The organism is Aeromonas sp. SE22 (genome assembly GCF_038739755.1).
Lineage (GTDB): Bacteria > Pseudomonadota > Gammaproteobacteria > Enterobacterales > Aeromonadaceae > Aeromonas > Aeromonas jandaei.
Map to the genome: position 1 here is coordinate 56,992 of NZ_JBCGFD010000008.1, position 104,326 is coordinate 161,317.

At 60.0% G+C, this 104,326-nt stretch carries 110 protein-coding genes, 1 tRNA gene and 1 pseudogene (1 of these 112 cut by a window edge); 75 read left to right on the forward strand and 37 right to left on the reverse strand.

Annotated elements, in window-relative coordinates; all coding sequences use genetic code 11:
* Window positions 1–576 carry the start of an arginine--tRNA ligase gene (gene argS, locus AAHA39_RS13565; RefSeq protein ID WP_042029550.1) on the reverse strand. Its footprint begins 1,170 nt before the window's first position, so 576 of the gene's 1,746 nt are visible here — the first part of the coding sequence; it begins with the start codon at window positions 574–576; its stop codon lies beyond the left edge, outside the window.
* A 299-nt stretch (window positions 577–875) separates the two neighbouring features.
* On the opposite strand from argS, the gene AAHA39_RS13570 reads away from it, so the two are divergent.
* From AAHA39_RS13570 to AAHA39_RS13580, 3 genes are all read left to right on the forward strand, one after another.
* On the forward strand, window positions 876–1,442 hold the full coding sequence (locus AAHA39_RS13570) for an LON peptidase substrate-binding domain-containing protein (RefSeq protein ID WP_320656267.1): 567 nt from the start codon (window positions 876–878) through the stop codon (window positions 1,440–1,442).
* Window positions 1,443–1,583: 141 nt separating this feature from the next.
* Window positions 1,584–2,153, forward strand: a complete 570-nt coding sequence (locus AAHA39_RS13575; RefSeq protein WP_041209767.1) for a sigma-70 family RNA polymerase sigma factor — start codon at window positions 1,584–1,586, stop codon at window positions 2,151–2,153.
* Window positions 2,146–2,835 carry a ChrR family anti-sigma-E factor gene (locus AAHA39_RS13580; protein ID WP_320656268.1) on the forward strand — a complete coding sequence of 230 codons (690 nt, stop codon included), beginning with the start codon at window positions 2,146–2,148 and terminating at the stop codon, window positions 2,833–2,835. Before AAHA39_RS13575 ends, AAHA39_RS13580 begins: the two co-directional genes overlap by 8 nt.
* Before the next feature lie 62 nt (window positions 2,836–2,897).
* Here AAHA39_RS13580 and bacA read toward each other — a convergent pair whose 3' ends face one another.
* The 5 genes from bacA to galE form a co-directional block, all read right to left on the reverse strand.
* Entirely contained in the window at window positions 2,898–3,713 is an 816-nt protein-coding gene (bacA, locus tag AAHA39_RS13585) for an undecaprenyl-diphosphate phosphatase (RefSeq protein WP_071913937.1), read from the reverse strand.
* A 112-nt stretch (window positions 3,714–3,825) separates the two neighbouring features.
* Window positions 3,826–4,815 (reverse strand): galactose-1-epimerase, encoded by a 990-nt coding sequence (galM, locus tag AAHA39_RS13590; protein WP_320656269.1) that lies wholly within the window; start codon window positions 4,813–4,815, stop codon window positions 3,826–3,828.
* Entirely contained in the window at window positions 4,812–5,960 is a 1,149-nt protein-coding gene (gene galK, locus AAHA39_RS13595) for a galactokinase (RefSeq protein WP_209297730.1), read from the reverse strand. The genes galM and galK overlap by 4 nt, the downstream gene beginning before the upstream one ends.
* A complete protein-coding gene (locus AAHA39_RS13600) occupies window positions 5,957–7,015 on the reverse strand; it encodes a UDP-glucose--hexose-1-phosphate uridylyltransferase (protein ID WP_320656299.1) in 1,059 nt (352 codons plus the stop codon). The genes galK and AAHA39_RS13600 overlap by 4 nt, the downstream gene beginning before the upstream one ends.
* A 60-nt stretch (window positions 7,016–7,075) precedes the next feature.
* Entirely contained in the window at window positions 7,076–8,089 is a 1,014-nt protein-coding gene (gene galE, locus AAHA39_RS13605) for a UDP-glucose 4-epimerase GalE (protein WP_320656270.1), read from the reverse strand.
* A gap of 203 nt (window positions 8,090–8,292) precedes the next feature.
* Between galE and AAHA39_RS13610 the strand changes: the two genes are divergently transcribed.
* From AAHA39_RS13610 to AAHA39_RS13635, 6 genes are all read left to right on the forward strand, one after another.
* On the forward strand, window positions 8,293–9,300 hold the full coding sequence (locus AAHA39_RS13610; RefSeq protein ID WP_320656271.1) for a substrate-binding domain-containing protein: 1,008 nt from the start codon (window positions 8,293–8,295) through the stop codon (window positions 9,298–9,300).
* A gap of 179 nt (window positions 9,301–9,479) precedes the next feature.
* Window positions 9,480–12,539 (forward strand): beta-galactosidase, encoded by a 3,060-nt coding sequence (locus AAHA39_RS13615; protein ID WP_320656272.1) that lies wholly within the window; start codon window positions 9,480–9,482, stop codon window positions 12,537–12,539.
* Window positions 12,540–12,783: 244 nt separating this feature from the next.
* Entirely contained in the window at window positions 12,784–13,773 is a 990-nt protein-coding gene (mglB, locus tag AAHA39_RS13620; RefSeq protein WP_041209758.1) for a galactose/glucose ABC transporter substrate-binding protein MglB, read from the forward strand.
* 53 nt (window positions 13,774–13,826) lie between these two features.
* Window positions 13,827–15,347 carry a galactose/methyl galactoside ABC transporter ATP-binding protein MglA gene (mglA, locus tag AAHA39_RS13625; protein WP_042029537.1) on the forward strand — a complete coding sequence of 507 codons (1,521 nt, stop codon included), beginning with the start codon at window positions 13,827–13,829 and terminating at the stop codon, window positions 15,345–15,347.
* A gap of 16 nt (window positions 15,348–15,363) precedes the next feature.
* A complete protein-coding gene (gene mglC, locus AAHA39_RS13630; protein WP_040069707.1) occupies window positions 15,364–16,374 on the forward strand; it encodes a galactose/methyl galactoside ABC transporter permease MglC in 1,011 nt (336 codons plus the stop codon).
* Between the two features lie 51 nt (window positions 16,375–16,425).
* The gene (locus AAHA39_RS13635; protein ID WP_320656273.1) at window positions 16,426–18,159 is read left to right on the forward strand and encodes a methyl-accepting chemotaxis protein; all 1,734 of its coding nucleotides are present in this window, start codon (window positions 16,426–16,428) and stop codon (window positions 18,157–18,159) included.
* Window positions 18,160–18,218: 59 nt separating this feature from the next.
* Here AAHA39_RS13635 and trmA read toward each other — a convergent pair whose 3' ends face one another.
* Window positions 18,219–19,352, reverse strand: coding sequence for a tRNA (uridine(54)-C5)-methyltransferase TrmA (gene trmA / locus AAHA39_RS13640; RefSeq protein WP_185227949.1), 1,134 nt, complete (start codon window positions 19,350–19,352; stop codon window positions 18,219–18,221).
* A 170-nt stretch (window positions 19,353–19,522) separates the two neighbouring features.
* On the opposite strand from trmA, the gene AAHA39_RS13645 reads away from it, so the two are divergent.
* Entirely contained in the window at window positions 19,523–20,671 is a 1,149-nt protein-coding gene (locus AAHA39_RS13645; protein ID WP_043850621.1) for a DUF5610 domain-containing protein, read from the forward strand.
* A gap of 94 nt (window positions 20,672–20,765) precedes the next feature.
* Window positions 20,766–21,299: an ATP--cob(I)alamin adenosyltransferase gene (locus tag AAHA39_RS13650; protein WP_182926798.1), complete on the forward strand. Its 534-nt coding sequence runs from the start codon at window positions 20,766–20,768 to the stop codon at window positions 21,297–21,299.
* A gap of 110 nt (window positions 21,300–21,409) precedes the next feature.
* Here the strand turns inward: AAHA39_RS13650 and malZ are convergent, their stop codons facing one another.
* From malZ to AAHA39_RS13695, 9 genes are all read right to left on the reverse strand, one after another.
* The gene (gene malZ / locus AAHA39_RS13655) at window positions 21,410–23,239 is read right to left on the reverse strand and encodes a maltodextrin glucosidase (RefSeq protein WP_320656274.1); all 1,830 of its coding nucleotides are present in this window, start codon (window positions 23,237–23,239) and stop codon (window positions 21,410–21,412) included.
* Between the two features lie 5 nt (window positions 23,240–23,244).
* On the reverse strand, window positions 23,245–24,093 hold the full coding sequence (locus AAHA39_RS13660; protein ID WP_033115641.1) for an HDOD domain-containing protein: 849 nt from the start codon (window positions 24,091–24,093) through the stop codon (window positions 23,245–23,247).
* 70 nt (window positions 24,094–24,163) lie between these two features.
* Complete coding sequence (locus tag AAHA39_RS13665; protein WP_201962845.1) at window positions 24,164–24,580, reverse strand: META domain-containing protein; 417 nt, start codon at window positions 24,578–24,580, stop codon at window positions 24,164–24,166.
* A 146-nt stretch (window positions 24,581–24,726) separates the two neighbouring features.
* The gene (gene yegD / locus AAHA39_RS13670) at window positions 24,727–26,094 is read right to left on the reverse strand and encodes a molecular chaperone (protein ID WP_320656275.1); all 1,368 of its coding nucleotides are present in this window, start codon (window positions 26,092–26,094) and stop codon (window positions 24,727–24,729) included.
* Window positions 26,095–26,197: 103 nt separating this feature from the next.
* Window positions 26,198–27,187: a 2-hydroxyacid dehydrogenase gene (locus AAHA39_RS13675; protein WP_320656276.1), complete on the reverse strand. Its 990-nt coding sequence runs from the start codon at window positions 27,185–27,187 to the stop codon at window positions 26,198–26,200.
* Window positions 27,188–27,261: 74 nt separating this feature from the next.
* Window positions 27,262–27,756, reverse strand: a complete 495-nt coding sequence (locus tag AAHA39_RS13680) for a CreA family protein (RefSeq protein WP_041209750.1) — start codon at window positions 27,754–27,756, stop codon at window positions 27,262–27,264.
* 26 nt (window positions 27,757–27,782) lie between these two features.
* Window positions 27,783–28,229, reverse strand: a complete 447-nt coding sequence (locus AAHA39_RS13685) for an Mpo1 family 2-hydroxy fatty acid dioxygenase (protein ID WP_320656277.1) — start codon at window positions 28,227–28,229, stop codon at window positions 27,783–27,785.
* 434 nt (window positions 28,230–28,663) lie between these two features.
* Window positions 28,664–29,518, reverse strand: coding sequence for a hypothetical protein (locus tag AAHA39_RS13690; protein ID WP_320656278.1), 855 nt, complete (start codon window positions 29,516–29,518; stop codon window positions 28,664–28,666).
* Window positions 29,519–29,668: 150 nt separating this feature from the next.
* Window positions 29,669–30,055: a TraR/DksA family transcriptional regulator gene (locus AAHA39_RS13695; protein WP_033115635.1), complete on the reverse strand. Its 387-nt coding sequence runs from the start codon at window positions 30,053–30,055 to the stop codon at window positions 29,669–29,671.
* Window positions 30,056–30,522: 467 nt separating this feature from the next.
* Between AAHA39_RS13695 and AAHA39_RS13700 the strand changes: the two genes are divergently transcribed.
* The 9 genes from AAHA39_RS13700 (at window position 30,523) to AAHA39_RS13740 (ending at window position 39,833) form a co-directional block, all read left to right on the forward strand.
* Complete coding sequence (locus AAHA39_RS13700; RefSeq protein WP_041209747.1) at window positions 30,523–31,854, forward strand: glutamine synthetase family protein; 1,332 nt, start codon at window positions 30,523–30,525, stop codon at window positions 31,852–31,854.
* A gap of 300 nt (window positions 31,855–32,154) precedes the next feature.
* Window positions 32,155–33,516, forward strand: coding sequence for an aspartate aminotransferase family protein (locus AAHA39_RS13705; protein ID WP_139394623.1), 1,362 nt, complete (start codon window positions 32,155–32,157; stop codon window positions 33,514–33,516).
* A 54-nt stretch (window positions 33,517–33,570) separates the two neighbouring features.
* Window positions 33,571–34,668, forward strand: a complete 1,098-nt coding sequence (locus AAHA39_RS13710; RefSeq protein WP_082044092.1) for a polyamine ABC transporter substrate-binding protein — start codon at window positions 33,571–33,573, stop codon at window positions 34,666–34,668.
* A gap of 120 nt (window positions 34,669–34,788) precedes the next feature.
* Window positions 34,789–35,874 (forward strand): polyamine ABC transporter substrate-binding protein, encoded by a 1,086-nt coding sequence (locus AAHA39_RS13715; RefSeq protein ID WP_043850630.1) that lies wholly within the window; start codon window positions 34,789–34,791, stop codon window positions 35,872–35,874.
* 78 nt (window positions 35,875–35,952) lie between these two features.
* Window positions 35,953–37,107 carry a polyamine ABC transporter ATP-binding protein gene (gene potA, locus AAHA39_RS13720; RefSeq protein WP_156854326.1) on the forward strand — a complete coding sequence of 385 codons (1,155 nt, stop codon included), beginning with the start codon at window positions 35,953–35,955 and terminating at the stop codon, window positions 37,105–37,107.
* Window positions 37,104–38,009, forward strand: a complete 906-nt coding sequence (locus tag AAHA39_RS13725) for an ABC transporter permease subunit (protein ID WP_042029512.1) — start codon at window positions 37,104–37,106, stop codon at window positions 38,007–38,009. The genes potA and AAHA39_RS13725 overlap by 4 nt, the downstream gene beginning before the upstream one ends.
* Window positions 38,006–38,851, forward strand: coding sequence for an ABC transporter permease subunit (locus AAHA39_RS13730; protein ID WP_370689175.1), 846 nt, complete (start codon window positions 38,006–38,008; stop codon window positions 38,849–38,851). The genes AAHA39_RS13725 and AAHA39_RS13730 overlap by 4 nt, the downstream gene beginning before the upstream one ends.
* A 45-nt stretch (window positions 38,852–38,896) precedes the next feature.
* The gene (locus tag AAHA39_RS13735) at window positions 38,897–39,601 is read left to right on the forward strand and encodes an MOSC domain-containing protein (RefSeq protein WP_320656279.1); all 705 of its coding nucleotides are present in this window, start codon (window positions 38,897–38,899) and stop codon (window positions 39,599–39,601) included.
* Between the two features lie 155 nt (window positions 39,602–39,756).
* Window positions 39,757–39,833 (forward strand) — tRNA-Pro (locus AAHA39_RS13740).
* A gap of 291 nt (window positions 39,834–40,124) precedes the next feature.
* Here AAHA39_RS13740 and AAHA39_RS13745 read toward each other — a convergent pair.
* Together AAHA39_RS13745 and AAHA39_RS13750 are read right to left on the reverse strand one after the other, a co-directional pair.
* The gene (locus AAHA39_RS13745) at window positions 40,125–40,652 is read right to left on the reverse strand and encodes an AbiTii domain-containing protein (RefSeq protein WP_033115627.1); all 528 of its coding nucleotides are present in this window, start codon (window positions 40,650–40,652) and stop codon (window positions 40,125–40,127) included.
* 124 nt (window positions 40,653–40,776) lie between these two features.
* Window positions 40,777–41,241 (reverse strand): thioesterase family protein, encoded by a 465-nt coding sequence (locus AAHA39_RS13750; RefSeq protein WP_182926811.1) that lies wholly within the window; start codon window positions 41,239–41,241, stop codon window positions 40,777–40,779.
* Window positions 41,242–41,374: 133 nt separating this feature from the next.
* Here AAHA39_RS13750 and recQ point away from each other — a divergent pair, with 133 nt between their 5' ends.
* Window positions 41,375–43,210, forward strand: coding sequence for an ATP-dependent DNA helicase RecQ (gene recQ / locus AAHA39_RS13755; RefSeq protein ID WP_071913983.1), 1,836 nt, complete (start codon window positions 41,375–41,377; stop codon window positions 43,208–43,210).
* 72 nt (window positions 43,211–43,282) lie between these two features.
* Here recQ and AAHA39_RS13760 read toward each other — a convergent pair whose 3' ends face one another.
* The gene (locus AAHA39_RS13760) at window positions 43,283–43,585 is read right to left on the reverse strand and encodes a c-type cytochrome (protein WP_071913985.1); all 303 of its coding nucleotides are present in this window, start codon (window positions 43,583–43,585) and stop codon (window positions 43,283–43,285) included.
* Window positions 43,586–43,691: 106 nt separating this feature from the next.
* Between AAHA39_RS13760 and AAHA39_RS13765 the strand changes: the two genes are divergently transcribed.
* The 3 genes from AAHA39_RS13765 to AAHA39_RS13775 all read left to right on the forward strand — a co-directional run bounded on the left by AAHA39_RS13765 (window position 43,692) and on the right by AAHA39_RS13775 (window position 46,186).
* Window positions 43,692–45,119 (forward strand): protein adenylyltransferase SelO, encoded by a 1,428-nt coding sequence (locus tag AAHA39_RS13765; protein WP_320656280.1) that lies wholly within the window; start codon window positions 43,692–43,694, stop codon window positions 45,117–45,119.
* A 10-nt stretch (window positions 45,120–45,129) separates the two neighbouring features.
* The gene (locus AAHA39_RS13770; protein ID WP_042029509.1) at window positions 45,130–45,417 is read left to right on the forward strand and encodes a DUF3630 family protein; all 288 of its coding nucleotides are present in this window, start codon (window positions 45,130–45,132) and stop codon (window positions 45,415–45,417) included.
* A gap of 94 nt (window positions 45,418–45,511) precedes the next feature.
* On the forward strand, window positions 45,512–46,186 hold the full coding sequence (locus AAHA39_RS13775) for a 7-cyano-7-deazaguanine/7-aminomethyl-7-deazaguanine transporter (protein WP_043850636.1): 675 nt from the start codon (window positions 45,512–45,514) through the stop codon (window positions 46,184–46,186).
* A 267-nt stretch (window positions 46,187–46,453) separates the two neighbouring features.
* Here AAHA39_RS13775 and rraA read toward each other — a convergent pair whose 3' ends face one another.
* Window positions 46,454–46,939, reverse strand: a complete 486-nt coding sequence (rraA, locus tag AAHA39_RS13780; protein WP_021138460.1) for a ribonuclease E activity regulator RraA — start codon at window positions 46,937–46,939, stop codon at window positions 46,454–46,456.
* 144 nt (window positions 46,940–47,083) lie between these two features.
* Between rraA and AAHA39_RS13785 the strand changes: the two genes are divergently transcribed.
* Window positions 47,084–48,937 carry a methyl-accepting chemotaxis protein gene (locus AAHA39_RS13785; protein ID WP_320656281.1) on the forward strand — a complete coding sequence of 618 codons (1,854 nt, stop codon included), beginning with the start codon at window positions 47,084–47,086 and terminating at the stop codon, window positions 48,935–48,937.
* A gap of 122 nt (window positions 48,938–49,059) precedes the next feature.
* On the forward strand, window positions 49,060–49,704 hold the full coding sequence (locus AAHA39_RS13790; RefSeq protein ID WP_320656282.1) for a chromophore lyase CpcT/CpeT: 645 nt from the start codon (window positions 49,060–49,062) through the stop codon (window positions 49,702–49,704).
* A gap of 93 nt (window positions 49,705–49,797) precedes the next feature.
* Here AAHA39_RS13790 and rpmE read toward each other — a convergent pair whose 3' ends face one another.
* Window positions 49,798–50,013: a 50S ribosomal protein L31 gene (gene rpmE, locus AAHA39_RS13795; RefSeq protein WP_033115620.1), complete on the reverse strand. Its 216-nt coding sequence runs from the start codon at window positions 50,011–50,013 to the stop codon at window positions 49,798–49,800.
* Window positions 50,014–50,161: 148 nt separating this feature from the next.
* On the opposite strand from rpmE, the gene priA reads away from it, so the two are divergent.
* Window positions 50,162–52,369: a primosomal protein N' gene (priA, locus tag AAHA39_RS13800; protein ID WP_320656283.1), complete on the forward strand. Its 2,208-nt coding sequence runs from the start codon at window positions 50,162–50,164 to the stop codon at window positions 52,367–52,369.
* 80 nt (window positions 52,370–52,449) lie between these two features.
* Here the strand turns inward: priA and AAHA39_RS13805 are convergent, their stop codons facing one another.
* Complete coding sequence (locus tag AAHA39_RS13805) at window positions 52,450–53,556, reverse strand: hypothetical protein (protein WP_320656284.1); 1,107 nt, start codon at window positions 53,554–53,556, stop codon at window positions 52,450–52,452.
* 158 nt (window positions 53,557–53,714) lie between these two features.
* Here AAHA39_RS13805 and AAHA39_RS13810 point away from each other — a divergent pair, with 158 nt between their 5' ends.
* The 5 genes from AAHA39_RS13810 (at window position 53,715) to dtd (ending at window position 59,584) form a co-directional block, all read left to right on the forward strand.
* Entirely contained in the window at window positions 53,715–55,148 is a 1,434-nt protein-coding gene (locus tag AAHA39_RS13810) for a DUF2867 domain-containing protein (protein WP_320656285.1), read from the forward strand.
* A gap of 148 nt (window positions 55,149–55,296) precedes the next feature.
* Window positions 55,297–56,523, forward strand: coding sequence for an aromatic amino acid transporter (locus AAHA39_RS13815; RefSeq protein ID WP_216994992.1), 1,227 nt, complete (start codon window positions 55,297–55,299; stop codon window positions 56,521–56,523).
* A 240-nt stretch (window positions 56,524–56,763) separates the two neighbouring features.
* On the forward strand, window positions 56,764–58,005 hold the full coding sequence (locus AAHA39_RS13820; protein ID WP_071913998.1) for a malic enzyme-like NAD(P)-binding protein: 1,242 nt from the start codon (window positions 56,764–56,766) through the stop codon (window positions 58,003–58,005).
* 176 nt (window positions 58,006–58,181) lie between these two features.
* Window positions 58,182–59,054: a virulence factor BrkB family protein gene (locus tag AAHA39_RS13825; RefSeq protein WP_041209731.1), complete on the forward strand. Its 873-nt coding sequence runs from the start codon at window positions 58,182–58,184 to the stop codon at window positions 59,052–59,054.
* A gap of 92 nt (window positions 59,055–59,146) precedes the next feature.
* Window positions 59,147–59,584 (forward strand): D-aminoacyl-tRNA deacylase, encoded by a 438-nt coding sequence (gene dtd / locus AAHA39_RS13830; RefSeq protein ID WP_033138812.1) that lies wholly within the window; start codon window positions 59,147–59,149, stop codon window positions 59,582–59,584.
* Here dtd and AAHA39_RS13835 read toward each other — a convergent pair.
* Complete coding sequence (locus AAHA39_RS13835) at window positions 59,573–60,253, reverse strand: spermidine synthase (RefSeq protein WP_320656300.1); 681 nt, start codon at window positions 60,251–60,253, stop codon at window positions 59,573–59,575. The genes dtd and AAHA39_RS13835 overlap by 12 nt on opposite strands.
* A gap of 51 nt (window positions 60,254–60,304) precedes the next feature.
* On the opposite strand from AAHA39_RS13835, the gene AAHA39_RS13840 reads away from it, so the two are divergent.
* Window positions 60,305–61,213 (forward strand): bifunctional GNAT family N-acetyltransferase/hotdog fold thioesterase, encoded by a 909-nt coding sequence (locus AAHA39_RS13840; protein ID WP_320656286.1) that lies wholly within the window; start codon window positions 60,305–60,307, stop codon window positions 61,211–61,213.
* Between the two features lie 56 nt (window positions 61,214–61,269).
* Here AAHA39_RS13840 and AAHA39_RS13845 read toward each other — a convergent pair whose 3' ends face one another.
* The 4 genes from AAHA39_RS13845 to gntU form a co-directional block, all read right to left on the reverse strand.
* Window positions 61,270–63,351 carry an AsmA family protein gene (locus AAHA39_RS13845; protein WP_320656287.1) on the reverse strand — a complete coding sequence of 694 codons (2,082 nt, stop codon included), beginning with the start codon at window positions 63,349–63,351 and terminating at the stop codon, window positions 61,270–61,272.
* Window positions 63,352–63,409: 58 nt separating this feature from the next.
* The gene (recG, locus tag AAHA39_RS13850) at window positions 63,410–65,479 is read right to left on the reverse strand and encodes an ATP-dependent DNA helicase RecG (protein WP_320656288.1); all 2,070 of its coding nucleotides are present in this window, start codon (window positions 65,477–65,479) and stop codon (window positions 63,410–63,412) included.
* 189 nt (window positions 65,480–65,668) lie between these two features.
* On the reverse strand, window positions 65,669–67,018 hold the full coding sequence (pssA, locus tag AAHA39_RS13855) for a CDP-diacylglycerol--serine O-phosphatidyltransferase (RefSeq protein ID WP_320656289.1): 1,350 nt from the start codon (window positions 67,016–67,018) through the stop codon (window positions 65,669–65,671).
* 150 nt (window positions 67,019–67,168) lie between these two features.
* Complete coding sequence (gntU, locus tag AAHA39_RS13860; protein ID WP_320656290.1) at window positions 67,169–68,509, reverse strand: gluconate transporter; 1,341 nt, start codon at window positions 68,507–68,509, stop codon at window positions 67,169–67,171.
* Between the two features lie 245 nt (window positions 68,510–68,754).
* Here gntU and AAHA39_RS13865 point away from each other — a divergent pair, with 245 nt between their 5' ends.
* The 4 genes from AAHA39_RS13865 to AAHA39_RS13880 all read left to right on the forward strand — a co-directional run bounded on the left by AAHA39_RS13865 (window position 68,755) and on the right by AAHA39_RS13880 (window position 72,541).
* Window positions 68,755–69,264, forward strand: a complete 510-nt coding sequence (locus tag AAHA39_RS13865; RefSeq protein WP_033115607.1) for a gluconokinase — start codon at window positions 68,755–68,757, stop codon at window positions 69,262–69,264.
* Complete coding sequence (gene edd, locus AAHA39_RS13870; protein WP_320656291.1) at window positions 69,261–71,057, forward strand: phosphogluconate dehydratase; 1,797 nt, start codon at window positions 69,261–69,263, stop codon at window positions 71,055–71,057. The genes AAHA39_RS13865 and edd overlap by 4 nt, the downstream gene beginning before the upstream one ends.
* A gap of 9 nt (window positions 71,058–71,066) precedes the next feature.
* Complete coding sequence (locus tag AAHA39_RS13875; protein ID WP_215806220.1) at window positions 71,067–71,708, forward strand: bifunctional 4-hydroxy-2-oxoglutarate aldolase/2-dehydro-3-deoxy-phosphogluconate aldolase; 642 nt, start codon at window positions 71,067–71,069, stop codon at window positions 71,706–71,708.
* A gap of 140 nt (window positions 71,709–71,848) precedes the next feature.
* The gene (locus tag AAHA39_RS13880; RefSeq protein ID WP_320656292.1) at window positions 71,849–72,541 is read left to right on the forward strand and encodes a helix-turn-helix domain-containing protein; all 693 of its coding nucleotides are present in this window, start codon (window positions 71,849–71,851) and stop codon (window positions 72,539–72,541) included.
* Here the strand turns inward: AAHA39_RS13880 and AAHA39_RS13885 are convergent.
* A complete protein-coding gene (locus tag AAHA39_RS13885) occupies window positions 72,530–72,919 on the reverse strand; it encodes a nuclear transport factor 2 family protein (RefSeq protein ID WP_209297708.1) in 390 nt (129 codons plus the stop codon). The two genes, AAHA39_RS13880 and AAHA39_RS13885, sit on opposite strands and share 12 nt — an antisense overlap.
* Window positions 72,920–73,032: 113 nt before the next feature.
* Window positions 73,033–74,040 carry a substrate-binding domain-containing protein gene (locus AAHA39_RS13890; RefSeq protein WP_182926841.1) on the reverse strand — a complete coding sequence of 336 codons (1,008 nt, stop codon included), beginning with the start codon at window positions 74,038–74,040 and terminating at the stop codon, window positions 73,033–73,035.
* Between the two features lie 88 nt (window positions 74,041–74,128).
* On the opposite strand from AAHA39_RS13890, the gene AAHA39_RS13895 reads away from it, so the two are divergent.
* Window positions 74,129–74,779: a Qnr family pentapeptide repeat protein gene (locus AAHA39_RS13895; protein ID WP_156854296.1), complete on the forward strand. Its 651-nt coding sequence runs from the start codon at window positions 74,129–74,131 to the stop codon at window positions 74,777–74,779.
* A 112-nt stretch (window positions 74,780–74,891) separates the two neighbouring features.
* Here the strand turns inward: AAHA39_RS13895 and envC are convergent, their stop codons facing one another.
* A complete protein-coding gene (gene envC / locus AAHA39_RS13900; protein WP_320656293.1) occupies window positions 74,892–76,220 on the reverse strand; it encodes a murein hydrolase activator EnvC in 1,329 nt (442 codons plus the stop codon).
* Between the two features lie 9 nt (window positions 76,221–76,229).
* Window positions 76,230–77,759: a 2,3-bisphosphoglycerate-independent phosphoglycerate mutase gene (gene gpmM, locus AAHA39_RS13905; RefSeq protein ID WP_043850650.1), complete on the reverse strand. Its 1,530-nt coding sequence runs from the start codon at window positions 77,757–77,759 to the stop codon at window positions 76,230–76,232.
* Window positions 77,760–78,003: 244 nt separating this feature from the next.
* Here gpmM and AAHA39_RS13910 point away from each other — a divergent pair, with 244 nt between their 5' ends.
* From AAHA39_RS13910 to gpsA, 3 genes are read left to right on the forward strand one after another with little or no spacing between them, the layout of a single operon-like run.
* The gene (locus AAHA39_RS13910) at window positions 78,004–78,435 is read left to right on the forward strand and encodes a rhodanese-like domain-containing protein (protein WP_033115600.1); all 432 of its coding nucleotides are present in this window, start codon (window positions 78,004–78,006) and stop codon (window positions 78,433–78,435) included.
* Window positions 78,436–78,494: 59 nt separating this feature from the next.
* The gene (gene secB, locus AAHA39_RS13915; RefSeq protein WP_033115599.1) at window positions 78,495–78,965 is read left to right on the forward strand and encodes a protein-export chaperone SecB; all 471 of its coding nucleotides are present in this window, start codon (window positions 78,495–78,497) and stop codon (window positions 78,963–78,965) included.
* A 2-nt stretch (window positions 78,966–78,967) separates the two neighbouring features.
* Window positions 78,968–79,972 carry an NAD(P)H-dependent glycerol-3-phosphate dehydrogenase gene (gene gpsA, locus AAHA39_RS13920; protein ID WP_041209718.1) on the forward strand — a complete coding sequence of 335 codons (1,005 nt, stop codon included), beginning with the start codon at window positions 78,968–78,970 and terminating at the stop codon, window positions 79,970–79,972.
* Window positions 79,973–80,043: 71 nt separating this feature from the next.
* On the opposite strand, the gene nfuA is transcribed toward gpsA, so the two are convergent.
* Window positions 80,044–80,622: a Fe-S biogenesis protein NfuA gene (gene nfuA / locus AAHA39_RS13925; RefSeq protein ID WP_033115597.1), complete on the reverse strand. Its 579-nt coding sequence runs from the start codon at window positions 80,620–80,622 to the stop codon at window positions 80,044–80,046.
* 80 nt (window positions 80,623–80,702) lie between these two features.
* On the reverse strand, window positions 80,703–81,428 hold the full coding sequence (locus tag AAHA39_RS13930; RefSeq protein WP_320656294.1) for a ComF family protein: 726 nt from the start codon (window positions 81,426–81,428) through the stop codon (window positions 80,703–80,705).
* Between the two features lie 38 nt (window positions 81,429–81,466).
* Between AAHA39_RS13930 and bioH the strand changes: the two genes are divergently transcribed.
* From bioH to AAHA39_RS13950, 4 genes are all read left to right on the forward strand, one after another.
* Complete coding sequence (bioH, locus tag AAHA39_RS13935) at window positions 81,467–82,231, forward strand: pimeloyl-ACP methyl ester esterase BioH (RefSeq protein ID WP_320656295.1); 765 nt, start codon at window positions 81,467–81,469, stop codon at window positions 82,229–82,231.
* Between the two features lie 71 nt (window positions 82,232–82,302).
* A complete protein-coding gene (locus tag AAHA39_RS13940) occupies window positions 82,303–82,536 on the forward strand; it encodes a flagellar hook protein FlgE (RefSeq protein ID WP_043850655.1) in 234 nt (77 codons plus the stop codon).
* Between the two features lies 1 nt (window position 82,537).
* On the forward strand, window positions 82,538–83,314 hold the full coding sequence (locus AAHA39_RS13945; protein ID WP_320656296.1) for a putative metalloprotease CJM1_0395 family protein: 777 nt from the start codon (window positions 82,538–82,540) through the stop codon (window positions 83,312–83,314).
* Between the two features lie 85 nt (window positions 83,315–83,399).
* Window positions 83,400–83,678, forward strand: a complete 279-nt coding sequence (locus tag AAHA39_RS13950) for a hypothetical protein (protein WP_033115592.1) — start codon at window positions 83,400–83,402, stop codon at window positions 83,676–83,678.
* Window positions 83,679–83,735: 57 nt separating this feature from the next.
* Here AAHA39_RS13950 and AAHA39_RS13955 read toward each other — a convergent pair whose 3' ends face one another.
* Both AAHA39_RS13955 and greB read right to left on the reverse strand, forming a co-directional pair.
* Window positions 83,736–86,039 carry a Tex family protein gene (locus tag AAHA39_RS13955; RefSeq protein ID WP_320656297.1) on the reverse strand — a complete coding sequence of 768 codons (2,304 nt, stop codon included), beginning with the start codon at window positions 86,037–86,039 and terminating at the stop codon, window positions 83,736–83,738.
* A 109-nt stretch (window positions 86,040–86,148) separates the two neighbouring features.
* Entirely contained in the window at window positions 86,149–86,622 is a 474-nt protein-coding gene (gene greB / locus AAHA39_RS13960) for a transcription elongation factor GreB (RefSeq protein ID WP_033115590.1), read from the reverse strand.
* 247 nt (window positions 86,623–86,869) lie between these two features.
* Here greB and ompR point away from each other — a divergent pair, with 247 nt between their 5' ends.
* Together ompR and envZ are read left to right on the forward strand one after the other, a co-directional pair.
* Window positions 86,870–87,592, forward strand: coding sequence for an osmolarity response regulator transcription factor OmpR (ompR, locus tag AAHA39_RS13965; RefSeq protein WP_033115589.1), 723 nt, complete (start codon window positions 86,870–86,872; stop codon window positions 87,590–87,592).
* Window positions 87,589–88,899, forward strand: coding sequence for a two-component system sensor histidine kinase EnvZ (envZ, locus tag AAHA39_RS13970; protein ID WP_342690020.1), 1,311 nt, complete (start codon window positions 87,589–87,591; stop codon window positions 88,897–88,899). The genes ompR and envZ overlap by 4 nt, the downstream gene beginning before the upstream one ends.
* Window positions 88,900–88,938: 39 nt before the next feature.
* Here the strand turns inward: envZ and AAHA39_RS13975 are convergent, their stop codons facing one another.
* A complete protein-coding gene (locus tag AAHA39_RS13975) occupies window positions 88,939–89,853 on the reverse strand; it encodes a DMT family transporter (RefSeq protein WP_320656298.1) in 915 nt (304 codons plus the stop codon).
* A gap of 356 nt (window positions 89,854–90,209) precedes the next feature.
* On the opposite strand from AAHA39_RS13975, the gene rpsJ reads away from it, so the two are divergent.
* The 28 genes from rpsJ (at window position 90,210) to rplQ (ending at window position 103,833) form a co-directional block, all read left to right on the forward strand.
* Window positions 90,210–90,521, forward strand: coding sequence for a 30S ribosomal protein S10 (rpsJ, locus tag AAHA39_RS13980; RefSeq protein ID WP_005307944.1), 312 nt, complete (start codon window positions 90,210–90,212; stop codon window positions 90,519–90,521).
* Between the two features lie 22 nt (window positions 90,522–90,543).
* A complete protein-coding gene (rplC, locus tag AAHA39_RS13985; RefSeq protein WP_005307947.1) occupies window positions 90,544–91,176 on the forward strand; it encodes a 50S ribosomal protein L3 in 633 nt (210 codons plus the stop codon).
* Between the two features lie 17 nt (window positions 91,177–91,193).
* A complete protein-coding gene (gene rplD / locus AAHA39_RS13990) occupies window positions 91,194–91,799 on the forward strand; it encodes a 50S ribosomal protein L4 (RefSeq protein WP_005340616.1) in 606 nt (201 codons plus the stop codon).
* Window positions 91,796–92,098, forward strand: coding sequence for a 50S ribosomal protein L23 (gene rplW, locus AAHA39_RS13995; RefSeq protein ID WP_005307955.1), 303 nt, complete (start codon window positions 91,796–91,798; stop codon window positions 92,096–92,098). The genes rplD and rplW overlap by 4 nt, the downstream gene beginning before the upstream one ends.
* A 15-nt stretch (window positions 92,099–92,113) precedes the next feature.
* Window positions 92,114–92,935 (forward strand): 50S ribosomal protein L2, encoded by an 822-nt coding sequence (gene rplB / locus AAHA39_RS14000; protein ID WP_041209710.1) that lies wholly within the window; start codon window positions 92,114–92,116, stop codon window positions 92,933–92,935.
* Window positions 92,936–92,957: 22 nt separating this feature from the next.
* Window positions 92,958–93,236: a 30S ribosomal protein S19 gene (rpsS, locus tag AAHA39_RS14005; protein WP_005307960.1), complete on the forward strand. Its 279-nt coding sequence runs from the start codon at window positions 92,958–92,960 to the stop codon at window positions 93,234–93,236.
* 10 nt (window positions 93,237–93,246) lie between these two features.
* Complete coding sequence (gene rplV, locus AAHA39_RS14010) at window positions 93,247–93,591, forward strand: 50S ribosomal protein L22 (protein ID WP_005319741.1); 345 nt, start codon at window positions 93,247–93,249, stop codon at window positions 93,589–93,591.
* Window positions 93,592–93,594: 3 nt separating this feature from the next.
* Entirely contained in the window at window positions 93,595–94,308 is a 714-nt protein-coding gene (gene rpsC, locus AAHA39_RS14015; RefSeq protein WP_005307962.1) for a 30S ribosomal protein S3, read from the forward strand.
* Window positions 94,309–94,321: 13 nt separating this feature from the next.
* A complete protein-coding gene (rplP, locus tag AAHA39_RS14020; RefSeq protein WP_005340612.1) occupies window positions 94,322–94,735 on the forward strand; it encodes a 50S ribosomal protein L16 in 414 nt (137 codons plus the stop codon).
* Window positions 94,735–94,926 carry a 50S ribosomal protein L29 gene (rpmC, locus tag AAHA39_RS14025; protein ID WP_005307965.1) on the forward strand — a complete coding sequence of 64 codons (192 nt, stop codon included), beginning with the start codon at window positions 94,735–94,737 and terminating at the stop codon, window positions 94,924–94,926. Before rplP ends, rpmC begins: the two co-directional genes overlap by 1 nt.
* Window positions 94,926–95,174, forward strand: a complete 249-nt coding sequence (gene rpsQ / locus AAHA39_RS14030; protein ID WP_005307966.1) for a 30S ribosomal protein S17 — start codon at window positions 94,926–94,928, stop codon at window positions 95,172–95,174. Before rpmC ends, rpsQ begins: the two co-directional genes overlap by 1 nt.
* A gap of 147 nt (window positions 95,175–95,321) precedes the next feature.
* Window positions 95,322–95,690 (forward strand): 50S ribosomal protein L14, encoded by a 369-nt coding sequence (gene rplN / locus AAHA39_RS14035; protein WP_005307975.1) that lies wholly within the window; start codon window positions 95,322–95,324, stop codon window positions 95,688–95,690.
* Between the two features lie 11 nt (window positions 95,691–95,701).
* Entirely contained in the window at window positions 95,702–96,019 is a 318-nt protein-coding gene (gene rplX, locus AAHA39_RS14040) for a 50S ribosomal protein L24 (RefSeq protein WP_005307977.1), read from the forward strand.
* A 13-nt stretch (window positions 96,020–96,032) separates the two neighbouring features.
* Window positions 96,033–96,572, forward strand: a complete 540-nt coding sequence (gene rplE, locus AAHA39_RS14045; protein ID WP_033115585.1) for a 50S ribosomal protein L5 — start codon at window positions 96,033–96,035, stop codon at window positions 96,570–96,572.
* Window positions 96,573–96,582: 10 nt separating this feature from the next.
* The gene (gene rpsN, locus AAHA39_RS14050) at window positions 96,583–96,888 is read left to right on the forward strand and encodes a 30S ribosomal protein S14 (protein ID WP_005340609.1); all 306 of its coding nucleotides are present in this window, start codon (window positions 96,583–96,585) and stop codon (window positions 96,886–96,888) included.
* Window positions 96,889–96,908: 20 nt separating this feature from the next.
* Window positions 96,909–97,301 carry a 30S ribosomal protein S8 gene (gene rpsH / locus AAHA39_RS14055; RefSeq protein WP_033115584.1) on the forward strand — a complete coding sequence of 131 codons (393 nt, stop codon included), beginning with the start codon at window positions 96,909–96,911 and terminating at the stop codon, window positions 97,299–97,301.
* A 13-nt stretch (window positions 97,302–97,314) separates the two neighbouring features.
* On the forward strand, window positions 97,315–97,848 hold the full coding sequence (gene rplF / locus AAHA39_RS14060) for a 50S ribosomal protein L6 (protein WP_033115583.1): 534 nt from the start codon (window positions 97,315–97,317) through the stop codon (window positions 97,846–97,848).
* Between the two features lie 9 nt (window positions 97,849–97,857).
* Window positions 97,858–98,211, forward strand: coding sequence for a 50S ribosomal protein L18 (gene rplR / locus AAHA39_RS14065; RefSeq protein ID WP_005340606.1), 354 nt, complete (start codon window positions 97,858–97,860; stop codon window positions 98,209–98,211).
* A 14-nt stretch (window positions 98,212–98,225) separates the two neighbouring features.
* Window positions 98,226–98,726, forward strand: coding sequence for a 30S ribosomal protein S5 (rpsE, locus tag AAHA39_RS14070; RefSeq protein ID WP_005342686.1), 501 nt, complete (start codon window positions 98,226–98,228; stop codon window positions 98,724–98,726).
* A 6-nt stretch (window positions 98,727–98,732) separates the two neighbouring features.
* Complete coding sequence (gene rpmD / locus AAHA39_RS14075; protein WP_005307985.1) at window positions 98,733–98,912, forward strand: 50S ribosomal protein L30; 180 nt, start codon at window positions 98,733–98,735, stop codon at window positions 98,910–98,912.
* Window positions 98,913–98,914: 2 nt separating this feature from the next.
* A complete protein-coding gene (rplO, locus tag AAHA39_RS14080; protein ID WP_033115582.1) occupies window positions 98,915–99,352 on the forward strand; it encodes a 50S ribosomal protein L15 in 438 nt (145 codons plus the stop codon).
* Window positions 99,353–99,360: 8 nt separating this feature from the next.
* Window positions 99,361–100,689, forward strand: a complete 1,329-nt coding sequence (gene secY / locus AAHA39_RS14085) for a preprotein translocase subunit SecY (RefSeq protein WP_005340602.1) — start codon at window positions 99,361–99,363, stop codon at window positions 100,687–100,689.
* A gap of 27 nt (window positions 100,690–100,716) precedes the next feature.
* Window positions 100,717–100,830 carry a 50S ribosomal protein L36 gene (rpmJ, locus tag AAHA39_RS14090; protein WP_005319705.1) on the forward strand — a complete coding sequence of 38 codons (114 nt, stop codon included), beginning with the start codon at window positions 100,717–100,719 and terminating at the stop codon, window positions 100,828–100,830.
* A gap of 139 nt (window positions 100,831–100,969) precedes the next feature.
* Window positions 100,970–101,326: a 30S ribosomal protein S13 gene (gene rpsM / locus AAHA39_RS14095; RefSeq protein ID WP_005307991.1), complete on the forward strand. Its 357-nt coding sequence runs from the start codon at window positions 100,970–100,972 to the stop codon at window positions 101,324–101,326.
* A gap of 14 nt (window positions 101,327–101,340) precedes the next feature.
* Window positions 101,341–101,730, forward strand: coding sequence for a 30S ribosomal protein S11 (gene rpsK, locus AAHA39_RS14100; RefSeq protein WP_005307993.1), 390 nt, complete (start codon window positions 101,341–101,343; stop codon window positions 101,728–101,730).
* A gap of 40 nt (window positions 101,731–101,770) precedes the next feature.
* On the forward strand, window positions 101,771–102,391 hold the full coding sequence (rpsD, locus tag AAHA39_RS14105) for a 30S ribosomal protein S4 (protein WP_005342696.1): 621 nt from the start codon (window positions 101,771–101,773) through the stop codon (window positions 102,389–102,391).
* A 25-nt stretch (window positions 102,392–102,416) separates the two neighbouring features.
* Window positions 102,417–103,406: a DNA-directed RNA polymerase subunit alpha gene (locus AAHA39_RS14110; protein WP_042877958.1), complete on the forward strand. Its 990-nt coding sequence runs from the start codon at window positions 102,417–102,419 to the stop codon at window positions 103,404–103,406.
* 43 nt (window positions 103,407–103,449) lie between these two features.
* Window positions 103,450–103,833, forward strand: a complete 384-nt coding sequence (gene rplQ, locus AAHA39_RS14115; RefSeq protein ID WP_005307999.1) for a 50S ribosomal protein L17 — start codon at window positions 103,450–103,452, stop codon at window positions 103,831–103,833.
* A gap of 213 nt (window positions 103,834–104,046) precedes the next feature.
* Here rplQ and AAHA39_RS14120 read toward each other — a convergent pair.
* Window positions 104,047–104,139, reverse strand: a pseudogene (locus tag AAHA39_RS14120) (gamma carbonic anhydrase family protein); the annotation flags it as partial.
* Window positions 104,140–104,326: the final 187 nt, after the last annotated feature.

The following is a 104,326-nucleotide window of genomic DNA, read 5'->3' on the forward strand; positions in this document are numbered from 1 at the left end:
ATCGCGCAGCTCCATGTCGGAGGCGTTCTCGTTGGCCATCTTCTCCAGATAGGCGATCAGCATGCCGAACTGGGTACCCCAGTCACCGATGTGGTTGGCACGCACCACCTTGTGGCCGAGGAACTCCAGCGCACGAGCGGCCACGTCACCGAGTACGGTGGAGCGGATGTGGTGCACCGCCATCTCTTTGGCCACGTTGGGGGCGGAGTAGTCCACCACCACGGTCTGCGGGGTCGGCAACTTCACGTTGGCGTTGGCAGAGGTCACCATGGCCTCGACCTGACCGGCCAGCCAGCGTTGGTCGAAGAAGAAGTTGATGAAGCCGGGGCCGGCGATCTCGACCTTGGCGATCAGGTCGGAGGCAGGCAGGTGCTCGATGATGGCAGCCGCCAGCTCACGGGGATTCTTGCGGGCCGGCTTGGCCAGCAGCATGGCCAGGTTGGTGGCCAGGTCGCCGTGAGCTTTTTCCTTGCATCGGTCTACTTGCACGCGGGCTTCCAGGTCCGCCGGCAGGACGCCTGCTGACTTGAGATTGGCTACCGTTTGTTCAAGTAGATGATGAATATGCTCTTTCATAACTGACCACCAAGGTTGCGCGTCGAAAAATGACTGATATATAAGGGCGTGAATTTTACCCGCATCGGCTCGAGAAAACTATAGGGATGACCCGCCGCTCGCTGTCGGGCGGATATTTCACTGCGTTTGGCGCCATATTCCAGAATATTGGACGGAAATTACGGTGCTTATCCATTTCTACTGCATATTGAAGCGCCTTGTCCAGGCTATTTCCCCTGATTGTTAAGGGTTTTTCCCGACACTGATCTCCCGCTGGCTGTTGCACGTACCTAGAGTCGTAACCCAGCAAGGAGTTTGTGATGCGACTGGCACTGTTTCCCCTATCAGCCCACCTGCTGCCCGGCGGCATCATGCCGCTGCGGATCTTCGAGCCCAGATACCTGCGGATGGTGGCCGAAGCGGGGGAGGCGGGCTTTGCCCTCTGCATGGTGGATCCGCGCCAGCCCGACGCCTTGCGCAACATGCTGCCCATCGCCACCCGGGTCAACGTCATCGACTTCGACCAGCTGCCGGACGGCATGCTGGGGATCACGGTGCAGGGGGTGGAGCGGGTGCAGATAGAGGATCTGTGGCAGGAGCAGGATGGCCTGCGCATCGGTGAGGTGAGCCCGCTGCCGGCATGGCCGCCCCGGCGGCTCCATCCCGATCAGCTGCCACTGGCCGATGCGCTGCGGGAGGTGTTTGCCGACTATCCCGACTATGCCGCCCTCTATCCCGCGCCCCGCTGGGACGATGGCAACTGGGTGGCCCAGCGCTGGCTGGAGGTGCTGCCGATCCCCCCCGAGCAGAAGCAGCTGCTGCTGGCCGCTGCCGACAATCAGCCTGCCATCGCCCTGCTCAAGGGGGTGCTGGTGGCCAGCCACTGATTTTTTCCTGACCTGCTGATCCGCCAGCGCCGCAGGGCCGTACCAGTCATTACCACAGCACCTTCGACAGCACACCAAAGGGATGGCGCAATGGCATATACTGGCCAACCACACTCGACCATACGCAGGACTTCGCCCGTGATGGATAACCCGGATGGCGACCTCAAATCTCTGCTGATCAGGGTGGCAGAGCAGGCCGACAAGGCCGCGTTTGCCCGCCTGTTCCAACACTTTGCGCCGCGCATTCGCAGCTACGGGCTGCGCCATCTCGGCAGCGAGGCCAACGCCATGGAGCTGGTGCAGGAGACCATGCTGCTGGTGTGGCAGAAGGCGCGCCTCTACCACCCCGAAAAGGGGGCGCCGACCACCTGGATCTACACAGTGATGCGCAACCAGTGCTTCGATCTGCTGCGCCGGCGCCGTGCCAGCAAGGAGGATCTCTGCGCAGAAGAGCTGTGGCCGGTGCTGGAGTTTCAGGCCGAAGAGGAGCATCTGAGCGGGGGCGAGGATGCCGTGCTGACCCGCCAGATGGCCCACTATCTTGGCACCCTGCCTGAGCCGCAACAGCAGGTGGTGCGTGGCATCTATCTGCAGGAGTTCTCCCAGCAGGAGCTGGCGGAGCGCCTTGGCGTGCCGCTCGGCACTATCAAGTCCCGCCTCAGGCTGGCGCTACAGAAACTGAAAGAGCAAGTGGAGCAAGGCCATGATTAAAGCCCATCCAACCGACCCTATGTTGCGCGCCTTCGCCGCCGACGAGCTGCCTCTGCCGCTGGCCGTCGGACTCTCCGCTCACTGCGAGCTCTGCCCCGATTGTGCTGCTCGGTTGAAAGCATTTGAGGAGGAGCTGGCGCAGCAATATCTTGCCTCGCCAGCAGAGCCCGAGCTGGCCTCCCGCGATGAAATGGCGCTGGATGCCGGATTTGACGCCATGCTGGCGGATATTCTGGCGCAGCCCGAACCGGTTGCCGCACCCGTTACCGATCTGTACCGAGCCCAGCCTGCCGAGCTCGAAGTGGCCGGTCACGCCTACCGCTTGCCGCGGGTGCTGGCCCGCTACCGCTCGCCCAAGTGGCGCCATATCGGGGCCATTCGTCAACAGAGTTTGCCGCTGGACGAGATGGGGGCTCGCGCCAGCCTGCTCCATATCGATGCGGGTGGCCGTATCCCCGAGCACACCCATCAGGGTTATGAGCTGACCCTGCTGCTGGCGGGCAATATTCAGGATGGCGACAACCTCTATCAGGCCGGGGATTTTATCTGGCGCGATGCCAGCCATGCCCACAGCCCGCAAACCCCGGACGGCTGCCTCTGCTACACGGTGCAGGATGCGCCGGTGCAGTTCACCAAGGGGTTGTCGCGGCTGCTCAATGGCATCAGTCAGCACCTCTACTGAGGGGCTTGGACAATAAAAAAGGGACCTTGCGGTCCCTTTTGTCATTTGATTGCTGGCTGCGGTCAGGCGACAAACAGCAGGTAGACGGCGAATGCCACGATAAAGCGGTAGATGGCGAACGGAATGAAGTCGAGGCGGCGGATCAGCGCCAGGAAGCTCTTGATGGCGATCATGGCGACCACGAAGGCAGTGATAAAGCCCACCGCAAACATCGGGAAGTCGGCCATGGAGAGGAAGTCGCGGCTCTTGTAGAGATCGAGCGTACTGGCCGCCATCATCATGGGTACCGCCATGATGAAGGAGAACTCGGCCGCTGCATGGCGGCTGATCCCCATCAGCATGCCACCGCTGATGGTGGCGCCGGAGCGGGAGAAGCCGGGCCAGAGCGCCAGACACTGGAACAGGCCGATGCCGAACGCCTGTTTGTAGCTGATGTCATCCAGGGTTTCGGAGCGAACCGCCGGACGGAACTTCTCGGCGATGATCAGCAGGATACCGCCCGCAACCAGCGCATACATCACGGTCTGCGGGCCAAACAGGTTGGCCTTGATCCAGCTGTGGATGGCCAGACCGACCACGATGGCGGGCATCATGCCGAGGATGACGTGGATCAGCGACAGGGTGGCGTGGCCCGGTTCCGGCTTCTGGCCGAAGTGGATGCCAATCAGACCAAACAGGCGGCGCCAGAAGACGGCAACCACCGCGAGAATCGAGCCAAGCTGGATCACCACTTCGAAGGTAGCGGCCTTGGGACCTTCAAAGCCCAGCAGATGGCCGACGATGATCATGTGGCCGGTTGAAGAGACGGGGAGGAACTCGGTCAGCCCCTCGACGACGCCCAGAATAAAGGCGACCAGCAGGCTATAGGTGTCAGTCATCGAACAGAATCCTTGCTACGTTGATGCAAAAACGCCCCGGAAGGGTCTCGGGGCGGCTTATCTTGCTCGAATGTGGCTGGCGCTGCTACGGAAAAATTGTGAAACCTTTAAGTCAGTCGCGGATAAAGCGGTAGCGAGTCTGGTGGTGATAGCGCTCGCCCGGCACCAGCCAGGGGTCGCCCAGCTCGGGCCGGTTCGGACTGTCGGGCAGTTGCTGCGCCTCCAGACAGAAGCCGTCGTGATCCCGGTGCGCCAGACCCTGGCGATTCGGGGTATTGGCCAGCCAGTTGCCGGTATAGAGCTGCAGCGAGGGCTGGTTGGTGTAGACCTCCATCGCCAGCTGTCTGTCACCCGATACCACGCGAGCAGCCCACTCCTGCGCCGGGCCGTTGAGCACAAAGGCGTGGTCGTATCCCTTGGCCTGCTGCTGCTGGGGATGGCTGAGCCAATCCAGCCCGACAAGGCGCTCTTGGCGCAGATCGAATGGCCCCTCCACCGGGGTGATGGCGATCGGCAAACCGCTCGGGTCGGTCGGCAGGAAGTGGTCGGCATTGATGCTGATGAGGTGGTCACGCACATCGCCGCCGTCCGGGTTGTCATCGAGATTGAAGTAGGCGTGGCTGGTGAGGCTGACCGGCGTCGCAGCATCCGTGCTGGCGATGAAATCCACCACCAGATCGCTCTGCTCCAGCCGGTACTCCAGGGTTACCCGCAGATTGCCGGGAAAGCCCTGATACCCAGCCCGGGAGAGCAACGCCAGCTTGACCCGATCCGCTTCCCGCTCCTTGATCTGCCACTGCTGGCGATGAAAGCCCGCCTGCCCGCCATGCAGGCAGTTGGGTGCCTGATTGGCATCCAGCGACCAGCGCTCGCCATCGCGTAGCAGTTCGGCGCCGCCGATGCGGTTGGCAAAACGTCCCGCTACCGCGCCCAGCCACACCTGTTGGTTGGGATAGGTGTCGTCGGCACAACCCAGCAGGACTTCGCGCCGTTTGCCCGCCACCGGCAGGGTGAGGGAGGTGAGGATAGCGCCGAAGTCGAGGCCGCGCAGGCGCAGCCCCTCCTCATTTTCCAGTTCGAAGGGCGTCATGGCGCTGCTCATAGCTTGCCTGCACCGGCGCTGGCAGAGCAGACGTAGCAGTCAGCCTTGAGGCCGAAGCGGGTCGGATACTCGGCTTCAACCGCGGCGATCACCTCAGCCACCTTCTCGGGGCGCAGCAGGGCGACCACGCAGCCGCCGAAGCCGCCGCCAGTCATCCGCACGCCGCCTTCGGTGCCGATCCTGGCCTTGATGATCTCCACCAGACCATCGATGGCTGGCACTGTGATTTCGAAGTCATCGCGCATGGCGGCGTGCGAGTCGGCCATCAGCTCGCCGAGACGAACCAGATCCCCTTGCGCCAGCGCATCGGCGGCGGCCAGGGTGCGGCTGTTGTCGCCTACCACGTGGCGGGCACGGCGGTAGCAGACCTCATCCAGTCCGGCCTTGCCTGCTTCGAGAGCTGCCAGATCGAGATCGCGCAGCGCCTTGACCCCGTAGTGGCGGGCGGCCGCTTCGCACTGCTGGCGGCGGGTGTTGTATTCGCTATCCACCAGACCGCGGCGCACATTGGAGTTGACGATCAGCACCGCCAGATCGGTGGGCATGGGGATGAGGCGGGTCTCCAGCGAGCGGCAGTCGAGCAGCAGGGCGTGGTCGGTTTTGCCGCTGGCGGAGATCATCTGATCCATGATGCCGCAGTTGCAGCCGACGAACTGGTTCTCCGCCTGCTGACCGTTGAGGGCGATCTCCGCCTGGCTGATATCGAGCCCCAGCGCCTCTTTGAAGGCCTGGCCGATGGCCACTTCCAGCGAGGCGGAGGAGGAGAGTCCCGCCCCCTGCGGCACGTTGCCGGAGACCACCAGATCGAGGCCGCGCAGGGCATAGCCGCGCTCCTGCAGATACTTCACCACGCCACGGATGTAGTCGCTCCAGCGCTGGCTGGGGTGGTGCTCGATGGGCTGGTCGAGGTCGAACTGGTCGCGCTGGTTGTCGTAGTCGGCGGCGATCACCTGCACTTGTCGGTCATCGCGCAGACCGATGGCGACGCAGGTCTCGTAGTCGATAGCGCAGGGCAGCACGAAGCCGTCGTTGTAGTCGGTATGTTCACCGATGAGGTTGACGCGGCCGGGGGCGCGCACCAGCAGATCGGGCGCTTTGGCAAATTGCTCGGCAAAAACGGTGCTGACGCGTTGGCTCGGGGTCATAGGGCCTCCTCATTGGTTTGATTGGTCTGGTTGTAGTGAATGGGGCTTAGAGCGCGCAGCCGCTCGGCGGCTTGCTCGGGGGTAAGGTCGCGCTGGGTTTCGGCCAGCATCTCGAAGCCGACCATGAATTTGCGCACGGTGGCGGAGCGCAGCAGCGGCGGATAGAAGTGGGCATGCAGTTGCCACGCCTCGGGGCACTCCGACTTGGGCGGTGCAAAGTGCCAGCCCATGGAGTAGGGAAAGCTGCACTCGAACAGATTATCGTAGCGGCTGGTGAGCTCCTTGAGCGCCACTGCCAGATCCTGTTGCTGGGCCTTGGTCAGGTTGAGCATGGAGGGGACGTGCGCCTTGGGCAGCAGCAGGGTTTCGAACGGCCAGGCGGCCCAGAAGGGAACTACGGCGAGCCAGTGCTCGGTCTCCACCACGATGCGCGAGCGATCCGCCAGCTCCCGCTCCACATACTCCAGCAGCATGGGACGGCCATGCTCGGCCAGCCAGTCGCACTGGTGCTGCTCTTCGCGAGCGATCTCGTTGGGCAGGAAGTCGCTGCCCCAGATCTGGCCGTGGGGGTGCGGGTTGGAGCAACCCATGACTGCCCCTTTGTTTTCAAAGACCTGCACCCATTCCCACTGGGCCGACAGCTCGGCGACCTGATCCATCCAGGTGGTGATCACCCCCTCGATGGCGGGCAGCGGCAGCTCTGGCAGGGTCTTGCCGTGATCTGGCGAGAAGCAGATGACCCGGCTGGTGCCGCGGGCTGCTTCCAGTTTCAACAGGGGATCGCTGGCACTATCGGCGGCCGGGGTATCCTGCATCAGGGCGGCGAAGTCGTTGGTAAAGACGAAGGTGCCCTTGTAATCGGGGTTGATGTCGCCGGTGACCCGGGTGTTGCCTGCGCAGAGGAAGCAGTCGGGATCGTGTGCCTGTTTGGGGGCCTGACTCACCTTCTCCACCTGCCCCTGCCAGGGGCGTTTGGCCCGGTGGGGGGAGACCAGCACATACTGGCCGGTCAGCGGGTTGAAGCGGCGATGGGGATGATCGACGGGGTTGAACATCATCTCTCCTGAATAAGGTATTGAAAAATAAGGTCGTCTATTAACAGGGAGCAGGCAGGCCTACTCCTCGTAACCGTTCGGGTTGGCGGATTGCCAGCGCCAGCTGTCGGCGCACATGGCGTCTATGTCCCGGGTTGCCTGCCAGCCCAGCTCGCGCTCGGCCTTGGCCGGATCTGCCCAGCAGGCGGCGATGTCGCCCGGGCGGCGCGGTTCGATGCGAAAGGGCAGCGGCTTGCCGCAGGCATTGGAGAAGGCGGCGACCAGCTGCAATACGCTCTGGCCCTGGCCTGTGCCCAGGTTGTAGGTGTGCACGCCACCCTTGCCGGCGCAGTGTTGCAGTGCCTTGACGTGCCCCTCGGCGAGATCCATCACGTGGATGTAGTCGCGCACGCCGGTGCCATCCACAGTTGGGTAATCGTTTCCAAAGACCGACAGGCAGTCGCGACGGCCGATGGCGACCTGAGTGATATAGGGCATCAGATTGTTGGGAATGCCTTGGGGATCTTCCCCCATGGTGCCCGACTCGTGGGCTCCGACCGGATTGAAGTAGCGCAGCAGGGTCATGCTCCAGTGGGGCTCGGCCAGCTGCAGATCTTCGAGGATCTCCTCGATGATCAGCTTGGATCGCCCGTAAGGGTTGGTAGCGCTGCGGGGGAAATCCTCGCGGATCGGCAGAGTGGCGGGATCGCCGTAGACGGTAGCCGAGGAGCTGAACACCAGATTGTGCACCCCGGCCCGTTTCATCGCCTGCAGCAGGGTGAGGGTGCCGCCGAGGTTGTTCTCGTAGTAATCCAGTGGAATGCGGGTCGACTCACCGACCGCCTTGAGGGCGGCAAAGTGGATCACCGCGTCGATCTGCTGCTCGGCGAAGATCCGGTCCAGCAGAGCGGCATCGCGAATATCCCCTTGATAGAACACGGGTTGCTGGCCGCTGATAGCCGCGACTCGAGTCAACACGCTGCGCTTGCTGTTGCAGAGGTTGTCCACCACGACCGAGGTCATGCCTGCGGCTTGCAGGGCCAGAGAGGTGTGGCTGCCGATATATCCGCAGCCGCCGGTGACCAGAACCTTCATCTTGCTCTCCACTGAAAATGACGCTGCAAGCAGTCTAGCCGAGGGGTTGGCTTGCAAACTGTGAACTTGCTTGCAAAACAGTGTAAACGATTACACTGTTTTTGTGATCGCTTCTCTGGCAGATCGTGCGTTATCCCCTGTTTTCAATGGGGTTGGTGGGTATAATGGTCAATCTGTCGCAGAGTGAAATAAGTGAAAACAGCATGAGTACCATCAAGGATGTCGCCCGTTTGGCCAATGTGTCGGTGGCAACGGTTTCACGGGTGATGAACAACTCGCCCAAGGCCAGTGCTGCCTCCCGTGCTGCCGTCCAGAAGGCGATGGCGGAGTTGGGCTATACCCCCAACGCCAACGCGCGGGCGCTGGTCAGCCAGACCTGCGATACCATGGGCGTCGTGGTGGGAGACGTGGCCGATCCCTTCTTCGGGGCTCTGGTGAAGGGGGTCTCCGGCGTCGCCGTCGAGCAGAATCTCCACCTGTTGATGGGTAACGGTTTTCACAAGGCGCGCCAGGAGCGCGAGGCGATCGAGCTGCTGATCGGCAAGCGCTGCGAGGCGCTGGTGGTGCACAGCAAGGCGCTCAGCGACGAAGAGCTCTGCGACTACTCCATGCGAGTGCCCGGCATGGTGCTTATCAATCGCGATATTCCTGCCATCAAGGGGCGCTGCATCGCCCTCAACAACCGGCTGGGGGCCGCCACGGCAACCCGTCATCTGATCGAGCTGGGTCACCGCCACATCGCCTTTATCAGCTCGGATCACGCCATCGAAGATGCCACCTTGCGGCTGCAGGGGTATCAGGACGGGTTGGCAGAGGCTGGTCTGGCGGCGGATCCCGAGCTTATCGAGAGCGGCACCCCGAACGAGGAGGGGGGCGAGCGCGCCATGCTCAACCTGTTGGCCAAGGGGCTCAAGGTGACCGCCGTGGTGGCCTATAACGATGCCATGGCGGCCGGAGCCATCTCGGTGCTGGCGGACAACGGGCTGCGGGTGCCGGAGGAGGTCTCGGTGGTGGGCTTCGATGACATCATCTACGCCAGATACCTGAGGCCCAAGCTCTCCACCATGCGGTACCCCATCGAGTTGATGGCGAGTCAGGCAGCCAAGCTGGCGTTGCAGCTGGCGGCAGGGGAGAGCGAGGCACAGCAGAACCGCATCTATACACCGACCTTGATCAATCGTCACTCGGTAGCGCCGGTTCGCGCTGGATAGGGGTCGTTTGCAGCTCATTTCCCGAGCTTTTATTGTTTTACCTGTTTTTAATGGTTTTTACTCCGCTTTACTTAACAAAATTAGTGTAATCGTTTACATCTGTGTGAGCGAGATCGCCGATCCCCTGGCCACACTTCTCTAGACTGGAATACGTTTTCCAGTCATCAGGGAGAAGGGGAATGCTCAGGGAGATAGTGGCGCGTCAGGATTGGCAGACTCAGGCGATTACTTCGGTAAACCGCTTGGCTGCCCATACCCCCATGTTCAGCTGGCGTAGCGAAGCGGATGCCAGAGACGACCTCCTTTCACCCTCACGCCGTTCACTGGATGGCGAGTGGTGCTTCTCCTTCTTTGCCGCTCCCGAGCTGGTGCCCGAGAGCTGGCTGGCACAGGATCTGGCGGATGCCTGCCCCATTAGGGTGCCGGGCAACTGGCAGCTGGATGCTGCCTATCCGGCTGTGCGGCCACTTACCGATGGCCCCATCTACACCAACATCAAGTACCCCTTTCCCTGCGATCCGCCTCGAGTGCCGGCAGAGAACCCCACCGGTTGCTACTCCCGTGAGTTCGAACTCCCTGCCGACTGGCTGGCCAGCGGCCAGAGCCGGATCATCTTCGACGGGGTGAGCAGCGCCTTCCACCTGTTCTGCAACGGTCGCTGGGTCGGTTACTCTCAGGACAGCCGGTTGCCCGCCGAATTCGATCTGACCCCATATCTGCAGGCCGGTCGCAACCGGCTGGCGGTGCTGGTGTTGCGCTGGTCCGACGGCTCCTATCTGGAAGATCAGGATATGTGGTGGCTGTCTGGGATCTTCCGCTCCGTCAGCCTGTTGCACAAACCGGCCCGTCATCTGATAGATATCCGGGTCACTCCCGCGCTGGACGCCTGCTATCGCGATGGCCGCCTCAAGATTGCACTGCAGGCGGCCAATGCAGTTGGCCTCTCGGTGGAGGCCAATCTCTATGACGGCAGCGAGCGGGTTGCGACCCTGCGCCAGCCGATCGGTACCCAAACGATTGATGAAAAAGGGGCATATGACGATCGCGCCGAGCTGTGGCTCGATGTGGCTGCGCCGCACCAGTGGAGCGCCGAGACGCCTCACCTCTATCGCCTGACCCTGACCTTGCTGGACGAGCAGGGCGAGCCTATCGAGAGCGAAGCCTATGATGTGGGCTTTCGGAGAGTAGAGATCCGTGGCGGTCTGCTGCGGGTCAACGGTCAGCCGCTGCTTATTCGCGGTGCCAACCGTCACGAACACCACCCCGCCAAAGGCTATGCCATTGATCGCGCCACCATGGAGCGGGATCTGCTGCTGATGAAGCGGCACAACTTCAACGCGGTGCGCTGTTCCCACTATCCCAACCATCCCGACTTCTATCGCCTGTGCGATCGGCTCGGCCTTTATGTGGTGGATGAGGCGAATCTGGAGACTCACGGCATGACCCCCATGGGGCGGTTGGCGCGGGATCCCGCCTGGAGCAACGCCTTTCTGGAGCGGGCCACCCGCATGGTGGCACGGGATTTCAACCACCCCTCGATCATAATCTGGTCGCTGGGCAACGAGTCGGGTTACGGCCCGGTCCACGATGCCATGTATGGCTGGATCAAGCGCAGCGACCCGAGCCGTCCGGTGCAGTATGAGGGGGGCGGGGCCGATACTCCGGCGACCGACATCATCTGTCCCATGTATGCCAGAACCCATCAGGATCAACCCTTCCCGGCGGTGCCCAAGTGGGCGCTGGCCAAGTGGATTGGCCTGCCGGAAGAGACCCGGCCGCTGATCCTCTGCGAGTATGCCCACGCCATGGGCAACAGCCTGGGAGGCTACGCCCACTACTGGCAGGCGTTTCGCGATCATCCGAGATTGCAGGGGGGCTTTGTCTGGGATTGGGTCGATCAGGGGCTCGACAAATACACCGCCGATGGTCGCCACTACTGGGGCTATGGCGGTGATTTTGGCGATGTGCAAAACGATCGCCAGTTCTGCTGCAACGGCCTGCTGTTCCCGGATCGCACTCCCCATCCCGCGCTGTTAGAGGCAAAGCGCGCCCAGCAGCCGTTTCGCTTCACTCTGCTTGGGCACTCCCCGCTGCGAGTGCGGATCGAGAGCGAATACCTGTTCCGGGAAACCGACAACGAGCGGCTTTGCTGGCAGCTGAGTGAAAACGGCCAAGTGGTGCTGGAGGTGGAGGTGTCTCTCGTGCTGGCAGCTCAAGGGGCGGTCGAGTTGACCCTGAGCGGGACGCTACCCGCTTTTGCGGCGGGCTCGCTGGCCTGGCTCGATCTGGCCATTTTCCAGCCGAATGCCACCCCCTGGTCTGCGGCTGGGCACGAGGTGGCGCGCCAGCAATTCATGCTGCCGTCACCGCTGGCGCTACCTGCACCAGTCAGCCCTGCGGTGATGGTTGAGCAGGCCGACGGCTGGCTGATCACCACTGCGAACAGTCAGTGGCGGCTCGACAAGCAGAGCGGGCACATCACCAGCTGGCAGAAATCGGGGCAGGAGCAGTTGCTGACGCCGATCATGGATCACTTCTACCGCGCGCCGCTCGACAACGACATCGGCACCAGCGAAGCGGATCACGCCGACCCCAACTCCTGGATTGCCCGCTGGCAGGCGTGTGGGCTTGAGCAGTGGCAGCACCGCTGTCTGGGCGTGGTGGTCGCCGGCAGTGAGCTGCGGGTGACTCACGGCTATTTCCATCAGGAGCAGTTGCAACTGCTGAGTCATTGGCATCACCGCTTTGCTGACGACGGCATCATGAGTCTCGACATCGAGTGCGAACTGGCGCAGGCGCTGCCTTCGCTGCCGCGGATCGGTCTGCTAATCCATCTGGCTGACCCGGTTGAGCAGGTGCAGTGGCTGGGACGCGGCCCCCACGAAAACTATCCGGATCGCCTGCTGGGCGCCGATCTGGGTCGCTGGAGCTTGCCGCTGGAGGCCATGTACACCCCTTACGTCTTCCCGACCGACAACGGCTTGCGCTGCGATACCCGCGAGCTGCAGCTGGGGTCGATGCGTGTGAGTGGCGCTTTCCATTTCAGCGTCAGTCGCTTCAGCCAGCAGCAGCTGGCCACTGCCCGTCACCAGAGCGATCTGGTGGCAGAGGAGGGGCTGTGGGTCTGCCTCGATGGTGCTCACATGGGAGTGGGTGGCGATGACTCCTGGAGCCAGAGCGTGCGCCCCGAGTATCAGCTGACTGCCCGTCGCTATCGCTGGCACTGCACCCTTGGCTGAGCTTTTTGACAACAGCCCGTTAGCGACTAGCCTCAATGCTGCGGAATAGATTGAGTCCAAAAATTAACGCTCGAATTTATGTATTTGAAAAATAAGAAAAAGATTCAATGTAACAGAGTGTAATCGTTTTCATTTTGTCGTCATGATCACAGAAGAAATGACAACAAATTGATTACATTGAAGGGCGATTGCTCAATAGCTCGCCACCCTACAACTCATGGATAGATACATCGGAGCACACACAATGAAAAAAATGACGACCGTTGCTGCCCTGCTGCTGGGCCTGATGGCTGGTGCCACTGCTGCCCACGCTGAAACCCGCATCGGGGTGACCGTCTACAAATATGACGACAACTTCATGGCGGTGGTACGCAAGGCGATCGAGAAGGAAGCGGCTGCCAACCCCGGGGTTGAGCTGCTGATGAACGACTCCCAGAACGACCAGTCCAAGCAGAACGACCAGATCGACGTGCTGCTGGCCAAGGGCGTGAAGGCGCTGGCCATCAACCTGGTTGACCCGGCTGCCGCTCCAGTGGTGATTGAGAAGGCCCGTGGCGAAGATATTCCGGTGGTCTTCTACAACAAGGAGCCGAGTGCTGCCGATCTGGCCAGCTACGACAAGGCCTACTACGTAGGTACCGACTCCAAGGAGTCAGGCATCATCCAGGGTCACCTGATTGCCAAACACTGGAAAGCCAATCCGGCTTGGGATCTGAACAAGGATGGCGTTATTCAGTACGTGCTGCTGAAAGGGGAGCCGGGCCACCCGGATGCCGAAGCGCGCACCACTTACGTCATCAAGACCCTGAATGACGGTGGCATCAAGACCCAGCAGCTGCACATGGATACCGGTATGTGGGATACCGCCATGGCCAAGGACAAGATGGACGCTTGGATCTCCGGCCCGAACGCCAACAAGATCGAAGTGGTCATCGCCAACAACGACGGCATGGCGATGGGCGCTGTCGAGTCACTGAAAGCACAGGGCAAGACTGCCATTCCGGTATTCGGTGTCGATGCGCTGCCTGAAGCGCTGGCACTGGTGAAGAGCGGTGCCATGGCCGGTACCGTGCTGAACGATGCGGCCAACCAGGCCAAGGCGACCTACGAGCTGACCAAGAACCTGGCTGAAGGCAAAGCGGCTGGTGAAGGCACCAAGTGGAACATCGTCAACAAGGTCGTGCGTGTTCCCTACGTCGGCGTAGATAAAGACAACCTGTCCCAATTCGAATAATTCCCTCCTCCAGGGCAAGGGAGATCCCCTTGCCCTTTTTTCAACCAGATGTGATGGCTGATATGACAACACAGCAACAATCAGAATGGCTGTTGGAGATGATTGACGTCAGTAAGAGCTTTCCTGGCGTCAAGGCACTCGATAATGTCAATTTACGGGTCCGTCCTCATTCTGTGCATGCGTTGATGGGCGAGAACGGGGCGGGAAAATCGACACTGCTCAAGTGCCTGTTCGGCATCTACGAGAAGGATCAGGGCAAGATCTTCTTCAAGGGGCAGGAGATCAACTTCACCTCCTCCAAAGAGGCGCTGGAGAACGGCGTTTCCATGGTGCATCAGGAGCTCAACCTGGTGCTGCAGCGCTCGGTGATGGACAACATGTGGCTCGGTCGCTACCCAACCAAAGGGTGGTTTATCGACCACGGCAAGATGTACGAAGATACCAAGCGCATCTTCGAGGAGCTGGATATCGACATCGACCCGCGGGTCAAGGTGGCGACCCTCTCCGTCTCCCAGATGCAGATGATCGAGATCGCCAAGGCGTTCTCCTACGATGCCAAGATCGTCATCATGGACGAGCCTACCTCCTCGCTGACCGAGAAAGAGGTGAGTCACCTCTTCAAGATCATCAACAAGCTGAAGGACAAGGGGTGCGGCATCGTCTACATCTCTCACAAGATGGAAGAGATCTTCCAGCTCTGTGACGAGATCACCATATTGCGGGATGGCCAGTGGGTGGCAACTCAGCCGCTCAAGGGGATGACCATGGATCAGATCATCGGCATGATGGTCGGTCGCGAGCTCACCCAGCGCTTCCCGGAAAAAACCAACCAGCCGAAAGAGGTGATCCTCGAGGTCGAACATCTGACGGCGAAGAACCAGCCCTCCATTCAGGACATCACCTTCAACCTGCACAAGGGGGAGATCCTCGGTGTCGCCGGGTTGGTGGGGGCCAAGCGCACCGACATCGTCGAGACCCTGTTCGGCATTCGCGATCGCAGCCAGGGCAGCATCAAGCTGCATGGCAAAGAGGTGGCCAACCACAACGCCCACGAAGCGATCCGCAACGGCTTTGCGCTGGTGACCGAGGAGCGCCGCTCCACCGGTATCTACTCCCGTCTCGATATCGCCTTCAACTCCCTGATCGCCAACATGGACAACTACAAGGGCTCCATGGGGCTGCTCAGCGACAACAAGATGAAGAGCGATACCCAGTGGGTCATCGACTCCATGCGGGTCAAGACGCCGACCCAGCAGACCCAGATCGGTTCCCTCTCCGGGGGCAACCAGCAGAAGGTGATCATCGGCCGCTGGCTGTTGACCCAGCCGGAGATCCTGATGCTGGACGAACCGACCCGCGGTATCGACGTGGGTGCCAAGTTCGAGATCTATCAGCTCATTCTGGAGCTGGCGAAGAAGGAGAAGGGGATCATCATCATCTCCTCCGAAATGCCCGAACTGCTCGGCATCACCGACCGCATCATGGTCATGAGCAATGGCCGGGTCGCCGGGATCGTCAACACCAAAGAAACTGACCAGAGCGAGATACTGCGCCTGGCATCTCTGTACCTCTAGAGACAGGAAGACATTTATGGAGTCGGCTAAAAATTTCAATCTGATGCGGGCGCTCAAGGAGAACGGCATCTACGTGGTGCTGCTGGTGCTGCTCATGATCATCGTGATCAAGGAACCCTCCTTCCTGAGTCTCACCAACTTCAGCAACATCCTGACCCAGTCCTCGGTGCGGGTCATTATCGCGCTGGGGGTGGCAGGCATCATCATCACCCAGGGTACGGATCTCTCGGCCGGTCGTCAGGTCGGTCTGGCGGCGCTGATCGCGGCGACCATGCTGCAGGCACTGACCAACGTCAACAAGGTCTTCCCGACGCTGGGGGAGGTGCCCATTCCTGCGGTGATCCTGCTGGTGTGCGTGGTGGGTGCCCTGATAGGTCTGGTCAACGGTCTTATCGTCGCCTATCTGAACGTGACCCCCTTTATCACCACCTTGGGGACCATGATCATCGTTTACGGCATCAACTCCCTCTACTTCGACTCGGTGGGCGCTTCGCCGGTGGCCGGTTTTGACCCCCGCTTCTCCAGCTTCGCCCAGGGCTTTATCCGGATCGGCGGCTTCAAGCTCTCGTACCTCACCTTCTACGCGGCCATCGCCAGCGTCTTTGTCTGGGTGCTGTGGAACAAGACCCGCTTTGGCAAGAACATCTTCGCCATCGGCGGCAACCCCGAGGCAGCCAAGGTCTCCGGTGTCAACGTTGCGGTCAATCTGGTGATGATCTATGCGCTGGCTGGGGTATTCTACGCCTTCGGCGGCATGCTGGAAGCGGGCCGGATCGGCAGTGCCACCAACAACCTCGGCTTCATGTACGAGCTCGATGCCATCGCCGCCTGCGTGGTGGGCGGGGTGTCGTTTGCCGGCGGGGTGGGAACTGTCGCAGGTGTGATCACCGGCGTACTTATCTTCACCCTGATCAACTATGGTTTGACCTATATCGGCGTCAGCCCTTACTGGCAGTTCATCATCAAGGGCGGCATCATCATTCTGGCGGTGGCATTGGACTCCATGAAGTACGCCAAGAAGAAATAACGATTGGCAGGGAGGGTTGGCAGTGCCAGCCCTCTCTTCTGGAGGGATCCCATGCCATTCAAGGTCAAGATTTACGTCCTGTTGCTGCTGGCCATTCTGGTCACCATCGGTACCGCCTGGTTCAGCGTCAATCACTTCATCAGCGCCTACATCCGCACCCAGGCGACCAAGAACATCAACGAACAGATCACCTTGGTCAAAGAGAAGCTGGCCAGCGACATCAATCAGAAAATCCTGCTGGCCGCCAACCTCAACTTCGGGGTGACCAACGTCAAGAAGACCCTGCAAGAGACAGGCTTTCACAATATCGTCAAAGTGATCGGTGACATGGCGTTCGACGTGAGCGGTGTCATCAACGATACGGCCAAGGTCGATGCGCTGCGCAAGCTGATCCCCGCCGCCAACAACCAGATCACCGTCAGTCCGCTGCAACAGGTGGATGGCAAGCCGGTCATCACCATACTGGTGCCGCGCGGTGCAGATTCGGCCTATCTCTACTACCTCGACATGAGCGAGTTCAAGAGCCTGCTGGCGAAGATGAGTGGCGAGGGGCGCTACTTCTCGCTGGCCGATGGCCAGGGCAATGAGCTCTACAACAGCAAACCGCAGGGGGAGAGCGAAGCGCGCCCCAATCAGCTGGATATTCGCGGCAACAGCTGGACCCTGACCGGCTACATCGACCTCGACTACATCCAGGCCATGACCCGGGCACTCAACGGCCAGATCATCATGGCGCTGCTTGGCGTCGCCGCGGTGGTGATGGTACTCGCCATACTGGCGCTCAACGTGGCTTATCGCCCCATCCTCTCGCTGCGGGATCTGGTGCTGGAGCTCTCTCGCGGCAGTGGCGATCTCACCCGCCGGCTGGCGGTGACCAGTACCGATGATCTGGGCCAGATCTCGGCCGGCATCAACCGCTTTATCGAGCGGCTGCAGGAGATGATGGGCGAGGTGCAGGAGGCGAGCGGTCAGCTCAACAGCGGCATTGCCGGATTGGCCAGCCAGACTGGCGCAGCCCAGTCCCTGCTGGCGGATCATGTGCGCGAGACCGAACAGGTGGTGACTGCCATCAACGAGATGAGCCGCACCGCAGTCTCGGTGTCGGAAAGTGCAGCCAGCACCGCCCGGCTCACCGGCCAGAGCCAGCAGCTGGCGAGCCAGTCCCGGCAGGTGGTGGATCAGGCGATGGCCAGCGTGATGGCGCTGGTGGACGAGGTGGAGGAGACTGCCCGCTCCATCGAGGCGATGCAGCAGGATGTGCAGCAGATAGGCTCCGTGCTGGGGGTGATCGGTAGCATTGCCGAGCAGACCAACCTGTTGGCCCTCAACGCTGCTATCGAGGCGGCTCGTGCTGGCGAGCAGGGGCGTGGCTTTGCAGTGGTGGCCGATGAGGTTCGCTCCCTTGCCGCCCGCACCCAGCAGAGCACGGCGGAGATCCAGACCATGCTGGCCAGCCTGCAACGGGGCAGCCGCACCGTGGTGGAGGCGATGGAGAACACCAAGCAGAGTTGTCAGGGGGCGGCCGAGAACACTACCAGGGTCAATGAGTCGCTGGATCTGATGGCGGGAGAGGTGGTGGAGATCAATGATCTCATCAGCCATATCGCCACGGCGGCGGAGCAGCAGAGCGCAGTGGCGGAGGAGATCAACCGCAACATGAGCGCCATCGCCGAGGTGATCCGCCAGCTGACCCACAACGGGGAGGCGACGGTCGCCAGTTCAGGTTCGATGCAGCAGACCTACGATCGGCTCAGGGAGATAGTAAGCCACTTCCGGCTGCGGTAATGGCCGGATACGCCATAAAAAAACAGGGCCAAGCGGCCCTGTTTTTGTATCCCTTCGAATCAACCCGCCTTGCGGCGCAGGTAGACCCCGGCCTCCATATGGTGGGTCCAGGGGAACTGGTCGAACAGGGCGAAGCGGGCGATCTCGTGGGTTTCGCCCAGCACGGCCATGTTGGCTTGCAGGGTTTCCGGGTTGCAGGAGATGTAGAGGATGTTGTCGTACTCCTGCACCAGCTTGACGGTGGCATCGTCGAGACCGGCGCGGGGCGGGTCGACGAAGATGGTGTTGCACTGGTAAGCGCCGAGATCGACCCCCTTGAGGCGGTTGAACTCCCGCTCGCCACGCATCGCCATGGTGAACTCCTCGGCTGACATGCGCAGGATGATCAGGTTGTCGACACCGTTGGCGGCGATGTTGAACTGGGCGGAGTCAACGCTCGGCTTGGCGATCTCGGTGGCCAGTACCTTGCGGAAGTTCTGCGCCAGCGCGATGGAGAAGTTGCCATTGCCGCAGTAGAGCTCCAGCAGATCCCCTTCGCTCCCCTTGGTGACTTCCAGCGCCCAGCCCAGCATCTGCTCGTTGATGGCGGCGTTGGGCTGGGTGAAGCTGTTCTCCACCTGCTTGTAGATGAGCTGGCGACCGGCCACGTTGAGCTGCTCGATGACAAAGTCATCGCCCAGACAGATCTTCTGCTTGTGAGCACGGCCAATCAGCTGCAGCTCGAAACCCTTGGCGCGCAGATCGGCCTGCAGCGCCTCGGCGGCCTGCTGCCACTCGTTCTCCAGCTTGCGATGGTAGAGCAGGCTGACGATGATCTGGCCGGACTGGGTGGAGAGGTAGTCGATTTGGAACAGCTTGCGACGCAGCACCTGATGGGGGCGCAGCCCCTCCAGCAGCACCGGCATCAGCTGGTTGATGAGGCGGCTGGCAGTGGGGAAGTGGTCGACCCGGATAATCTCTTTGGTCGCCGGGGCATACATGCAGTGAAAGAGGTCGTCCCCCTCGTGCCAGATGCGAAATTCGGCGCGCATCCGGTAGTACTCCGCCGGTGAGCTGTGCACCTCCAGCGCGGGAGGGTTGAAGCTGGCAAACAGCCCGGTGAGGCGCGCGCTCTTCTCATCGAGCTGGGCCTGGTAGTCGGCCGGGGTTCTTGGCGCCGGAGCATCCGCAGAAGGCTGTTGGGACTGGGTCATAGATACCTCATGTGCACACCGGCCGGGCCGGGTCGAAATCGCAGGATGGCAACAGGCCACCCAAAGGGGCCCGATTTTAAAAGCCAGCCACAGATTGTCCAGCATTTTGTGGTCAAGAAATGTTCAGTCAGGCCGATACCGGATCTACAGGCATGGTGGGAGGACACATTATGCAGATCGACGGCGTGGGCGCAGCCCAACCCAAGGGAGTGGGTGTTTCTCCCAAATCGCCGCAACAGGCGGAGTCAAAACAGCTCAACAGCGAGGATGAGGTCTCCTTGCACAAGCCCCCGAAGTGGGCACAGGTGCTGATCCAGCAGGCGCTGCAGTTTGCGCTGGAGATTAACGGGCAGAGCTATCAGGCGCCCAAGACCCAGGATCAGCCGGAAGAGGTTACCCCGGATACCCTGTTCGACTTCCAGTCGGTGGCGGACAACGTGTTGCAGTTTGTCACCGGGCGGCTGGGTGCGGCCCGCGCCGACGGCAAGTCGGATGATGCCCTGACCGGCATGATGGAGCAGGCCCGCAAAGGGGTGGACAAGGGGTTTGGTGATGCCCGCAAGCAGCTGGGTGACTGGGCTGACAACGGCGATATCAAGACCGGCATGGATCAGAGCTACAAGCTGATCCAGAAGGGGCTCGACGAGTTTGAGAAGGAGTTCTTTGGCAAGGTCTCCACGACCGATATGGGGCAGGCCGAGATGGCCAGTCGCCAGCAGGGTTCGCTGGAGATCCAGACCAAGGATGGCGACAAGGTGGTGCTGCGCTTCAACGACAGCTGGCAGACCCGATCCCAGAAGAGCGACAGCGGCAGCCAGTTCAGTCTCAAATCGAGCCAGAGCTTCAGCTTTTCGCTGGAGGGTGATCTCAGCAAGGAGGAGATGGACTCCATCGGCAAGCTGGTCAAGGGGATCGACGGTCTGGCCGGCGACTTCTTCTCCGGCAATCTGGATGATGTGCTGAAGAAGGCGGGCGACCTGAAGCTGGATGACACCCAGCTGGCCTCTTACTCGCTCAAGCTCAAGCAGAGCGTCAAGCTGAGCCAGACCTATCAGGGGGCCAGCTCCCTGCAGGATCTGCTCAAGCCGTTTGCCGACTATCTGCCCAAGCTGGACGAGGTACAGAAGCAGGCCGATGCCGTGCTGCCGGAGTCCCAGCAGCAGGCGCTGACCCCGGCCGTGCTGGCTGCGCGTGGTCAGACTGATCCGGCGCAGGTCAGCAGTTTCACCAGCTTCAACGAACGCATGCTGCAGGCATTGCGGATGCTGAGCCAGTTCCAGCCCGCGACCGACCCTGCCAGCAGCGGCAAGAGTGCCTGAGTGCTTGCCATCGGGATTGATTAACTCCTGACCGGCCGTTTGCCAGCTCCTGCGGGGGCTGGCAAACTGGCCTTTTTCCCGATGCGGCCAGCCAATGAACCCGAAAAAGCCCCGAGACAAGCGCGAGCTTTGCTACCCCTTCATCTTCGAAACCTCGCTCAAGTGTGACTTCGAGATCGCCACCGATGAACTCTGCTGCCAGGTCGGTGCAGTGCTGTCACACCTCTCGCCGGATGCCGATATTGCGCCCATGCTGGCGGATCTCGCGGCATTGCAGCGCCTCATTTACAACCTCAACGGCTCGGTGCGGGGCAAACTGGGGATCTTCGAGGCAGACCTTGAGTGGCTCAAGGCCCGTTACGACCACTACAACGAGGCGAGCCGGGGCCGGGTCACCGGTTTTGTGCTGCCGCAGGGGCCGCAGCCGATCCCGACCCTGCATCTGTGCCGCTGTGGCAGCAAGAAGGTGGTGCGACTGCTGGTGCGCCTCGAGGAGAGCGGTGTCAGCTTCGACCCTATCCTCTACCGCTTCGCCAACCTGCTGGCCAACTTCTTTTTCGTGCTCACCGTCTATCTCAAACAGCTGTGGCAGGTAGCGGAAGTGCCCTACGTCAGCATCAACTACTGATGCTCAGCCCGGTTCGCTGGTGCTCTGCACAAGGGCACTGCCGGCCAGCTGTGGCGCATAAAAAACCGGAGCCCACAGGCTCCGGTTTTTTATATGCGAGATAACGCTATTCAACTGGAGAGCAGCACCCGGGCCGAGTTGGCCGGGATGGTCAGCTGCAGCTCCCCCTGCACCACCTCGAACTTCTCGCCGTTGAAGGCATCGGTGAAGCGGCTGGCCGGGCTCGCGGTCTGCCACAGGGGCAGGCTGATGGTGCGCGGCTCGCTCGGGTGGCGGTTGCAGGCAACTACCACCTGATCGCTTTGCAGGGTGCGGGCGAACACATAGCTGTGGGGGCCGGCGTAGAGGGTCTGGATATCACCGCGGCGCAGGGAGGGGCGCTGGCGGCGGATCTGGATCAGCCGACGATAGTGGTCGTGCAGCACGTGATCCCAGGCGGTGGTCTCCCACGGGAAGCAGCGGCGGCAGTCCGGGTCGTTGCCGCCGGACAGCCCCACTTCATCGCCGTAGTAGATGGATGGCACGCCGATATAGGTGAGCAGCAACGTGGCCGCGAGGCGCATCCGCTGCTTGTCCTCACCCAGCAGGTGGAGGAAGCGCGCAGTGTCGTGGCTGTCCAGCAAGTTGAACTGGGCCAGCTGGTTTTTGAACGGGATGTGGGCCCGCGCCAGCTTGAGCCAGCGATCCAGCTCTTCGGCACTGATCTTGATGGGGTGGTAGGCGATATCCTTGCCGGCCAGGAAGGCGCGGATCGGATGGGCGAAGCCGTAGTAGTTCATGGCGCCGTCCTCCTGATCCCCCTGTAGCCACTGGCTCGCCTCGAAGAAGTGTTCGCCGAGCACGTAGGCGTCCGGGTTCTCCTGCTTCACCGCCCCGCGAATGGCGCGCACGTGGCCGCTGTTGCCCTCGGCGGTGCCGCGCTCACCCAGCATGTGGATGACGTCGAAGCGCCAGCCGTCGATCTGGTAGGGGGCGCGCATCCAGTAGCGCAGGATGGCATCGTCAGCTCGATAGACGGCGTCCTGCACCTTCTCGCAGGAGAAGTCGAGCTTGGGCAGGCTGCGAATGCCCTTCCAGCTGACGTAATCCCCTTCGTTGTCAAAGGTGTAGAAGCTGCGCCACGGCGAATCCGGGTTGCTCTGGGCGCCGAGTGGCGGGCAGAACCAGGGGTGCTGGGTCGAGGTGTGGTTGACCACCGCATCCAGAATGATCTTCATGCCGCGCTGGTGCAGGTTGCGGGTCAGCTCGGCGAACTGCTCGTTGCTGCCGAGGTGGGCATCCACCTTGAAGTAGTCCTGGGTGTCGTACTTGTGGTTGCTCGGCGAATCGAAGATGGGGTTGAGGTAGAGCGCCGTCACCCCGAGAGATTGCAGATAGTGCAGCTTGGCATCGATGCCCGCTAGATCGCCGCCATAGAATTCGCAGGCGCCGTGGCCCTCTTCGTGGCGACTGACCGGCTCGCCCCACGCCTTGCTGATGACCGCCTTGCCGCGATACTCGTACTCGTGATGCTTGACGCTGAGGGACGGGTCGCCGTTGTAGAAGCGGTCGGGGAAAATCTGGTAGAACACCTGATCCTGCACCCAGGCCGGTGGCTGGTGCAGGCTATTGAAGCGAAAATGCTGCTCGCGCGGCGGCATGGCGGCGCTGACGCCAGCGCCGTGCAGCCACCACTGCTCCTCGTCGGTGAGGCACTTGAAGCAGTAGAGGTGGATATCCTGCCCCTTGCCAAGCGGCAGGTTCACCTGCCATACCTGCAGCCGGTCGCGGGTCGAGATCGCCGTCATCGGGATCAGGTACTCCTCGTTGTCCGGCTCGTGGCGCAGCCACACCTCGCGGATGGGGGCATCCAGCTCGCTGAAAAGGGTCAGTTGCAGGGCATCGGCACTCTCTTTGAACCAGGGCGCCACCTGGGGATGAAACAGAAACGGATGGGTCATGATGCTTATTGAGTCAGAAGATCGGCGAGGGCATTACCCTGTTCATGCAGTGTTTCGAGCTGGCCGGCCAGCGACTTGGGATCCAGTCCCAGCTGATCGGCGAGCGGTTTGGGGAAGCGGGCTATGATGGCCTGGGCAGGCACCCCGGCGTTCCAGGCGAAGGAGATGAACACTGCCAGACGGATCAGTACCGCCTCCTTGCTGACCGGATCGTGGGAGAGGGGATCCAGCTGCTGGGAGATGGCGTCGACAAAGCTCTCCGACAGGTTCCAGCGCCGCGCCAGCTCGGCACCGAGCTGGGCATAGTCATAGCCCAGCATCTCGCGCTGGGCCTCGACCCGGCTGCTCCCCTTCTGGATCGCCAGATTGATGAGCTCCGCCTCTTCCGGCAAGGTGCTCTGGATCAGCAGCTCGCCGATGTTGTGGATGAGGGCGCAGGTAAAGGCGGTCTCGGGGTCGAGCACCTTGGCCTCCTGCGCCAGCGTCTTGGCGATGGTGGCGACCTGAAAGGTCTCGGTCCAGAACTTGTTCTTGTCGAAGCTGGGGGGCGCCTTGAAGCTGCCGATGATGCCGGAGGCGACCACGATGGAGCGCAACCGGTTGAAGCCGAGGCGGATCACCGCCTGATCGATGGAGGTCACTTCGTTGCCACGGCGCAGGGCGGCCGAGTTGGCCATCCGCAGCACCTTGACGCTGATCACCTGATCCATGGCGATCTTGGCCGCAATCTCGTCGATGCGGGCATTCTCGTCGTTGAAGCTCTGCATCAACTCGTGCAGCAGCTTGGGAATGGTGGGGAGTTGTTTGATCTTGTCAAACAGACGATCCATCGACATGGCTGAGGCAGCCTCCATTGCGAACACTGCCTCATATTGTGCCACAGCCGGGCAACATGTTCCTGTTTGTAATGCCGGTTTGTGAGCCCTAGAGCACCCAGTCGCGCAGGGTGTATTCCAAACGGTGCTGTTTGCCCTGCAGTACCAGGTCTTGGCTGGAGCCGCTCAGGGTCGCCCCCTCGGTCAGAGTGGTCAATACGGCCTGTTCTATGGTGTCGAGCGGGGGCATGCAGGCCATCTCGGTGCTGCCCAGACTGGTGACCCAGAACTTGTCCCCTTTCATATGGCCCTGACCGAAGTAGCGGTTGCAGCCGGCGATGCCGTTGACGGTGAAGTGCTCGCCGATCTCGAAGTCGGGCGGATTGTCGCGCAAGGCGGCAACCGGTTCGCCATCCAGCTTGCTCAATACCCAGTGGTGATGTTGCAGATCCTGCCGGACAAAGGGGGCTGAACTGCAGCCGGCGAGCAGGAAGAGGGGGATGAGCAGGAGTGACAATCTGGACATGGCGGGGCTCCGGTTGATGGGAGCCGCAAGCATAGCCTGTTTGCTTGCCCTGTAGCAGGGCGGAAGCTGGGGCGACCGACCGCTTCTGTCGCCCCTTTGCCGCCAGAGTGTCGTTAAATGGCAACACTCTGACGATTTAGCCCCATTCAGGGCTTGGCTGCGAAGATCCGATCGGCATAACGGGCCAGACCGGCGGCCACCGAGCCGAAGTCATCGCCACCCTCGAGCGGGATGGTCGGCAGCTTCTGGCGGATAAAGCTGGCGATCAGCGGCGAGCGGGCGCTACCGCCGGTGACGAAGATGCGGTCGGGTTGCACCCCGGCGGCGGCGATCGCCTCATCCATCAGCTCGCCAATCTTCTCCAGCAGCAGGGCCGAGGCGCCGGCCAGCTGCTCGCGGGTCAGCTCTGCCTCCAGCCCTTTTTCCAGCTCGCTCAGGGAGTGGCGGCTGCTCTCCTGCTCCGAGAGGGCGATCTTGCCCTGCTCGGCGCGCCAGACCAGCTGGTGGCTCAGCTTGTGGGCCCGCAGGTTGGCAAGGCGGCCCAGCTTGCTGCCGGGCTGGCTGTCGAGCTGCAGATCCTGCAGCTGGCGGGCGGTATCGAGACTGTAAAAACGGCTCTGGGCGCTGACGTCGTTGATGGCGGCTGCATCCCAGAACAGCGGGTGGGGCAGCGGCTTGCCGGTTTTGAGCACCTCGTGCATGCCGAGCAGCGGCATCATCCCCTCCACCGTCAGGCGGATGTCGAAGTCGTTGCCGCCAATCCGCTGGCCGCTGTGGCCGAGCAGATCGTCGGTGCGATCGAGCCGGTCACGGTAGCTCGGGCCCATCCGCAGCATGGAGCAGTCGGTAGTACCGCCGCCGATATCCACCACCAGCACCACGGCGTCTTCGGTGAGGCGCGCCTCGAATTCAAATCCTGCTGCCACCGGCTCGTAGAGAAACTCCACCTGCTCGAAGCCGGCGATGCGGGCCGCTTCGCTCAGAATGGCGATGGCCTGACGGTTGCTCTCTTCGCCAGCCAAGCCCTGAAAGTTGACCGGACGGCCGATCACCGCCTGACGGATCGGGGCGCCGAGCTGCTGCTCCGCCTGCTGGCGGACGTGGAGCATCATGGCGCAGACGATATCTTCGAACAGGGCGATCTGGGGAGCCTTGAGGCCATAGGCGCCGAGGAAGGATTTCGGCGACTTGATGTAGTAGCCCTCGTCCGGCTCCTCCAGATAGCGCTCCAGCGCGGCACCGCCAAAGCTCAGCTCGTCGATCAGCCCCTCTTCGCGCATCTGGCGTCGCACCGCCTGGGCCCGGGTCACCACGGGGCCGCGCAGCTTGAGATAGGCCGCCTGCTGGCTGTCGGCCAGCCCTTCGGCCAGCAGGCCGGCGATGGCGTCCCGGTGCGGCGCGTGCAGGGTGGAGGGGAGGTAGCGGGAGGGGCCGAGATTGAGCAGCCGCGGGCTGCCCTGTTCCATCACGGCCACGGCACAGTTGGAGGTACCGTAATCAAATCCGATAAACATGGGCAGTCAGCTCCTTGGAAAAAAGGGGAGCTAGCCTACCCGATGGCGCCGGGTCTCACAACCCGGCGTGCAGAGATGAGGCGCTGCAGTAGCGCGCGGGGGGTTACTCGACCTCGTTGTCGCTGCGGCCCTGAATCTCGATAGCCTGAATGTTGCCGAGGGTGGTGTCAGCGATGGCGTGCAGCGCCTCGCGGGTCAGGAAGGCCTGATGACCGGTGAACAGCACGTTGTGGCAGGCTGACAGGCGGCGGAACACATCATCGGTGATCACCTCGTTGGACTTGTCGGAGAAGAAGAGATCCTCTTCCTCTTCGTAGACGTCCAGCCCCAGCGCGCCGATGCGGGAAGTCTTGAGCGCCTCGATGGCGGCGTTGGAGTCGAGCAGGCCGCCGCGGCTGGTGTTGATGATCATCACCCCGTCCTTCATCTTGGCGAACGCCTCCTGATTGAGCAGGTGGTAGTTCTCCTTGAACAGCGGGCAGTGCAGGCTGATGACGTCGGACTGGCGGAACAGGGTGTCGAGATCCACATACTCGGCCCCCAGCTCGATGGCAGCCGGATTCTGGTAAGGGTCGTTCACCAGCAGGCGCATGCCGAACCCCTTGAGGATACGCAGGGTGGCGATGCCGATCTTGCCGGTGCCGATGATGCCGGCGGTGCGGCCGTGCATGTTGAAGCCGACCAGTCCCTCCAGCGAGAAGTTGGCGTCGCGGGTGCGCTGATAGGCTTTGTGGATGCGGCGGTTGAGGCACATCATCATGCCGACCGCGTGCTCGGCCACTGCCTCGGGGGAGTAGGCGGGCACTCGCACCACCTTCAGCCCCAGCTCCCTGGCGGCGGCCAGATCCACGTTGTTGTAACCGGCGCAGCGCAGGGCGATCACCCTGGTGCCGTTGGCCGCCAGCTCGGTCAGCACCTCGCGGTCGGCGTCGTCATTAACGAACAGGCACACCACCGGGAAGCCGTGGGCCAGTCGGGCCGTCTTGGCCTCCAGCCGCACATCGAAGAACTCCAGTTCAAAGCCGAAGCGGCTGTTGGCCTGGGTGAAATGCTCTTTGTCATAGCTCTTGGTGCTGAATACGGCGACTTTCATGGTGTGCTCTCCGCAGATGATTTGTAGTTAAATTACAACAAAGCGAGTCAACTATCACCGGACAAACCGGCTGGTTATTGTCCCCACGGCATGATGGGTACGGCGCTGACTGCACTCTTGTACGAACCATCCACCAGCTTGGTGCTGTAGGTCAGGTAAACCAGCGCATTGCGCTTCTGGTCGTAAAAGCGCACCACCTTCTGCTCCTTGAACACCAGCGAGGTGCTGACGTCGAACACCTCTTCCCCCGCTTTCAGCTTCGCCGGCAGGGTGATGGGGCCAATCTGGTGGCACGAGAGGGAGGCGTGGGAGGGATCTTCCGCCAGCCCGAGCCCGCCCTTGACGCCGCCGGTCTTGGGGCGCGCCAGATAGCAGGCGACACCGTCGATGCGGGGATCGTCGAACGCCTCCACCAGGATCTTGTGGTTGGGGCCGAACAGCTTGAAGGCGGTACTCACCTCGCCGACGGTATCAGCCTTGTCGGCCAGCGCCGGGCCGGCGAACAGGGCGCCCAGCAGCAGGGGCAGGGCGCGGCGCAGAGGTGAATTAAGAGTGTGGCGGTATGACATGGTCTCTCCTGTTGGCCCGGCCCCCCTCAATAGGGAATACCCAGGCGACGATAGAGGCTGGCAAGCACCCAGGCGGGGCCTATCAGCAGAAATTGCAGGTCGGCGAGGAAGGAGGGGCGCTTGCCCTCGATCCTGTGGCCGACAAACTGGGCTATCCAGAGCAGCACGAAGATAAACAGCGCGGGCCACAGCAGCGGCCCCTGCCACTGGTGGCAGCAGGCCAGCCCGAGCGCGGTCAGCCCCGCCATCCCGACGAACAGGGCAAACGACAGCTGCAGGTAGAAGGCCAGCACCGGAATGGCGGCCACCGCAGCCCAGTTGAGCCCCGCTTGCAGCGGCCCGGCGGGCAGGCTCCAGAGCAGCCCCAGCGAGCAGAGATAGATGCCCGGCACCGCCAGCTTGTGGATGGCGACGTTGACCGGATGGCGATGGCTCTGGCCGTACTCCTCAAACCACTCTTCGATTCCCTTCATGGCACCTCCCTGGCGCACGCTCTGGTTTGCTGCTCTGGCCACCCGCGGTAAACGGGGGCGGCATCGCAAGCATGATGGCGGAAGCGAGCGACCAATGCCAGATGGCAACGCCGGCCCATGCCGCGTTCTGATCAGATAGCGGTAAGGGGTGATGCAAGAGAAATGGTTTGGATCGGGCGATGGCTCTGACGGGCCTGTGACCCGTGCTGACCGTTTGTTTGCGAGGCTTTGGTATCGCTATAAATTTAATTTATGGGTTTTGCCTTTATGGCCCAATTTTAACTTATAGCTAGCCGGATCCCGCCATAGGCGCAGCTCTGCGCCCGTCAGCGGCTGTCACAAGTGCTTGCCCGATCCCAAGCGGGGAGTCCGGCTGCATCAGCTTTGATAGGAACAAAAACAGCACCGCCCCTGACGGGGCGGCTGGCAGCTTATCACTGCGGGGGATACTCCCAATACTGCGCCGGGATGCTCTTGAGCAACGGCGTCATATCGGGGTTGGGCAGCTGGATGGTGACCCGCTGGTCGAGATTGGCGCTGGCCAGCGCTTCGCGGATCTTCGGGTTTTCACGGAAGAACTGCATGAAGCTGCCGTCGGCATAGGCCCGCTCAAGGCCGGTCTGGATCGCCTTGGCCAGCTCGGGGTACTTGGGGCTGACGAAGAAGAACTGGGCGAAGGGGTAGCGGATCAGCAGATGCTGCTCGATGGCGAGGTTGGGATATTGCGCCACCAGCTCGCTGCGCTCGGCGAAGATCTCCACCATGGCGCGCGGAAAGAAATCGACCTTGTCGCCGTCGTTGATCAGGCGAAACAGGCTGCTGAAACGACCGGAGTAGGTCGGGATGCCGGCACTTTCCAGAATCTTGTTGTCGGCCCAACCGACTCCTTGCGCCGCTTTCATCTGTCTCAAATCAGCCAGGGTATTGATCTGGTTGAACTTCTCCTGGGCATCAGCGTGAATGAAGGAGAGGCGCAGCCCTTCCAGCCCGCGAAACAGCGGAATGGGGACGGCAAGCAGGGAGGATTCGAGCGCGCTGGAGGTGCCCATCCAGAAGACGTTGATGGTCTTGCCCTTGCTCAGCTGCTGCTGGAGGGTGAACTGGTTGAGATCGAGCTCGACGGGCTGGATGCGAAAGGGGGGGCCGGAGTGGGTCAGGGCCAGTTCCAGCAGCTTGTACTGGTACTCCTGATCGAGATTGTTGACGGGGCGACTGGGCACTTTGACCGTCAGAACCTGTGCTTGTGCCAGCAGCGGCAGGCACAAACACAGTTTGATGAGCCATTTCACTCTCTGTTCTCCTGTAGAGTCCGGGACGTGCCCGGAGTCTAACAGAACTTTTCACCCTCTTGCTGCGGCGCAGTGTGCAAGATTCGGGCGTTGGCCCTTGTCTGCCGACCGCCTATTGCTGCCAGAGGAGAGTGATTTCCCGGAGAGGGATCAGGCGACGCGGCGGAACACGTGGGTATCGTTGAATTCCTTGGTGCTCTGGCACTCGACGCAGAAACGGGACTCCGGACGGGCATGCAGACGCTTGAGAGAGATCTCGTCGCCGCAAGATTCGCAGTAACCGAAATCCCCTTCGCTGATGCGCTTCAGCGCGCCGCGCAGTTTGCGCAGGTGCAGCTTGTCGTGCTCGATGCGGTTCAGCTCCAGACGGCGGGCTTCCTCGATGCTGGCACGGTCAATTTCATCGGCCATCTCGTTGGTGTCGGTGGCGATGGCCTGGCTGGCCTGGGAGTTGAGGCGATCTTCGAGTTCGAGGATCTGGCGCTCGATCTGTCCCTTGTAAAAGGCCAGTTGGTCTTCAGTCATGAAATCACACATACGATTTACTACCAGTCAGTTTACTAACCCAATTATCCCTGTTTATGGGGGCTGTCTGCCTGCAGACCAAGCCCTTGTATCCCGATTTGCACCGTTTTCATGCAAGAGAGTGCAAATCAGGGCGGGCCTTGTACCAAAAAAAAGCAGCCAAGCAAAGCAAATAGGATACGGATTGTGCGCCTTTGCAAAAAAATGGCCTCTTTAGCGGCTGATCTGACGGGATCTGACATCTGGTTCTGGCCGGTTGGCACCGGCTTTGCACTGGCGAGAGGCGAGGCCACGAGTGTTTAGTATTTGGTGCCGCATTGGTCATTATATGCGCCGTTATTTATAGTTTTTTAAACACACACCCTTGACATTGCCCTTGATGGCGGGCTTTTATGGTGGTGTTGATTACAATTTTATAACAAGGGTGTTCCATATATTAGACACCCTTGCCAATGGCAACCGTAGAGTCGGGGTTTAACATGGACAGTATCAAGGGCTGGATGGAGAGCAATCGCATCACGGAAGTGGAGTGTCTGTTCCCGGATTTCACCGGCAACGCCCGGGGCAAGATCATTCCAGCCAACAAGTTTTTGCGCGAAGGGGGCATGCGACTGCCCGAGGTGATCTTCACCCAGACAGTGACAGGTGAGTATCCGGATGACGACAGCATGATCGACCCGCTGGAGCGGGACATGCAGCTCTATCCCGACCCCAATACCATCCGCTTTGTCCCCTGGGCGCTGGAGCCTACTGCCCAGGTGATCCACGACTGTTTCGACGTCAACGGCAAGCTGATCGACATCGCGCCGCGCTCCGTGCTGCGTCGCGTTTTGTCATTTTACGAGAAGCAGGGGTGGAAACCTGTGGTGGCGCCTGAGCTGGAGTTCTATCTGGTCACCCGCAACGAAGATCCCGACTATCCGCTAATGCCGCCGGTCGGCCGCAACGGTCGCCCGGAGACCGCCCGCCAGTCGTTCAGTATCGATGCGGTCAACGAATTCGACCCCATCTTCGAGGATATGTATGACTACTGCGAGGCGCAGGAGCTGGAGGTGGATACCCTGATCCACGAATCAGGCGCCGCCCAGATGGAGATCAACTTCCTGCACGGGGATGCCATCGATCTGGCCGATCAGGTGTTCCTGTTCAAGCGCACCATGCGCGAGGCCGCCCACCGCCACGGCATCTACGCCACCTTCATGGCCAAGCCGATGAGCAACGAGCCGGGCTCCGCCATGCACATCCACCAGAGTCTCGAGGATATGAACGGCCGCAACCTGTTCGGTACCCCGGATGGTGGCAACTCCGAGCTGTTCATGCACTTCATCGCCGGTCTGCAGAAGTACACCCCGGCGGTGACTGCGCTGCTGGCTCCCAACGTCAACTCCTACCGCCGCCTCACCTTCGGCGAGAGCGCGCCGCGCAACGTCCAGTGGGGGGTGGAAAACCGCACCTGCGGCCTGCGCGTGCCCTTCTCCGATCCCAGTGCCCGCCGGGTGGAGAACCGCTTCGCCGGTGCCGATGCCAACCCCTATCTGGCGCTGGCCGCCACTCTGGCGTGCGGCTATCTCGGCATGATGGAGAAGCTGGAGCCGTTGCCGGAGATGAAATCGAGCGCCTACGAGCTGCCCTACAGCCTGCCCCGTTCACTGGAGGAGGCGCTGAGCCATCTGGAGCAGTGTGATCCCATCAAGGAGATGTTGGGCGAGCGCTTTACCCGTGCCTTTGTGGCGGTCAAACGCAAAGAGTACGAGACCTACTTCGGGGTGATCAGCCGCTGGGAGCGCGAGTTCCTGCTGCTGAACGTCTGACCCGGATGCGTGCCGGCCACGCATCGTCCGAATCGGGGAGGCAGGCAGCCTCCCCTGCCTGTAACCGGTAATACGGGATGGAGGAGTGCCTTCCCCCGCGGATGGTTGTGAGCGAAAAGTGGCTCGCCACCGCTCTGGTTGCATGGTTGATAACAGTTTTTGGCTCGAATTAAGAACGCGAGGAGCAAGCCGCGCTGCAGCCGTAGGCCGCCCGAAAGTGGCCGTGACTGCGGGAGTGGTAGCCCTCCTGATTATGTGACGAACAGAACCAGCTAAATCGAAGGAACCGAGGAGCTAACAATGCAACAGACTACCCGTGAGTGGCAGCAACAGGATGCCAGCCACCACCTGCACCCCTTTACCGACTTTCAGGCCCTGAACAAGAAGGGCAGCCGTATCATCACCAAGGCCAGTGGCGTCTATCTGGAAGACTCCGAGGGCAAGCGCATTCTGGACGGCATGGCGGGACTCTGGTGCGTCAACATGGGTTATGGTCGGCAGGAGCTGGTGGATGCCGCGGCCAGACAGATGGAGCAGCTTCCCTACTACAACCTCTTTTTCCAGACCGCGCACCCGCCGGTGATCGAGCTGGCCACCCTGCTGGCCGAAGTGACGCCATCCCATCTCAACCACGTCTTCTTTACCGGCTCAGGTTCCGAGTGCAACGACACTGTGCTGCGGATGGTGCGCCACTACTGGGCCAGCAAGGGGCAGCCGGAGAAGCAGGTGATCATCAGCCGCCACAACGCCTATCACGGCTCGACCGTGGCGGGGGCGAGTCTGGGCGGCATGAAGGGGATGCATCAGCAGGGCAACCTGCCCATTCCCGGCATAGTCCATATCGATCAGCCCTATCACTTCGGTGAAGGGCAGGGGATGAGTGCCCACGAATTCGGACTGGAGCGGGCTCGTCAGCTGGAGCAGAAGATTCTGGAGCTGGGGGTGGACAAGGTAGCTGCCTTTATCGGCGAGCCGATCCAGGGAGCGGGCGGCGTCATCATTCCGCCCGACAGCTACTGGCCCGAGATCCAGCGCATCTGCGATCACTACGGCATTCTGCTCATCGCCGACGAGGTGATCTGTGGCTTTGGCCGTACCGGTCACTGGTTTGCCAGCGAAGGGTTTGGCATCAAGCCGGATCTGATGTGTCTGGCCAAGGGAATTACCTCGGGCTACCTGCCGCTCGGTGCCGTCATGGTAAGCGACCGGGTCGCCAGGGTGCTGGTGGAGGAGGGGGGCGAGTTCAACCACGGCTTCACCTATTCGGGTCACCCGGTCTCCTGTGCGGTGGCGGTTGCCAATATCCAGCTTATGCAAAAGGAGAGCATAGTTAAGCGCGTCCATGATACCATCGGCCCCTATTTGCAGCGCCGCTGGGCGGAGCTGGCCGACCATCCGCTGGTAGGGGAAACCCGTGGCCGCGGACTGGTTGCCGCACTGGAAATAGTGCAGGACAAACAGACCAACCAGCGTTTCCCGGCGCACGCAAATGCGGGGATGACCTGCCGGGAGTTCTGCTTTAACAATGGCTTGGTGATGAGGGCGGTAGGCGATACCATGATCATATCGCCCCCCTTGGTCATCACCGAGGAACAGGTTGATGAATTGGTCAAGCTCGCCAGGCTCAGTCTGGATCTGACAGCCGCCAAGCTGAAGGGTTGAGGTGCGGCCGGGCAGGTTGGCATGCGCATACAATTTGCTTAGGAGACAAGGATGATGTCTTTCAAAACGGGAGTGATCGCTGCCTCTGTGGCTCTGGTCATGGCAAGTGCCGGAGCAATGGCCGACGAGAAGGTGCTGCACGTCTACAACTGGAGCGACTACATCGCGCCGGATACGCTGGATAACTTCCAGAAAGAGACGGGCATCAAGGTGGTGTATGACGTGTTCGACAGCAACGAGGTGCTGGAGGCCAAGTTGCTGGCCGGCAAATCGGGCTATGACATCGTCGTGCCGTCCAACCCCTTCCTGGCCAAGCAGATCAAGGCGGGCGTGTTCCAGAAACTGGACAAGTCCAAGCTTCCCAACTGGCAAAACATGGATCCTGCCCTGCTCAAGGCGCTCGAGCCGAGTGACCCGGGCAACCAGTACTCCATCCCCTACATGTGGGGCACCATCGGCTATGCCTACAACCCCGAGAAGGTGAAGGCGGTGCTGGGGGCCGATGCGCCGGTCAACTCCTGGGATCTGGTGTTCAAACCGGAGAACATGGCCAAGCTGAAGGAGTGCGGTGTCTCCTTCCTCGACTCGCCGACCGAAATGCTGCCGGCCGCCCTGCAATATCTGGGCTTCAAGCCGGATAGCCAGAAGCCGGACGAGCTGAAGAAGGCCGAGGCGCTGTTCCTCTCCATCCGTCCCTACACCGCCTATTTCCACTCCTCCAAGTACATCTCGGATCTGGCCAACGGCAACCTCTGCGTGGCGGTCGGTTACTCCGGTGACTTGCAGCAGTCGAAGGCGCGGGCGGCGGAGGCCAACAACGGCGTGTCGCTGACCTACACCATCCCGAAAGAGGGGGCGGGCAGCTTCTTTGACATGATCGCCATCCCGGCCGATGCCCAGAACGTCGAATCCGCCCACGTCTTTATCAACTATCTGATGAAGCCCGAGGTGATCGCCAACATCACCAACATGGTGAAATTCCCGAACGGCAACAAGGCGGCGACCCCGCTGGTCAATGCGGAGATCCGCAACGACCCGGGTATCTATCCGAGCGAAGAGACCATGCAGAAGATTTACACCTTCCCGGATCTGCCGGCCAAGGTGCAGCGTGTGATGACGCGCAGCTGGACCAAGATCAAGTCCGGCAAGTAAGTGACGAGTGCCCCTCCCGGTCCGCAGTTCGGCCGGGAGGGTAGTGATGCCATCTTTCGGGATGGGCCGCGCGAGAGGATGCGCAGACGGTCAACCACTAAACACAGGAGAACTGAAACCGTGCATACAACCAGATTGGCAACCATTGCCCTGACCATGGGGTTGGCAAGTGGCGTTCAGGCAGCACCTGAACTCCATTTCTACAACTGGTCTGATTATATCGGCGAGACCACCCTCAGCGATTTCCAGCAGGCGACCGGGATCAAGACCGTCTATGACGTGTTCGATTCCAACGAGACCCTGGAGGGGAAGTTGCTGACGGGGCGTACCGGTTATGATCTGGTGGTGCCCTCCAACAACTTTCTGGCCAAACAGATCAAGGCGGGAGCGTTCCAGAAGCTGGACAAATCCCTGCTGCCCAATATGGCCAACCTGGATCCGGTGCTGCTCAGCCAGCTCGACAAGGTGGATCCGGGCCATCAATACGCCGTGCCCTATCTCTGGGGTACCAACGGTATCGGCTACAACGTCGACAAGATCAAGGCCGTGCTGGGGGTCGACAAGATCGACTCCTGGGCGGTTATTTTCGAACCGGAAAACATGGAGAAGCTCTCCCGTTGCGGCGTCGCCTTCCTCGACTCCGCCGACGAGATGATCCCTGCCGCCCTCAACTATCTGGGGCTCGACCCCAACAGCCATGAGCCAGCGGACATCAAGCGGGCCGAAGAGCAGCTGCTCAAGGTGCGCCCCTATGTCGCCTACTTCCACTCCTCCAAGTACATCGGTGATCTCGCCAACGGCGATATCTGCGTGGCGGCGGGTTTTTCCGGCGACATTTTGCAGGCCGCCGCGCGGGCCAACGAGGCCGGCAAGGGGGTGAAAATTGCCTACAGCATCCCGAAGGAGGGGGGCAATCTCTGGTTCGACATGATGGCGATCCCGGCCGATGCCACCAATGTCAAAGAGGCGCACGCCCTCATCAACTACGTCCTCCAGCCCGAGGTGATCGCCAAGGTCAGCAACTATGTGGGCTATGCGAATCCCAATGCCAGGGCGGCGGCGTTCATGGATGAGAAGGTGCGCGATGATCAATCTGTTTATCCACCGCAGCCGGTGTTGGCACGACTCTATGTCTCTCAGGAACATCCTCGTGCAATCCAGCGGCTGATGACCCGGAGTTGGAGCAAGGTCAAGTCCGGAACCTAACCTTGGTGCCCGTTCGGGGGCGCCAAATTGCTTTTATGGATCGGCCGCGAGGTCGATATCACGTTGGGGAGTTTGGTAATGGCGATAGCCTCCAGTGCCTACAAGAAAGCCCTCGAGGGCAGCCAGCAGCGTAAAGAAGTGCTGGTCAAGATTGATCGGGTAAGCAAGCAGTTCGATGAAACGCTGGCTGTCGATAACGTATCGCTCAACATCAACAAGGGGGAGATCTTCGCCCTGCTCGGTGGCTCCGGCTCCGGCAAGTCGACCCTGTTGCGGATGCTGGCCGGTTTCGAACGTCCGACCGAGGGGCGGCTCTATCTCGATGGTGTCGACATCACCGATATGCCGCCTTACGAGCGTCCCATCAACATGATGTTCCAGTCCTACGCCCTGTTCCCCCATATGACGGTGGCGCAAAATATCGCCTTCGGCCTCAAGCAGGATGGCCTGCCCAAGCCGGAGATCGATGCCCGGGTGGAGGAGATGCTCAAGCTGGTGCAGATGACCCAGTATGCCCGCCGCAAGCCGCACCAGCTCTCCGGTGGCCAGCGCCAGCGGGTGGCGCTGGCCCGTTCGCTGGCCAAACGCCCCAAACTGCTGCTGCTGGATGAACCCATGGGGGCGCTCGACAAGAAGCTGCGCTCCCAGATGCAGCTGGAGCTGGTCGAGATCATCGAACGGGTCGGGGTTACCTGCGTCATGGTGACCCACGATCAGGAAGAGGCGATGACCATGGCCGAGCGGATCGCCATCATGCACCTCGGCTGCATCGAGCAGATCGGCAGCCCGATGGATATCTACGAAACCCCGGCCAGCCGGCTGGTGTGCGAGTTCATCGGCAACGTCAACCTGTTCGACGGTCTGCTGGTGGAGGATGAGCAGGACCACGCCATCATCGCCTGTGCCGATCTGGAGCAGCCCATCTATGTGGGCCACGGCATCAGCTCCCGTGCCGAGAACAAGAAGGTTACCTACGCCCTGCGCCCGGAGAAGCTGCTGATGAGCCTGCAAAAACCGGCGGAGATCGAGCATCCGGATTTCAACTGGACCAAGGGCAAGGTCTACGACATTGCCTATCTGGGCGGCCACTCGGTTTATCACATCGAACTGCCCTCGGGTAAAATCGTTCAGGCTTTCATCGCCAATGCCGAACGCCACGGCAAACGGCCAACCTGGGATGACCAGGTGTTCCTCTACTGGGAAGATGACAGCGGCGTGGTGCTGCAATCATGAAGGCATTGAGACGACTGAAGCATGTGTGGGGTCGCCAGCTGGTGATCGGCATCCCCTTCTTCTGGCTGTTCCTCTTCTTCCTGCTGCCCTTCATCATCGTGCTGAAGATCAGCTTTGCCGAAGCGGATGTGGCGATCCCGCCGTACACCGACGTGGTGAGCTGGGCCGACAACCAGCTCACTATCCTGCTCAACATGGGCAACTACCTGATGTTGCAGGAGGATGAGCTCTATATCGCCGCCTATCTCGGTTCGCTCAAGATGGCCTTTATCAGCACCATCCTCTGTTTGCTGATCGGCTATCCGATGGCCTACTCCATCGCTCGGGCCAACAAGGAGACCCAGACCGTTCTGCTGCTGCTCATCATGATGCCGACCTGGACCGCGATTTTGATCCGGGTCTACGCCTGGATGGGCATTCTCAGCAACAACGGCTTGCTCAACAGCTTCTTGCTGAGCATCGGTCTTATCCACGAGCCGCTGCAGATCCTCAATACCAACCTGGCGGTCTATATTGGCATCGTTTACTCCTACCTGCCATTCATGGTGCTGCCGCTCTACGCCAATCTGGTCAAGCATGACCAGAGCCTGCTGGAGGCCGCATCCGATCTGGGAGCCCGCAACCTGACCCGTTTCTGGCAGATCACGGTGCCGCTCTCCAAGAACGGCATTATCGCCGGCTGCATGCTTGTGTTCATTCCGGTGGTGGGGGAGTTTGTTATCCCGGAACTGCTTGGCGGCCCGGAGACACTGATGATCGGTAAGGTGCTGTGGCAGGAGTTCTTCAACAACCGCGACTGGCCGGTGGCCTCTGCGTTGGCGGTGGTGATGCTGGCAGTGCTGATCATCCCCATAATCCTGTTCAACCGTAACCAGGCCAAAGAGCTGGAGGGCAAGGCATGATGAGACGTTTTGGTTTTGCCAAGCTGATGCTCTGGCTGGGGCTGCTGTTTATCTATCTACCCATGGTCATCATGGTGATCTACTCCTTCAACGCCTCCAAGCTGGTGACGGTATGGGGGGGCTGGTCGCTCAAGTGGTACTTTGGCCTGCTCGACAACAAGCAGCTGATAGGCTCGGTGCTGCGCTCGCTGGAGATCGCCTTCTATACCGCGATTGCGGCAGTGGCGCTGGGGACGGTGGCGGCTTTTGTGCTGACCCGGATCCCGCACTTCCGTGGCCGCACCCTGTTCGGCGGCATGGTGACGGCGCCGCTGGTGATGCCCGAGGTGATTACCGGTCTGTCGCTGCTGCTGCTGTTCGTGGCGATGGCCCAGCTGGTGGGTTGGCCTGCCGAGCGCGGCATGCTGACCATCTGGATCGCCCACACCACCTTCTGTACCGCTTATGTGGCGATCGTGGTGTCGGCCCGCCTGCGCGAGCTGGATCTCTCCATCGAAGAGGCAGCCATGGATCTGGGGGCCAAACCGTGGAAGGTGTTCTTCCTGATCACCATCCCGATGATCGCCCCCTCGCTGGCGGCAGGCGGCATGATGTCGTTTGCCCTGTCGCTCGATGATCTGGTGCTGGCGAGCTTCGTATCTGGCCCGGGCTCGACCACCTTGCCGATGGAGGTTTTCTCGGCGGTGCGGCTCGGGGTGAAACCGGAGATCAACGCGGTCGCCAGCCTGATCCTGTTGTCGGTATCGCTGTTTACCTTTGGCAGCTGGTATCTGATGGCCAAGGCGGAGAAGCGCCGCCGTGCCGAGATCGCCATGACCACCCAGATGCAGGCGGTTGCCTGACCTCGTGTTAAGATCCGCACTCTCTCGTCAACCCGGAGGATGAGAATGCGGATCTCCCTTTTTAGCGGCCGCGGCACCGAGCTGGTGCCCGGCCTTGTCTCTGCCATCCACAAGCAGCCGGTGACTGTGCCGGTTCGTTGCACTTTTGCCGGTCTGGAAGAGGATGAGCAGAGCGATCAACGTCATCACGGCGGCCCGGATCGGGCACTCCATTTCTATTCAGCTGACCATTATCCCTGGTGGCAGACCTGGCAAACTGCGCTGGGTCTTCCTGCTCCCCGCACTCCCTGGCAACCCGCCGCCTTTGGCGAGAACCTGTCCGGTGTCGGGCTGACCGAGATGCAGGCCTGTATTGGCGATGTCTATCGACTTGGTGAGGCACTCATCCAGATAAGTCAGCCCAGATCGCCCTGCTTCAAGCTCAACCAGCGCTTTGGCTATGGCCAGATATCGCAGGTGATGCAGCTGAGCGGCCGTTGTGGCTGGCTGCTGCGGGTGCTGGAGGAGGGGATGATTGCACCCGAGGCGACCATGGAGTTGGTAGACAGGCCTTACCCGGAGCTGACGGTGAAGCGCACCGCCGATATCCTGTTCAATCAGGTACGCAACGAAGTGGATCTGTTGTTGCTGCTGGAGAATCCGTCCCTCTCGCCCAACTGGCGTCAGCATGCGGCTGATTGGCTGGAGCACGGCACAGTCGCTGACTGGCAACGTCGTCTGCTGGGCCCCGAGTCGCTGCGCTTGCCTTGAGGCAGAGTTAGCGGAATGTCACCATCCGGCTGCATTTCGGTAAACGGGGGCGACGAGTGCTGAATAGTTGAGCGAACGGCACTTTTTTTCCCTTTAAATGCAAAAAAGGCTTGTGTCGGGTCGGCCCTTTCGGTAAATTCCCGTCCCGCAGACATCGGTGTGTAGCGCAGCTTGGTAGCGCACTTCGTTCGGGACGAAGGGGTCGGAGGTTCGAATCCTCTCACACCGACCAAATTTGAAAAGGCCGCTCAATAGAGCGGCCTTTTTGCATTTCGCTTTCCTGCTTTCTCGCTTCACTTTACCTGCCGACCTGCCGACCTGCCGACCTGCCGACCTGCCGACCTGAAAATTGGCCGAGTGATTTCACTTGCTGTATGCGGGGCCGAAGCAAAACCACAGATATTAAAAGGGCCACCGCTTGGTGGCCCATTGGTGGAGTCTATTCTGACTCCGGCACTCTAGATTGTGGCAATCTCGTTATGGCTCTTGTCTATGGTGCCCTCCTTGCGCGCCAGGCGCTTGTTCAGATATGCCAGTGCTGATGCCGCAAAGCCTTTAAACTGTGTTGGGGCAGCAAGGCCGCGTGTTTGGGGTACTCACAAATAAAATGTTCGATTCCCTCCATCAGTTGTTCACGTAATGAAATCACGGGCTCATGCCAGGCTTGCAGGCATAGGTGACCGGGGATCAACTGCTCCTGATAATCTTCCAGCAGCTGTTCTGGCCAGGGCTCAATACCGGAATTGCGTTGCAGCAAATAGTGGGCGGCGGGTTCACGGGCATAAATGAACTGAATTTGGGCCAGATCGCGTTGGCTTAGCGTTTGACTGTTGATGTGACAGGTCAAATATTTTCCCGTCTTCAGGTCCAGAAAGTGACCGCGTTGCCGACAGGGGACGATGCGATACCAAGGCAGGGGTGAGGAGAGAGAATACCCCTCAAGCTCCTGTTCCAACCAGTGGCGACACTCGGGTGTCTGCACCTCGTCGAGCATGGACTCGAGCTGTGTCAACAAGGCTCTGGATGGTTTGATGGCCAGTTTCGCACTCATCACCTGCAATCCTCCCTCTGCACACAATCCCGACTATGAGTATGGACCTGCTTTAGCCAGAGGGGGTAGGGAATCTAATGATTAAAAGTGGATTAGCAGAGTGCTTTTTATGCATTAATGGCGTTTAGCCCACCAGATAGGTGCCGGTCCCAAAGGCGATATGGGTGCCCTCTTCGTTGTGCAGCTCCATCCGGGCTACCGCGACCTTGCTGCCGGCCCGGATGATGTGGGCGGTGGCAATAAACTCGTTGCCGCGCCCCGGCCGCAGATAGTCCACCCGCAGATCTATGGTGCCGAGGCGGGAGAAGCGTTCCTTGAGATAACTGGGGGAGAAATCCTCCAGATCGTCGATGCAGGAGGCCGCGACTATCATGCCGCCCGCCACGTCGAGCAGAGCTGCTGTGACGCCACCGTGCAGGATGTTGTGGAAGGGGTTGCCGATCAGCTTCTCCTCCATCTTGATGCGCAGCTCCACCCGGTCGAAGTCGTAGTGGGTCACCTGCATGCCGATCAACTTGTTGAAGGGCATCTTTTCAGCGAACAGGTTGGCAATGCCACTGAGCGCCATCTTCTTGAGCATCTGTTTCATTCCTTGAATCCGATTCCTGTTTGCAAAGCCGAGTAAAAGCTCCAGCCAGTCTGCAACAGTTCCTTAACAGTCGCAATGGCAGGTTTATTGTGGGCGGCGGCTGCTTTAGAATGGCGACCCCAAAGGAGAGCCCATGACCGCGATTGCCGAAACCCTGCCAGATCCTCAGCCAGAGAGTCCGCTTGCCCTGCTGCAGGCGGTCTTCGGCTATCAGCAGTTTCGGCCGGGTCAGCTCGAGATTATCGAGCAGATCGTCGCGGGGCGCGATGCGCTGGTGCTCAAGCCCACCGGTGGTGGCAAGTCGCTCTGCTACCAGATCCCGGCACTGCTGCGGCCCGGGCTCGGGGTGGTGGTCTCTCCCCTTATTTCGCTGATGAAGGATCAGGTCGACAGCCTGCGCGCCAACGGCGTAGCGGCGGTCTACATCAACTCGGCCCTCAGTCGGGAGGAGATGATCCAGAACTTCGCTGCCATGCGTCGTGGCGAGATCAAGTTGGTCTATGTCTCCCCCGAGCGCTTGCTGCAGCACGAGTTTATGGACCGGCTGGCCGAGCTGCCGCTCGGGCTGTTCGCCATCGACGAGGCGCACTGCGTCTCCCAGTGGGGCCACGATTTCCGGCCTGAGTATGCGGCGCTGGGGCGGCTAAAACAGTGGTTCCCACAGGTGCCGGTGGTAGCGCTCACCGCCACCGCCGACGAGGCGACCCGCAGCGACATGCTGCACCGGTTGGAACTCAACGCTCCCTTTATCCACACTGCCAGCTTCGATCGTCCCAATATCCGCTACAGCCTGGTGGAGAAGTTCAAGGCGGCCGAGCAGCTGCTGCGTTACGTGCAGAGTCAGAAGGGCAACTGCGGCATCGTCTACTGCTCCAGTCGCAACCGGGTGGAGGAGGTGGCCGAGCGGTTATCCCGCCACGGCTGCAAGGCGGCGCCCTATCATGCGGGGCTGCCGCTCGAGCAGCGCCAGCAGACCCAGGATGCCTTCCTCAAGGACGACATCGAGATCGTGGTGGCGACGGTGGCGTTCGGTATGGGCATCGACAAGCCCAATGTGCGCTTCGTGGTGCACTACGACATCCCGAAGAACATCGAATCCTACTATCAGGAGACCGGTCGCGCCGGGCGCGATGGCACTCCCGCCGAGGCGCTGCTGCTCTACGATCCCGCCGATATCGGCCGGGTGCGCCGCCTGCTCGACAACATCGAGAACCCCCAGCAGTTGCAGGTGGAGCAGTACAAGCTCAACGTGATGGCCGCCTTTGCCGAGGCGCAGACCTGCCGCCGTCAGGTGCTGCTCAACTATTTCGGCGAGTACAACGACAAGCCCTGTGGCAACTGCGATATCTGTCTCGATCCGCCCAAAAGTTATGATGGCACCGAAGATGCCCAGAAGGCGCTCTCCTGCGTCTGGAGGGTGGGACAGAATTTCGGGGTGGGTTATGTGGTAGAGGTGCTGCGCGGGTCGCTGAACCAGCGCATAAAGGATCACGGCCACGACAAGCTCTCGACCTACGGCATCGGCAAGGATCAGAGCCACGAATACTGGATGAGCGTGATCCGCCAGCTGATCCACAAGGGGCTGCTGACCCAGAACATCACCCGCAATCTGGTGCTGCAGTTGACCGAAGCGGCCCGTCCGGTACTGCGTGGCGAGGTGAAGCTGGAGCTGGCAGTGCCCCGCTTGCAGCCTATCTCCAGCCGCAAGGAGAAGCGCAACGGTCTGCTCGACAATGCCAACTATGACAAGCGGTTGTTCAAGGAGCTGCGCGCCCTGCGCAAGCAGATTGCCGAAGATGAAGAGGTGCCGCCCTACGTGGTATTCAACGATGCCACACTGGTGGAGATGGCACAGCTGATGCCGATGACCGAGGAGGAAATGCTAGCGGTCAACGGCGTCGGTCACCGCAAGCTGGAGCGTTTCGGGGAAGCCTTTATGGACCTGATCATCGACTATTGCCGAAGGTAAGAAAGCTTGGCGAAGCACGGCCGAATGGATGCTTCGCCAACGGGGAGGCGCCCGACAGCCGGGTGCAGCAGATTACTTGAGGCTGGCGTAATAGGCCGCCAGATTCTCCATATCCGCATCGGTGAGCGGCGCCATAAAGGGAACCATCAGGGGCTCTTTGCGGCTGCCATCCTTGAAAGCCTTCAGCTGTTTCACCAGATAGGCGGCATTCTGCCCGGCCAGATGGGGGTAGTTGGGGATTATCGCCTTGCCTTCCACGCCGTGACAGGCAGCACAGACGGCCGCTTTGGTCTTGCCCGCTTCGATATCGGCTGCCTTGACCTGATGAACCCAGGCCAGAGCCAGCAGGGGCAGGGCATAAAGCCACTTTTGCATCTTCTTCTCCTTGAATTGAACAAATGAGGATTGCCGGTTGGCGGACAGCCTGCTGACGGCAGTATAAAGATTGACACGAGCATACTCAGGGATGAATGGCACAACCATGAAGCTGATCAACACTTTTGCGAGCGAACTGCCCTGGGCCTGTGAACCTGTGGTGCCCCAGCCGCTACAACAACCCCGGCTACTTCACCTCAACCGCGCTTTGCTGGATGAGCTGGGGTTGGGAGGCGTCAGCGAGTCTGAGTGGATCGCCTGCTGTGGTGAGGGAAAATTGCTGCCCGGCATGCAGCCGGTGGCGCAGGTGTATGCCGGCCATCAGTTCGGCGGCTATAGCCCAAGGCTTGGCGATGGCCGGGCACTGCTGTTGGGTGAGCAGCTGGCGCCCGATGGCTTGCGCTGGGATCTCCATCTGAAGGGGGCAGGAAAGACGCCGTTTTCCCGCTTTGGTGACGGCCGCGCCGTATTGCGCTCGAGCATTCGCGAATATCTGGCCTCCGAAGCGCTCCATGCCCTTGGCATACCGACCACCCGGGCGCTGGTGCTGGTGGGCAGCCAGGAGCCCGTTTACCGCGAACAGGTGGAGACCGGGGCGACCGTGCTGCGCACCGCCCCCAGCCATCTGCGCTTCGGCCATATCGAGTATTTCGCCTGGAGCGGGCAGGGAGAGAAGATCCCGCCACTCATCGACTATCTGCTGCGCCACCACTTCCCCGAACAGGAGAGTGGTGCCGAACTGTTTGCCGAAGTGGTGCGACGCACCGCGCGGCTGATTGCCAAATGGCAGGCGGCGGGCTTCTGTCACGGGGTAATGAATACCGACAACATGTCGCTGCTCGGCTTGACGCTGGATTACGGGCCATACGGCTTTATCGATGCCTACGTGCCGGACTTTGTCTGCAACCACTCGGACCCTGCGGGCCGCTACGCGCTGGATCAGCAGCCCGCGGTCGGTTACTGGAATCTGCAAAAGCTGGCACAGGCACTGGCGGGGCATGTAGACGGTGATGTGCTGGCTGCTGCGTTGGCCCAGTACGAACAGCAGTTGATGCTGCACTACTCCGAACTGATGCGGGCCAAACTCGGGCTGGCAGTGTGGGAGGAGGATGACCCGGCGCTGTTCCGCGAGCTGTTCCGGTTGCTGGCGGCTAACAAAGTGGATTACCACCTGTTCCTGCGCCGTCTCGGTGAGGTGACGGGAGAGGGGGCATGGCCGGCATCCTTGCTGGTGTTATTAGCCGACCCCGCTGCGTGGCAGGGGTGGTTGACTCGTTACCGGGAGCGGCTGGTGCGGGAAGGAAGCGAAGATAGTGTGCGCAAGGCGCGGATGGATGCCATCAATCCCAAATATGTGCTGCGCAATGCGCTGGCCCAGCAGGTGATCGATGCTGCCGAGGCGGGCGATATGCAGCCGTTCGAGCGCTTGTTTGCCGCTTTGCAACGCCCCTATGATGAGCAACCCGAATATGAGGATCTCGCTACCCCGCAACCGGCATGGTATTGCGGTGGCGAGCTATCCTGCAGCAGCTGAGAGATTTGGAATGAGATGGCAGATCAAGCAGATAGATAGCGATGCCGGAGTTGTAATGCTGGCGTGCCCCGCTCTCGATTGGGACACCTTTCCGGCCTTGGCCGGGGCGCTGCTGCAGGCGTGGGAGCTGCATCCACTGGAGCGGGATGTCGGTGCCGATCGCCATAGCTGGTTGCTGGATTTCGAGGGGAGCCAGTTCAGACTGGAGTTTGAGCACTACAGCGGCTGCTGGTTGGAGGCGGTACGTCCTGAAGATCGGGAGGCGCTGCTCTGGCTTGCCAGACAGCATAAAGATTGAACTATCGCGTGCGGGGCGTATAATCTCGCGCTTCGCTTATCGCCAATGGTGGCGATATGGGTTCCCTAACCCCATTAACCAAAAAGGTCACAAGATGAATCTGACCCCTGAGCAGTACCAAACGGCGCTCGTTCGCCTGTCGTTGTTCCATATCCTCGTTATTGCCAGCAGCAACTATCTGGTTCAGCTGCCTATCACCGTCTTCGGTTTTCACACCACCTGGGGTGCGTTCAGCTTCCCCTTTATTTTTCTGGCGACCGACCTGACGGTGCGGATCTTCGGTGCCGGTCTGGCGCGCAAGATTATCCAGACTGTGATGCTGCCGGCACTGGCCATCTCCTATGTGCTCTCCGTACTCTTCTTTGAAGGGAGCTTCCAGGGGGTGGGCCATCTGGCCGAATTCAACCTATTCGTGGCACGTATCGCGCTGGCCAGCTTTATGGCTTATCTGGTGGGCCAGTTTATGGACGTGGTGGTGTTCAACCGCCTGCGGCTGCTCAAGCACTGGTGGGTGGCGCCAGCTGCTTCCACTCTGTTTGGCAACATGGTCGATACCATCGCCTTCTTCAGCGTGGCCTTCTGGCGCACGAGCGACCCCTTCATGGCGGAGCACTGGGTCGAGATCGCGACCGTGGACTATGTGTTCAAGCTGCTGATTAGCCTTGGTTTGTTCGTGCCGCTCTACGGCGTGCTGTTGCGCTATCTCAGTCGCAAGCTGGTTGGAGAGGCGGGATTGCCTGGGTTGCAATCCGCAGTCCGACAAGCCTGATGAAATTGGCCACCCTTAACGGTGGCCAATTTTTTTGCCTGATTGGCAAATAAAGCTTGCTCAATTAAATGAGAATGATTATCGTTAACTTGTTTTCCGGGAAAGGCCTCATCCGTTCCAACGTGATGGACTTCTTGTGAAGGCACGACATTGCTCACATTGCTTCCAGTTAAGGGCCAGTTTATCTGGCCCTCTTTTTTGCTCCGGTTTCGGCAAATTGCGGGCATAAAAAACGGGAGCAGTTGCTCCCGTCATCATGCTGCTGGCTTACTCGATGTCGAGTGCCTCGGGGGAGAGGATCACCCCTGTGGTATCGGCGTAGAGATGATCGTCAGGCAGGAAGGTGACTCCGCCAAAATTGACCGGCAGATCCGTTTCCCCCACATCCTTGCTGTCGGCACCGACCGGAATGGCTGCCAGCGCCTGAATGCCGATGTCGAGATCTTCGAGGATATCGACTTCGCGGACGCAGCCGTAGCAGACAATCCCTTCCCACTCGTTTTCAGCGGCAGTGGTGGCTATCTCGCTGTCGATCAGGGCGCGGCGCATGGAGCCACCGCCATCGATCAGCAGCACCCGGCCAACGCCGTTCTCTTTGACGAGCTCACGGATGAGACCGTTCGATTCGAAGCACTTGACGGTGGTGATGACGCCGCCGAAAGAGGCGCGGCCGCCGAAGGAGCAAAGCATGGGTTCGAGCACATCCACCATGTCCTGATAGATGTCGCACAGTTCTGAAGTGTTGTATTCCATAGTGTCAAATCCACGGCTGGAAACAGGTGGATCCAGTATAAGGAGTGAGACCGGCATTTCAATGAATATTCCTTGAACAGCCACAGGGATAACGTTTTCCGCATAAGCTCAATGCAGTTCATCCGTACAGGTGAGAGGTGCATCGTGCTGATCCGTCATAAGTTGATTCTGAATACCGTACTGGTTGCGATTGCCATGGTGGTACTGAGCGGCCTCTTTATCTATTCGAGCCAGGTTACCCGCAGCCTGACACAAGCCCAGCGCAATGTGGACGGGCTGGAGATTGCCATGCTGAATCTGCGGCGGGCCGAGAAGGATTTCCTGCTGCGTAAGGATCTGAGCTTCGTTAACCATTTCAATGAGGTCATGACGCAGTTCCACCAGCTGGACGAGACCCTGGGCCGTGACGACAACCTGGCTGCGGTGCATGCCGATCTGGCCAGGCTGGATCAGCAGATGGCGGCTTACGGCAAGGCGTTTCTGGAGCTGGTTGCCCAGCAGCAGAAGATTGGTCTGGGGCCGGAGGATGGGCTCTATGGCAAGCTGCGGACTGCCGTGCATGAAGTGGAAGATGGCCTCAAAAAGCTGGATCAGCAGGGGTTGCTCATCACCATGCTGCAGCTGAGACGGGCGGAGAAAGACTTCATGCTGCGATCAGATGTCCAGTATCTCGACCGTTTCCAGACTCTGCACAAGAGTTTCCAGCAGAGTCTGGCCGCCTTGCCGGAAGCCGACCGCGGCAAGCTGGAGCAGGCCAGCAATCAGTATCGGGAGGACTTTGTCGCATTGGTGCAGGGTATGCAGGTGCTGGGGCTGAATGAGGATGAAGGGCTGCGCAACCAGATGCGGGGTCTGGTTCATCAGACCGAGCAGGTGTTCTCTGCCGTCGACCAGCATATCGCCGGTGAGCTGGATCAGCAGACTGCTCGCCTCAATACCCTGATGTTGATGTGTGGCGGGGTGATCATCGTACTGATAGGTATCATGAGCGTGCTGCTGGGTCGCAGCATCGATCGTCCCATTAGCCGGGTAAATGATACCGTCAATCGCATTCGCCAGGATAATGACCTGCGCCTCAAGATCGAGCTACAGGGAGCCGATGAAATGGCTCAACTGGCGGGTAACCTCGATGTGATGCTGGGCGGGTTCCGCAACCTGATCGGCGATGTGAAACAGAGCGTGCATACCCTGACGGAGGCGGCAGATCACCTGTCGGACAACGTTAAACGTACCAGCGAGGGAGCTGCTCGCCAGCTGCAGGAGACCGACATGGTGGCCACCGCCTCGACCGAGATGGGTTCCACCATAGAGGAGATCGCCCGCAATACCGAGCAGGCCGCCAACAATGCCCAGGCGACCAACAACAAGGCGATGGAGGGGCGCAGTGCGGTGGAGAACACCGTCGACCAGATCCGTCTGCTGGCTGACAATCTTGAGCACTCATCCCGCGAGGTTGGTCAGTTGCAAAGAGAGAGCGAGACCATCGGCTCGGTGCTGGACGTGATCCGTGGTATTGCCGAGCAGACCAACCTATTGGCCCTCAACGCGGCGATCGAGGCGGCACGGGCGGGGGATCAGGGGCGCGGTTTTGCGGTGGTGGCGGATGAGGTGCGTAGCCTTGCCATCCGTACCCAGAAATCGACTCAGGAGATTGCCGGCATCATCAGCTCGCTGCAGAAGCAGACCGGCAGTATCGTCGAGGTGATGGCGACCTGTCGCGAGCAGGGGAGTCGCAGTTCCGATCAGGCCAACGTGGCGGGGGCGCTGCTGGAACAGATCACTCAGGATGTTACCCACATCATGGATATGAGCACCCAGATTGCGGCAGCGATCGAGGAGCAGAGCCTGGTCGCCAACGAGGTGAACCGCAACGTCAACAACATCCGCGACATTGCGCAGGAGTCGAGCGCCATGGCGGCGGAGAATGCCAGATCCAGTCAGGGGCTGAACGAGCAGGCCAAGCTGCTGAATCAGGCGGTCGCGAAATACCGGGTTTAGTGATCGGGCGGGCATCCTTGCGAGGTTTTTTCACCAGAGTGGCAATGATTTGATCGTAATGGCTGTTATTGAGCAGCTTCGCTCATATAATCGCCGCCACTATGATGATTCGGAAGGATTCGATGACAAAGTTGCTGGTGGCCGTATTCGGGCTATTTTGCTCCTGTCTGGTATCGGCAGGAGTATCGTCCCGGGCCACTGTTTCCGGCATGGAGCCGCTCCTCAGCTGGTTCAGCGGAGATTTTTCGAGCCAGGAGCAGGCGCGATATGACGACCGCTTTACCAGCGCTGAATTGCGTCTGGTGGAGATCTGGCGTGGCTATCAGGGTTATCGCTGGGTCTATGCCGAGCAGTACCTGACCCTGCGTGCAGTTCGCCCCTTCCGCCAGCGGATCTATCGTTTCTCCCCCAGTCCTGATGGACGCATTCTGATGGCCGAGCTGACCATGCCGCGGGCCACCGACTTTGCCGGCGCCTGGCACAACCCGGAATTGCTCGATAGCCTCACCCCCCAGCAACTATCTCTGCGTCGTGGCTGCGAGATCTGGTTGAGCCGCGCGCCATCCGGTGAATATGCCGGTCATACCCGGGTTGGTCACTGCGCTACCGATTTCGGTGGCGCCAGCACGCTGGTGCAGCATGTCTGGATTGGTCCCAACAGTGTCAGACTGCTGGATCGGGCTTATGATTTGGCGGGCAAGGCGCGCTGGGGGAGTCCGGGGGAGGGATATGTCTATCTGCGCAGGGTGCGTGAGCGCGGGCACTGAGCCTGACGGACGGAAAACGTGAGTGATTGTAAGACCACAGAAACAAAAAAGACGCCCATAAGGCGTCTTTTTCAGAATTCGTCAGAAGTAGAATTACTTCTTGGAAGTCATCGCACCGAAACGCTTGTTGAACTTGTCTACGCGGCCGCCGCTAGAAACTTCTTTCTGCTTGCCGGTGTAGAACGGGTGGCACTCGGAGCACACGTCCAGGTTCAGATCTTTACCGATGGTAGAGAAAGTGTTGATGACGTTACCGCAAGAGCACTTGGCGGTGATGGCTACGTAGTCAGGATGGATACCAGCTTTCATGGACAACCTCAAAGTAATAGGCCGTGTCGCCATCCGATCTCTTGTCGGACACCACACGATTGTTGAACACAGTTTCAAAGGCTGCGAATAATATAGGAAATGCCTGAGATCAGGCAAGTGGCTTCGCAGAAAAAATAGGCAACCTCTGGTGAATTCTTCCCAAACGCTGGATCTGGTTCGTGTGGCTGTACCGGTGCCGCTACGCCGTCATTTCGACTATCTCTCCCCCCTGCCGTTACCTGCTCCCGGTTGTCGGGTCGAGATCCCTTTCGGCCCGCAGACCCTGGTCGGTCTGGTGGTGGATCACCCGGCCGAGAGCCAGGTGCAGCTCAACAAGCTCAAACCCATCAAGCGCGTCCTCGATGGGGCGCCTGTGCTGGGGCCCGACATTCTGGCGCTGATGAACTGGAGTGCCAGCTACTACCAGCACCCGCTGGGAGAGGTGTTACCGCACGCCCTGCCGGTGCTGGTGCGCAAGGGGGAGCCTGCCGCCTATCGCGAGCTGGAGTTCTGGTTTGCGACCGATGCTGGCATGGCCATCGATCTCAACGAGCTCAAGCGGGCGGCCAAGCAGCAGCAGGTGCTCGCCCTGCTGCGTAAGGGGCCGCAGACGCCATCAGCCCTCAAGCAGGAGGAGATCCAGAGCGCAGCCCTCACTGCGCTGGAGAAGAAGGGGCTGTTGGAGAAGCGTTCGCTGGAGCCGAGCCACGATGGCGATTGGGCTGCCCGTTTTGAGCCGGGGGAGGGGCTGCGCCTCAACGGCGAGCAAGCACTGGCCGTCTCTGCCGTTACCAGCCAGAGCGACAAGTTCGGTGCCTTCCTGCTGGACGGCATCACAGGTTCCGGTAAGACCGAAGTTTACCTGAGCATCCTCGAGCCGCTGCTCAAGGCGGGCAAGCAGGCGCTGGTGATGGTGCCGGAGATCGGCCTCACTCCACAGACCATCAACCGCTTCCGGCGCCGCTTCAACGTGCCGGTGGTGGCGATGAACTCGGCCATGAACGATCGGGAGCGGCTCGATGCCTGGCTCGCCTGCCGCGACGGCGGCGCTGCCATCCTGATCGGCACCCGCTCCGCGGTGTTCACCCCGTTTCACAACCTCGGCATCATCATCATCGACGAGGAGCACGACGGCTCCTTCAAGCAGCAGGACGGTTTTCGCTACCATGCGCGGGATCTGGCGGTGATGCGGGCTCATCGTGCCGGCATCCCCATCTTGCTTGGCTCGGCCACCCCGTCGCTGGAGACATTGCACAACGCTCGAACCGGCAAGTATCACCACCTCACACTCACTCGCCGTGCCGGCAATGCCCAGACTGCCCGTCAGGTGATCCTGGACATCAAGAACGTGCGGCTGCAGGCGGGGCTCTCTCCCCAGCTGGAGCAGTTGATGGCGGAGCATCTGGCGGCGGGCAATCAGGTGATGCTGTTTCTCAACCGCCGTGGCTATGCCCCGGCTCTTATTTGCCACCAGTGCGGCTGGAGTGCCGCCTGCGAGCGCTGTGACGCCTGGTACACCTGGCATCAGGCCGGACGACGGCTGCACTGCCACCACTGTGACAGCGTGCGCCCGTTGCCCCACCACTGCCCCGAATGTGGCAGCAACGAACTGATCGGATCGGGAGTGGGCACCGAGCAGCTGGAGCAGCTGCTCACCACGGTTTTCCCGCAATATCCCGTAGTACGCATCGATCGGGACAACACCCGTCGCAAGGGGGAGTTGGAGACCCACCTCGGTGACATCAAGGCGGGCAAGTACAAGATCCTGATCGGTACCCAGATGCTGGCCAAGGGCCACCACTTCCCGGATGTGACTCTGGTAGGGCTGCTGGATGTGGATGGCGCGCTATTCAGCGCCGATTTTCGCGCCGCCGAGAAGCTGGCCCAGCTCTACACCCAGGTGGCGGGCCGTGCCGGTCGCGCCAGCAAGCCTGGGTTGGTGGTGTTGCAGAGCCATCATCCCGAGCACGCCCTGCTGCAGGATCTGACCCAGAACGGCTATGGCCACTTCGCCGACACGGCGCTGAAAGAGCGTAGCCTGCTGGGGCTGCCGCCGTTTAGCTATCAGGGACTGTTTCGGGCCGAGGCCAACGGCCGTGACGAGGTGCAGCTGTTCCTCAGCCGCCTCGCCGATACCCTGCGCAGCGCCCGCTATCCCCATGTTCAGGTGCTCGGGCCCATCAGCGGCTTTATGGAGCGCAAGGCGGGCAAGTTCCGCATGCAGTTACTGGTGCAGGGGCCGAACCGTGCGCCACTGGCCCAGCTGCTCGATTGGGCGGTGAAGGAGCTGGAGGGGTGGCCCGAGACCAAGCGGGTACGCTGGAGCCTCGACATCGACCCCACCGAGCTGAACTGAGCCAGGCTCTTGTCGCTGATGGTGAAGCGGTCGCTGGCGCGCTTCGTCAGCGACCGGGTTTTGCCATGCGGGTGCCGGTTTCAGACCCGCAGGTCGACCTGCTGTACCCAGCCGCCCTTGCCCTGTTCGGTCACATAGAGGCCGGACTGGCGCAGCACCCCCTGATTGCCGCTTTCCCCCAGATGGTTGAAGGGGGTGTCGAGGGGATGGAGCAGGATGGCGCCGATCCCCAGCTCCACCAGAGCGATGGGGGAGTGTTCCGGCTGCCAGAACTGCAGCGCCGAGAACTGGCTATCCCGCTCGTCCAGCACCCCGTTGCCATCCTCATCCAGGGTCGTCAGCTCGCCGAAGCCATTGCCGGAGCGGGCCCCGAACAGCTCGCCGCCGTCATCTATGGTGCCGTTGCCGTTGCGATCCAGCGCCACAAAGCCGCTCCCTTCACTCAGGCCCGGCAGGCTGTCCTCTTTGCCATCCTGATCGATGTCGAACTTGACCCGGGCGTCGGTCAGGCCGGCGATTTTTCCATCCAGACTGAGCACCAGCGGATCCTTGAGGGCATTGAGGGTAGTGCGGCGCTTGCTGATATCGAGCTGGCGCCAGTCCAGCACAAAACCCAGATCAAGTTGTAGACTCTGGCCATCCTGAGTCTCTATGCTGGCCGAGGCGACTACGTTGAGCTGCTCCTTTTGCAGTAGGCTGTCGGTTACTTCCACCAGTTGATCCGGCTCGGCGGCGGGTTGACTGCTGTCGCCCGTCGGGGAGTTCACCCCCTCAGCGCTCTGGTCGGTCGGTTTGATCGGATCCGGCAGCTCTATCTCGTGGCCCAGCATCGCTTCGATCATCAGCTTGATAAGCCGCTGGTGGTTGTCGAGCCCGTCGTTGGGAACGCCGTTCTCCTCCTGATTTTTGCCCCCCTCCGCCTTGGCTGGCGCGGCTGCGGTTTGCGGGGGAGTCTGGGTATTGCTCCGGCTGCTGGCTTGCAACGTCAGGGCACTGGCTTGCATCAGGGTGGTTCGCTGCTCGCCGGATGGCGGTGTGGCGGCCGTTCCGTTGGTACTATTGGCCTGCGGCGCGACTGACCCCAGTCTGCGCACCTTGCGGGCCTGCGCCTGTTGCTGCCGGTATTGCACCTCCCCCTGGAGGTCATAGTGATCGATGCGCATATCTTCGCCCTCGGCGCTATACATCTGGTCAGTTATCGACCAGACAATGAACCGGGATTAACACCAAATCGGACTAACAGGCAGAATTGTTAGTTCCATGTTGCAAAGTGATGGTGAGGCTGGATGATGGGCATTCAGGTTGCCAGCCCGGTAGCCGGGACGACAAGGGAAGGGGAGAGAGGATGAGAAACTGTCTGGTGATGGGGGCGGCGGGCTATATAGGCTCCTATCTGGTGCCTCACCTGCAAACGCTGGGCTACAGGGTGATTGCCGGGGCGCGCCGTCCCTGCCGCTTGCCTGAGGGGGTCGAGTTTCGCCTCGCCGACAGCCTCAAACCAATCACCCTGCTGCCTGCGCTGGCGGGCATAGATACCGTCTTCTATCTGGTGCATGCCATGGGGGCGGGGGCTGATTTTCACCGGCTGGAGCAGCAGGGGGTAAAGAACTTCGCTGCCGCCGCTCGTGCTGCCGGGGTGCGCCGCATCATCTATCTCGGGGCGATCCAGCCGGAGCAGTGCAACAGCCGCCATCTCAACTCCCGCCGCCACTGTGGCGAGTTGTTTCGTGACTCCGGCGTGCCGACGGTGGAACTGCGCGCCGGCATCATCATCGGGCCCGGTTCGGCGGCGTTCGAGGTGATGCGGGATCTGGTATTCAACCTGCCGCTGATGGTGACGCCCAAATGGGTGCGCTCGCGCACGCCGCCGATTGCGCTGTCAAACCTGTTGCACTATCTGGGCGGGCTGGTAGAGGCCGACGAGGTGGATGGCCGCATTTTCAATGCGGTCGGCCCCGAGCTGCTCAGCTATCAGCAGCAGTTGCAGAAGTTCGCCGCCCATATCGGCAAGCGCTGTCCCATCATTCCCATCCCGTTTCTGAGTCCGCGTCTCTCCGCCTGGTGGCTGCAGTTTGTCACCTCGGTGCCGCAGCCGGTGGCCAAGGCGCTGGTGGGTGGCCTCAAGCACGATATTCCGGCCGATGATGGCCCGCTGCGTGCCCTGCTGCCGCAGACCCTGCTCAGTTTTGACGAGGCGCTGGCCGAGAGTCTGGCGCTGGAGCAGAAGCTGGGTGCCGAACAGCAGGGGCAGGAGACGCCGCTCGGCCTGCGCTGGCGCCATCCCGAATATGGCTTCTATGACCGTACCGCCAGCGGCGATGCCATATGTCTCGCCTCCCCCGAGGTGGTGTGGCAGGTGTTGCAGCAGCTGGGGGGCGAGAAGCGCTACTTCTACATGAACCAGCTGTGGGTGGTGCGCGAATGGATGGATCACCTGATCGGCGGCCCGGCCCGCACCCGTGGCCGCAGCAATCCCGATCGCTTCGTGAAGGGTGACATGCTCGACTCCTGGCAGATCCTCGGGGTGGATGAGGGGCGCAGGCTCGATCTGCTGTTCAACATGAAGGCCCCGGGCGTCGGCCGGCTGGAGTTCAACATCCTGCCGGAGGAGTCCGGGTTGACCCGCATCCGGGTCACAGCCCACTGGCATCCGCAGGGCGCCTGGGGGCTGGCTTACTGGCTCGCCATGCTGCCGTTTCATCTCTTCATCTTTCAGGGAATGACCGAGGCCATCGCTCGAGAGGCGGAGGCAAAAGCCGGTATCCCCGTAATGAATTGAGCCTCCTTTCTTCGCTCGGATGGCGCTGGCTGTACACGTCAGGCCCTCCCTTTGGCCCATATTGAGGTGCTTCCCCGGGCAAAGGCTGGCATCATGCCGCGGTCTTGTTTACCGCGGATAGATAACCAGTCAGAAAAAAGAAGGGATTATGAAGAAAAAACCATCAATTTTGGGGGGCGCCTGCATTATCGCCAGCGTCTGCGTGGGGGCTGGCATGCTCGGTCTGCCGAGTTCGGGGGCGGGGGCCTGGACCCTCTGGTCGGTGCTGGCACTGACCGTCACCATGGTGATGATGACCCTCTCCGGCTGGATGCTGCTGGAAGCCTTCCAGCACCACGACATGCGCGTCTCCTTCAATACCGTGACCCGCGAACTGCTGGGGGAGCGGCTCAACTTCTTCAACAATCTCTCGGTCTACTTTGTCGGCGGCATTCTGCTCTACGCCTACATTACTTCCTCGGGCGCCATCCTGCAGGGGATTCTGGGGATCGACAGCAAGCTCGCTTCCGTGCTGTTCGTGGCAGTTTTTTCGCTGGTGGTCTGGCACTCGACCCGCGCCGTTGACCGCATCTCTGTGGTGCTGATCGCCTTCATGATCATCAGCTTCGCCCTCGGTGTGACCGGTTTGCTCGGCCATATCAAGCTGCCGACCCTGCTCGATCTGGCTGGTGGTGAGAGTCACTACGCCCCCTATGCGATGGCGATGCTGCCGGTGGCGCTCACCTCGTTTGGCTATCACCACTCGGTTGCCTCCCTGCGCGCCTACTACCAGAACGAACGGCAGGCAAAGTGGGCGATTCTGGGGGGAACCCTGATCGCGCTGGCGCTCTATGTGCTCTGGCTGCTGGGGATCTTCGGCAACCTGCCTCGTCAGGAGTTCGCCCCCGTGATTGCCCAGGGCGGCGATGTGAACGTGTTGCTGAAGGCGCTCTCCGGCGTCATCGAGTCGGAGCGGGTGGCCAGTGCCATCAACGGCTTCTCCATGGCGGCCATTCTCTCCTCCTTTATCGGGGTGGGGCTCGGGGTGTTCGACTATCTGGCGGATCTGTTCAAGTTCGACAACAGCCGTGCCGGTCGCTGCAAGAGCTGGGCTGTTACCTTCCTGCCACCGCTGCTGCTCTCGCTGCTCTTCCCGTTTGGCTTCCTGCTGGCCATCGGTTATGCCGGCGCAGTGGCCACTGTGTGGACCTGTCTTATTCCGGCGCTGCTGGTGCTGAAGTTCCGCGCCCGGGCTGCCAGTGGCAGCGCAGCCCCGCATTTCGTCACCCCGGGTGGCAAGCTGGTGGCCTGGCTGCTGATCCTGTTCGGACTGGCGACCGCACTGTTCCACTTCCTCGCGATGGCGAACTTGCTGCCGGTCTACTCGGGTCAGTAATCGGCACGCAGGGTCACATGATGGCGGCAGGGTAACTTGCCGCCATTTTTTGCACCTGCAGTGCAGGATCTATAACTAAAGTGGTATCTGTGACTGGGGGATGGTGCTAAACGAACTGGTCTGATCTGGCTAATGGCAGCATGATCTGCTGGGCATGCCCACCGCTTTCTTTTATGATCCCCGCCCTTCTGCGTGCCCCCTGCCGGCACCTCATTTGCACCAACCACATCGGGGTCCCCCATGTCCGATCTGCGTCAAGAAGCACTCGATTACCACGCTCAGCCCGTACCGGGCAAAATTGCCATCGCCCTGACCAAACCCGCCGAAACCGCCCGCGATCTGGCGCTGGCCTACAGCCCGGGGGTTGCCGAGCCGGTGCGCGAGATCGCTGCCAACCCGGCCGATGCCTACCGCTATACCGGCAAGGGCAATCTGGTGGCCGTCATCTCCAACGGCACTGCCATTCTTGGGCTGGGCAATCTGGGGCCGCTCGCCTCCAAGCCGGTGATGGAAGGCAAGGCCCTGCTGTTCAAGCGCTTCGCCGGCATCGACGCTATCGACATTGAGGTGAAGCACGAGACCAGCCAGCAGTTCATCGACACGGTGGCGGCAATCGCCGATACCTTCGGCGGTATCAATCTGGAAGATATCAAGGCACCGGAGTGTTTCGAGATCGAGCAGGCGCTGATCGAGCGCTGCGATATTCCGGTGTTCCATGATGACCAGCACGGTACTGCCATCGTCACCGCCGCCGGTCTGCTCAATGCGCTGGAGATCCAGGGCAAGCTCATCAGCGACAGCCGCATCGTCTGCATGGGGGCGGGGGCTGCCGCCACCGCCTGCATGGACCTGCTGATCAAGTGTGGCGCCAGAGCGCACAACATCTTCATGCTGGATCGTCAGGGGGTCATCCACACCGGCCGCAGCGATCTCAACAAGTACAAGCAGCGCTTCGCCAACGAGACCCCGCTGCGCACTCTGATGGATGTTATCGAAGGGGCGGATGTGTTTGTCGGTGTTTCCGGCCCCGATGTGCTGCCCGCCGAGGCGGTCGCCCTGATGGCGCCCAATCCAGTGATCTTCGCCTGTTCCAACCCGGATCCGGAGATCAAGCCGGCGCTGGCCCACGGGGTGCGCAGCGACCTCATCATGGGCACCGGTCGCTCCGACTACCCGAACCAGATCAACAACGTGCTCTGCTTCCCCTTCATCTTCCGCGGTGCCCTCGACGCCCGTGCCAGCCGCATCAACGATGCCATGAAGATTGCCGCGGTCGAGGCGATCCGTGCGCTGGCCAAGGAGCCGGTGCCGGCCGAGGTTCTGACCGCCGCCGGGGTGAGCGAGCTCGCCTTCGGCAAGGATTACGTCATTCCCAAGCCGATGGATGCCCGTCTGCTGCCGCGGGTTGCCCGCGCCGTGGCGCTGGCGGCGGTGGCCTCCGGCGTCGCCCGCATCGAGCTGCCCGCGGATTACATGCTGTAATCCGGCATTGCAAACGGCCCCATAGCGGGGCCGTTTTTATCTCTGCTTCTGGCGACAGACAGAGACGCCATACGGGTGACAGGTTGGGGGGGATGGAGGCAAATCGGGTTCAAAGGTGGTCAAACAGCGCTCTCCTCTGACACAATATTGCCACTATGACGCTAACGAGAATCAAGATGCAGCAGCCTGTCAGCGGCCGTTTGGCCCACGCCCTCTCCTTCTTGCGCCATGATGGTCGCCACTTTGCCCAGTTTGTCTGGGGCCGTTTCCAGCAGGACCGATTGACGGTCACCGCCGGTTATCTGGCCTATGTCACCCTGCTTTCACTGGTGCCGATGATCGCCGTGGTCTTTGGCATGATGTCCGCTTTCCCGGTGTTCCAGAGCCTCAAGCAGGCGATGGAGCAGTTCGTCTACCACAACTTCGTACCGACGGCGGGAGAGGTGCTCAAGGAGTACATCGACGGCTTCGTCGCCAATGCCACCAACACCACGGCGGTGGGGATCGGGGCGCTGGTGGTGGTGGCGCTGATGCTGATCTCCGCCATCGACAAGAACCTCAACTACATCTGGCGTTCGACTCAGGGCCGTCCGCTGGCGCAGGCGTTTGCCATGTACTGGATGATCCTCACCCTGGGGCCCGTGCTTATCGGTGCCAGCATCGCCATCTCCTCCTACATCTTCTCGCTGCGGCTGTTTGGCGCCGAGAGCCTGTTCGGCATCGGCTATCTGCTGCTGCGCGGCTTGCCATTCCTCTTTTCAGTGCTCACCTTCCTGCTGGTCTATACCGTGGTACCGAACTGCAAGGTACGGCTGGCCCACGCCTTTATCGGCGCGCTGGTGGCGGCGACCCTGTTCGAGCTGGCCAAGCGCGGCTTTGCCATCTACATCACCAGCTTCCCCTCCTATCAGGCCATCTACGGCGCGCTGGCCACCATCCCGATCCTGTTTGTCTGGGTCTATTTGAGTTGGCTGGTGGTGCTGCTTGGCGCGGAAACCACCGCCTGCCTCGGTGAATACGAGAAGCCAGCCAGTGAAGAGCTGGGCTAAGCCATCGCCTTGGCCACCGGTTTATTGGTAGCATCGACGACCGCCCCTGCAATCGAGCCGGGGCGGTCGTTCTGTTTTGAGAGGAGAGGGATGTGATTGCACTGATTCAGCGGGTCAGCGAGGCCAGCGTGACCGTCGAGGGGGAGGTGACCGGCGCCATCGGTCAGGGGCTGCTGGTGCTGCTCGGGGTGGAGCAGGGGGATGACGAGGCCAAGGCCGACAAACTGCTGCACAAGGTGAGCGGCTATCGGGTCTTCAGTGACGAGAATGGCAAGATGAACCTCAATGTCAGCCAGATCGGTGGCAGCCTGCTGGTGGTCTCCCAGTTTACCCTGGCGGCCGATACCAAGAGCGGGATGCGCCCCAGCTTCTCCTGCGGTGCCCACCCGAGCGAGGCTGAACGCCTCTATGACTACTTCGTGGCGAAGGCTGCTGCCAGCGGCATCCCGACCGCAACCGGGCGTTTTGCCGCCGACATGAAGGTGGCGCTGGTCAACGACGGCCCGGTTACCTTCTGGCTACAGGTCTGAGGATGCCTGATCCCGTGGTATGACGTGGACAATCACGTTGATGAGCCCTGCGACCGGATAGGGGGTAGCCGGGCCAATCCACTGCTCGATCAGCGTCAGGGCGTGGGTTAGCTCCAGCTCGGTGCGCGGCAACAGATTGATGACCAGAGTGCCGCAGAGGCGGGGAGCCAGCGCTCGGTAGAGCCGCTCCTGAAACAGCAGCAGCGGGTTGCCATCCTGACTGAAGAGATCGAGCAGGATGAGATCGTACTGCTGCTCGCTCTGCTCCAGAAAGGCGAGGGCATCGGCCTGATGGAGTGCCGGAGCGGCGCGTTCATCGCTCTCCAGATGCTGGAAAAACTGCTGATAAACGGTCAGTACCTCTTCGTCGAGGTCAACGCACTCGTGGCGTGCATCGGGCCAGCGTTGACTCAGATGGCGGGTGAGATCGCCGCCACCCAGCCCCAGTTCGAGGATCTGCCCGGCCTGTTCCGGCAGCAGGCAGGCGATGACCCGCTGATGGGGCAGACAGAGGGCGGCGGGGTCGGCGAGCGACATGGCGGATTGCACCACGCCGTCTATCTCCAGCCAGCGGTGCTGGTCATTTTCCTGCACGGTGAGGCGGCGCTGGGGTTTGACGCTGAGGTGCAACAAGTTATCGGCTTGGTACGCTTGCAGATTGAAGTCCATGAATTTGCACGGCAAGATGGTTTCCGACCAGTGTAACTCAAGGATCGATCTATGTACCGGGTGGTCACCCCCCAAACGGCAGCCGAGCTAGATGCCTATTACCAGTTGCGCTGGGAACTTCTGCGTAAGCCCTTCAATCTGCCCGTCGGTTCCGAGCGGGACGAATACGACACCGTTGCCATTCACCGGCTGATGCTGGCCCCTGATGGCACCCCCATCGCGGTGGGGCGCCTCTTTATCGGCGGCGATGAGGCGCAGATCCGCTTTATGGCGCTGCGTCCCGAATATCGCGGCCAGGGGCTGGGCGCCAAAATGGTGGAGGATCTCGAGCAGCTGGCCCGCAGCGAGAAGGTGAAACGACTGGTGATGAACGCCCGTCAGGAGGCGGTGGAGTTCTATCGCAAGTGCGGTTTTCTCGAAGTGGGGGGCGGCCCCGTCTCCTTCGGCCGCATTCCCCATCGCCAGATGATCAAATCCCTGAGCCCGTTGCAGACTATTCAGTACCGCCCGGAGTGGTGTCAGGATCTCACCACCCGCTGGTCGCGCGGGGTGCCCATCAGCGAGAAGATGGGGATGCACATCAGCCACTACGATGGTCAGACCTTCCACCTCAAGGCCAATCTGGCGGCCAACCTCAACGTGCATGGCAGCATGTTTGCCGGCAGTGTCTACAGCCAGTGCGTGCTGGCGGGCTGGGGGCTGATCTGGCTGCAACTTAAAGAGGAGGGGCTGGTGGGCGAACCTGTGCTGGCCGAGAGCACCATCAAATATCATGGCCCGGTCGATGAGGAGCCGGAGGCGCGGGTGGCCCGCGAGGGGATGCCCGCCGTGCTGCAGCCGCTCAAACGGGGCGAGCCTGCCACCTTCAGCCTCAATATCCAGCTGTTCAGCGGCAGCAAGCTGGCGGCGGAGTTCCTCGGTCACTACGTGGTGCAGCCGGTCAAGCGGCCGGGCCATTAACGGCAGCGCGCTTCGCCACAAAACAAACAAGGCCTCATTATGAGGCCTTGTTTGTTTTACCCTTGCTGACTGTTGGTCGCTTGCTCGGCTTGGGCTTTTGGCGCAGGAGCCGGTCGCCAGAGCGGCGCACTGTTGCCCTGTGGCGGGTAGCGCACCCCGGTCTCCCAGCCGCAGCCATCCGGCTTCTGCTTGAAATCCCAGCTCAGAGTGGGCGTGGTGAGCGGGCCGCGCCACTGGCCGATCAGCTCGGCGCAGCGGTTGCCGTTGAGCACTCCCAGATCGAGTTGCCACTGCTCCTTGACCAGATCGAGGCCGCCCTGCGCACCCAGCAGGTGAGTGATGGTGGAGGCGCCAGCCTGTTCGAGCTGTAGCTGCCCCTTGTCGATCTTGCCCTGCAGCCTGACGCGGTAGAAGGGGGTATCGCCACCCTGCATCGCCTGCCACAGCTGATCCGGATTGAGCGCCGGCGCCGTTGCCTGCTTGAACCACTGATCCAGCAGCGGGTCTATCTTCACCTTGTCCCAGAAGGGTTCGTTGGCGTCGAGGGCGAAACTGCCCTGCAGGGTGCTGCGCCACTCGCCCGGTGCGCTGCCGTGTTCCGCCTGCAGGTCGGCACTCAGGTCTGCCTTGCCGGAGAAGGAGACTGGAGAGCCGAACATCTTGCCCCACTGCTCCAGATCGAGCTTGGTCGCCTTCAACTGCAGGGTGCTGCTCTGGCCCGGTTCGCGTGCCCACTGGCCGCTCATGCTGAGGCTGCCCTCATCCGGCAGCGAGCTGGTGAGCTTGCCCAGTTGCCAGGAGCTGGGGGTCAGCTCGCCATCCAGTTCACCGTTGCGGGCGCTGAGGCCATCCCACACCAGCTCGAACCACTTGCTCTCGATGCGGGCACGGCCAAGCAGCGGGCCGGGCTGATTGCCACGCAGGGCGAGATCGCTCAGGTAGAGCTGCCAGCCGGTCAGCGACAGAGGAATGGAATCGTCGAAGGAGAGCACCTTGAGCTTGTCGAACGCCAGCTTGCGGATATCCACCTGCTGCGGGCGCCAGCCCTGCCAATCCTGCCACCACCCCTGCGGCAGGCTGATATCCATGCCGCTCAGCACCACGTCTTTCAGGGTCAGCTTCTGCTGTTGGGTATCGAGGGAGAGCTCGACATTGAACTCCCCTTCATAGGCTTTGCCCTGCAGTTCGCCGTCGAGCTGCTGGGGCGAGAAGGCGAGCTTGCCCTTGATCCCCTCCAGCTGGAACAGGCCGCGCCCCATGTCGCCCAGCGTGCCCGCCAGATAGCCGCTCGGCTGGCTGCCAGCCTGCCAGTTGAAGGCGGTGAGCTGGCCACTGAAGTTGTTGAAGGAGAGCTCCTGCTCGATTGAGTTGATGCTCACCTGATCGAACTGGCCGCGATCCAGCGACACCTGCCGCAGCGGGAATTGGTGTTGTGCCAGATCCCCCAGTTCGATCCGCATGCCGCGCGCCTTGAGATCGTGCAGTTCGAGGGTTCGTGCCGGCCAGTCGAGCACCATGCCGCTCTCCAGCAGGCCGTCAAACAGGTTGGTCACCAGCTTGTCGCTGCGCAGTACCTCTCCCTCCAGCCGCCCTTTCAGGCTGAGACGGGCGAAGGTGAACTGCGGTGTCTCCAGCTGGCCTATGTTGAGGGTCAGGTTGGCCTGTGGCTGGCGTTTCGGATCGATCAGATCCCAGTCGCTCAGGGTGGCGTTGAGACCGCGCAGGGTCAGCCCGTCGCTCTCAAGGCTCAGCCGGTCTATGGTGCTGTCACCGATGGAGAGGGAGTGCACCGGCAGGCTGGGCAGCTGGTTGGGCAGCGGCAGCTTGATGGCGGGGCGAATGAGGTCGAGATGGGCGATCCGCACATCGCGGCTCAGCCAGTCGATGCTCTCTATCTCCAGATAGATCTTGTCGAGGGAGACTGCATCGCCGTAGCGCACCTGCTCCGCCAGCAGGGTGTAGGGGTGGAGCGGGTTGAATACCAGTCGCCCTATGGTGACCGGTACGCCGGTCTGCTGGCTGATCCAGCTGGCGATGGGGCCTTTGGCTCGCTCGGCGTCGAACAGGCCGAGGGCAACCCAGACAAAGAGCAGCAGGAAGGCAAAGGTGTAGAGCAGGCCGCGTAGCCAGGAATTCATAAGTGCTTTCCTCCTGTATTGGTTGAGTGATCAGGCGTTGGCAGCGTGATTCCGCAGGTCAGGCATTGGAATAGTGATCCCGTAGGCCAAGCCAGCGTCGTATCAAGGGTTCGACATGACTCGGATGCCTATCCATAAGGAAGCGCGCCATCTTCTGTACCTGCGGAATAAGCGGTTGATCCCGCACCAGATCGGCGATCTTGAGATCGGCCAGACCGGTCTGGCGGGTGCCGAGCAGTTCCCCCGGGCCGCGCAGTTCCAGATCGCGCTGGGCGATGAGGAAGCCGTCGTTGGTCTCACGCAGCACCCCGAGCCGGCTCTGGGCCGTTTTGGACAAGGGGGCATGATAGAGCAGCACGCAGTGCGAGGCTACCGCCCCGCGTCCGACCCGACCGCGCAGCTGGTGCAGCTGCGCCAGCCCGAGCCGTTCCGGGTTCTCGATGATCATCAGGCTGGCGTTGGGCACATCCACCCCCACCTCGATGACGGTGGTGGCGACCAGCAGTTGCAGTATGCCTGCCTTGAACTCCTCCATCACCCGCTGTTTCTCGACCGGGCGCATCCGGCCGTGCACCAGCCCGATATGCAGGCCGGGCAGCAGGTTCTGCAGCTCGGCGGCGGTATCCTCGGCAGCCTGACACTCCAGCACCTCCGACTCCTCGATCAGGGTGCAGACCCAGTAGGCCTGCTTGCCCTCGGTGCAGGCGAGCTTGACCCGCTCGATCACATCGCCGCGACGGCTGTCGGGCAGCGCGACTGTGGTGATGGGGGTTCGGCCCGGCGGCAGTTCGTCGATGACCGAGGTGTCGAGGTCGGCATAGGCGGTCATCGCCAGGGTGCGGGGGATGGGGGTGGCGGTCATGATGAGCTGATGGGGATGCAACCCTTCCCGCTCCCCTTTCTCGCGCAGGGCGAGGCGCTGATGTACCCCGAATCTGTGTTGTTCATCGATGATGACCAGCGCCAGACGCTGGAACACCACCTGCTCCTGAAAGATGGCGTGGGTGCCCACCACCATCTTGACGCTGCCATCGGCGATGGCGGCCAGCGCCTCTTCCCGCGCCTTGCCTTTCTGCTTGCCGGCCAGCCAGCCGACTCCGATGCCGAGCGGCTCCAGCCATTTGGCGAAGTTGATGGCGTGCTGTTCCGCCAGCAGCTCGGTCGGCGCCATCAAGCCCACCTGACAGCCGTTGCCGATGGCCTGTAGGGCGGCCAGCGCTGCGACCAGGGTCTTGCCGGAGCCTACGTCACCCTGCACCAGCCGCATCATGGGGTGGCTCTGTTGCAGATCCTTGCTTATCTCGGCCACCACCCGGCTCTGGGCACCGGTGGGCTTGAACGGCAGGGCGCCGAGCAGCTGTTCGACCAGCGCGGGCGCAGGTTTGAGGGCGCGGGCCAGCTGGGTTTGTGCCTGAGCGCGCACCTTTAGTACCGAGAGGTTGTGAGCCAGCAGCTCCTCCAGTACCAGCCGCTGCTGGGCCGGATGTTGACCGCTTTCCAGCAGCGGCAGCGCCACCGAGGGGGGCGGACGGTGCAGCAGTTTCAGGGCTGCGGCCAGCTCAATCTGGTGGGGATAGAGGCCGGCGGGCAGCAGCTCCTCGACGCCATAGAGGTCGAGCTGGGCCAGCGCCTGATCGGTGAGGTTGCGCAGGGTGAGCTGGCGCAGCCCTTCAGTAGTCGGGTAGACGGGGGTGAGCGCCTCTTCGGCCTGACCGGCTTGCTCCTCGCCGAGCAGCTTGTACTCGGGGTGGGCCATCTCCAGCCCGTATTTGCCGGGGCGTACCTCGCCAAAGCAGCGGATCAGGCGACCTGTCGCCAGACTGTTCTTCTGGGCGGCGGTGAAGTTGAAGAAGCGCAGGGTGAGGGTACCGGTGCCGTCGCTGATACGGCAGACCAGCATGCGACGACGCCCCATCACCAGCTGAGTGTCCTGGATCTCCCCCTCAACGGCGCCGTGCAGGCCGGGCGGCAGATCGCCAATGGGCCACACCTGGGTGCGGTCCTCGTAGCGCAGGGGGAGGTGGAACAGCAGGTCCTGTACCGTGGCCAGTCCCAGCCGCTCGAGCTTCTCCTGCATCTTGCTGCCGACACCCTTGAGGCTGTCGAGAGGAATTTTATCCAATTTCATCAATTAGATGCCCGAAAACACTGTAAATATGTCCAGATGATAGGGGTTGTTGAGGGGCCGATGCAAGCCGAGTTGCTGCTGGTTGGGTCGCCAACGCGGGGGAGATGGCGGATATAACAAAGGCCTGCCGAAAACGGAAGGCCTTGGTCTGATTGCCGTTGGGCTGGGTGGGCGCTGTGCGCGCCGGGGTCAGATGATCCGCTTGAGCAGCAGATGAGCCTTGACCCGGTGGATCCGTCCCAGCAGCTTGCGCACCTGCTCCGGGTAGTCGTGGATCTGCTCTACCTGATCGAAGTGGCTGATCCGCTTGGTGTTGGCCAGAATGTTCTCCCGCTCGGCATTGAACTGGGGACGCAGGTGATGGCGACGATCGTGCACCAGCAGGCCGTTCTCCAGATCCAGCGCCCAGGCGCGCGGGTTGAGGTTGTTGCCGGTGAGCAGGGCCCACTCGTCATCCACGAAGATCCCCTTGAGATGGTAGGAGTTGCGCTCGCAACACCAGAGCATCAGGTTGAGACGACCATCATCGATGTGATGCTGGTTGCGCTCGGCAAACTTGCGCAGGTTGGTCTCGTAGAGATAGGGCAGGCCGCCGATGGTGGAGAACTTCTCCTCCGGCGGGATGAAGAAGTCGTTGGCGGTCTTGTCGCCCACCACAATCGTTACCTTGCAGCCGCGCTGAAGCAGATCCTCGATATCCTTGCTCAACTCCTTGGGCGGGTTGAAGTAAGGGGTACAGATGAAGATCTCCCGCTCGGTGGAGCGCACCAGATTGCGGATCATCTGGTTGAGCTGGTTGTTGCGCTTGCCCAGACCCGCCATCGGGGTGATGGCCACCTCCTGGGTGTTGACCGGCATGGTGGCGAAGCGGTACTGCCCCTGACGCAGACTCAGCTTGAAGCGGCGGATCGGCCCCTTCAGCTGTTTGGCGCTGGGCACGTCGCTGCGATCCAGTCGCTGCACCGCGTCGCTCTTCACGAACAGGTCATCCACGTAGTTGACCATGCTGCGGGCCAGCTCCGGGCTGATGATCTGGTGATAGCGGTCGAAGCGGTAGCGATCCTGCTGGTGCAGGTAGATGTCGTTGAGGCTGGCACCGGAGTAGAGCACCGCATCGTCAAAGATGAAGCCCTTGAGGTGCAACACGCCGAGCAGCTCGCGCCCCTTGACCGGAACGCCGTAGATTTCGATCTTGTGCTCGTAGCGGGCTGCCATCTCCTGATACATCAGGTGGTTGCCACCCTGCTTGCCCTTGCCGATCAGGCCGCGCTGGGCACGGTGGAAGTCGACGAACACCTTGACGTCGAGAGCCGGGTTGCGCTGCTTGGCCTCGTAGAGGGCGGTGAGGATCTCGCGACCCGCGTCGTCATCCTGCAGATAGAGCGCGACCAGATAGATGCGCTGGGTAGCACTGGCAATGAGTGCAAGAATGCGGTGCTTGAAATCCTTGGCGCTGTAGAGCACTTCAAACTGGTCTGCCGCGACGGCGATCTGGGGCAGGCGTGTCAGCAGTTGTCGATAATGGGCCGATGAATGCATAGAGAGACCTGAAATCACGGGGTTAAGCGTTCCACTCGGAGCGATGAATAGGCGATTCTAGCAATCTCGCCCTCTCAGCCAAAGAAAGAATCGTCAGAAAGATGAAAAAGGCCTCACAAGTGAGGCCTTTTTTGTGCGTATCGACAGTGATCAGAGGAAGCTGTAAATGATCATCGCCATCACGCCGCCGGTGGTGCCGATGATGGTCTCCATCACGGTCCAGGTCTGCAGAGTCTGCTTTTCGGAGAGGCCGAGGTAGCGGTTGGCCAGCCAGAAACCGGAGTCGTTGACGTGGGAGAGCACGATGGCACCGCCGCCGATGGCGATGGTGACGGCAGCCAGCTGGGCACCGTTCAGGCCGAGCGGCTCCAGCATCGGCAGCACCAGACCACAGGCGGTCAGCATGGCGACGGTGGCAGAGCCCTGAATCACCCGCACCGCGGCGGCCAGAATGAAGGCCAGTGCGACGATGGGCAGACCGGAGTCGGCCAGCATGTTGCCAAGGGCGGCACCCACGCCGGAATCAACCAGCACCTGCTTGAAGACGCCACCGGCACCGGTAACCAGAATGATGACGCCCGCCGGCTGGATGGCGCTGTTGCAGACGTTCATCACCTCGTCACGGGACATGCCGCGGCGAATACCCAGCAGATAGAAAGCGGCCAGACATGCGACCATGATGGCGGTGAAGGGGTGACCGATGAACTCCAGCCAGTTGTGCAGGGTGGAGCCCGCCTCGACGAAGCGGCCGACGATGGTCTTGAGGCCGATCATCAGCAGCGGCAGGCCGATGAGACCCATGGCCAGCCCGAAGGAGGGCAGGGATTTGCTGTCATCGTGCACGCTGTTCTGGGCATCGGCAGGCAGCGGCACATCGACGATCTTGCTGATGAAGTCACCGAACAGCGGGCCAGCCAGGATCAGCGCCGGTACGGCGGCGATCAGGCCGAACAGGATCATGTAGCCGAAGTCGGCACCCAGCTGGGAAGCGACCAGGATCGGGCCCGGCGCCGGAATAAGGAAGGCCTGACAGGTGGCGATACCGGCCAGCAGGGCGATACCGATCTTCACCACGCTGCCGCCGCCACGACGGACGATGGCGAAGGCGACACCGATCAGCAGCACCACGGCCACGTCAAAGAAGAGCGGCAGGGCGCAGACAAAGCCGGTCAGGGCCATGGCCCAGTTGGCGCGCTTGACGCCGAACTTGCCGAGCAGGGTGTGAGCCACCCGGTCGAGAGCGCCGGTCACTTCCATCACCTTGCCAAACATGGCGCCCAGCGCCACCACCACGGCAACGAAGCCGAGGGTGCCGCCCATCCCTTTCTGGATGGTGGCGGCGATGTCGGCCGGGTTCATGCCGGCGGCAAGACCGGCCACCATGGAGACCAGAATGAGGGAGACGACGGCGTGCAGACGAGCCTTCATCACCAGGAAGAGCAGCAGCACAATCGAGCCGGCGGCCGTCATGATCAGGGAGAGGTCAGACATTGTTATGCGTTCCTTAATCCAAGTTCGGTAGTGACACCCTGTCGATCCGTCGACAAACCATATCTTTATGATTTATTTAGATTTATGGCAAGGGCTCAACATCATATGCCCAGGTGACTATGGGTTTGCTCAGTCTGTGGCAGACTTCACATTTTTAATCGTTACCGGTAACATGTTACCGGTAACGTGTTAGATTAGAACCCATCAACAGCTGGTTTTTTGAAAAGTGGGACAGAGGTCAAATTATGGCGGGTAAGTGCATTATCGTGATGGGTGTATGTGGCAGCGGTAAATCCAGCGTGGGCCTCAAGGTGGCAGAAGCGCTGGGCGCCAAGTTCATCGATGGTGATGATCTCCACCCCAAGGCCAACATCCAGAAGATGGCTGGCGGCAACCCCCTCAACGATGAGGATCGCGCCCCCTGGCTGGAGCGGATCCGTGACGCCGCCTACAGTCTCGAGCAGAAGAACGAGACCGGCATCATCGTCTGTTCCGCCCTCAAGAAGCAGTATCGCGACCAGATCCGTGAAGGCAACGAGTCGGTCAGCTTCATCTTCCTCGACGGCAGCCAACCGCTGATCCTCGAGCGGATGCGTGCCCGCAAGGGCCACTTCATGCGCGAAAGCATGGTACAAAGTCAGTTCGATACTCTGGAGCGCCCGGATGGCGAAGCCGGTGTATTCCACATCGATATCGACGGCACCTTCGAACAGGTGGTTGACCGCGCCGTCACAGCATTGGAGCAAGCCCAATGATTCATAAGGTAATTTCCGACGTCACTGCCCGCATCCGCGAGCGCAGTGCCGCCCGTCGTCAGGCCTTTATGGCCCGCATCCAGCGTCAGGCCGAGCAGGGCAAGACCCGCGCCGCACTGGCCTGTGGCAACCTGGCCCACGCCGTGGCCGCCTGCAGCAGTGACGAGAAGGGGCGCATTCTCGACATGACCCGTGCCAACGTCGGCATCGTCACCGCCTACAACGACATGCTGAGCGCCCATCAGCCCTATCAGGGCTATCCGGATATCATCAAGGGCGCGCTGGCCGAACTTGGCCACAGTGCTCAGGTTGCTGGCGGCGTGCCCGCCATGTGCGACGGGGTGACTCAGGGTCAGCCGGGAATGGACATGTCCCTCTTCTCCCGCGACCTGATCGCTCAGGCAACCGCGCTGTCGCTCTCTCACAACACTTTCGATGCTACCCTGCTGCTCGGCATCTGCGACAAGATCGCCCCGGGCCAGATCATGGGGGCCCTCTCCCACGCCCACCTGCCGACGGCGTTTGTTCCTGCCGGCCCGATGGCAAGCGGCATCAGCAATGACGAGAAGGTGAAGGTACGCCAGCAGTACGCTGCCGGTGAAGTGGGCCGCGACGCCCTGCTGCAGATGGAGTGCGGCGCCTACCATGCGGCGGGCACCTGCACCTTCTACGGCACAGCCAACACCAATCAGCTGGTGTTCGAGGCCATGGGCCTGATGCTGCCGGGCTCTGCCTTCGTCCACCCGCACAGCGAGCTGCGCCATGCCCTGACCATTGAGGCGGCCCGCCGCATCAGCGCCATGATCCCGGGTTCCCCGGCCTATCGCCCGCTGAGCGAAGTGCTGGATGAGCGCTCGCTGGTTAACGGTCTGGTGGCCCTGCTCGCCTCCGGCGGCAGCACCAACCACAGCATCCACATGGTGGCGCTGGCCCGCGCGGCCGGTCTGGTGCTGACCTGGGATGACATCAGCGATCTCTCCGACGTGGTGCCGCTCTTGGTTCGCATGTACCCGAACGGCCCGGCCGACGTCAACGCCTTCGAACAGGCGGGCGGCGTGCCCGGCCTGATGCGCCGTCTGGCGCAAGAAGGGCTGATCCACATGGACGCCACTCCAGTCTTTGGCGAGATGCAGGATTACCTCAGCCGTCCGGCACTGGTCGATGGCCAGCTGGTATGGCAGCCGGTGGGTGAGAGCTGCGATGCGAGCGTGCTGTCGCCTTCCGGTAGCCGATTCCAGGCCACTGGCGGCACCAAGCTGCTGGCGGGCAATCTGGGCCGCGCCGTGGTCAAGGTCTCCGCCGTGGCTCCCGAGTATCGGGTGATTGAAGCGCCGGCGCGGGTCTTCTCCTCCCAGCATGCGGTGGAAGCGGCCTACAAGGCGGGCGATCTCAATCAGGATGCCGTGATCGTGGTGCGCCACAATGGCCCGGCTGCCAACGGCATGCCGGAGCTGCACAAGCTGATGCCGGTGCTCGGCAACCTGCAGAAGGCGGGTTACAAGGTGGCGCTGGTCACCGATGGCCGTCTCTCCGGTGCCTCCGGCAAGATCCCGGCTGCCATCCACGTCACTCCGGAAGCGCTGCACGGCGGGGCCATCGGCCTGCTGGCCGATGGCGACCTGCTGCGGGTTGACGCGGTAAACGGCAGCCTAGATTGCCTGACCGATTTGAGTGGCCGTACCCAGGCCGAGATTGACCTCACTCTGGAACAAGAGGGGTGGGGCCGTGAACTGTTCAGCGTGATGCGTCGCGCGGTATCGAGCGCCGAGTGTGGCGCCACCATCTTTGACTAAGGAAGAGCTATGCAGAACTGGAAAGTGACCCCGGCCGAGGTGTTTGCCGCCTCCCCGCTGGTACCCGTGATGGTTATCAACGAGCTGGATCAGGCCCTGCCGATGGCCAAGGCGCTGCTCGACGGCGGCATCTCTGTCTTCGAAATCACCCTGCGCACCCCGGTGGCGCTCGATGCCATCGCCCTCATCGCCAAGGCGATGCCGGATGCCATGGTCGGTGCCGGTACCGTGCTCAACTGCGAGCAGTTTGACGCCGCCGTCGCCGCCGGTGCCCGCTTCGTCATCTCTCCGGGGATGACCCCGGCCCTGCTGGCCCACGCCGTCAAGAGTACTGCACCGCTGATCCCGGGTGTGGCTACTCCGTCTGAAGTGATGCAGGCACTGGAAGCGGGCTACGACCACCTGAAGTTCTTCCCGGCCGAAGCGAACGGCGGCACCAAGGCGCTCTCCGCCATTGCCGCGCCGCTGCCCCAGGTGAAGTTCTGCCCGACCGGCGGTATCGGCCCGAAAAACGTGGCCGACTATCTGGCACTCAAGTGCGTGGCCACCGTCGGCGGCTCCTGGATGCTGCCGGCCGATGCGGTCAAGAGCGGCAACTGGGAAGAGGTGACTCGCCTCTCCCGCGAAGCGGTTGAATTGGTTAAACGCTAAGCGCAAGTCGTGTAGATAAATCGAACAGGCCACCCTCGGGTGGCCTGCTTCTTTTGGCCATTCTGACGGCGGAAAAGCCATTTACAGGGTGCCGTCTGCTCCCTTATGGTCGTGGTCGGTTTCTTATCCGGCTGGCCGACATGTCTTTTCTTCATCGCTCCTGCCCGCAAGGGTACTTCACCCCGCTGCACTGCCATCCGCAGGCCCAGTATTGCTACATGCACGACGGTGGCGGCGTTATCACCGGCGGTGCTGCCAGCGAGCTGCTGGTTGCCGGCCAGCTCTGCTTTATTCCGGCGGGCTGGGAGCATGAATTTCGCGTGCTGCGCCACTCTCGCCTCTCGCTTGTCTATACCCCATCGTCCGTATCAGCCCCTTTTGGCCTGCGCCAGGTGACACCGCTGCTGGCCGGCCTCTTTACCCGCCTCGGCGAGCTGGAGGAGGGGGCCGAGCGGGAGGCCTATCTGACGGTGATTGGCCACGAGTTGGCGCGAGCTGCTCCGCAAGCGGCCCAGCCTGCGCTGGCGGCCAACCTCGACCCGCGCCTGCTGCGGGTGCTGGAGCGCTTCTGTCAGGCTCCCTCCATCAACACCATGCTTGCCGAGCTGGCCGTGGATTGCGGCGCCTCGCTGCGTACCCTCAACCGGCTTTTCGTCCAGCAGCTGGGTTGTACCTTCCGCCAGTGGCGCGAGCAGGTGGTGATGGGGCGGGCCTGCCAGTTGCAGTATCAGGGGTTCACATCGGAGCAGATTGCCGACCTGCTCGGTTACGAAGATCCTGCCGCCTTCTCCCGCGCGCTCCAGCGCTTCGCCCGGCGCGACTCAGCGTCGTGAACCTATGTCGGCATCCTGCTCGCTGCCGCTCAGCAGGCAGGTCACCTCGTCGGTCTGGCAGATCTTGCCGTCGCGAAAGGTGAAGAGACCGCTCACCTTGCAGACCAGTGGGGCGCCATCGTGGCGGGTGGCTCGTACCACATGGGTCGAGTGCACCCTGTCCCCTTGTGCGATGGTGGCGACAAACTCGATGGTGGCTTCGGCCAGATGATCTCTGAGCGTCGCAATGTGCTGGCGAAAGGCGGCGTAGTCGAGTTGCTCGCCGTTCACCTGCTGGCAGTAATCCGGGGTGAACCACTGGTCGAGCTCGGCCAGGGTAAAGCGGGGATTGCAGACAACGCGCTGCAGGCAGGCTTGCAATCGTTCGGTGTTGTTCATCTTCTGCTCCTGACATGTGGCTGGAATGCCGGGCCAGCATAGAGCAGAGGATGGCGAGAAGTGGTGGCCAGATGCGCCATCATGACCGGCCAACGCGCCATGATGGCAAGGGATCAGCCGAGGCTTTCCCCCTCATAGAGGGTGAAGCCCATATCCTTGCGGCTCTCGGCTGGCGGTTTGCCGCCGAGGCGGGCGAGCAGCATGGCGGCCGCTTCGCGGCCGATCTCTTCGCGGGGGGTGACGATACTGGCCAGCTTGGGGGTCATGGCGTGGCCGATGTCGAGGGCGTTGCTGCCGGCGATGGCAATCTGCTGCGGCACCGGGATCCAGCGGCTCTGGCACTGCAGCAGGGCGCCGACGGCCAGGTCATCGTTGGTGCAAAAGATGCCGTCGAGGTCGGGGTAGCGCGCCAGCGCCTGATCGAGCAGTTCTCCGCCGAGGGTAAAGGTGGAGGATTGCTCGGTCAGCAGGTGCTGGCCGGTGAGGCCGAAGTCCTGCATCGCCTGATAGTAGCCCTCCATCCGCAGCTGGGTCCGCACGTCGAGACGGGCGCCGAGATAGACCACCTGACGTCGGCCCCGGCGCAGCATCTCTGATACCATGGCCCGGGCGGCCGCCTTGTGATCCATACCTACCACCATGTCGATGGGGTCGGGGGGGAGATCCATGGTCTCCACCACCGGAATGCCGGCAGTGGCGATCATCTTGCGGGTACGCTCGGTGTGGCGGCTGTCGGAGAGGATCAGGCCATCCACGTTGTAGGAGAGCAGCGAGGCGATCTGCTCCTCCTCCCGTTCCGGGCTGTAGCCGTAGTGGGCGAGCAGGGTCTGGTAGCCCGCCGGTCGGGTCACCGCTTCGATGCCGTGGATCACCGCCGAGAAGACCTGGTTGGAGAGGGAGGGGATCAGGATACCGATCGCCCTGCTGGTCGCGTTGGAGAGAATGTCCGGCGCCCGGTTGGGGATATAGCCCAGCTCCTCCACCGCCGCGGCAATCCGTTCGCGGGTGCCCTCGGCCACAGTCTGCGGATCGCGCAGATAGCGGCTGACGGTCATCTTGGTGACCCCGGTCAGGTCGGCGATATCCTGCAGGGTGGGGCGGCGCTTGCGAGTGGGGCTCATGACGGTATCCAGGATGAATGTTACTTGTAACATTACCGTTTTTGGCGGCGAAAGTCAGCATATGAAACCGTAAAGAGGCAGATTTCCGATGGTAAAAGGCAAGCAGTTCGCACAGGTGCGTTTCACGCAGGATGAGGTGGAGGGGGAGTACTTCTCTGAGTGCCGTTTTATCGGCTGTGACTTCTCCTGGCTCGATCTGGGCGAGAGCCGCTTCGTCGATTGCAGCTTCTACGATCGGGAGAGCGAGCAGAGCTGTCTGATGCAGGGTTGCGATCTGCGTGAGGCGAGCTTTCTGCGCTGCGATCTCACCATGGTCGATTGCAGTCGCAGCCAGTGTCTGGGGCTGGAGTTGCGCGACTGTCAGGCGGTGGGCATCAACTTTGCCCATGCCAGCTTTGCCAACCGGATCACCGCCAAAAGCTACTTCTGCGAGGCGCACCTGACCGGCAACAACTTCAGCTATGCCAGTTTCGAAGGTTGCCTGCTGGAGAAGTGCGAGCTCAGTGGCAACCGCTGGCAGGGGGCCAATCTGTTCGGCGCCTCGCTGGCGGGGTCTGACCTCAGTGGTTCCGAGTTTGGCCAGATCGACTGGAGCAGCTTCAGCCTGCAGGGTTGCGACCTGCGCCAGTGCGATCTGCCGGGGCTGGATCTGCGCCGGATCGATCTGCAGGGGGTGATGATTAACGAGGATCAGCAGCAGACACTGCTGGAGCAGGTCGGTTTGATCGTCTTCCCCTGAGCTGACTGAAAAATATGTAATTTTCCACCAAAGAGGGGAGGAACCTCTTCCCCTTGAATGACAAAAGCCTGCGCAGGGCAGGCTTTTGGCTGATGTGGGCTGGTGCGCGACGTTACGAGCGCTTGCCCAGCCACTTGGTCGGGTTGATCGCCTCGCCCTGATAGCGGATCTCGAAGTAGAGGCCGGGCCTGTCCTGTCCGCCGCTGTCGCCGACCAGCGCCACCGGTTCGCCCTGTTCCACATTCTGGCCCACCTGACGCAGCAGCGACTGGTTGTGACCGTAGAGGCTCATGTAGCCGCTGCCGTGGTCGATCACCAGCAGCATACCGAAGCCGTCGAGCCAGTCGGCGTAGACCACCTGACCCGGGGCGACCGCCTTGACCTGGGTTCCTTCGCTGGCGCCGATCAGGGTGCCTTTCCACTTCAGTTCGGCGGTGCGCGGCGAGCCGTAGGCGATGAGGATCGGCCCCTGTACCGGCCAGCGCAGGCTGCCGTTGGTCTTGAGCCCGGTGTAGTGGCCGGCACTGCTGATGCCGGAACCGCGCTCCGGCTTGGTGCTGGCGACCTCCTGCTGGCTCGCCTGATCCTGACGCTGCTGCTCGGCACGGCGCTGCTCTGCCAGACGGCGCTGACGCTCCTGTTCCGCCTTCAGCTTGGCCAGCCGTTCCCGTTCGGCCCGTTCGCGGCGCTCCTGCTCTTCCCGCTTGCGACGCAGCTCTTCCAGTCGGGCCTTCAGCGCTTTCTCCGCCTTGACCAGCTGGGTCAGCTTCTGTTCGTCATCCTCGACCGACTGCTGCAGCTGGTTGCGCACCTTGGCCCGGCTCTGCTGGCTGGCCAGCAGGGTCTGGTGGTGCTCCTGCTGTTCACTCAGCAGGGCCTGCAGCTTGCTTTCGGTCTCTCTGGTGGCTTGCTGGTTTTTCGCCAGCTTGTCGCGGGTGGCACGCAGCGCCTCGATGGCTTCGATGCGCGCCTTGTTGAGGTAGTCGTAGTAGTCGAGGGAGCGGCTCAGTTTGGCCGGATCCTGCTGATTGAGCAGCAGTTTGAGGTAATCGTGACTGCCGGCGGTGAAGGCGCTCTCCGCCTGCTTGGCCAGCAGTTGCTTCTGATGTTTGGCTTGTTGCTCCAGCGCCAGCTTGTCTTTTTGCAGATTGGCCAGCTTCTGCTGGTTCTGCTTGAGCTGTTGCCTGGTCTCATCAAGCTTGGCGGCAGCGGCCGAGATGGCCTGCTCGTCAGCTTTGAGCTGGGCGTTGAGCTTGGCCAGCTCCTGCTTGCTGAGCTTGATGGTCTGCTGTTGTTCCTTGATCTGGGACTGCATGGCGCCCAGCTGCTGATTGGCGGCCAAAACCGGTTTGCTGGCGCCAAACGACAGGCAAAAAAACAGCGCGCCGGCCAACAGGCCGACGCGACTGGTTTTTGGTGAAATAACTTCGCATCCCCGCATGGGGAAGGATTATTTCAGAATCATCAGGGGCTTGCCAGTCATTTCCGGCGGCACCGGCAGACCCATCAGGGTCAGCATGGTGGGGGCCAGATCGGACAGTTTGCCACCCTCGGCAACCTCGGCTTTACGACCGAAGTAGATGAGCGGAACCGGCAGATTGGTGTGGGCGGTGTGAGCCTGACCAGTCTCTTCATCCATCATCTTCTCGGCGTTGCCGTGGTCGGCAGTGATCAGGCACTCGCCACCCACTTCGGCCAGGGCGTCGGTAACGCGACCGATGCAGTGGTCAACGGCTTCACAGGCTTTGACGGCGGCATCGAACACACCGGTGTGACCAACCATGTCGCCATTCGGGTAGTTACAGATGATGACGTCGTACTTGCCGCTCTTGATGGCTGCAACCAGCTTGTCGGTCAGCTCTTCGGAGCTCATCTCCGGCTGCAGGTCATAGGTAGCCACTTTCGGGCTGGCGACGATTTCGCGATCTTCGCCAGTGAAGCAGGCCTCTTCGCCACCGTTGAAGAAGAAGGTGACGTGAGCGTACTTCTCGGTTTCGGAGATGCGCAGCTGGGTTTTGCCCTGCTTGGCCAGCCACTCACCCAGGGTATTGACCAGAGCGGTCGGCGGGTAGGCACAGGCGGTTTTGATGTCGGCCGCGTATTCGGTCAGCATCACGAAGTTCAGTTTCGGCTGGGCAGCACGGGCGAAGCCGGTGAAGTCGCTGTCAACGAAGGCACGGGTGATTTCACGGGCGCGGTCGGCACGGAAGTTCATGAAAATCAAAGCATCGCCGTCAACCATCGGGGCAGCTTCACCGATACGGGTGGCCTTGACGAACTCGTCGTTCTCGTCGCGAGCATAGGCGGCAGCCAGTGCTTCGGTGGCGCTTTCAGCGGTGAACTCGCCCTTGCCCTGGGTCATCAGGTCATAGGCTTGCTGCACGCGATCCCAGCGGTTGTCGCGGTCCATGGCGTAGTAACGGCCGATCATGGAGGCGAAACGGCCCTTGCCCAGCTTGGCAAACAGGGCGTCGAACAGCTCGATGGAGGACTGGGCGGAGCGCGGCGGTACGTCACGACCATCCAGGAAGGCGTGGAAGTAGATCTTCTCGGCGCCACGCTTGGCGGCCATCTCGATCATGCCCATGATGTGCTCTTCGTGGCTGTGTACGCCACCCGGAGACATCAGACCCATGATGTGAACGGCTTTGCCGTTGCTCACGGCAGCGTCAACAGCCTTGGCCAGCTCCACGTTCTCGAAGAAGGGGCCGTCCTGAATGTCTTTGGAGATGCGGGTCAGCTCCTGATAGACGATGCGACCGGCACCGATGTTGACGTGGCCCACTTCGGAGTTGCCCATCTGGCCATCCGGCAGACCGACGTCCAGGCCGGAGCCGGAGATCAGGGTGCTGGTGTAGTCACGGGCCAGACGATCGAGGTTGGGAGTCTTGGCGGCAGCGACGGCGTTGAACTCCTGCTTGGTGCTGTAGCCCCAACCGTCCATGATGACCAGAACCAAAGGTTTCTTAGCTGTTGACATAAGACTATGTCCTCTCGGATTGGAAAAAATGCGGGAAATGAAACTAGCGTAATATTACTACATCTGCCGAAATAGTCACCTGATAGCCAAGGGCGACCCCCTCGGCTCCGCACAGCGCCGTTTCAGGGGCGCAACATACCGAATCGTGATGGGAGCCTGCTCGCGCTTTCCCGCCAAGATGGCTGATCTTGGCTATTCCCCCATGTATACTCGGGCCCTTGTCTTGATCCCTGGATAGTAGAAGATGCAAGAGTATTTGGATTTCGCGGCTCGCAACCCGCTGCTGACCGCAGCCTGGTTCGGCCTGGCAGGCACTCTGGTTTACACCACTGTGCGTGCCCGTTTTTCTCCGGTAAAAACCGTCAACAACCACACCGCGACCCTGCTGATCAACCGTGAAAACGCCACCGTGGTGGATATTCGCAGTCAGGAAGAGTACGCCAAGGGCCATCTGGCCGGTGCCCAGCACCTGCCCCTCACCCAGATCCAGAGCAATAACCTGGGCCCGGTTGAAAAGCATAAAGATGCCCCCATCATAGTGGTGTGCGAGTCGGGAATGACTGCGGGCGGCGCGGGCCGTCAGCTGAGCAAGGCCGGATTCCAGCAGGTATATGTGCTCGGCGGTGGCATGGCCCAGTGGCGTGCAGAAAATCTGCCGGTCACCAAGAAGCGCTGATTAACGCTGATTCAAGCAGGGCCTGTGCCCACTTATCCATATAAAAGGAAGCAAACGAAATGGCTGACGAGATCAACAACCAGGAAGTACAACCGGAATTCCACATCCAGCGTGTCTACACCAAGGATGTCTCTTTCGAAGCGCCCAACACCCCGCACATCTTCCAGAAAGAGTGGCAGCCGGACGTCAAGCTGGACATGGACACCAAGACCAACATCCTGGCTGACAGCGTCTACGAAGTGGTGCTGACCCTGACCGTCACCTGCAAGCTGGAAACCGAAACTGCCTTCCTGTGCGAAGTTCAGCAAGCCGGTATCTTCACCATCGGCAACCTGCCGGAGCCGCAACTGGCCCACTGCCTGGCTGCCTTCTGCCCGAACATCCTGTTCCCGTATGCCCGCGAAGCCGTGGCCAACATGGTGAGCAAGGGTTCCTTCCCGCAGCTGAACCTGGCACCGGTCAACTTCGATGCCCTGTTTGCCCAGCACATGGCGCAAGCTCAGGCCCAGCAGGCGACTGCGGAAGCCTGATAATGGCTGACCAGATCGCTATCTCGGTCCTGGGGGCGGGGTCTTACGGCTCCGCCCTTGCCATTTCTCTGGCGCGCAACGGTCATCCGACCCTGCTGTGGGGTCATGACCCCGCCCATGTCGCCGAGCTGGAACAGGATCGCTGCAACAAGGCATTTTTGCCGGATGTCCCTTTTCCTGCCGATCTGCAGCTGACTGCGGATCTGCAACGTGCGGTACAGGCTGCCCCCGTGCTGCTGCTGGTCGTGCCGAGCCACGTATTCGGCCTGGTGCTGACTCAGGTCAAACCCTTCCTGCGCCCCGATACCCGTATCGCCTGGGCCACCAAGGGGTTGGAGCCTGACAGTGGCCGCCTGCTGCAGGATGTGGCCCGCGAGGTGCTGGGTGACGAGATGCCGCTGGCGGTCATCTCCGGCCCCACCTTCGCCAAGGAGCTGGCTGCCGGTATGCCGACCGCCATCTCGGTCGCCTCGACCCACGATGATTTCGCCGACGATCTCTCCCATCTGCTGCACTGTGGCCGCTCGTTCCGGGTCTATACCAATCCGGATTTCGTCGGTCTGCAACTGGGTGGGGCGGTGAAGAACGTCATCGCCATCGGTGCCGGCCTCTCCGACGGGTTGGGTTTTGGCGCCAACGCCAGAACCGCGCTCATCACCCGGGGTTTGGTGGAGATGCAGCGTCTGGGTGCCGCCCTTGGAGCCGATGCCAAAACCTTTATGGGGATGGCCGGGCTCGGGGATCTGGTGCTCACCTGTACCGACAACCAGTCGCGCAACCGTCGCTTCGGACTGGCGCTTGGCGCCGGTAAAGATGTCGACACTGCCATGACCGAGATCGGTCAGGTGGTGGAAGGGTATCGCAACACCAAGGAAGTGCATCTGCTGGCGGCGCGCTGCGGCGTCGAGATGCCCATCTGCGAACAGATCTTCAAGGTGCTCTATGAGGGGAAAAACCCGAAAGAGGCCGCCATCGCCCTGCTGTCGCGCGACAAGAAGGACGAGTAATCTGCCGATTGCCCATGCAAAAGGCCCCGCCGGATGGCGGGGCCTTTTCTTTGCGCCGCAAGGGCAACAAATCAGTAGTAGGAGTGGTCGCCGCGCTGGTGCTCGGTGGCGTCTTTGACACCCTTGAGTTCGCCCGGGAATTTCTCCAGCAGCTGCTTCTCGATACCCTCTTTCAGGGTGTAATCGACCATGGAGCAGCCGTTGCAACCGCCGCCAAACTGCAGAATGGCGTAGCCATCTTCAGTCAGCTCGGTCAGGGTCACCTTGCCGCCGTGACCGGCCAGCATGGGGTTAACCTCGGAGATGAGGGTGTACTCGATGCGCTCGATCAGCGGTGCATCGTCGGCAACCTTGCGCATTTTGGCGTTCGGCGCCTTCAGGGTGAGCTGGGAGCCCATCTGATCGGTCACGAAGTCGATGGTGGCATCCACCAGGAAGGGGGCGCTCAGGGGATCGACCATGCAGTCGAAACCGCTGAAAGGCAGGTGCTGATCTTCCGGATCCACGGCATCGGGTGGGCAATACGATACGCCACACTCGGCATTCTGGGTTCCCGGATTGACCACAAACACCCGGATATTGGTGCCATCAGGCTGTTTTTCCAGCAGTTTACGGAAATGGGCCTGGGCGGCGTCGGAAATGCTGATCATCACTATCCTCATAAACCTGAGTGTACGACTAGGGTATTCATGATAACGCGGTTAGCAAGGCTTGGGTAGCATGCCGATGGCTACTTGAGATGCCTCTGGGTGCGGCAGATGGCCCAGACCTCCACCTTTGTGACCCCGCTCTCATGAAGCAGACGGGCGAGCTGACCGGCGGTGGCGCCGGTGGTAACCACGTCATCAAGCAGGGCGATATGACGATAGTGGTGTGGTGCAATGTGAAATGCGCCGCGCAGATTGCGCCGTCGCTGGCCTGCGCTGAGTTTGGTCTGCTGTGGCGTCGCTCTGATCCTGCGCAGCAGCCGGTTATCGCAAGGAATTCCGGTTAGCTGGCTCAGGTGACTGGCGATCTCCTCCGCCTGGTTGAAGCCGCGCCACCATTGACGCCACCAGTGCAGAGGGACGGGAATAATCGTCTCCGGCAGGTCATCGCAATCGAGATGATCTGCCAGCAAACGGGCCAACAGGGGGGCCAATAGAATTTGCCCCGAATACTTCAGGCGCGGTATCAGGGCCGGGTAGGGTGGCTGATAGTCACCGATCACCTGTAGTCGCTCCCACGGCGGTGGCCTGCGCTGGCAGCGACCACATACTACCCCGGTCTGGATCTCTTCCGGCAGCGGGGCGGCGCAGAGTCGACAGCGCTGCTGTGGCTGATGCAAGGACTGTCGACACCAGCTGCATAGCAACGGTTCGTCATCACAAGGCTGCCGACAGAGCAGGCAGCTTCCCTGCCAGTCGGCGTGGCTGCCGAACAGTGGACTTGCTTTGGCAAGCAGGCGCTTTAACATGCTGACCCCAAGAGCATGAACAGGGATCTTGAGTCTAGATGAGCGTATCGGTAGAGCAGTTTGGTCAGGGACCCGATCTGGTGCTGTTGCACGGATGGGGTATGAACGGCGCAGTGTGGCACGGCATCGCCCAGCAGCTGGCGGTACATTACCGGGTTCATCTGGTGGATCTGCCCGGCTTTGGTAACAGCCCATTGGCCGAGGGGGTCGACTATAACCTGCCATGGCTGGCGGAGCAGGTCGCCACCGTGTTGCCAGAGAAGTGTCATCTGGTGGGGTGGTCCCTCGGAGGTCTGGTGGCGAGCCGGCTGGCGCTGACTCATCCCGAGCGTCTGCACTCCCTGATCACGGTAGCCAGCTCTCCCTGCTTTATGGCACGGGACGAGTGGCCCGGAATTGCCCCCAAGGTGCTGACCGGTTTCAACCAGATGCTGGCGGGGGATTTTCGCCAGACCATAGAGCGCTTTCTGGCGATCCAGGCGATGGGCAGCGAACATGCCCGGGACGATATCCGCCAGCTGCGCCACTGGCTTGCGGAACGACCTGCTCCCCAGTTCGCAGCACTGGAGGCGGGGCTCGGTTTGCTGGCTGATATTGATCTGCGCGATGACCTGGTATCCCTGGCGTTGCCCTGGCTGCGCATCTATGGTCGGCTGGATTCACTGGTGCCCAAAGCAGCCATTCCTCTGCTGGATGAACGCTATCCCGCTAGTCGAAGTGTCACCTTCAGCAAGGCCTCACATGCACCTTTTATTTCTCATCCTGACGAATTCATTGAAATCCTTCGAGATTTTGTTGGCTAAAAAATAGCCGCAAAGCTTCATTAATCCTCTGGTCTGGCGGATAATTAAGCTGTGATCAGAGGAGTAACGCCATGCGTATTGAATCCGCCTTTAACAGTGGCCTGCAGGGATTCCAGCGAGCCGAGCAGGTTGCCGATCGGGCATCCGGCCAGCTTGCCCGTCTCAACACGCCAAGCGGGGATCAGGTGCAAGTGCCGGACGAACTCGTCAACCTCAAGTCTGCCGAGCTGCAAGCCGGAGCTTCCGCCAAGGTGATGAAGACTGCCAGCGACATGATGGGAACCCTGATCGACATCCGGGTGTGAGATGAACATCAATGTCAGTCTACCCCCCCTTATTCCGACGCAGCTGCAACCTCAAGTGGAAGCGGCCCGGACGGATAATCGCCGGGCAGAACTGATCCCGCAGGCTCGCTCGAGCCAGGCCTCCATTGCCGAATCTGAAGTCGGCTCCCAGAAAGAGAAATCCAAAGCCGGTCAGGCGACCAACACCAACCCTGCCAACCAGAGCAGCCGGGAAGGTAACCAATCCACAGTGCAAAACCCCCTCGACCACCGTTTTGTCGAAGCGACGGGGGAGGATGGTCAGCGCAAGCAACAAGACCCGAATAATAAAGAGCAGGAGCAGCAAAGGAGGCACGAGCAACAGGTTCAGGATCTGGCCGATCGGGATCAGGAGGTGCGCACCCATGAACAGGCGCACCACTCTGCCGGCGGTAGCTATGCGGGAATGCCGACCTTCCAGTTCACTCAGGGGCCGGATGGCAAGCGCTATGCGACTGGTGGTGAAGTCCAGATAGACACCAGCGCAGTGCCCGGTGATCCTGCTGCCACCATCACCAAGATGCAGCAAATCCGTTCGGCAGCGCTGGCCCCTGCCGAGCCATCAGCTCAGGATCTGTCGGTCGCACGCAGTGCGGCTGCCAGTGAAGCCAAAGCACGCAAAGAGCTGATAGCCGAACGCAGCAATAGTACGGACGGGGTGCTGAGCGCTTACATGGACAAGCGCAATCAGGTGATCGCCAACCGCTATCAGCAGTCTGTGAGCCCGGCTGCAAACCAGTCACTTAGTCTGCGCATCTGACGCAGTGCCAGCAACTTTCGGCAGCACACCCAATTTTTGCAACTAACCTGAAGATCAGGCCCATCCTATTTTTACAGGAGCTGTCATGCATTTCGATGAAGTCAAACCGGAAGATTTCACTACCTTCTCCCGTGTACCGCCGGCCCATCTGCAGATGGAGCAATTTCTGATGCAGCTGGGTGGTGGTGGCACCGAGGGCACCAGTTTCAAGAAGAAAGTGATGCTTGCTGCAGGCTGGAGCCACACAGGGGTGGTCTCCTACGGCAAATACCCGCAGGAGGCCTGCAAGGCCTTCAACCGGCTGCGGGAAGTATTGGCAGCCCATCAGGAGGCTGACGCCATTCTGGCCGCACTGGCCCAATAACGCTGGGTAACTTTGACAAAAAAGCCCCTCGCGGGGCTTTTTGCATTTCTGGGGCGCTTATTTCTTCAGCTTGGAGAGGGCCGCAGCGAAGGCGTTGCCTATGGCTCCCTCGGTCGGAGCACTCTGCCGGGGCGCCTGTTTCGGCTTGGTGTTACCGGAGTGGCGCGGCTCGGCCGGTTTGCGTGCCGGCTGGCCAGCCTTTTCGTCAAGGCGCATGGTCAGGCTGATCCGCTTGCGCGGCACGTCCACCTCCAGCACCTTCACTCGCACTATGTCACCGGCCTTGACCACCTCGCGGGGATCCTTGACGAAGCGGTCCGTGAGGGAAGAGATGTGCACCAGGCCATCCTGATGGACGCCGATATCGACGAAGGCGCCAAAGTTGGTGACGTTGGTGACCACCCCTTCCAGCACCATCTCGGGCACCAGATCGCTGATTTTCTCCACCCCTTCCTTGAAGGTTGCGGTTTTGAACTCGGGGCGCGGGTCGCGGCCCGGCTTGTCCAGCTCGCCGATGATGTCGGTGACGGTGGGCACACCGAACTGCTCGTCGGTATAGTCGGCAGGCTTGAGAGTGCGCAGCAGGCTGCTGTTACCGAGCAGGCTATCCACGGTCTGTTCCAGCCTGGCGAGGATCCGCTCTACCACTGGGTAGGATTCCGGGTGTACCGCCGAGCCGTCCAGCGGGTTGCTGCCGCCACGAATGCGCAGGAAGCCGGCACACTGCTCGAACGCCTTGGGGCCGAGTCGGCTCACTTTCAGCAACTGCTGACGATTCTGGAAGGCGCCGTGTTCGTCACGATAGGCGACGATATTCTGGGCCAGGGTTTGGGAGAGGCCGGAAACCCGGTTGAGCAGGGCGACCGAAGCGGTGTTCACATCCACCCCGACCGCGTTTACGCAATCCTCGACCACGGCATCGAGTCGGCGGGCTAGCTGACTCTGGCCAACATCGTGCTGGTACTGACCCACACCTATGCTCTTGGGATCGATCTTGACCAGCTCGGCCAGCGGATCCTGCAGACGGCGGGCGATGGAGACAGCGCCGCGCAGGGAGACGTCGAGATCCGGGAACTCCAGAGAGGCTAGCTCGGAGGCGGAATAGACCGAGGCTCCCGCTTCGCTTACCACAATTTTCTGGGCCTTGGCGGCCGGATAGCGTTCGAACAGATCGCTCACCAGGCGGTCGGTCTCCCGCGAGGCGGTGCCGTTGCCAATGCTGATGAGTTCGACCTTGTGCTTCTGGCACAGCTCGCTCAGGGTCTTGAGGCTCTGGTCAATCTGGCGCTTGGGTTCGAACGGATAGATGGTTGCGGTATCGACCAGCTTGCCGGTGGCATCGACCACGGCCACCTTGACGCCGGTACGGATGCCGGGATCCAGCCCCATGGTGCAACGCATGCCGGCCGGAGCCGCCATCAGCAGATCCTTGAGGTTCATGGCAAATACCTTGATCGCCTCATCCTCTGCTGACTCGCGGATGCGACCGATCAGTTCGGTCTCCATCTGGAGCGATAGCTTGATCTTCCAAGTCCAGCTCACTACCCCTTGCAGCCACTTGTCGGCCGGGCGATTTTGCAGGTTGAGCTTGAGGTGATGGGCAATAATCCCTTCGCAAGGGCTGGCACCCTCATCGTCACCCGCGACCAGCGCCAGATTGAGCACACCCTCGTTGCGACCGCGCAGCATGGCCAGCACCCGGTGGGAGGGGGCCTTGTGCAGCGGCTCGTCGTGCTCGAAGTAGTCCTTGAACTTGGCCCCTTCCTGCTCTTTACCAGCCACCACGCGAGCGCGCAGGGTAGCGTTTTGCCACAGGTAGTCGCGCAGCTTCTCCAGCAGGTCGGCCTGCTCAGCAAAGCGCTCCATCAGGATGTAGCGGGCGCCATCGAGAGCCGCTTTGCTGTCGGTGATCCCCTGCTCGGCGTTGAGGAAGCGAACCGCCTCCTGTTCGGGCTCTTTCATCGGGTCGCTCAGCAGCAGGTCGGCCAGCGGTTCCAGCCCCGCCTCGATGGCCATCTGCCCCTTGGTGCGGCGTTTGGGTTTGTAGGGGAGATAGAGGTCTTCCAGTCGGGTCTTGCTGTCGGCTTCGTTCAGCTCGCGGGCCAGTTCGGGGGTCAGCTTGCCCTGCTCCTCGATGGATCGCAGGATCACCTGGCGGCGATCTGCCAGTTCGCGCAGGTAGCCGAGTCGGCTCTCCAGGGTACGCAGCTGGCTGTCGTCCAGACCGCCGGTCACCTCTTTGCGGTAACGGGCGATGAAGGGCACGGTCGCGCCTTCATCCAGCAGGCGTACAGCGGCTTCGACTTGTTGCGGGCGAGCATTGAGCTCGGCAGCGATCAGATGTTCGATGGTCTGTGTCATGGTTTCTGTTAAGAACCTCTGTGGTCGGGTCTGGCTCAATGGCGCCAAGTGCCAGCACTATAGGGCGCGCAGGAGGGGATGCCAACCACATGGCCGGCATCAGAGAGGGCTAGCGCGGGTAACTGATGTCGTTGACATACCAGCAGACGTCACCGACTGGCGTGCGCACGATGGCTTCGTCGCCGACCTCTTTCTTGAGCAGGGCGCGGGCCATGGGGGAGTCGATGGAGATGTAATCCTTGCGCTCGAAGATCTCGTCATAGCCGACGATGCGAAAGCGCTTGGTCTCGCCCTCGTCGTTCTCCACCTCGACCCAGGCACCGAAGAAGACCTTGCCCTCCTGAGCGGGGGCGTAATCGACAATCCCCAGCTCTTCCAGACACTTGCGCAGGTAACGCACCCGCCGGTCGATCTCCCGCAGCCGTTTCTTGTTGTACTGGTAGTCGGCATTCTCGCTGCGATCACCGAGGCTGGCCGCCCAAGCCACCTTGCGGGTGGTCTCGGGTCGCTCCTGACGCCACAGGAAATCGAGCTCTTCCTTCAGTTTGTTGTAACCTTCGCGGGTGATCAGCTTTGTCTTCATGATGATCTCTGACCTGGTCTGATAGAGAGGTGGTGCTAACTGCACGGGAATATTAGCTTTTGTCCCTCTGCTGTCGAGTGAAATCATGGTATCCGGGTGGCTGCGACAAGATATGGCCAATACGATTTTCGTTCGATTGACTTCCGCTTACGCAACCATCAAGCAATAACCGGTAACATATTTATGCTTTGCTCCCGCAGTGCCCCGCCCTAGTATTGGAGGCAGATTAAGGCGACGAGGCAATCCAATGAGTCAGCAGCAATACAAGGTCCTGGTGGTGGACGACGATCTGAAATTACGCTCCCTGCTGGAGCGCTACCTCACCGAACAGGGGTTCGTGGTGCGTGGCGTTGCCAACGGCGAGCAGGCTGATCGTCTGCTGACCCGTGAAAACTTCAGCCTGATGGTGCTCGACCTGATGCTGCCCGGCGAGGATGGTCTCTCCATCTGCCGTCGTCTACGTGAGGGGGGCAACCAGATCCCGGTCTTGATGTTGACTGCCAAGGGGGATGATGTCGATCGCATCGTCGGACTCGAGATGGGGGCGGATGACTACCTGCCCAAGCCGTTCAATCCGCGTGAGCTGCTGGCCCGGATCCGTGCCGTGCTGCGCCGTCATACCGTCGAGTTGCCCGGTGCTCCTTCCGCCGCCGAGAAGGTGGTCAACTTCGGGGTTTATCAGCTCAATCTCGCGACCCGCGAGCTGAGCCGCGATGGTGAGCCGATGGCGCTGACCAGCGGTGAATTTGCTGTGCTCAAGGTGCTGGTGAGTCACCCGCGCGAGCCGCTCTCCCGCGACAAGCTTATGAATCTGGCCCGGGGCCGCGAATACACTGCCACCGAGCGCAGCATCGATGTGCAGGTGTCGCGCCTGCGCCGCCTGCTGGAGCAGGACCCGACCCAGCCGCGTTATCTGCAGACTGTCTGGGGTCTGGGCTACGTCTTTGTGCCTGATGGTGAAAGAGCATGAAAAAAGTCGGGAGCATGTTTTCACGCATGCTCTGGTTTTTGGCGGCCGTGCTGATCGTCTATCAAGCAGTCTCCTACGTTACCTTCTACAACTATCTGCTGGCCCCGACGGTCAAGCAGATCAGTCACCTGTTGGCCAATCAGGTCAAACTCATCTTTCCGGTCGAGAGCAATCAGCTGGCGCTGAGCGATGACGCCGAGGCGCTGGTCTATGTGGCGACCGGTAGCGATATCTACACCCAGAGCGAAGCGGAGCAGCATGGACTCAACGACTCCAAGCCCTATGCCTATCTGGAGGAGAACATCAGTCGCGAGCTTGGTGGCAAGACCAAGGTGCGGGTCGAGATCCAGGATCACTACATCATCTGGATCCAGCCTCCCCAGGCCAACAAAACCTGGGTCCGAATCCCGTTGACCGAGATTGAAGATGACGATATCGAGCCGCTTATCCTCTATATGAGCGTGCTGCTGGTCATTACGCTCTTCGCCGCATGGCGTTTTGCCCGTCAGCTGGTTCGCCCGCTGGAGGATCTGGAGGAGGGGGCCGTTGCGGTGGCCAAAGGGGAGTTCCCCGAAGCGCTCGGCGAGCAGGGGTCCCGTGAAGTTCGCCGTCTGACCCGCACCTTCAACCATATGTCGCACTCCATCAAGAGCCTGATCGAGGAGCGCAACATGATGATGGCGGGGGTGTCCCACGATCTGCGCACCCCGCTGACCCGGATTCGTCTTGCGACCGAGATGATGTCGTCGGGCGACGAGTACCTCAAGGAGAGCATCAACTCCGATATCGATGAATCGAATGCCATCATCGACCAGTTCATCGACTACATCCGTCCCGATGAAGGGCAGCAGTTTTCACCGGCCGATTTGACTCAGCTGGTACACGACACCTTGCTGATGCACACCGAGCAGGGGCTCGAAGTTGACCTCGCCCTGCCGAAGGATGCGGTGCGAGTCGTCTGCAACCCGATCAGCATGCGGCGGGTGCTGACCAATCTGGCAGGCAACTCGCTACGCTATGGGGCAGGCAGCCTGCATGCCGAGCTGAAAGACGATGGTCACTGGGTTCGCCTGCGCTTGTCCGATGATGGCCCGGGTATCCCGGAGCAGGACTACACCCGGGTACTCACGCCCTTTACTCAGGGGAATGTGGCTCGCACCGTGGGAGGGAGCGGCTTGGGACTGGCCATCGTAGCCAAGATCATGGCCCAGCATCACGGCACCATCAGGTTGGGACGATCCGAGCTGGGTGGCTTGCTGGTCGAGCTGCGGTTACCCAAGAACCAGCCGCAGGAGTGGATGGATTGAGAGAAGGGGCGTATCGAGAGATACGCCCCTTCTGCTTGGTCAGGCTTGTGGTTTGGCGGTATTGCGATAGCGCTTGCCATATTTCAGCTGCTGGATAAGCAGGGCCGCGACGATGAAGGCTAGCCCGATAGGGGTGGCGGGGTGAATGGTTTCGCCGATGAGCAGGTTGAGCAGCACCAGCGAGGCAAACGGCGAGATGAAGATAAGGTTGCTGATGGGGGCTGTGTTGGTTGCGTGGCGCAGCGCCATCAACCAGAGCACGAAACCGAAACCCATCTCGAACAGCCCTACATAGATGGCGCCTGCCCATCCCTGCCAAGCGGTCATGGCAAAATCGGAGAGCAGCCAGGTCGCGGCGACGATAAAGGGCAGGCTGATGATGAAACCAAGCAGCAAGCTGACGATAGGATCCCCCTGATTGCGGGTATTGAGGATCCAGTAGCTGGCCCAGATCAGAGTCGACACCAGTGCCAGCGTGACGCCGAGCGGGCTGTCGAACTGCAGGCCGAATATATCCCCCTTGGTGGCGATCACCAACGCGCCAAAGTAGCCAAGCACGATGGCGACGCCATCGCGACGACGCAGTTTCTGACCGAGGAAGGGAACGGCCAGCAGACTGAGGGTGATGGCCCAGGTGTAGTTGAGGGTTTGCGCCTGCTGGGCAGGCAGCAGGTCATAGGCCTTGAACAGCAGCAGGTAATAGAGGAAGGGATTGAGTACACCCAGCGCCAGATAGTAAAGCGGGCGTGCCTTGATGTAGCTGCCCAGCAGACCCAGTTTACCCTGCTTGGCCACGATGGCTGTCAGCGTCAGGGTCGAGGTAAACGCCGCGACCAGCAGTAGTTGCACCGGTTCAAAGTAGGTGAGCGATATCTTGAAGGCACTGGCGACCGTCGACCAGAGCGCAACGGCACAGAGGCCATATTGATAGGCTTTCTTTTGATCTTTGAGCATGTGGGAGTCGTTCCATTGACGAAGGCGGAGTCCAGTCTATCAGTCTGCTTGCCGGCTTGTCGTCAGTGCGGCCGGCAGGGGAGGAGAGGCGGTGAGTGCGAGATCCATCTGTCACATAAAATTGCGCACAATCTGTTCGCCTTCACTTGCGCAAATTTGAAAAATCCGTATAATCCCCTCCGCTTGCTCATGAGGCCAGCCAGACGATATGTCTGCTTGCTGAGTATCCCCTTTGTGGGAACCAGCCATACAGTCTCCCCGATATGGGGAGAAACGTGAAAAATCACACCTCTGGCGGGAGTAATCTCGGTCGGGCGGTGTTGATTTATGTTCTTTTATCTATTGGAGCTCTGTCAATGCAGAACCAAAGAATCCGTATCCGCCTGAAGGCTTTTGATCATCGTCTGATTGATCAGTCCACTGCGGAAATCGTTGAAACTGCTAAGCGCACTGGCGCGCAGGTTCGCGGTCCTATCCCGCTGCCGACTCGCAAAGAGCGTTTCACCGTTCTGATCTCCCCGCACGTCAACAAAGACGCGCGTGATCAGTACGAGATCCGCACTCACAAGCGTCTGGTAGACATCGTTGAGCCGACTGACAAGACCGTAGACGCCCTGATGCGTCTGGATCTGGCAGCTGGTGTAGACGTCCAGATCAGCCTGGGTTAATTACGGAAAGAGGTTGATAACAATGACAATCGGTCTTGTAGGTCGCAAAGTGGGTATGACTCGCATCTTCACTGAAGATGGCGTTTCTATCCCGGTGACTGTTATCGAAGTTGAAGCTAACCGTGTAACTCAGGTCAAATCTGTAGAAACCGACGGCTACAACGCTATTCAGGTTACCACTGGCTCCAAGAAAGCTAGCCGCGTAACCAAGCCGGAAGCTGGCCACTTCGCCAAAGCTGGTGTAGAAGCCGGTCGCGGTCTGTGGGAATTCCGCCTGAACAACGGTGAAACTTTCACTGTTGGTAGCGAGCTGAAAGTAGATCTTCTCGCTGACGTTAAGCTGGTAGACGTTACCGGCACATCCAAGGGTAAAGGTTTTGCCGGTACTGTTAAGCGCTGGAACTTCCGTACCCAGGATATGACCCACGGTAACTCTCTGTCCCACCGTGTACCTGGCTCCATCGGTCAAAACCAGACCCCGGGCCGTGTATTCAAGGGCAAAAAGATGGCTGGTCACATGGGTGCTGAGCGTGTAACGACTCAGAACCTGGAACTGGTTCGTGTTGACGCTGAACGCAACCTGCTGCTCATCAAAGGTGCAGTACCGGGTGCAACCAACGGCAACGTGATCGTTAAACCTGCCGTCAAAGCGTAACGTCTGAGGAGATAGTAATGGAATTGGTAATGAAAGACGCCAAGAGCGCTCTTGAAGTTTCCGAGACTACCTTCGGGCGCGAATTCAACGAAGCTCTGGTTCACCAGGTTGTCGTTGCTTATGCCGCTGGTGCCCGTCAGGGTACTCGTGCGCAGCTGACTCGCTCTGAAGTGTCTGGTGGCGGCAAAAAGCCGTGGCGTCAGAAGGGTACTGGTCGTGCCCGTGCTGGCTCCATCCGTTCGCCCATTTGGCGTTCCGGTGGTGTGACTTTTGCTGCTAAGCCGCAAGATCACAGCCAGAAAGTAAACAAGAAGATGTACCGCGGCGCTATCCGTAGCATTCTGTCCGAGCTGGTACGTCAAGAGCGCCTGATCGTTGTTGAGAAGTTCGGCATCGAAGCTCCGAAGACCAAAGAACTGATCGCCAAGCTGAAAGAAATGGAACTGACTGACGTTCTGATCGTGACTGCTGAAGTCGATGAGAACCTGTTCCTGGCTGCTCGCAACCTGTACAAAGTTGACGTGCGTGACGTTGCCGGTATCGACCCGGTCAGCCTGATCGCTTTCGACAAGGTTCTGATGACTGCTGATGCAGTTAAGCAAATCGAGGAGATGCTGGCATGATCCGTGAAGAGCGTCTGCTGAAAGTTCTGAAGGCTCCGCACATCTCTGAAAAGAGCACCATGGTTGCAGAAAAGCAGAACACTATCGTGTTCAAAGTTGCTGTTGATGCCACCAAGGCGGAAGTCAAAGCTGCAGTTGCGAAACTGTTCGAGGTCGAAGTTGAGACCGTCCGTACCCTGAACATGAAGGGTAAGACCAAGCGCGCAGGTGCACGCGTAGGCCGTCGTTCCGATTGGAAAAAGGCTTATGTGACCCTGAAAGCTGGTCAGGACATCGACTTCATGGGCGCAGCCGAGTAAGAGGAGTTCTGAAAAATGGCAATCGTTAAGTGCAAGCCTACTTCTCCGGGCCGCCGCCACGTCGTCAAGATCGTCAACCAGGAACTGTACAAGGGTAAGCCCTTTGCAGCTCTGCTGGACAAGAAAGACAAAACCGGTGGTCGTAACAACAACGGCCGCATCACCACTCGCCACATCGGCGGTGGTCACAAGCAGCACTACCGTCTGATCGACTTCAAGCGCGACAAAGACGGTATCCCGGCTAAAGTTGAGCGCCTGGAATACGATCCGAACCGTACCGCAAACATCGCCCTGGTGCTGTATGCAGACGGTGAGCGTCGTTACATCCTGGCACCGAAAGGCCTGAAAGCTGGTGATGCAATCGCTTCTGGTGCTGATGCCGCAATCAAGGTAGGTAACACCCTGCCGATGCGCAACATCCCGGTCGGTTCTACCGTTCACGCTGTTGAGATGAAGCCTGGTAAAGGTGCCCAGCTGGCTCGTTCCGCTGGTACTTTCATCCAGATCCTGGCTCGTGAAGGTAACTATGTAACTCTGCGTCTGCGTTCCGGCGAAGTACGTAAAGTTCTGGCCGAGTGCCGCGCTACCATCGGCGAAGTCGGTAACTCCGAGCACATGCTGCGTCAACTGGGTAAAGCCGGTGCAAACCGCTGGCGTGGTATTCGTCCGACCGTTCGCGGTATGGCGATGAACCCGGTTGACCACCCGCACGGTGGTGGTGAGGGTCGTAACAAGGGCATGCAGCCTGTGTCCCCATGGGGCCAGAAGGCTAAAGGCTTCAAGACCCGTAAGAACAAGCGTACCGACAAGTACATCGTACGTCGTCGTAACAAGTAATTGTTAACATAGAGGAATCACCATGCCACGTTCTCTCAAGAAGGGTCCATTTATCGACCTGCACTTGCTGAAGAAGGTAGAGAAAGCGGTGGAAAGCGGGGATAAAAAGCCGGTTAAAACCTGGTCCCGTCGTTCAATGATCATCCCGAACATGATCGGTTTGACCATCGCTGTCCATAATGGTCGTCAGCACGTTCCGGTTTTCGTTACCGAAGAAATGATCGGTCACAAACTGGGTGAATTCGCACCGACTCGTACTTATCGCGGCCATGCTGCTGATAAGAAGGCTAAGAAGCGCTAAGGGATAAATGATGGAAGCTATCGCTAAACACCGTTATGCCCGTACTTCTGCCCAGAAAGCTCGTCTGGTAGCCGATCAAGTACGTGGTCTGTCCGTAGACAAGGCTCTGAACATCCTGACCTTCAGCCCGAAAAAGGCTGCTGTTCTGGTGAAGAAAGTGCTGGAATCTGCCATTGCAAACGCTGAGCACAACGAAGGCGCCGACATCGACGCCCTGCGTGTTGCTACTATCATGGTCGACGAAGGTCCCTCCATGAAGCGCATCCGTCCTCGTGCCAAAGGTCGCGCGGATCGTATCCTCAAGCGTACCGCTCACATCACCGTAGTGGTATCCGACGCTAAGGCTGGGAGATAAGCAATGGGTCAGAAAGTACATCCTAATGGCATTCGCCTGGGTATTACCAAGCCTTGGAATTCTACCTGGTTCGCGAACACCAAAGACTTCGCTGACAACCTGTACAGCGATTTTCAAGTACGCCAGTTCCTGACCAAGGAACTGAAAAACGCGTCCTTGTCCAAGATCACCATCGAGCGTCCGGCCAAGAGCATCCGTGTGACCATTCACACCGCTCGTCCGGGTGTTGTGATCGGTAAGAAAGGCGAAGACGTTGAGAAGCTGCGCAAAGCTGTAGCCACTATTGCTGGCGTGCCTGCTCAGATCAACATTTCCGAAGTCCGCAAGCCGGAGCTGGATGGCAAACTGGTTGCCGACAGCATCACTTCCCAGCTGGAGCGTCGTGTAATGTTCCGTCGTGCTATGAAGCGCGCCGTACAGAACGCAATGCGCCTGGGTGCCAAGGGCATCAAAGTGGAAGTTTCCGGTCGTCTGGGCGGCGCTGAAATCGCGCGTACCGAATGGTACCGTGAAGGTCGTGTGCCGTTGCACACCCTGCGTGCCGACATCGACTACGCAACTTCTGAAGCCCACACCACTTACGGTGTGATCGGCGTTAAAGTTTGGATCTTCAAGGGCGAAGTTCTGGGCGGTCTGGCTGCTGTCAACGCTGCCGCTGCTCAAGAGCAAGCTCCTGCGAAGCCCAAGCGTGACAACAAGCGCCGCGCTGCCAAGTAAGGAGATTCGGTAAATGTTGCAACCAAAGCGTACTAAATTCCGCAAGACCCACAAAGGTCGTAACCGCGGTCTGGCCACCTCTGGTAACGAAGTATCCTTCGGTACCTTTGGCCTGAAGGCGACATCTCGTGGTCAGCTGACTGCTCGTCAAATCGAAGCAGCCCGTCGTGCCATGACCCGTCACGTTAAGCGTCAGGGTAAGATCTGGATCCGTGTGTTCCCGGACAAGCCGATTACCGAAAAGCCCCTCGAAGTTCGTATGGGTAAAGGTAAGGGTAACGTGGAATACTGGGTTTGCCCGATCCAGCCTGGCAAGGTTCTGTACGAGATGGACGGTGTACCTGAGGCTCTGGCGCGTGAAGCGTTCGCCCTGGCCGCAGCCAAGCTGTCTGTTCAGACCACTTTCGTAATTAAGACGGTGATGTGATGAAAGCCCAAGATCTGCGTCAAAAGAGCGTCGAAGAACTGAACCAGGAGCTGCTGGGCCTGCTGCGTGAGCAATTCAACATGCGCATGCAAGCTTCCACCGGCCAACTGGCTCAGACTCACACTCTGAAACAAGTGCGTCGTGACGTCGCACGTATCAAGACTGTACTGACTGAGAAGGCAGGTGCGTAATGACTGACAAAATCCGTACTCTGCAGGGTCGTGTAATCAGCGACAAGATGGACAAGTCCATCACTGTTGCCATCGAGCGCAAGGTAAAGCACCCGATCTACGGTAAGATCATCAAGCGCACTACCAAGCTGCACGTACATGATGAAAACAACGAGTGCAAAGCTGGTGACCTCGTGGAAATCCGCGAATGCCGCCCGCTGTCCAAGACCAAGTCCTGGACCCTGGTTGCCGTTGTAGAAAAGGCCTAATCGGTACTTTTTAGCCCAAACGGCCCCTTTCAGGGGCCGTTTGTTTTTTAGGCTACCTTTTCTAAAAATCCTGTGTTATAGTTTCGCGCCTTTTGAAGGCAGCCAGATCCCGAAAGGGATAAGAAGTAAACAAAGCGGAGCACTAAGATGATCCAGATGCAAAGTATGCTGGGTGTTGCCGACAACTCCGGCGCTCGCAGTGTAATGTGTATTAAGGTTCTGGGTGGTTCGCACCGCCGTTACGCCGGCATCGGCGACATCATCAAAGTTTCCATCAAGGAAGCTATTCCTCGCGGTAAAGTGAAGAAAGGTGATGTGTATAACGCGGTGGTCGTACGCACCCGTAAAGGCGTTCGTCGTCCGGACGGCTCAGTCATCCGTTTCGACAACAATGCGGCTGTGTTGCTTAACAACAACCAACAGCCGATCGGTACTCGTATTTTTGGCCCGGTGACCCGTGAACTGCGTAATGAGAAGTTCATGAAGATTGTGTCCCTGGCACCCGAAGTACTGTAAGGAGTCGAACGATGGCAGCTAAAATCCGTCGCGAAGACGAAGTGATTGTTCTTACCGGCAAAGACAAGGGCAAGCGTGGCAAAGTCACTCAAGTTCTGATTGCTAAAGGTAAGGTAATCGTGGAAGGCATCAACCAGGTGAAGAAACACCAGAAGCCGGTACCCGCACTGGGTCAGGCTGGCGGTATCGTCACCAAAGAAGCCCCCATCGATGTATCTAACGTAGCGCTGTTCAACTCTGCCACTGGCAAAGCTGACCGCGTTGGTTTCCGGATTGAAGACGGCAAAAAAGTTCGTTTCTTCAAATCCACCGGCGAACTTGTGAAGTAATTGGAGTTTAACGATGGCGAAACTGCATGATTACTACAAATCCGATGTAGTAAGTGAACTGACCAAGCAGTTCGGTTACAAGACTATCATGCAAGTCCCTCGGATCGAGAAAATCACCCTGAACATGGGTGTTGGTGAAGCGATCTCTGACAAGAAATTGCTGGAAAATGCTGCTGCCGATATGGCTGCCATTTCCGGTCAGAAGCCGCTGATCACCAAAGCTCGCAAATCTGTTGCGGGCTTCAAGATTCGTGAAGGCTACCCGATAGGTTGTAAAGTAACCCTGCGTGGCGAGCGTATGTGGGAGTTCCTGGAACGGCTGATCTGCATCTCCGTACCGCGTATCCGTGACTTCCGTGGCCTGAACGCTAAAGCGTTCGACGGTCGTGGTAACTACTCCATGGGCGTGCGTGAGCAGATCATCTTCCCGGAAATCGACTATGACAAAGTCGATCGCGTCCGTGGTCTGGATATCACCATCACCACTTCCGCGAATACCGATGAAGAAGGCCGTGCTCTGCTGGCTGCCTTTAACTTCCCATTCCGCAAGTAAGGTTAGGGTTATGGCTAAAACATCCATGAAAGCGCGCGAAGCAAAGCGTGCCAAGCTGGTAGCCAAGTACGCAACCAAGCGTGCCGAGCTCAAAGCTATCATCGTTGATATGAACGCTTCTGAAGAAGCGCGTTGGGATGCTGTTCTGCAACTGCAACAGCTGCCCCGTGATTCCAGTCCGTCCCGTCAGCGTAACCGTTGCAACATTACTGGTCGTCCGCACGGTTTCCTGCGCAAGTTTGGCCTGTCTCGCATCAAGGTGCGTGAGCATGCCATGAAGGGCGAAATTCCGGGCCTGAAAAAGGCCTCTTGGTAAAGAATCTCGGGAGTTAGACTATGAGCATGCAAGATCCGATCGCGGATATGCTGACCCGCATCCGTAACGGTCAGGCGGCGAGCAAAGTTGCGGTTTCCATGCCTTCTTCCAAGCTGAAAGTGGCTATTGCCAAAGTGCTGAAAGAAGAAGGTTACATCGCTGGCTACACCGTAGCTGGTGACGTGAAGCCGGAACTGGAAATTGAACTGAAATATTTCCAGGGCAAGCCGGTTGTAGAACTGATCCAACGCGTGAGCCGTCCCGGCCTGCGTATTTACAAGCGCACTACTGATCTGCCGAAAGTTATGGGCGGTCTCGGTGTTGCTATCGTGTCCACGTCTAAAGGTGTGATGACCGACCGTGCTGCTCGCAAAGCAAGCATGGGTGGTGAGATCATCTGCTACGTCGCTTAATAGGAGGTCGGAAATGTCTCGCGTTGCTAAGGCACCCGTCACTATTCCTGCTGGCGTAGAAGTGACTCTGAACGGTCAGGAACTGTCCATCAAAGGTGGTAAAGGTTCCCTGGTTCGTTCTATTCACGCCGGTGTAGAAGTGACCAAAGAAGACAATGTACTGAAGTTCGCCCCGCGCGACGGCATCGCTGGTGCTGACGCTCAGGCCGGTACTGCCCGTGCATTGGTCAACAACATGGTAATCGGTGTTACCCAAGGCTTCGAGCGCAAGCTGCAGCTGGTTGGTGTAGGTTACAAAGCCTCCATCAAGGGCAATGCTGTCGCTCTGGCTCTGGGCTTCTCTCACCCGGTAGAGCATGAGCTGCCGGCTGGTGTAACCGCTGAGTGCCCGTCCCAGACCGAAATCGTTCTGCGTGGCGTTGACAAGCAGCTGGTTGGCCAAGTCGCCGCCGATATCCGTGCTTACCGCGCTCCGGAGCCCTACAAGGGCAAGGGTGTACGCTATGCCAACGAGCAAGTGCGTACTAAAGAAGCTAAGAAGAAGTAAGGTAACACTATGGACAAGAAAGCAGCTCGTCTCCGTCGTGCTACTCGTGCTCGGAAAAAGATGCAGGAACTGGGAGCTACCCGTCTGGTTGTTCACCGTACCCCGCGTCATATCTATGCGCAGGTTATTGCAGCCAACGGTTCCGAAGTTCTGGCCTCTGCTTCCACAGTAGAGAAAGCCATCAGTGAAGCTCTGAAATACACCGGTAACGCAGATGCTGCTACCGCTGTAGGTAAAGCTATCGCTGAGCGTGCTATTGCCAAAGGCGTTCAGAACGTATCTTTCGATCGTTCCGGTTTCAAGTATCACGGCCGTATCGCTGCTCTGGCAGCTGCTGCACGTGACGCTGGTCTTCAGTTCTAAGCTAGGAGTCGAAGATGGCTAAAGTCGAATCTCAAGCCGGCGAACTGCAAGAAAAGCTGATTGCAGTAAACCGTGTTTCGAAAACTGTTAAAGGTGGTCGTATCATGTCCTTCACCGCGTTGACCGTGGTGGGTGATGGTAACGGCCGTGTAGGTTACGGTTACGGTAAAGCCCGTGAAGTTCCGGCTGCTATTCAAAAAGCAATGGAACAGGCCAAGCGTAACCTGAACAAGGTTGAACTGAACAACGGCACCCTGCACCACCCGGTGAAAGGTGTTCACTCCGGTTCTACCGTGTTCATGAAGCCGGCCTCTCAAGGTACTGGTATCATCGCAGGCGGCGCTATGCGTGCCGTTCTGGAAGTTGCTGGTATCCACAACGTGCTGGCTAAGACCTACGGTTCCACCAACCCAATCAACGTTGTTCGCGCAACTGTAGACGCTCTGGTTCACGGTCAATCACCGGAACAGATCGCTGCCAAGCGTGGTCTGCGCGTTGAAGAAATTCTGGGGTAATGCGACATGGCTAACACTGTAAAAGTAACTCAAACTCGCAGCTCTATCGGCCGTCTGCCCAAGCACAAGGCGACTCTGCGTGGTCTGGGTCTGCGTCGCATTGGTCACACCGTTGAGCTGGAAGATACTCCCTGCGTACGCGGCATGATCAACCAGGTTTATTACATGGTTAAGGTGGAGGGCTAAGCATGCGTCTGAACACTCTGTCTCCGGCCGCTGGTTCCAAGCCTGAAAAACATCGTCGTGGCCGTGGTATCGGCTCCGGCCTGGGCAAGACTGGTGGTCGTGGTGTTAAAGGCCAAACCTCTCGTTCCGGTGGCGGCAAAGTTCGCAACGGTTTCGAAGGCGGCCAGATGCCTTTGAAAATCCGTCTGCCGAAGTTCGGTTTCTTCTCTCGCAAATCTTTGGTTTCTGCCGAAGTGCGCCTGAACGAAATCGCCCTGGTAGAAGGTGATGTGGTCGACGTGAGCACTCTGAAGCAAGCCGGTGTTATTACTAAAAACATCGTGTTCGCTAAAGTTGTTCTGTCTGGCAACATTGACCGTGCTGTGACCGTTCGTGGTCTGTCCGTCACCAAAGGTGCACGCGCAGCCATCGAGGCCGCTGGCGGTAAAATCGAGGAATAATCAGTACAATGGCTAAGAAACCAGGATTGGATGTTAAAGCACAGGGTGGTCTGAGTGAACTGAAGAGTCGTCTGCTCTTCGTTCTCGGGGCGATTATCGTTTTCCGTGCAGGCTCTTATGTGCCGATTCCTGGTATTGACGCCGCCGTACTGGCCGAGTTGTTCCAGCAACAGAAGGGCACCATCATTGAGATGTTCAACATGTTCAGTGGTGGTGCACTCTCGCGTGCTTCTATTCTTGCGTTGGGGATCATGCCGTACATTTCGGCGTCGATCATTATCCAGCTGCTGACTGTGGTTCATCCTGCTCTTGCTGAACTCAAGAAAGAGGGTGAATCCGGCCGTCGCAAGATTAGCCAATATACCCGTTGGGGCACGCTGGTTTTGGGAACTTTCCAGGCCATTGGTATTGCAACCGGTCTGCCGAATATGATGCATGGACTCGTGACTAATCCGGGTCTGGGCTTCTATTTCACAGCGGTTGTGAGTCTGGTTACCGGTACCATGTTCTTGATGTGGTTGGGTGAGCAGATTACCGAGCGTGGGATTGGTAATGGTATCTCGTTGATTATTTTCACAGGTATCGTTGCCGGTCTGCCGCATGCCATTGGCGCTACGGCCGAACAGGCACGTCAAGGGGAATTGCACATCCTGCTGTTGTTGTTGCTGGGCTTGATTGTTTTCGCAGTGACTTACTTTGTGGTGTTCGTGGAGCGTGGTCAGCGTCGTATCGTCGTTAACTATGCTAAGCGTCAACAAGGCCGCCAGGTATTCGCCGCGCAAAGCACGCACCTGCCGTTGAAAGTCAACATGGCCGGTGTGATTCCTGCGATTTTCGCATCCAGCATCATCCTCTTCCCGGGGACCATTACCTCTTGGTTTGGTCAGGGCGAGGGTAAAGTAGCCGACATCCTGCAACAGGTCTCTATGGTCCTGCAGCCGGGTCAGCCGCTTTACGAGATGCTCTATGCAGCAGCCATTATCTTCTTCTGTTTCTTCTATACCGCGCTGGTGTTCAACCCCCGCGAGACAGCAGATAACCTGAAGAAGAGTGGAGCCTTTATCCCGGGGATTCGCCCGGGCGAGCAGACAGCACGTTATATCGATAAGGTTATGACTCGCCTGACATTGGCAGGTGCACTCTATATAACCTTTATCTGTCTGGTACCCCAGTTCTTGATGACTGCCTGGAACGTACAGTTCTACTTCGGTGGCACCTCGCTGCTGATTATCGTGGTGGTTATCATGGACTTCATGGCTCAGGTTCAGACCCATATGATGTCTCATCAATATGGTGATGTCCTGAGGAAGGCCAACCTGAAGGGCTACGGCCGCTAAAGGTCGGCGTAGTTACGGAGTTAAGCAATGAAAGTTCGTGCTTCCGTTAAGGCAATCTGCCGTAACTGCAAAATCATCAAGCGTCACGGTGTGGTGCGTGTGATTTGCAGCGAGCCTAAGCATAAACAGCGTCAAGGCTAATTTTTTACGGTTAGTACTTGCAACAAATAGTTGTGCTGGCTAATATAGCCAGCCAACTTTTGTTGTGTATTGGTTGACCGCCACGTATCCGCTCACGGGCTTTGTGGTGGTCGTAATCTACTATATGTAGGAGTGAATAGTGGCCCGTATCGCTGGCATTAACATTCCTGACCATAAGCATGCAGTCATTGCTTTGACTGCTATTTATGGCGTCGGTCGTACCCGCTCCAAGGCCATCTGTGCCGCAGCCGGTATCGCTGAGAATGTGAAAATTAAAGACCTGGACGAAGCTCAGATCGAGAGTCTGCGTGAACAAGTAGGTAAATTCACCGTTGAAGGTGACCTGCGTCGTCAGATTTCCATGAACATCAAGCGTTTGATGGATCTGGGTTGCTACCGTGGTTTGCGTCACCGTCGTAGCCTGCCTGTTCGTGGTCAACGTACCAAGACCAACGCTCGTACCCGTAAGGGTCCGCGCAAGGCTATCAAGAAGTAACGGGAAGGTAGAAAATGGCTAAAACTCCGACTCGTGCTCGCAAGCGCGTTAAAAAGCAAGTGAGCGACGGTATTGCGCACGTTCATGCATCTTTCAACAACACAATCGTGACCATTACTGACCGTCAGGGCAACGCTCTGTCTTGGGCTACTTCTGGTGGTTCCGGTTTCCGTGGTTCTCGTAAGTCCACCCCGTTCGCTGCTCAGGTAGCTGCTGAGCGTGCTGGTGAGATGGCCAAAGAATATGGCGTCAAGAACCTGGAAGTCATGGTCAAAGGTCCGGGTCCCGGTCGTGAGTCTTCCATCCGCGCCCTGAACGCGGCTGGTTTCCGCATCACTAACATTACTGATGTGACTCCGATCCCGCACAACGGTTGTCGTCCTCCCAAGAAGCGCCGCGTGTAACGCTGGTAGCTACTTGGTCTAGGATTGTTGGAGAAAGAAGATGGCAAGATATATCGGTCCTAAGCTTAAGCTTAGCCGTCGTGAGGGCACAGACCTCTTCCTGAAGTCTGGTGTTCGCGCGATTGATTCTAAGTGCAAGATTGACACCGCTCCTGGTCAGCACGGCGCTCGTAAGCCGCGTCTGTCCGACTACGGTGTGCAACTGCGCGAGAAACAAAAAGTTCGTCGTATCTACGGCGTATTGGAAAAACAGTTCCGCAACTACTACCGCGACGCTGCCCGTCAAAAGGGTAACACCGGTGAAAACCTGTTGCAGCTGCTGGAAGGTCGTCTGGACAACGTCGTATACCGCATGGGCTTCGGTGCTACTCGCGCTGAATCTCGTCAGCTGGTGAGCCACAAGGCCATCATGGTAAACGGCCGCGTTGTGAACATTCCTTCTTTCCAGGTTTCCCCTGAGGACGTGATCTGCGTTCGTGAGAAGGCTAAGAAGCAAGCGCGTATCAAAGCTGCCCTTGAGGTTGCTGGTCAGCGCGAGAAGCCGACTTGGGTAGAGGTTGATGCCGCTAAAATGGAAGGTGCCTTCAAGCGCCTGCCAGAGCGTTCCGACCTGTCTGCCGACATTAACGAACAGCTGATCGTCGAGCTTTACTCTAAGTAAAGCTAGCTTCTAAAGAGAGGACACAATGCTGGGTTCTGTAACAGATTTTCTTAAACCGCGGCTAGTTGACATCGAGCAAGTTAGCCCGACTCATGCGAAAGTGACTCTTGAGCCACTTGAGCGTGGCTTTGGTCACACGCTGGGTAACGCCCTGCGTCGTATTTTGCTGTCTTCTATGCCCGGTTGTGCAGTTACTGAAGTCGAAATTGACGGTGTACTGCATGAGTACAGCAGCAAAGAAGGTGTACAGGAAGACATTCTTGAAATCCTGCTCAACCTGAAAGGTATCGCTGTGAAGCTGGAAGGCAAGGACGAGGTAACTCTGTCCCTGACCAAGTCTGGAACAGGCCCCGTTACCGCAGGTGATATCACTCACGGTGATGAAGTCGAGATCGTAAACCCGGAGCACGTAATCTGCCACCTGACAGGTACCAATGCTGAAATCAGCATGCGCCTGAAAGTTCAGCGCGGTCGTGGTTATGTGCCTGCTTCTGCTCGTGTTCACAACGATGACGAAGAGCGTCCGATTGGTCGCCTGCTGCTGGACTCCGCGTTCAGCCCCATCGTTCGTATTGCCTACAATGTTGAGGCAGCACGTGTGGAACAGCGTACCGACTTGGACAAGCTGGTTATCGACATGGAGACCAATGGTACTCTGGATCCTGAAGAAGCCATCCGTCGTTCTGCCACTATCTTGGCTGAGCAACTGGAAGCCTTCGTGGATCTGCGCGATGTCAGCGTGCCCGAGAAGAAAGAAGAGAAACCCGAGTTTGATCCGATTCTGCTGCGTCCTGTCGATGATTTGGAGCTGACAGTTCGTTCTGCGAACTGTCTGAAGGCAGAAGCTATCCACTATATTGGTGATCTGGTACAGCGTACCGAAGTTGAGTTGCTTAAGACTCCCAACCTCGGTAAGAAGTCCCTGACAGAGATCAAGGACGTGTTGGCCTCCCGTGGTCTGTCTCTTGGCATGCGCCTTGAGAACTGGCCGCCCGCCAGCATCGCTGACGAGTAATCCAGATTACGGGTTTCACAGATTTAGTTAGAAGGATAAGGTCATGCGCCATCGTTTGAGTGGTCGTCAACTGAACCGGAACAGCAGCCATCGTCAGGCTATGTTCCGCAACATGGCCAGCTCCCTGGTTCGTCATGAGATCATCAAGACGACTCTGCCTAAGGCAAAAGAGCTGCGTCGTGTAGTTGAACCGCTGATCACCCTTGCCAAGACTGATAGCGTTGCTAATCGTCGTCTGGCATTTGCCCGCACTCGCGACAACGCGATCGTGGCTAAGCTGTTCAATGAACTGGGCCCGCGCTACCTGGAGCGCGCCGGCGGTTATACTCGCATTCTGAAATGCGGTTTCCGTGCTGGCGACAACGCCCCTATGGCTTATATTGAGCTGGTAGACCGCCCGGCCGCTGCTGAAGCAGCTGCTGAGTGATAAAGAAAAAGCCGGGCTTGTCCCGGCTTTTCTTTTAAGAGATTTTGATACTGCCTCAACTGCCTCAACTGCCTCAACTGCCTCAACTGCCTCAACTGCCTCAACTGCCTCACTCATCATCTTATCGCATCTATATATGAAGGAAGGGTTGTTCCCGAGCCTAGCGAAATGGTGGATAGCCAGCTCACTTCATTTAAGCATCATTGGTCAGTTGATATAACCTACCAGGGTGACGCAGGGGTCTACATATACCCGTTTGCCCAGTTGTGGGCGTTTTCCCTTGTAAGGTCTCAGTCGCAAGTCCATCTTGGCCTCCTTGTTTTCGGCTATTCTAACAACCTGAAGGCTGTTTCTGTGGATAAGTTTGTATAAAAGCTGTGGTTGGAGATGAATAACTAAAAAAGTGCAGTTTTTTGCAATTTTATTGCAGTGGAGGGGTTGCCAGAACGAATTCACTCCCTATAATGCGCCTCCATCGACACGGCAAGCGGCA

Excerpts from the sequence above, each read along its gene's own strand:
- pssA (WP_320656289.1), bottom strand. The coding sequence starts at position 67,018 with ATGCATTCATCGGCCCATTATCGACAACTGCTGACACGCCTGCCCCAG.
- AAHA39_RS13600 (WP_320656299.1), bottom strand. The coding sequence starts at position 7,015 with ATGTTCAACCCCGTCGATCATCCCCATCGCCGCTTCAACCCGCTGACC.
- AAHA39_RS13730 (WP_370689175.1), top strand. The coding sequence starts at position 38,006 with ATGATGAGACGTTTTGGTTTTGCCAAGCTGATGCTCTGGCTGGGGCTG.
- secB (WP_033115599.1), top strand. The coding sequence starts at position 78,495 with ATGGCTGACGAGATCAACAACCAGGAAGTACAACCGGAATTCCACATC.
- yegD (WP_320656275.1), bottom strand. The coding sequence starts at position 26,094 with ATGTTTATCGGATTTGATTACGGTACCTCCAACTGTGCCGTGGCCGTG.
- AAHA39_RS13890 (WP_182926841.1), bottom strand. The coding sequence starts at position 74,040 with ATGAGCCCCACTCGCAAGCGCCGCCCCACCCTGCAGGATATCGCCGAC.
- rpmD (WP_005307985.1), top strand. The coding sequence starts at position 98,733 with ATGGCTAACACTGTAAAAGTAACTCAAACTCGCAGCTCTATCGGCCGT.
- greB (WP_033115590.1), bottom strand. The coding sequence starts at position 86,622 with ATGAAGACAAAGCTGATCACCCGCGAAGGTTACAACAAACTGAAGGAA.
- AAHA39_RS13725 (WP_042029512.1), top strand. The coding sequence starts at position 37,104 with ATGAAGGCATTGAGACGACTGAAGCATGTGTGGGGTCGCCAGCTGGTG.
- AAHA39_RS13615 (WP_320656272.1), top strand. The coding sequence starts at position 9,480 with ATGCTCAGGGAGATAGTGGCGCGTCAGGATTGGCAGACTCAGGCGATT.
- secY (WP_005340602.1), top strand. The coding sequence starts at position 99,361 with ATGGCTAAGAAACCAGGATTGGATGTTAAAGCACAGGGTGGTCTGAGT.
- AAHA39_RS13945 (WP_320656296.1), top strand. The coding sequence starts at position 82,538 with ATGAACATCAATGTCAGTCTACCCCCCCTTATTCCGACGCAGCTGCAA.
- rplO (WP_033115582.1), top strand. The coding sequence starts at position 98,915 with ATGCGTCTGAACACTCTGTCTCCGGCCGCTGGTTCCAAGCCTGAAAAA.
- mglC (WP_040069707.1), top strand. The coding sequence starts at position 15,364 with ATGGAGTCGGCTAAAAATTTCAATCTGATGCGGGCGCTCAAGGAGAAC.
- rraA (WP_021138460.1), bottom strand. The coding sequence starts at position 46,939 with ATGGAATACAACACTTCAGAACTGTGCGACATCTATCAGGACATGGTG.
- rpmE (WP_033115620.1), bottom strand. The coding sequence starts at position 50,013 with ATGAAAGCTGGTATCCATCCTGACTACGTAGCCATCACCGCCAAGTGC.
- recG (WP_320656288.1), bottom strand. The coding sequence starts at position 65,479 with ATGAAATTGGATAAAATTCCTCTCGACAGCCTCAAGGGTGTCGGCAGC.
- AAHA39_RS13805 (WP_320656284.1), bottom strand. The coding sequence starts at position 53,556 with ATGTATAGCGCCGAGGGCGAAGATATGCGCATCGATCACTATGACCTC.
- rpsC (WP_005307962.1), top strand. The coding sequence starts at position 93,595 with ATGGGTCAGAAAGTACATCCTAATGGCATTCGCCTGGGTATTACCAAG.
- envZ (WP_342690020.1), top strand. The coding sequence starts at position 87,589 with ATGAAAAAAGTCGGGAGCATGTTTTCACGCATGCTCTGGTTTTTGGCG.
- malZ (WP_320656274.1), bottom strand. The coding sequence starts at position 23,239 with ATGACCCATCCGTTTCTGTTTCATCCCCAGGTGGCGCCCTGGTTCAAA.
- gpsA (WP_041209718.1), top strand. The coding sequence starts at position 78,968 with ATGGCTGACCAGATCGCTATCTCGGTCCTGGGGGCGGGGTCTTACGGC.
- AAHA39_RS13895 (WP_156854296.1), top strand. The coding sequence starts at position 74,129 with ATGGTAAAAGGCAAGCAGTTCGCACAGGTGCGTTTCACGCAGGATGAG.
- AAHA39_RS13835 (WP_320656300.1), bottom strand. The coding sequence starts at position 60,253 with ATGGACTTCAATCTGCAAGCGTACCAAGCCGATAACTTGTTGCACCTC.
- AAHA39_RS13575 (WP_041209767.1), top strand. The coding sequence starts at position 1,584 with ATGGATAACCCGGATGGCGACCTCAAATCTCTGCTGATCAGGGTGGCA.
- rplD (WP_005340616.1), top strand. The coding sequence starts at position 91,194 with ATGGAATTGGTAATGAAAGACGCCAAGAGCGCTCTTGAAGTTTCCGAG.
- potA (WP_156854326.1), top strand. The coding sequence starts at position 35,953 with ATGGCGATAGCCTCCAGTGCCTACAAGAAAGCCCTCGAGGGCAGCCAG.
- bacA (WP_071913937.1), bottom strand. The coding sequence starts at position 3,713 with ATGACTGACACCTATAGCCTGCTGGTCGCCTTTATTCTGGGCGTCGTC.
- AAHA39_RS13975 (WP_320656298.1), bottom strand. The coding sequence starts at position 89,853 with ATGCTCAAAGATCAAAAGAAAGCCTATCAATATGGCCTCTGTGCCGTT.
- rplQ (WP_005307999.1), top strand. The coding sequence starts at position 103,450 with ATGCGCCATCGTTTGAGTGGTCGTCAACTGAACCGGAACAGCAGCCAT.
- AAHA39_RS13955 (WP_320656297.1), bottom strand. The coding sequence starts at position 86,039 with ATGACACAGACCATCGAACATCTGATCGCTGCCGAGCTCAATGCTCGC.
- AAHA39_RS13770 (WP_042029509.1), top strand. The coding sequence starts at position 45,130 with ATGAGATGGCAGATCAAGCAGATAGATAGCGATGCCGGAGTTGTAATG.
- rpsJ (WP_005307944.1), top strand. The coding sequence starts at position 90,210 with ATGCAGAACCAAAGAATCCGTATCCGCCTGAAGGCTTTTGATCATCGT.
- AAHA39_RS13845 (WP_320656287.1), bottom strand. The coding sequence starts at position 63,351 with ATGAATTCCTGGCTACGCGGCCTGCTCTACACCTTTGCCTTCCTGCTG.
- trmA (WP_185227949.1), bottom strand. The coding sequence starts at position 19,352 with ATGACCCAGTCCCAACAGCCTTCTGCGGATGCTCCGGCGCCAAGAACC.
- AAHA39_RS13750 (WP_182926811.1), bottom strand. The coding sequence starts at position 41,241 with ATGAAACAGATGCTCAAGAAGATGGCGCTCAGTGGCATTGCCAACCTG.
- envC (WP_320656293.1), bottom strand. The coding sequence starts at position 76,220 with ATGCGGGGATGCGAAGTTATTTCACCAAAAACCAGTCGCGTCGGCCTG.
- rplB (WP_041209710.1), top strand. The coding sequence starts at position 92,114 with ATGGCAATCGTTAAGTGCAAGCCTACTTCTCCGGGCCGCCGCCACGTC.
- gntU (WP_320656290.1), bottom strand. The coding sequence starts at position 68,509 with ATGTCTGACCTCTCCCTGATCATGACGGCCGCCGGCTCGATTGTGCTG.
- rplX (WP_005307977.1), top strand. The coding sequence starts at position 95,702 with ATGGCAGCTAAAATCCGTCGCGAAGACGAAGTGATTGTTCTTACCGGC.
- AAHA39_RS13650 (WP_182926798.1), top strand. The coding sequence starts at position 20,766 with ATGAACCCGAAAAAGCCCCGAGACAAGCGCGAGCTTTGCTACCCCTTC.
- AAHA39_RS13930 (WP_320656294.1), bottom strand. The coding sequence starts at position 81,428 with ATGTTAAAGCGCCTGCTTGCCAAAGCAAGTCCACTGTTCGGCAGCCAC.
- AAHA39_RS13820 (WP_071913998.1), top strand. The coding sequence starts at position 56,764 with ATGTCCGATCTGCGTCAAGAAGCACTCGATTACCACGCTCAGCCCGTA.
- rpsQ (WP_005307966.1), top strand. The coding sequence starts at position 94,926 with ATGACTGACAAAATCCGTACTCTGCAGGGTCGTGTAATCAGCGACAAG.
- AAHA39_RS13765 (WP_320656280.1), top strand. The coding sequence starts at position 43,692 with ATGAAGCTGATCAACACTTTTGCGAGCGAACTGCCCTGGGCCTGTGAA.
- AAHA39_RS13735 (WP_320656279.1), top strand. The coding sequence starts at position 38,897 with ATGCGGATCTCCCTTTTTAGCGGCCGCGGCACCGAGCTGGTGCCCGGC.
- rpmC (WP_005307965.1), top strand. The coding sequence starts at position 94,735 with ATGAAAGCCCAAGATCTGCGTCAAAAGAGCGTCGAAGAACTGAACCAG.
- bioH (WP_320656295.1), top strand. The coding sequence starts at position 81,467 with ATGAGCGTATCGGTAGAGCAGTTTGGTCAGGGACCCGATCTGGTGCTG.
- AAHA39_RS13790 (WP_320656282.1), top strand. The coding sequence starts at position 49,060 with ATGACAAAGTTGCTGGTGGCCGTATTCGGGCTATTTTGCTCCTGTCTG.
- rpsD (WP_005342696.1), top strand. The coding sequence starts at position 101,771 with ATGGCAAGATATATCGGTCCTAAGCTTAAGCTTAGCCGTCGTGAGGGC.
- rplN (WP_005307975.1), top strand. The coding sequence starts at position 95,322 with ATGATCCAGATGCAAAGTATGCTGGGTGTTGCCGACAACTCCGGCGCT.
- AAHA39_RS13815 (WP_216994992.1), top strand. The coding sequence starts at position 55,297 with ATGAAGAAAAAACCATCAATTTTGGGGGGCGCCTGCATTATCGCCAGC.
- AAHA39_RS13940 (WP_043850655.1), top strand. The coding sequence starts at position 82,303 with ATGCGTATTGAATCCGCCTTTAACAGTGGCCTGCAGGGATTCCAGCGA.
- AAHA39_RS13570 (WP_320656267.1), top strand. The coding sequence starts at position 876 with ATGCGACTGGCACTGTTTCCCCTATCAGCCCACCTGCTGCCCGGCGGC.
- AAHA39_RS13710 (WP_082044092.1), top strand. The coding sequence starts at position 33,571 with ATGTCTTTCAAAACGGGAGTGATCGCTGCCTCTGTGGCTCTGGTCATG.
- AAHA39_RS13680 (WP_041209750.1), bottom strand. The coding sequence starts at position 27,756 with ATGTCATACCGCCACACTCTTAATTCACCTCTGCGCCGCGCCCTGCCC.
- AAHA39_RS13825 (WP_041209731.1), top strand. The coding sequence starts at position 58,182 with ATGCAGCAGCCTGTCAGCGGCCGTTTGGCCCACGCCCTCTCCTTCTTG.
- AAHA39_RS13675 (WP_320656276.1), bottom strand. The coding sequence starts at position 27,187 with ATGAAAGTCGCCGTATTCAGCACCAAGAGCTATGACAAAGAGCATTTC.
- AAHA39_RS13865 (WP_033115607.1), top strand. The coding sequence starts at position 68,755 with ATGGCGGGTAAGTGCATTATCGTGATGGGTGTATGTGGCAGCGGTAAA.
- AAHA39_RS13775 (WP_043850636.1), top strand. The coding sequence starts at position 45,512 with ATGAATCTGACCCCTGAGCAGTACCAAACGGCGCTCGTTCGCCTGTCG.
- galK (WP_209297730.1), bottom strand. The coding sequence starts at position 5,960 with ATGACCCCGAGCCAACGCGTCAGCACCGTTTTTGCCGAGCAATTTGCC.
- galM (WP_320656269.1), bottom strand. The coding sequence starts at position 4,815 with ATGAGCAGCGCCATGACGCCCTTCGAACTGGAAAATGAGGAGGGGCTG.
- rpmJ (WP_005319705.1), top strand. The coding sequence starts at position 100,717 with ATGAAAGTTCGTGCTTCCGTTAAGGCAATCTGCCGTAACTGCAAAATC.
- rpsK (WP_005307993.1), top strand. The coding sequence starts at position 101,341 with ATGGCTAAAACTCCGACTCGTGCTCGCAAGCGCGTTAAAAAGCAAGTG.
- AAHA39_RS13635 (WP_320656273.1), top strand. The coding sequence starts at position 16,426 with ATGCCATTCAAGGTCAAGATTTACGTCCTGTTGCTGCTGGCCATTCTG.
- AAHA39_RS14110 (WP_042877958.1), top strand. The coding sequence starts at position 102,417 with ATGCTGGGTTCTGTAACAGATTTTCTTAAACCGCGGCTAGTTGACATC.
- AAHA39_RS13880 (WP_320656292.1), top strand. The coding sequence starts at position 71,849 with ATGTCTTTTCTTCATCGCTCCTGCCCGCAAGGGTACTTCACCCCGCTG.
- recQ (WP_071913983.1), top strand. The coding sequence starts at position 41,375 with ATGACCGCGATTGCCGAAACCCTGCCAGATCCTCAGCCAGAGAGTCCG.
- AAHA39_RS13810 (WP_320656285.1), top strand. The coding sequence starts at position 53,715 with ATGAGAAACTGTCTGGTGATGGGGGCGGCGGGCTATATAGGCTCCTAT.
- AAHA39_RS13705 (WP_139394623.1), top strand. The coding sequence starts at position 32,155 with ATGCAACAGACTACCCGTGAGTGGCAGCAACAGGATGCCAGCCACCAC.
- AAHA39_RS13695 (WP_033115635.1), bottom strand. The coding sequence starts at position 30,055 with ATGTGTGATTTCATGACTGAAGACCAACTGGCCTTTTACAAGGGACAG.
- AAHA39_RS13950 (WP_033115592.1), top strand. The coding sequence starts at position 83,400 with ATGCATTTCGATGAAGTCAAACCGGAAGATTTCACTACCTTCTCCCGT.
- rplW (WP_005307955.1), top strand. The coding sequence starts at position 91,796 with ATGATCCGTGAAGAGCGTCTGCTGAAAGTTCTGAAGGCTCCGCACATC.
- rplP (WP_005340612.1), top strand. The coding sequence starts at position 94,322 with ATGTTGCAACCAAAGCGTACTAAATTCCGCAAGACCCACAAAGGTCGT.
- rplF (WP_033115583.1), top strand. The coding sequence starts at position 97,315 with ATGTCTCGCGTTGCTAAGGCACCCGTCACTATTCCTGCTGGCGTAGAA.
- rplC (WP_005307947.1), top strand. The coding sequence starts at position 90,544 with ATGACAATCGGTCTTGTAGGTCGCAAAGTGGGTATGACTCGCATCTTC.
- rpsN (WP_005340609.1), top strand. The coding sequence starts at position 96,583 with ATGGCTAAAACATCCATGAAAGCGCGCGAAGCAAAGCGTGCCAAGCTG.
- AAHA39_RS13875 (WP_215806220.1), top strand. The coding sequence starts at position 71,067 with ATGCAGAACTGGAAAGTGACCCCGGCCGAGGTGTTTGCCGCCTCCCCG.
- AAHA39_RS13745 (WP_033115627.1), bottom strand. The coding sequence starts at position 40,652 with ATGAGTGCGAAACTGGCCATCAAACCATCCAGAGCCTTGTTGACACAG.
- rpsS (WP_005307960.1), top strand. The coding sequence starts at position 92,958 with ATGCCACGTTCTCTCAAGAAGGGTCCATTTATCGACCTGCACTTGCTG.
- AAHA39_RS13700 (WP_041209747.1), top strand. The coding sequence starts at position 30,523 with ATGGACAGTATCAAGGGCTGGATGGAGAGCAATCGCATCACGGAAGTG.
- rplE (WP_033115585.1), top strand. The coding sequence starts at position 96,033 with ATGGCGAAACTGCATGATTACTACAAATCCGATGTAGTAAGTGAACTG.
- AAHA39_RS13610 (WP_320656271.1), top strand. The coding sequence starts at position 8,293 with ATGAGTACCATCAAGGATGTCGCCCGTTTGGCCAATGTGTCGGTGGCA.
- rplR (WP_005340606.1), top strand. The coding sequence starts at position 97,858 with ATGGACAAGAAAGCAGCTCGTCTCCGTCGTGCTACTCGTGCTCGGAAA.
- AAHA39_RS13885 (WP_209297708.1), bottom strand. The coding sequence starts at position 72,919 with ATGAACAACACCGAACGATTGCAAGCCTGCCTGCAGCGCGTTGTCTGC.
- gpmM (WP_043850650.1), bottom strand. The coding sequence starts at position 77,759 with ATGTCAACAGCTAAGAAACCTTTGGTTCTGGTCATCATGGACGGTTGG.
- AAHA39_RS13910 (WP_033115600.1), top strand. The coding sequence starts at position 78,004 with ATGCAAGAGTATTTGGATTTCGCGGCTCGCAACCCGCTGCTGACCGCA.
- rpsH (WP_033115584.1), top strand. The coding sequence starts at position 96,909 with ATGAGCATGCAAGATCCGATCGCGGATATGCTGACCCGCATCCGTAAC.
- galE (WP_320656270.1), bottom strand. The coding sequence starts at position 8,089 with ATGAAGGTTCTGGTCACCGGCGGCTGCGGATATATCGGCAGCCACACC.
- AAHA39_RS13660 (WP_033115641.1), bottom strand. The coding sequence starts at position 24,093 with ATGGAGGCTGCCTCAGCCATGTCGATGGATCGTCTGTTTGACAAGATC.
- rplV (WP_005319741.1), top strand. The coding sequence starts at position 93,247 with ATGGAAGCTATCGCTAAACACCGTTATGCCCGTACTTCTGCCCAGAAA.
- AAHA39_RS13840 (WP_320656286.1), top strand. The coding sequence starts at position 60,305 with ATGTACCGGGTGGTCACCCCCCAAACGGCAGCCGAGCTAGATGCCTAT.
- AAHA39_RS13665 (WP_201962845.1), bottom strand. The coding sequence starts at position 24,580 with ATGTCCAGATTGTCACTCCTGCTCATCCCCCTCTTCCTGCTCGCCGGC.
- mglB (WP_041209758.1), top strand. The coding sequence starts at position 12,784 with ATGAAAAAAATGACGACCGTTGCTGCCCTGCTGCTGGGCCTGATGGCT.
- edd (WP_320656291.1), top strand. The coding sequence starts at position 69,261 with ATGATTCATAAGGTAATTTCCGACGTCACTGCCCGCATCCGCGAGCGC.
- AAHA39_RS13685 (WP_320656277.1), bottom strand. The coding sequence starts at position 28,229 with ATGAAGGGAATCGAAGAGTGGTTTGAGGAGTACGGCCAGAGCCATCGC.
- AAHA39_RS13580 (WP_320656268.1), top strand. The coding sequence starts at position 2,146 with ATGATTAAAGCCCATCCAACCGACCCTATGTTGCGCGCCTTCGCCGCC.
- nfuA (WP_033115597.1), bottom strand. The coding sequence starts at position 80,622 with ATGATCAGCATTTCCGACGCCGCCCAGGCCCATTTCCGTAAACTGCTG.
- AAHA39_RS13760 (WP_071913985.1), bottom strand. The coding sequence starts at position 43,585 with ATGCAAAAGTGGCTTTATGCCCTGCCCCTGCTGGCTCTGGCCTGGGTT.
- ompR (WP_033115589.1), top strand. The coding sequence starts at position 86,870 with ATGAGTCAGCAGCAATACAAGGTCCTGGTGGTGGACGACGATCTGAAA.
- rpsE (WP_005342686.1), top strand. The coding sequence starts at position 98,226 with ATGGCTAAAGTCGAATCTCAAGCCGGCGAACTGCAAGAAAAGCTGATT.
- AAHA39_RS13645 (WP_043850621.1), top strand. The coding sequence starts at position 19,523 with ATGCAGATCGACGGCGTGGGCGCAGCCCAACCCAAGGGAGTGGGTGTT.
- mglA (WP_042029537.1), top strand. The coding sequence starts at position 13,827 with ATGGCTGATATGACAACACAGCAACAATCAGAATGGCTGTTGGAGATG.